General features: G+C 41.6%; 93 protein-coding genes, 1 tRNA gene, 2 pseudogenes and 1 riboswitch (2 of these 97 cut by a window edge). Of the genes and pseudogenes, 33 read left to right on the top strand and 63 right to left on the bottom strand.

What is annotated here, in order from left to right:
* A protein-coding gene (locus EV146_RS19150; protein ID WP_132009752.1) for a rhamnogalacturonan acetylesterase crosses the window boundary here: on the bottom strand, positions 1–364 show its 5' portion. Its footprint begins 356 nt before the window's first position; the window shows 364 of its 720 coding nt (coding positions 1–364); the start codon lies at positions 362–364; the stop codon falls past the left edge of the window.
* Between the two features lie 351 nt (positions 365–715).
* On the opposite strand from EV146_RS19150, the gene EV146_RS19145 reads away from it, so the two are divergent.
* The 7 genes from EV146_RS19145 to EV146_RS19115 all read left to right on the top strand — a co-directional run bounded on the left by EV146_RS19145 (position 716) and on the right by EV146_RS19115 (position 6,509).
* Complete coding sequence (locus EV146_RS19145; protein WP_132009609.1) at positions 716–1,021, top strand: antibiotic biosynthesis monooxygenase family protein; 306 nt, start codon at positions 716–718, stop codon at positions 1,019–1,021.
* Positions 1,018–1,398, top strand: coding sequence for a globin family protein (locus EV146_RS19140; protein WP_241993967.1), 381 nt, complete (start codon positions 1,018–1,020; stop codon positions 1,396–1,398). The genes EV146_RS19145 and EV146_RS19140 overlap by 4 nt, the downstream gene beginning before the upstream one ends.
* A gap of 12 nt (positions 1,399–1,410) precedes the next feature.
* Entirely contained in the window at positions 1,411–2,082 is a 672-nt protein-coding gene (locus tag EV146_RS19135) for a cobalamin B12-binding domain-containing protein (protein ID WP_241993966.1), read from the top strand.
* The gene (locus tag EV146_RS19130; RefSeq protein ID WP_132009603.1) at positions 2,069–2,815 is read left to right on the top strand and encodes an STAS domain-containing protein; all 747 of its coding nucleotides are present in this window, start codon (positions 2,069–2,071) and stop codon (positions 2,813–2,815) included. The genes EV146_RS19135 and EV146_RS19130 overlap by 14 nt, the downstream gene beginning before the upstream one ends.
* A gap of 173 nt (positions 2,816–2,988) precedes the next feature.
* Positions 2,989–4,614 (top strand): sodium:solute symporter family protein, encoded by a 1,626-nt coding sequence (locus EV146_RS19125; protein WP_199232695.1) that lies wholly within the window; start codon positions 2,989–2,991, stop codon positions 4,612–4,614.
* Between the two features lie 14 nt (positions 4,615–4,628).
* Positions 4,629–5,180, top strand: coding sequence for a hypothetical protein (locus EV146_RS19120; RefSeq protein ID WP_132009597.1), 552 nt, complete (start codon positions 4,629–4,631; stop codon positions 5,178–5,180).
* Positions 5,181–5,375: 195 nt separating this feature from the next.
* Positions 5,376–6,509, top strand: coding sequence for an alpha-hydroxy-acid oxidizing protein (locus EV146_RS19115; protein ID WP_338419221.1), 1,134 nt, complete (start codon positions 5,376–5,378; stop codon positions 6,507–6,509).
* A 162-nt stretch (positions 6,510–6,671) separates the two neighbouring features.
* Here the strand turns inward: EV146_RS19115 and EV146_RS19110 are convergent, their stop codons facing one another.
* The 8 genes from EV146_RS19110 to EV146_RS19075 form a co-directional block, all read right to left on the bottom strand.
* A complete protein-coding gene (locus EV146_RS19110) occupies positions 6,672–7,223 on the bottom strand; it encodes a DJ-1/PfpI family protein (protein ID WP_132009591.1) in 552 nt (183 codons plus the stop codon).
* A 697-nt stretch (positions 7,224–7,920) separates the two neighbouring features.
* Entirely contained in the window at positions 7,921–8,778 is an 858-nt protein-coding gene (locus EV146_RS19105) for an NAD-dependent epimerase/dehydratase family protein (RefSeq protein WP_132009588.1), read from the bottom strand.
* 12 nt (positions 8,779–8,790) lie between these two features.
* Positions 8,791–9,738: an aldo/keto reductase family protein gene (locus tag EV146_RS19100; protein ID WP_132009585.1), complete on the bottom strand. Its 948-nt coding sequence runs from the start codon at positions 9,736–9,738 to the stop codon at positions 8,791–8,793.
* Between the two features lie 90 nt (positions 9,739–9,828).
* Entirely contained in the window at positions 9,829–10,773 is a 945-nt protein-coding gene (locus EV146_RS19095; RefSeq protein WP_132009582.1) for an aldo/keto reductase, read from the bottom strand.
* 16 nt (positions 10,774–10,789) lie between these two features.
* Positions 10,790–11,800 (bottom strand): Gfo/Idh/MocA family protein, encoded by a 1,011-nt coding sequence (locus tag EV146_RS19090; RefSeq protein WP_132009579.1) that lies wholly within the window; start codon positions 11,798–11,800, stop codon positions 10,790–10,792.
* Positions 11,801–11,814: 14 nt separating this feature from the next.
* Positions 11,815–13,863, bottom strand: a complete 2,049-nt coding sequence (locus EV146_RS19085; protein WP_132009576.1) for a beta-galactosidase — start codon at positions 13,861–13,863, stop codon at positions 11,815–11,817.
* Between the two features lie 30 nt (positions 13,864–13,893).
* Positions 13,894–15,261 (bottom strand): multi antimicrobial extrusion protein MatE, encoded by a 1,368-nt coding sequence (locus EV146_RS19080; RefSeq protein ID WP_181215935.1) that lies wholly within the window; start codon positions 15,259–15,261, stop codon positions 13,894–13,896.
* Positions 15,262–15,276: 15 nt separating this feature from the next.
* Entirely contained in the window at positions 15,277–16,461 is a 1,185-nt protein-coding gene (locus tag EV146_RS19075) for an MFS transporter (protein ID WP_241993974.1), read from the bottom strand.
* A 582-nt stretch (positions 16,462–17,043) separates the two neighbouring features.
* Between EV146_RS19075 and EV146_RS19070 the strand changes: the two genes are divergently transcribed.
* Positions 17,044–17,649: a YesL family protein gene (locus tag EV146_RS19070; protein WP_132009570.1), complete on the top strand. Its 606-nt coding sequence runs from the start codon at positions 17,044–17,046 to the stop codon at positions 17,647–17,649.
* Positions 17,650–18,020: 371 nt separating this feature from the next.
* Here EV146_RS19070 and EV146_RS19065 read toward each other — a convergent pair whose 3' ends face one another.
* The 5 genes from EV146_RS19065 to EV146_RS19045 all read right to left on the bottom strand — a co-directional run bounded on the left by EV146_RS19065 (position 18,021) and on the right by EV146_RS19045 (position 23,899).
* The gene (locus EV146_RS19065) at positions 18,021–19,133 is read right to left on the bottom strand and encodes a Gfo/Idh/MocA family protein (RefSeq protein WP_132009567.1); all 1,113 of its coding nucleotides are present in this window, start codon (positions 19,131–19,133) and stop codon (positions 18,021–18,023) included.
* A gap of 330 nt (positions 19,134–19,463) precedes the next feature.
* The gene (locus tag EV146_RS19060; protein WP_132009564.1) at positions 19,464–20,432 is read right to left on the bottom strand and encodes a sugar phosphate isomerase/epimerase family protein; all 969 of its coding nucleotides are present in this window, start codon (positions 20,430–20,432) and stop codon (positions 19,464–19,466) included.
* Positions 20,433–20,727: 295 nt separating this feature from the next.
* Positions 20,728–21,567 carry a carbohydrate ABC transporter permease gene (locus EV146_RS19055; protein WP_132009561.1) on the bottom strand — a complete coding sequence of 280 codons (840 nt, stop codon included), beginning with the start codon at positions 21,565–21,567 and terminating at the stop codon, positions 20,728–20,730.
* Between the two features lie 12 nt (positions 21,568–21,579).
* Positions 21,580–22,530, bottom strand: a complete 951-nt coding sequence (locus EV146_RS19050) for a carbohydrate ABC transporter permease (protein ID WP_132009558.1) — start codon at positions 22,528–22,530, stop codon at positions 21,580–21,582.
* 79 nt (positions 22,531–22,609) lie between these two features.
* The gene (locus EV146_RS19045) at positions 22,610–23,899 is read right to left on the bottom strand and encodes an ABC transporter substrate-binding protein (protein WP_132009555.1); all 1,290 of its coding nucleotides are present in this window, start codon (positions 23,897–23,899) and stop codon (positions 22,610–22,612) included.
* 516 nt (positions 23,900–24,415) lie between these two features.
* Here EV146_RS19045 and EV146_RS19040 point away from each other — a divergent pair.
* The 3 genes and pseudogenes from EV146_RS19040 to EV146_RS19030 all read left to right on the top strand — a co-directional run bounded on the left by EV146_RS19040 (position 24,416) and on the right by EV146_RS19030 (position 26,738).
* The gene (locus tag EV146_RS19040) at positions 24,416–24,658 is read left to right on the top strand and encodes a hypothetical protein (protein ID WP_132009552.1); all 243 of its coding nucleotides are present in this window, start codon (positions 24,416–24,418) and stop codon (positions 24,656–24,658) included.
* 331 nt (positions 24,659–24,989) lie between these two features.
* The gene (locus tag EV146_RS19035) at positions 24,990–25,577 is read left to right on the top strand and encodes a guanylate kinase (protein ID WP_132009549.1); all 588 of its coding nucleotides are present in this window, start codon (positions 24,990–24,992) and stop codon (positions 25,575–25,577) included.
* 600 nt (positions 25,578–26,177) lie between these two features.
* Positions 26,178–26,738 (top strand): annotated as a pseudogene (locus EV146_RS19030) (ZIP family metal transporter).
* 287 nt (positions 26,739–27,025) lie between these two features.
* Here EV146_RS19030 and EV146_RS19020 read toward each other — a convergent pair.
* Both EV146_RS19020 and EV146_RS19015 read right to left on the bottom strand, forming a co-directional pair.
* Positions 27,026–27,922: an ROK family protein gene (locus tag EV146_RS19020; protein ID WP_132009546.1), complete on the bottom strand. Its 897-nt coding sequence runs from the start codon at positions 27,920–27,922 to the stop codon at positions 27,026–27,028.
* Between the two features lie 149 nt (positions 27,923–28,071).
* Positions 28,072–29,889, bottom strand: coding sequence for a solute:sodium symporter family transporter (locus tag EV146_RS19015; RefSeq protein WP_132009543.1), 1,818 nt, complete (start codon positions 29,887–29,889; stop codon positions 28,072–28,074).
* A 549-nt stretch (positions 29,890–30,438) separates the two neighbouring features.
* On the opposite strand from EV146_RS19015, the gene EV146_RS19010 reads away from it, so the two are divergent.
* The 3 genes from EV146_RS19010 (at position 30,439) to EV146_RS19000 (ending at position 32,286) form a co-directional block, all read left to right on the top strand.
* The gene (locus EV146_RS19010) at positions 30,439–30,942 is read left to right on the top strand and encodes an LPXTG cell wall anchor domain-containing protein (RefSeq protein ID WP_132009540.1); all 504 of its coding nucleotides are present in this window, start codon (positions 30,439–30,441) and stop codon (positions 30,940–30,942) included.
* A gap of 53 nt (positions 30,943–30,995) precedes the next feature.
* On the top strand, positions 30,996–31,643 hold the full coding sequence (locus tag EV146_RS19005) for a class D sortase (RefSeq protein ID WP_132009537.1): 648 nt from the start codon (positions 30,996–30,998) through the stop codon (positions 31,641–31,643).
* 70 nt (positions 31,644–31,713) lie between these two features.
* Positions 31,714–32,286, top strand: coding sequence for an SOS response-associated peptidase (locus EV146_RS19000; protein WP_309136129.1), 573 nt, complete (start codon positions 31,714–31,716; stop codon positions 32,284–32,286).
* Between the two features lie 341 nt (positions 32,287–32,627).
* Here EV146_RS19000 and EV146_RS18995 read toward each other — a convergent pair whose 3' ends face one another.
* The 15 genes and pseudogenes from EV146_RS18995 to EV146_RS18930 all read right to left on the bottom strand — a co-directional run bounded on the left by EV146_RS18995 (position 32,628) and on the right by EV146_RS18930 (position 47,659).
* The gene (locus EV146_RS18995; RefSeq protein WP_132009534.1) at positions 32,628–33,092 is read right to left on the bottom strand and encodes a hypothetical protein; all 465 of its coding nucleotides are present in this window, start codon (positions 33,090–33,092) and stop codon (positions 32,628–32,630) included.
* Between the two features lie 344 nt (positions 33,093–33,436).
* Positions 33,437–34,588, bottom strand: coding sequence for a glycerate kinase (locus EV146_RS18990; protein ID WP_241993973.1), 1,152 nt, complete (start codon positions 34,586–34,588; stop codon positions 33,437–33,439).
* Between the two features lie 42 nt (positions 34,589–34,630).
* Positions 34,631–35,053, bottom strand: a pseudogene (gene rpiB, locus EV146_RS27930) (ribose 5-phosphate isomerase B); the annotation flags it as partial.
* 151 nt (positions 35,054–35,204) lie between these two features.
* Positions 35,205–36,167, bottom strand: a complete 963-nt coding sequence (locus tag EV146_RS18985; RefSeq protein ID WP_132009528.1) for a 2-hydroxyacid dehydrogenase — start codon at positions 36,165–36,167, stop codon at positions 35,205–35,207.
* Between the two features lie 92 nt (positions 36,168–36,259).
* Positions 36,260–37,756 carry an aldehyde dehydrogenase family protein gene (locus tag EV146_RS18980; protein ID WP_132009525.1) on the bottom strand — a complete coding sequence of 499 codons (1,497 nt, stop codon included), beginning with the start codon at positions 37,754–37,756 and terminating at the stop codon, positions 36,260–36,262.
* 23 nt (positions 37,757–37,779) lie between these two features.
* Complete coding sequence (locus EV146_RS18975) at positions 37,780–38,967, bottom strand: iron-containing alcohol dehydrogenase (RefSeq protein ID WP_132009522.1); 1,188 nt, start codon at positions 38,965–38,967, stop codon at positions 37,780–37,782.
* A gap of 2 nt (positions 38,968–38,969) precedes the next feature.
* Positions 38,970–40,061, bottom strand: a complete 1,092-nt coding sequence (locus tag EV146_RS18970; RefSeq protein WP_241993965.1) for an Ldh family oxidoreductase — start codon at positions 40,059–40,061, stop codon at positions 38,970–38,972.
* Positions 40,048–40,743 (bottom strand): RraA family protein, encoded by a 696-nt coding sequence (locus tag EV146_RS18965; RefSeq protein ID WP_132009519.1) that lies wholly within the window; start codon positions 40,741–40,743, stop codon positions 40,048–40,050. Before EV146_RS18965 ends, EV146_RS18970 begins: the two co-directional genes overlap by 14 nt.
* Positions 40,736–41,776, bottom strand: a complete 1,041-nt coding sequence (locus EV146_RS18960) for a LacI family DNA-binding transcriptional regulator (RefSeq protein WP_158287142.1) — start codon at positions 41,774–41,776, stop codon at positions 40,736–40,738. Before EV146_RS18960 ends, EV146_RS18965 begins: the two co-directional genes overlap by 8 nt.
* A gap of 51 nt (positions 41,777–41,827) precedes the next feature.
* Positions 41,828–42,730, bottom strand: coding sequence for a carbohydrate ABC transporter permease (locus tag EV146_RS18955; protein WP_241993964.1), 903 nt, complete (start codon positions 42,728–42,730; stop codon positions 41,828–41,830).
* 10 nt (positions 42,731–42,740) lie between these two features.
* A complete protein-coding gene (locus EV146_RS18950; protein ID WP_241993963.1) occupies positions 42,741–43,655 on the bottom strand; it encodes a carbohydrate ABC transporter permease in 915 nt (304 codons plus the stop codon).
* Between the two features lie 34 nt (positions 43,656–43,689).
* Positions 43,690–45,000: an ABC transporter substrate-binding protein gene (locus EV146_RS18945; RefSeq protein ID WP_132009510.1), complete on the bottom strand. Its 1,311-nt coding sequence runs from the start codon at positions 44,998–45,000 to the stop codon at positions 43,690–43,692.
* Between the two features lie 65 nt (positions 45,001–45,065).
* A complete protein-coding gene (locus tag EV146_RS18940; RefSeq protein ID WP_132009507.1) occupies positions 45,066–45,929 on the bottom strand; it encodes an NAD(P)-dependent oxidoreductase in 864 nt (287 codons plus the stop codon).
* 116 nt (positions 45,930–46,045) lie between these two features.
* Positions 46,046–46,774 carry an RraA family protein gene (locus EV146_RS18935; RefSeq protein WP_132009504.1) on the bottom strand — a complete coding sequence of 243 codons (729 nt, stop codon included), beginning with the start codon at positions 46,772–46,774 and terminating at the stop codon, positions 46,046–46,048.
* A gap of 810 nt (positions 46,775–47,584) precedes the next feature.
* A tRNA-Pro gene (locus EV146_RS18930) sits at positions 47,585–47,659 on the bottom strand.
* A gap of 386 nt (positions 47,660–48,045) precedes the next feature.
* On the opposite strand from EV146_RS18930, the gene EV146_RS18925 reads away from it, so the two are divergent.
* Positions 48,046–49,452 carry a PQQ-dependent sugar dehydrogenase gene (locus EV146_RS18925; protein ID WP_132009501.1) on the top strand — a complete coding sequence of 469 codons (1,407 nt, stop codon included), beginning with the start codon at positions 48,046–48,048 and terminating at the stop codon, positions 49,450–49,452.
* A gap of 54 nt (positions 49,453–49,506) precedes the next feature.
* Here EV146_RS18925 and EV146_RS18920 read toward each other — a convergent pair whose 3' ends face one another.
* Both EV146_RS18920 and EV146_RS18915 read right to left on the bottom strand, forming a co-directional pair.
* A complete protein-coding gene (locus EV146_RS18920) occupies positions 49,507–50,067 on the bottom strand; it encodes a hypothetical protein (protein ID WP_132009498.1) in 561 nt (186 codons plus the stop codon).
* Between the two features lie 265 nt (positions 50,068–50,332).
* A complete protein-coding gene (locus EV146_RS18915) occupies positions 50,333–50,722 on the bottom strand; it encodes a cupredoxin domain-containing protein (protein WP_132009495.1) in 390 nt (129 codons plus the stop codon).
* Positions 50,723–51,028: 306 nt separating this feature from the next.
* Between EV146_RS18915 and EV146_RS18910 the strand changes: the two genes are divergently transcribed.
* On the top strand, positions 51,029–51,322 hold the full coding sequence (locus tag EV146_RS18910; RefSeq protein WP_158287141.1) for a hypothetical protein: 294 nt from the start codon (positions 51,029–51,031) through the stop codon (positions 51,320–51,322).
* A gap of 439 nt (positions 51,323–51,761) precedes the next feature.
* Here the strand turns inward: EV146_RS18910 and EV146_RS18905 are convergent, their stop codons facing one another.
* The 7 genes from EV146_RS18905 to EV146_RS18875 all read right to left on the bottom strand — a co-directional run bounded on the left by EV146_RS18905 (position 51,762) and on the right by EV146_RS18875 (position 70,714).
* Positions 51,762–54,437 (bottom strand): family 43 glycosylhydrolase, encoded by a 2,676-nt coding sequence (locus EV146_RS18905; protein ID WP_132009489.1) that lies wholly within the window; start codon positions 54,435–54,437, stop codon positions 51,762–51,764.
* Positions 54,438–54,735: 298 nt separating this feature from the next.
* Positions 54,736–61,113: an immunoglobulin-like domain-containing protein gene (locus EV146_RS18900; RefSeq protein ID WP_158287140.1), complete on the bottom strand. Its 6,378-nt coding sequence runs from the start codon at positions 61,111–61,113 to the stop codon at positions 54,736–54,738.
* A 194-nt stretch (positions 61,114–61,307) separates the two neighbouring features.
* A complete protein-coding gene (gene yjfF / locus EV146_RS18895; protein ID WP_132009483.1) occupies positions 61,308–62,303 on the bottom strand; it encodes a galactofuranose ABC transporter, permease protein YjfF in 996 nt (331 codons plus the stop codon).
* Positions 62,300–63,331, bottom strand: a complete 1,032-nt coding sequence (locus EV146_RS18890; RefSeq protein ID WP_132009480.1) for an ABC transporter permease — start codon at positions 63,329–63,331, stop codon at positions 62,300–62,302. The genes yjfF and EV146_RS18890 overlap by 4 nt, the downstream gene beginning before the upstream one ends.
* Positions 63,328–64,848: a sugar ABC transporter ATP-binding protein gene (locus EV146_RS18885; protein WP_241993962.1), complete on the bottom strand. Its 1,521-nt coding sequence runs from the start codon at positions 64,846–64,848 to the stop codon at positions 63,328–63,330. The genes EV146_RS18890 and EV146_RS18885 overlap by 4 nt, the downstream gene beginning before the upstream one ends.
* 104 nt (positions 64,849–64,952) lie before the next feature.
* Positions 64,953–65,969, bottom strand: a complete 1,017-nt coding sequence (locus EV146_RS18880) for an ABC transporter substrate-binding protein (protein WP_132009475.1) — start codon at positions 65,967–65,969, stop codon at positions 64,953–64,955.
* 314 nt (positions 65,970–66,283) lie between these two features.
* Positions 66,284–70,714, bottom strand: a complete 4,431-nt coding sequence (locus EV146_RS18875) for a family 43 glycosylhydrolase (RefSeq protein ID WP_158287139.1) — start codon at positions 70,712–70,714, stop codon at positions 66,284–66,286.
* A 903-nt stretch (positions 70,715–71,617) separates the two neighbouring features.
* Between EV146_RS18875 and EV146_RS18870 the strand changes: the two genes are divergently transcribed.
* The 3 genes from EV146_RS18870 to EV146_RS18860 all read left to right on the top strand — a co-directional run bounded on the left by EV146_RS18870 (position 71,618) and on the right by EV146_RS18860 (position 76,660).
* Entirely contained in the window at positions 71,618–73,318 is a 1,701-nt protein-coding gene (locus tag EV146_RS18870; RefSeq protein ID WP_132009469.1) for a HAMP domain-containing protein, read from the top strand.
* A gap of 62 nt (positions 73,319–73,380) precedes the next feature.
* Complete coding sequence (locus tag EV146_RS18865) at positions 73,381–75,105, top strand: sensor histidine kinase (RefSeq protein WP_158287138.1); 1,725 nt, start codon at positions 73,381–73,383, stop codon at positions 75,103–75,105.
* A 4-nt stretch (positions 75,106–75,109) separates the two neighbouring features.
* Positions 75,110–76,660 carry a response regulator gene (locus tag EV146_RS18860; protein WP_132009463.1) on the top strand — a complete coding sequence of 517 codons (1,551 nt, stop codon included), beginning with the start codon at positions 75,110–75,112 and terminating at the stop codon, positions 76,658–76,660.
* 628 nt (positions 76,661–77,288) lie between these two features.
* Here the strand turns inward: EV146_RS18860 and EV146_RS18855 are convergent.
* The 3 genes from EV146_RS18855 to EV146_RS18845 form a co-directional block, all read right to left on the bottom strand.
* On the bottom strand, positions 77,289–79,505 hold the full coding sequence (locus tag EV146_RS18855) for a beta-galactosidase (RefSeq protein ID WP_219916406.1): 2,217 nt from the start codon (positions 79,503–79,505) through the stop codon (positions 77,289–77,291).
* A gap of 513 nt (positions 79,506–80,018) precedes the next feature.
* On the bottom strand, positions 80,019–80,951 hold the full coding sequence (locus EV146_RS18850) for a sugar phosphate isomerase/epimerase family protein (protein WP_241993961.1): 933 nt from the start codon (positions 80,949–80,951) through the stop codon (positions 80,019–80,021).
* The gene (locus EV146_RS18845; RefSeq protein ID WP_132009457.1) at positions 80,905–81,714 is read right to left on the bottom strand and encodes a phytanoyl-CoA dioxygenase family protein; all 810 of its coding nucleotides are present in this window, start codon (positions 81,712–81,714) and stop codon (positions 80,905–80,907) included. Before EV146_RS18845 ends, EV146_RS18850 begins: the two co-directional genes overlap by 47 nt.
* A gap of 172 nt (positions 81,715–81,886) precedes the next feature.
* Here EV146_RS18845 and EV146_RS18840 point away from each other — a divergent pair, with 172 nt between their 5' ends.
* Entirely contained in the window at positions 81,887–82,738 is an 852-nt protein-coding gene (locus tag EV146_RS18840) for a helix-turn-helix domain-containing protein (protein WP_373566082.1), read from the top strand.
* A gap of 155 nt (positions 82,739–82,893) precedes the next feature.
* Here the strand turns inward: EV146_RS18840 and EV146_RS18835 are convergent, their stop codons facing one another.
* From EV146_RS18835 to EV146_RS18825, 3 genes are all read right to left on the bottom strand, one after another.
* Positions 82,894–84,246, bottom strand: a complete 1,353-nt coding sequence (locus EV146_RS18835; RefSeq protein ID WP_132009451.1) for a glycosyltransferase family 2 protein — start codon at positions 84,244–84,246, stop codon at positions 82,894–82,896.
* A 376-nt stretch (positions 84,247–84,622) separates the two neighbouring features.
* Positions 84,623–85,495 carry an AraC family transcriptional regulator gene (locus EV146_RS18830; protein WP_132009448.1) on the bottom strand — a complete coding sequence of 291 codons (873 nt, stop codon included), beginning with the start codon at positions 85,493–85,495 and terminating at the stop codon, positions 84,623–84,625.
* Between the two features lie 1,031 nt (positions 85,496–86,526).
* Positions 86,527–87,102, bottom strand: coding sequence for a class I SAM-dependent methyltransferase (locus EV146_RS18825; RefSeq protein WP_132009445.1), 576 nt, complete (start codon positions 87,100–87,102; stop codon positions 86,527–86,529).
* A 286-nt stretch (positions 87,103–87,388) separates the two neighbouring features.
* On the opposite strand from EV146_RS18825, the gene EV146_RS18820 reads away from it, so the two are divergent.
* The 4 genes from EV146_RS18820 (at position 87,389) to EV146_RS18805 (ending at position 91,904) form a co-directional block, all read left to right on the top strand.
* Entirely contained in the window at positions 87,389–88,438 is a 1,050-nt protein-coding gene (locus EV146_RS18820) for a M42 family metallopeptidase (protein ID WP_132009442.1), read from the top strand.
* A 44-nt stretch (positions 88,439–88,482) separates the two neighbouring features.
* The gene (locus tag EV146_RS18815; protein ID WP_132009439.1) at positions 88,483–88,686 is read left to right on the top strand and encodes a hypothetical protein; all 204 of its coding nucleotides are present in this window, start codon (positions 88,483–88,485) and stop codon (positions 88,684–88,686) included.
* Between the two features lie 2 nt (positions 88,687–88,688).
* Complete coding sequence (locus EV146_RS18810; RefSeq protein ID WP_121613567.1) at positions 88,689–88,886, top strand: YwbE family protein; 198 nt, start codon at positions 88,689–88,691, stop codon at positions 88,884–88,886.
* A gap of 276 nt (positions 88,887–89,162) precedes the next feature.
* Positions 89,163–91,904, top strand: a complete 2,742-nt coding sequence (locus EV146_RS18805; protein ID WP_132009436.1) for an SH3 domain-containing protein — start codon at positions 89,163–89,165, stop codon at positions 91,902–91,904.
* A gap of 136 nt (positions 91,905–92,040) precedes the next feature.
* On the opposite strand, the gene EV146_RS18800 is transcribed toward EV146_RS18805, so the two are convergent.
* Positions 92,041–93,240 carry a phosphoglycerate dehydrogenase gene (locus tag EV146_RS18800; RefSeq protein WP_121613569.1) on the bottom strand — a complete coding sequence of 400 codons (1,200 nt, stop codon included), beginning with the start codon at positions 93,238–93,240 and terminating at the stop codon, positions 92,041–92,043.
* 328 nt (positions 93,241–93,568) lie between these two features.
* Positions 93,569–93,646, bottom strand: a riboswitch (ZMP/ZTP riboswitch).
* Positions 93,647–93,888: 242 nt separating this feature from the next.
* Here EV146_RS18800 and EV146_RS18795 point away from each other — a divergent pair.
* The gene (locus EV146_RS18795) at positions 93,889–95,190 is read left to right on the top strand and encodes a M14 family zinc carboxypeptidase (RefSeq protein ID WP_132009433.1); all 1,302 of its coding nucleotides are present in this window, start codon (positions 93,889–93,891) and stop codon (positions 95,188–95,190) included.
* A gap of 89 nt (positions 95,191–95,279) precedes the next feature.
* On the opposite strand, the gene EV146_RS18790 is transcribed toward EV146_RS18795, so the two are convergent.
* Positions 95,280–96,125: a spore coat protein gene (locus EV146_RS18790; RefSeq protein ID WP_132009431.1), complete on the bottom strand. Its 846-nt coding sequence runs from the start codon at positions 96,123–96,125 to the stop codon at positions 95,280–95,282.
* Positions 96,126–96,421: 296 nt separating this feature from the next.
* Here EV146_RS18790 and EV146_RS18785 point away from each other — a divergent pair, with 296 nt between their 5' ends.
* A complete protein-coding gene (locus tag EV146_RS18785) occupies positions 96,422–98,032 on the top strand; it encodes a PTS sugar transporter (protein WP_132009428.1) in 1,611 nt (536 codons plus the stop codon).
* A gap of 65 nt (positions 98,033–98,097) precedes the next feature.
* On the opposite strand, the gene EV146_RS27635 is transcribed toward EV146_RS18785, so the two are convergent.
* Positions 98,098–98,274: a hypothetical protein gene (locus tag EV146_RS27635; protein ID WP_181215933.1), complete on the bottom strand. Its 177-nt coding sequence runs from the start codon at positions 98,272–98,274 to the stop codon at positions 98,098–98,100.
* A gap of 184 nt (positions 98,275–98,458) precedes the next feature.
* Here EV146_RS27635 and EV146_RS18780 point away from each other — a divergent pair, with 184 nt between their 5' ends.
* Both EV146_RS18780 and EV146_RS28195 read left to right on the top strand, forming a co-directional pair.
* Positions 98,459–98,941, top strand: coding sequence for a glutathione peroxidase (locus EV146_RS18780; protein ID WP_132009425.1), 483 nt, complete (start codon positions 98,459–98,461; stop codon positions 98,939–98,941).
* Between the two features lie 197 nt (positions 98,942–99,138).
* Complete coding sequence (locus EV146_RS28195) at positions 99,139–99,261, top strand: hypothetical protein (RefSeq protein WP_277873225.1); 123 nt, start codon at positions 99,139–99,141, stop codon at positions 99,259–99,261.
* A gap of 189 nt (positions 99,262–99,450) precedes the next feature.
* On the opposite strand, the gene EV146_RS18775 is transcribed toward EV146_RS28195, so the two are convergent.
* Both EV146_RS18775 and EV146_RS18770 read right to left on the bottom strand, forming a co-directional pair.
* A complete protein-coding gene (locus EV146_RS18775) occupies positions 99,451–100,206 on the bottom strand; it encodes a class I SAM-dependent methyltransferase (RefSeq protein ID WP_132009422.1) in 756 nt (251 codons plus the stop codon).
* A gap of 131 nt (positions 100,207–100,337) precedes the next feature.
* The gene (locus EV146_RS18770; protein ID WP_132009419.1) at positions 100,338–100,550 is read right to left on the bottom strand and encodes a hypothetical protein; all 213 of its coding nucleotides are present in this window, start codon (positions 100,548–100,550) and stop codon (positions 100,338–100,340) included.
* A 339-nt stretch (positions 100,551–100,889) separates the two neighbouring features.
* On the opposite strand from EV146_RS18770, the gene EV146_RS27145 reads away from it, so the two are divergent.
* Positions 100,890–101,051: a hypothetical protein gene (locus EV146_RS27145; protein ID WP_158287137.1), complete on the top strand. Its 162-nt coding sequence runs from the start codon at positions 100,890–100,892 to the stop codon at positions 101,049–101,051.
* Positions 101,052–101,280: 229 nt separating this feature from the next.
* On the opposite strand, the gene EV146_RS18765 is transcribed toward EV146_RS27145, so the two are convergent.
* A complete protein-coding gene (locus tag EV146_RS18765) occupies positions 101,281–102,165 on the bottom strand; it encodes an AraC family transcriptional regulator (RefSeq protein ID WP_132009416.1) in 885 nt (294 codons plus the stop codon).
* Between the two features lie 270 nt (positions 102,166–102,435).
* Here EV146_RS18765 and EV146_RS18760 point away from each other — a divergent pair, with 270 nt between their 5' ends.
* Together EV146_RS18760 and EV146_RS18755 are read left to right on the top strand one after the other, a co-directional pair.
* Positions 102,436–102,711 carry an Atu4866 domain-containing protein gene (locus EV146_RS18760; protein ID WP_132009413.1) on the top strand — a complete coding sequence of 92 codons (276 nt, stop codon included), beginning with the start codon at positions 102,436–102,438 and terminating at the stop codon, positions 102,709–102,711.
* Positions 102,711–103,442, top strand: a complete 732-nt coding sequence (locus tag EV146_RS18755) for an SDR family oxidoreductase (RefSeq protein WP_132009737.1) — start codon at positions 102,711–102,713, stop codon at positions 103,440–103,442. Before EV146_RS18760 ends, EV146_RS18755 begins: the two co-directional genes overlap by 1 nt.
* A 245-nt stretch (positions 103,443–103,687) precedes the next feature.
* Here EV146_RS18755 and EV146_RS27630 read toward each other — a convergent pair whose 3' ends face one another.
* From EV146_RS27630 to EV146_RS27140, 6 genes are all read right to left on the bottom strand, one after another.
* Positions 103,688–103,837 carry a hypothetical protein gene (locus EV146_RS27630; protein ID WP_181215932.1) on the bottom strand — a complete coding sequence of 50 codons (150 nt, stop codon included), beginning with the start codon at positions 103,835–103,837 and terminating at the stop codon, positions 103,688–103,690.
* 517 nt (positions 103,838–104,354) lie between these two features.
* Positions 104,355–104,891: a sugar O-acetyltransferase gene (locus EV146_RS18750; RefSeq protein ID WP_132009410.1), complete on the bottom strand. Its 537-nt coding sequence runs from the start codon at positions 104,889–104,891 to the stop codon at positions 104,355–104,357.
* 285 nt (positions 104,892–105,176) lie between these two features.
* Complete coding sequence (locus EV146_RS18745; RefSeq protein WP_132009407.1) at positions 105,177–105,746, bottom strand: DUF2812 domain-containing protein; 570 nt, start codon at positions 105,744–105,746, stop codon at positions 105,177–105,179.
* A complete protein-coding gene (locus EV146_RS18740; RefSeq protein WP_121613583.1) occupies positions 105,733–106,050 on the bottom strand; it encodes a PadR family transcriptional regulator in 318 nt (105 codons plus the stop codon). The genes EV146_RS18745 and EV146_RS18740 overlap by 14 nt, the downstream gene beginning before the upstream one ends.
* Positions 106,051–106,420: 370 nt before the next feature.
* Positions 106,421–107,236, bottom strand: a complete 816-nt coding sequence (locus EV146_RS18735) for a lipid II flippase Amj family protein (protein ID WP_132009404.1) — start codon at positions 107,234–107,236, stop codon at positions 106,421–106,423.
* Between the two features lie 451 nt (positions 107,237–107,687).
* Positions 107,688–107,858, bottom strand: a complete 171-nt coding sequence (locus EV146_RS27140; RefSeq protein WP_158287136.1) for a hypothetical protein — start codon at positions 107,856–107,858, stop codon at positions 107,688–107,690.
* A gap of 536 nt (positions 107,859–108,394) precedes the next feature.
* Between EV146_RS27140 and EV146_RS18730 the strand changes: the two genes are divergently transcribed.
* Positions 108,395–108,682: a CotD family spore coat protein gene (locus tag EV146_RS18730; RefSeq protein WP_132009401.1), complete on the top strand. Its 288-nt coding sequence runs from the start codon at positions 108,395–108,397 to the stop codon at positions 108,680–108,682.
* Between the two features lie 571 nt (positions 108,683–109,253).
* Here EV146_RS18730 and EV146_RS18725 read toward each other — a convergent pair.
* The 3 genes from EV146_RS18725 to EV146_RS18715 form a co-directional block, all read right to left on the bottom strand.
* On the bottom strand, positions 109,254–109,616 hold the full coding sequence (locus EV146_RS18725) for a DUF3147 family protein (protein ID WP_241993959.1): 363 nt from the start codon (positions 109,614–109,616) through the stop codon (positions 109,254–109,256).
* Between the two features lie 14 nt (positions 109,617–109,630).
* Positions 109,631–109,987, bottom strand: coding sequence for a DUF3147 family protein (locus EV146_RS18720; RefSeq protein ID WP_121613590.1), 357 nt, complete (start codon positions 109,985–109,987; stop codon positions 109,631–109,633).
* Between the two features lie 190 nt (positions 109,988–110,177).
* The gene (locus EV146_RS18715; RefSeq protein WP_132009399.1) at positions 110,178–111,386 is read right to left on the bottom strand and encodes an MFS transporter; all 1,209 of its coding nucleotides are present in this window, start codon (positions 111,384–111,386) and stop codon (positions 110,178–110,180) included.
* 237 nt (positions 111,387–111,623) lie between these two features.
* On the opposite strand from EV146_RS18715, the gene EV146_RS18710 reads away from it, so the two are divergent.
* Positions 111,624–112,451, top strand: a complete 828-nt coding sequence (locus tag EV146_RS18710; RefSeq protein ID WP_132009396.1) for a hypothetical protein — start codon at positions 111,624–111,626, stop codon at positions 112,449–112,451.
* A gap of 82 nt (positions 112,452–112,533) precedes the next feature.
* Here EV146_RS18710 and EV146_RS18705 read toward each other — a convergent pair whose 3' ends face one another.
* Positions 112,534–114,321 (bottom strand): hypothetical protein, encoded by a 1,788-nt coding sequence (locus tag EV146_RS18705; protein ID WP_132009393.1) that lies wholly within the window; start codon positions 114,319–114,321, stop codon positions 112,534–112,536.
* A gap of 155 nt (positions 114,322–114,476) precedes the next feature.
* Positions 114,477–115,343: the 3' portion of a hypothetical protein gene (locus EV146_RS18700; protein ID WP_132009390.1), read on the bottom strand. The gene runs 1,095 nt beyond the window's last position; 867 of the gene's 1,962 nt are visible here — the last part of the coding sequence; its start codon lies off the right edge, out of view; its stop codon occupies positions 114,477–114,479.

The raw sequence follows: 115,343 nt of genomic DNA, 5'->3' as shown, positions 1-115,343 counted from the left end.
TCGCCTTCGCACCATCAATATATTGTTTAAGGCTGCTTTTATAGGTGGAGTATGGTTCAGTGTAACGAGCAGGATCTTTTATTTTTGCATCATTATGGCCAAACTGGATAAAAAGGTAGTCACCTTCATCAAGCTGCCTCAGAATTCTTTTAAGTCTGCCTTCGTCGATAAAACTCTTTGAGCTTCTGCCCGGCTTCGCTTCATTTATAACAACGACACCATCGTCGAACCTTCCATTTAACATCTGGCCCCAGCCTGCACGGGGCGCCAGGGAATCATTATAAGTGGAGACCGTCGAATCACCTGCGAGAAAGACCGTGACTTTTGCCTTGTCCCTTATTGCGGAGGTTCTTTCCGCTTTCATAGAAGGAATTCCCCAAAAAATCATGACCGGAACCAACACCACAACTATGCCAAACAGCAGACTTTTCTTGAACATCCCCTTCTGTTCCCCCTTAAAAGATGCACTATAAACTTAAGCTTGCTCAATTCATAAAAGGAATATGACGAGGACGTTAAGACTTACAGTTAAATAATTTTGAATTTCTCCCTACCACCATCATATCGGTTTACTCTTCAATTTTTTGACAAAAATATGACAAAAAATCGAACTTTTAAAAGGCTCAGCTGGGCATCTATTTTTGATACCTCATTTCTTAAAGGGTATAATTGATTTATATTTTTATAGATAGGGTATTTATTGGAGGGAACCATATTGTATATTGTCCACTCAACCGTGAAAGTCCCCGAGGAAAAGATCGATGAGGTTATTGCGATTTATCAAAATCGATCAAAATTTGTTGATGAATTTGAAGGCTTTATTTCCTTTCAATTGCTGCAGAATGAACAGTTCCCAACAGACTTGACCGTACAGATCTGCTGGGAGACAAAGGAAGACTACGTCAAGTACATAACAAGCGAGGCCTATAAAAAGGTACACCTCCTCGAAAAGAATTATCCTGACCAGGACCTTGCTTCCATAAAGCCGGTTGTTCAGCGATACAGGAGGGTGGCTGAATGAATGCAGCCAGGATGGATTCGATTATTGAGTATGTGACCGAGGGAATTTACAGGGACTACCCTGCCCTGCTTGAAAGGTTTGGGGAACGCGGCCGCGAGAAATGCCGTGAGGACAATGAACACCATATCAGGCACCTACAGACGTCCCTTAAGCTTGGTGACCATCAATTTTTTATCGATTACGCTCATTGGCTGAACGGGATCCTTACATCAAGAGGAATGGAAACCAGCCATCTTATTGACAATTTTGAAAGGCTTCAGGAGGCTTTCTGCCAGGTTGATCCAACATCCGAGGACACCCCTGCCGCTTTAACATACAATGAAATTCTGGACTACGCAATTGCTTCTTTAAAAGAAGCCGCAATAAAAGCTGAGTAACAAAGCATTGAGGTGAAAGTTTTGCAGGAATACGGAAAAGCACTGTCCCTGCTCCTTCTCGAGGGGGATCAGGATGCCGCATGGAGATTGGTTGACGAGATCAGCAAGTCCGGCAAAAACAGCCTCTATATCTATGAATCTGTGATTACTGGTGCGATGAGACATATTGGTTATTTATGGGAAACAAATGAAATCTCGGTTGCTGACGAACACCTTGCTACTTCGACCAGTGATTTTTTGCTGGCCCGGTACCTTTTTGAAAAGAAAAAGGGCCAAAAGTCTGTTTCTGCAAAAAAAGCCATGTTTCTCTGTGTCGAAAGTGAACAGCATTACCTTGGTTTAAAAATGACCTCCCAGCTGTTCAGTGAAGCAGGCTGGGACACGAGGTTCCACGGTCCCAACCTTCCGCTTGAATCCGTAAAGAAAGCAGCGGAAGAATGGAAGCCCGACGTGATTTGCCTGTCCTTTTCGATTCTTTATCACGCCGAACACCTTGGCCCGTATATTGGAGGGCTTGAGAAATTGCCAAACCGGCCGACCGTCATTGTTGGCGGCCGGCTGGTCGAAAAATACGATTTTTCACGCCACGGCACGAATCGGACCATTTTTATGAATAATCTGGAAGACGTGCAAAAATGGCTTGAACGTCATCCTCCTGGAGTGAAGTCTAGTGTCGGATATTAAATTTTTGCCGCAGCCCTATTTTATGCTTAATAGGAACTTTGAGATTCTTGCGGCTTCGGATAAAAGCTACGAGGTGTTTGAAACAGCTCCTAATTTCCTGGATTTGGTGGACTGGGAGAGCAGAAGAAAAGCCGCACATTTCCTGGCGTTGAAGGAAGGAACTAAAGAGAGCGAACTCATTATGAAAACGAAGGAATCGCCTTATGCTCTTTTTGATGTCAGCATCAACTGGAACAGCGGGGATGGCCATATCCTCTGCATCGAAAAGGACCATCGTCTTGCCGAGCTTGAGAATATCGTAGAAAAACATCGGCTCCGGCTCGCAGAAACCAACCTTGAACTTTTAGAAAAAAAAGAGCAGGTCGAACAAAATCTTTATGAGATTAAAAGCCTGTCCTGCCCTTTTATCAAACTGACCAAAACAACCGCATTGGTTCCCCTTTTCGGTGATCTAGATGACGGGATGATCCGGCAGAATGAAGAGAGAATCCTGAATAAAACCCAGGACGGCCATTATGACTACCTGTTATTTGACTTTAACGGTGTCCGGAATCTTACCGAAGCAGGAGTTGCCGCCTTTGTGTCCATAATAAACGAGCTTCAGCTCATGGGGATTTCGCCAAGCATCATCGGCATCAAACCTAACCATGCTTTTTACCTCAACGGCCACCCGTCCAAGCTGAATGTTCCGTTTCTAAGCAGCCTCAGTACTGCTCTTAAAAAGACAATATGACAAAGCAAGCACCCGGCAATTTTTGGGGTGCTTGTTTTGTTTGTCTGTGAAAAATTCCTTAAGAGAAACAATCCTTACCTGCAACGAAACCCTATAACTTGCTTTCTTGTTTACCGCCTTCCTGCAAAGGGAATCTGAATTTTAGATCAAATTTCACAGAAAGGATGGTTTTGTTGGGGAATTTCACCGCTCTTGATTATGGAATTTTAGTCTTTTACTTACTTGGTGTCGCCATTCTTGGATTTTTTGTGGGCAGGAACCAGAGCTCAACCAAGGACTATTTTCTTGGGGGAAGAAAAATCCCCTGGTGGTCAATCGGGATTTCGGTCATGGCCACTCAGGCCGGAGCCATTACGTTTATAGGCACACCGGGCTGGGGCTATGAAGGGGGACTGGAAAGAATCACGACCTTTATCAATGTCCCTCTTGTCATGGCCTTTTTAATTGTTACGATTGTTCCTTTCTTTTATCGGACAAGTGTTTATACAGCGTACGAATATCTTGAAAGGAGATTTGACAGGAAAACGCGAACCCTGACCGGTGTTTTATTTTTAATCTCCAGGGGTCTTGCAACGGGGATTACGCTGTTTGCCCCCGCCCTTGTCCTTTCCGTGATTACCGGATGGGATACCAATTTAACGATTGTCTTAATGGCTGTTCTGTCCATTGGATATACGGTAATGGGCGGAATTTCTGCCGTGATCTGGACGGATGTCATCCAGATGTTTGTCCTCTGGCTGGGTGCGATTATTAGTGCGGTTGCCATATTTACCGAAGTACCCGGCGGTTGGGGCGAGATCCTCAGGGTTGGTTCTGAAGCGCAATTGCTTGATGCTTTTAACTTTTCATTTGATCCAAGTGTCGAATACAGCATCTGGGCCGGAATCATTGGTGGTTTCTTCCTCCATGCAGCCTATTTTGGGGTGGACCAAAGCCAGATTCAGCGGGTATTAACCAGCAAGTCTGTCTCGGAAAGTAAATACTCCCTGATCTTTACAGGGTTTTTAATGGTGCCGCAAATGCTGTTATTCCTCTTTATCGGCGTCATGCTTTACGCCTTTTACAGTCATACAGGGGCACCGCAATATGATGATATTAACGAGTTATTTCCACGATTCATTGTAAATGAGCTTCCGGCGGGAATTTCCGGGCTGATTATCGCCGGGGTGTTTTCAGGGGCAATGTCCAGCCTGGATTCGGCTTTAAACTCTTTATCGGCCGTTTCCATCCAGGACATCTATAAGAAATATTTTAAAAAAGATGCCTCCGAGGAGCATTATTTAAAAGCATCGCGCTGGGCCACGGTCTTCTGGGGAATCTATGCCATGGTCTTCGCCTTTTTTGCGGGAAATTTAGGCCCATTAATTGAAGTAATCAACCAGATTGGCTCCTATTTTTACGGTTCCCTTCTTGGCGTCTTCATCCTAGCGATTTTCTCAAGAAGGGCCAATGGTTTTGGTGCTTTTATCGGCATAATTGCCGGTATGGCTGCCGTTCTTGCCATTGACCGCCTGGCGGATATCTCTTGGCTTTATAACAACTTTTTCGGCGCTGTCGTCTCAGTTATCGCGGGCTATCTGGCAAGCCTCCTGTCCAAGAAACCTGCTGCAGAACAACTTGAGGATTATACATTTAACTGGAAATCACCAAAGCTGAATGAGGTGCTGGATGAACGGGCCAAGACAGCTGACAGGGTCACTGATCAGGAAGCAGGCAGCATGAAGAAATGGCCATATATCCTTATTGGTTATTTTCTGCTGACCATTGGTCTCCTGATCTTGCTGCAAATGAATTATTAAATGGAGCTGAAACGATGAAGGTACAGTATTTGAAACCTGAGGTTCTAGTGGAAACGGCGGAGAAAAATATGCAAAATCACTTGCAGACCTGGCTGTCAAAATGGTTTTTTTACAGGAAGAAGCTTTATTCAATCGAATTAGTGTACTTGCCTTACTCTGTGTTTCCCTACACTTTGGAAAGCAAGTCGCTTAGAGGAGAAATACAGGGATTCGTTGGGATTGAAACGTACGAAAAACAGGCCGCTATCCTGCCTCTGGGACAGGAAACCTTTGAGGCAGACAGCACAACTCTTCCCCTGCTGCCCGTCGGGGAGGAAATAAAGGAAAAACACGCCTACGATCTCGTATATGAAGAAGCCTTTAAAAAAGAGAAAAAACGGAGCAGCATTAAATTACAGGTAAACTCCCCTTTCCTGCTGTATGTTCCATATTATGTCGGCTACCTCAAAGGAAAGGAAACGGATATCCTGGCAGCTGACGGTTTATCCGGAAATCTTCAATATGATATGAAGGATGCCATTTTAAAAGCATTTTTAAAGGAATCCCAGCTGGTAAAACAAGGGTGAGAACACTGAAAAAGAGCATGAATCCTATTAATGGATCATGCTCTTTTTTTATAAGAATGGATACCAATAGGATACGATTAAATAAAGGAAATTAACAAAATACCGATTAAACCCATCAATATGGATACACTATGAATCGCGAATAAAAAATAGACAGTGAGGGATCGTTTGATGAAGGATTGCGAACAAATACAAATGGGTTTTTATCAAGATCCTGATAACAGAGCAAAAATGTTGCCTGTCTCATATACCGAATGGGAAGAAAAAGCAAAGGAAATCCTTGCTGCCGGCCCATTTGGCTACGTCAACGGTGCTGCTGGGGCCGGGGATACCATGAAAGCAAACGAAGATGCCTTTAAACGATACCGGATCCGTCCGAGAATCTGCCGTGATACTACAAAGCGCAGCATGGAAATTTCATTGTTCGGGAATAAGTACCCCGTACCGATTTTATTTGCACCTATTGGGGTCAATTCCATTGTTCATTGCGAGGCCGAGGTTCCTGCAGCTAAGGCTGCTGCCTCACTGGGAATGCCCTACATTTTAAGCAATGTTTCTACTGTCCCAATGGAAAAGATTGCAGAGGTAATGGGTGATTCTCCAAGGTGGTTTCAGCTGTATCCTCCCAAAGACAGAGAGCTTACGAAAAGCTTTTTAAAACGAGCGGAAACGGCAGGGTTTTCAGCCATTGTGGTGACCATTGATTCCACACTTCTGGGATGGAGAGAGCAGGATTTGAGGAACGCTTTTTTACCGTTTCTAACTGGTCAGGGCATGGGGAATTACTTTTCCGATCCCGTCTTCCTGTCCATCCTTGATCAGCGCCCCGAAGAAGATTTGAAGGCAGCTTGCCAAAAGGCTTTAGCCGAGGGAAACAACACCTGCTTCTCATGGAAGGACCTGGAGTACATAACCCAGCAGACTGAACTTCCTGTCCTGCTTAAAGGCGTGACACACCCAGATGATGCCCTTTTAGCAGCTGAGCACGGGGCTGCGGGTATAGTCGTTTCGAATCATGGAGGACGCCAGCTCGATGGGGCCATTGCAACATTGGAAGCATTGCCATCTGTCTGTGAAGCTATTGAGCATAAGATCCCCGTCCTGCTGGACAGCGGAATAAGGCGCGGTGCTGATGTCCTCAAAGCTTTAGCGCTGGGAGCGTCGGCCGTTTTAGTTGGAAGGCCTTATATCTATGGGCTTGCAGTAGCCGGGGAAGCAGGCGTCAAAGCAGTAGCCGAGAATCTGATTGCCGAAACCGAGCTCCAGATGGCTATATGCGGCAGAAAATCCATTGAGGAAATCGACTCTTCCCTTGTTTTGAAAATGTAACAGGAGCGAGGGAAGGACAGGTGCTGTTATTCCTGATTAAGGCTCTTTTATTCCTGATTAGCAGAAACTTATTCCTAATAGCTGGATGTGGGTATACAGCATTTACAAAATACGCCATAAAAAAAGGAATCAGCTGCCCGATCTGATTCCTTTTTTAAAGTTCTACTGATTGATTTTTTTAATAAATTCCTTCATGAAACCAGGCAAATCCGGCCAGGCGTGGCCAGAGACCAGATTGCCTTCGACGTGGAGATGATTTTCAATGTAGGTAGCTCCGGAAATTTCTACATCAGGCTTGCAGGCAATGTAGGCGGTCAGTTCACGGCCCTCCAGATACTGCCGGACAGTGGTTAAAACCTGCGCTGCATGGCAAATCGCCCCTACCGGTTTATTCGCCTCAAAAAAGTGGGCAATAATCCTTGGCACATTCTCATTAAGGCGAATATACTCCGGTGCTCTTCCCCCCGGGATAATCAGCCCATCATACTCCTCCGGGTTCACGTCCTCGAAAGCGATTTGCGATTCAATTAAATACCCTTTGCTTTCAGTGTAAGTATCCCAGCCGATAAAATCATGGATGACCGTCTGAAGCTTTTTCTTTGAAGGAGCTGCAATCCGGACATCAAACCCCTCTTCCAGACAGCGAAAATATGGGTAATAAATCTCCAGCGCCTCCACAGCATCCCCGGCTAAAAGCAATATTTTCTTTGACATGATCAAACTCCTCCTCTCATTTATAAGGGAAAGGCCCTCTCTTCATATATTCTTGAAAAGGTGATTTTTTCCTTTTTTGTACCGGCCATCTTGCAAGGGATCTGGTGAATTCCCATCATTTCAGGGGAGACGGCGGAACCGAGGAAGGCGATTGTCAAAATCGGTCTCATTGAGCGGATGAAGATGATATTGAATTATCACACTCGTTAAACTGGTCTTGATGAAGACCCAAGGGAAGAAGCGCATTCGGCAAAATGGTTTTCATCCAGGTGATGAAGGCCCAACCGCAGCAGCACGCTCGCCAATACGGCCTTCATCCAGGTGATGAAGGCCCAATCGCAGAAGCACTTTCGCCAACATGGCCTTCATCCATGTGATGAAGGCCCAACCGCAGAAGCACGCTCGCCAAATTGGTCTTCATCCAGGCGATGAAAGCCAAATCGCAGAAGCACAGACGCCAAAATGGCCTTCATCCAGGTGATGAAGGCCCAATCGCAGAAGCACTTTCTCCAAAATGGTCTTCATCTGGGGGATGAAGACCCAATCGCAGAAGCACGCTCGCCAATAGTGCCTTCATCTAGGGGATGATGAAGACTAAACATAAGATCCACACGTGTACCGCCCTGAACGTATCAAGGGGGATTCCAATAAACAAGGCAAATACGGCTAAACCGTATTTGCCCGTTATCGCTGCCTATCAGGAAATAGGGATTTTTACATACTGTCTCCAGGAATGGATCGGTTCCCAGTTTAACAGTTTCTTCGCTTTTTCGCTGCTCAGCAATGACTCAAACCCTGTCAGGTTAATCCGGAAATCGGTCACCTCGGGGTATACCTTTTCCATTAGCTCTTTGCTCGGGATATCCATGCTGGTTTCATTCGCTGCGATATTTAATGCTACGGACCCCAGCTCGTCCGCTTCCACTGCTAAGCGATATGCCGCCGCAGCATCACGGGCATCGATATAACTCCAGAGAATGGTTTTTCTTTGCTCAGGATCATGAATGAAGCCGGGGAAGTTTTGATACATCTCAGGCGTTATCACATTTCCAAGTCTTAACGATACAACTTGCATTCCTGTCCTGCGGTGAATCATTTCGGCATTTTGCTCATTCACAATTTTTGATAAACCGTAGCTGTCCTCTGGCAGCTGTGGGTGCTCTTCATCGATCGGTACATATTGAGGAGCTAAACCCTGTTTTGAAAACACAATGCCATACGACGATTCACTTGATGTGATGACGGCTTTTTTAATTCCAAGATTTCCGGCAGCTTCCAAAATATGATAGTTGGACATGACATTATTTTGAAAGGTCACTTCATTTGGATGGGAATAAGCAACTGGAATGGCCGCCAGATGGACCACTGCATCCGCCCCGGCGAGTACCCCGTACACCTCACCAAGATTTTGCAAATCCGTAATAATTGTTTTGCATAGGGGTTCGTTAGGATGTTTTACATCGGCATTTACGACCTCGTAGCCATGATTTAAAAATTCCTTGATCACCCACGGGCCAAGAAGCCCGCTTCCTCCGGTAACAACGACCTTTTTCATCTATTTCTCTCCTTAAGCCAGAATTTCCTCGATTTTAACAGCGACTTCATCCGTTAATTTGACTCCCGCCGCCTTCACGTTTTCTTCGACCTGTTCCGGCTTGCTTGCTCCAATGAGGGCAGAGGCCACATTCGGCTGGCGGAGAATCCAGGCGATTGCCAGCTGGGATAGCTTGATATCCAGTTCCTTCGCTACCTTTTCCAGCTGTTCTACTTTGATTAAAACCTCATCTTTTAAAAGATTTCCCATGTACATATTTGATGATGGGTCCAATGCCCGGCTTCCTTCTGGCAGCTGGCTTCCGCGCTTGTACTTTCCTGTCAGCACCCCCTGTGCAAGCGGAGAGAACACGATTTGGCTGATTCCATTTTGTTCGCTGACAGGAATGACCTCTTTTTCAATGTAGCGGTGGAACATATTGTATTGGGGCTGATTGACCACAATACGGTCGAGCAAATAGCGGTCAGCGGTCTGGAGGGCCTCCTGGATCTGCTGTGCCGTCCATTCGCTGACTCCTGCATAAAGGATTTTCCCTTGGCGGAGCATGTCGTCAATGGTTCGAAGGGTTTCATCAATCGGTGTTTCCGGATCGTAGCGATGGCAATAATAAATATCCACATACTCCTGGTTCAGGCGCTTTAAGCTTGCATGCAGCTGTTCAAACACATGCTTCCTTGAGAGCCCCCGGTCATTCGGGCCTTCTCCCATTGGCCAGAATACTTTGGTGGCAAGCACGTAGGATTCGCGCGGATACTTGCCCAGCGCCTCGCCGACAATTTTTTCGGACTCGCCAGTTGCATATACATTTGCCGTATCGAAGGAATTGATTCCAAGCTCATAGGCCTTGTCAATCGTTTTCACGGCTGTTTCCCTTTCAGTGGAATTGCCGTATGTAAGCCAGCTTCCCAAACTGATTTCGCTCACTTTTAATCCTGTTCTTCCCAGTTTTCGGTAATTCATCTTTAAATCCTCCTCAAATTGTTTAACAGCTTAAATGCTATTTTCATGAAATCATAATCATCCAAAAGCCAGTTCTGATTCACTGAACCTTTACCTGACCAAGCTTTCTTCTTTTAAATCGAGCCAATTGACTTCCCCCGCCGTCAGCGGCAGGTCAAGGGCTTTGAGGCTTGAGTGCAGCTCCTCCACTGTGTTGGGGCCAATAATCGCACAAGTTGGGAAAGGCTGATGCAGGACGTAGGCTAAAGCAACCTCAATGGCCGTAACCCCTTTTTCGCCAGCAAGTTTCTGCGCCCTGCGGAAGCGCTCCCAATTGTCTTCAGAATAATAAACACGGACGGCTTCCGGATCATCTTTTTTGTCTGGAGAAAAACGGCCTGAGAAAAAGCCGCCAGCCTGAGAGGACCAGGAAAACAGCGGAAATTGATGTTTCTCATGCCAGTTCAGGCTCTCCTGGTCGACTGAAATGCAGCCAGCCCATCTCGGTTCATTCGGCTTTGCCAGGCTTAAATTGGGGCTGTTTACCACGAACCCCGCCAAACCGTTTTCTGATGCGTATTGATTGGCTTCCTCAATTCGCTCATTTGTCCAGTTGGAAACACCCAATGAGTGAATCAGACCTGCTTGTTTATGTTCATTTAAAGCATCGATGATCACGCTGACAGGTACGCTCGGGTCATCGCGATGCAGCATATAAATGTCGATATAATCAACCTGCAGACGATCCAGGCTTTCATGAAGATCTTGTTTAATATCTTGAGGAGTTACCCGGGGTCCGTTACGGTCAGGATGGGCCCCCTTATCCAGGATGATGATGTCCTCCCGGTTCCCTCTCTCTTTCAACCACAGTCCCAGCGCCCGTTCGCTGTCGCCGTTGTTGTAGACATGTGCCGTATCAATAGTATTTCCACCGGCCTCCACGAATGCTTCAAGCAAATCACCGGTCCGTTTCATGTTTGCCGGAGAAAACATCATGGAACCCAGTACAATTTGCGAGCAGGCTGGGTTTAATCCATCAATCTTCATTTTCCTCATCGTTTTCTCCTCCTCTTTATCGAGACTGCCTCAGGACGATACGCTGTTTTTCTTTTGCGGAAGTCAGACAGGCATCAATGACCTTCATGTTAAAAATGGCATCCTCACTTTCGAAACGAAGCGGGGTATCCTCTAAAATACTCCGGGCAAACAGATCACCCTGAATACTATATTGATTAACAGCGGGACTTTCCTCGGTTCGTTTTTCCCCTTTCACCGTTACGGTAAAAGAAGCTTCCTCAGCAGAGCCAGCGATAAAAGCAGATGAGATGTCGATCCGCCCTTCGCTTCCCAGGACTTGCAGAGAGTTTTGAAACTCGGCCCACATTCCGCAAGTAAAGGTTAGACCGACCTGGTTTGGAAATTCGATCAGCCCTGATGCCATCATATCGACATGGTCGTGTTCAGGGGAGAAAAAGGCCTGGACGGTCGCTGCTTCAGGCTCCTGCCCCAGCAAAAATCGTGCTGCACTGATCGGATAGCAGCCTACATCGTAAATCGAACCGCCTCCCCAGTCGGCACGATAACGGACGTTGTCTGTATCTCCAGCGTTATTAAAGGTAAACGATCCATGTACGGCGCGTATGGTGCCAATTTCACCGGAGTCCATAATTTCTTTTACCCGGGCATAACGAGGGTGATGGCGGTACATAAAAGCTTCGGCTAATTTTACACCGGCTTCCCGGCATGCCTGGACCATCTCTGCCGCTTCTTCCTGATTTAATGCCAGAGGTTTTTCACATAAGACGTGCTTTCCAGCCTGCGCTGATTTGATCGTCCACTCTTTATGAAGGTGATTGGGCAGCGGAATATAGACGGCATCCACTTCAGGATCTGAAAGAAGTTCCTCATAGCTCCCATAGGCACGCTCAATTCCAAGTTCAGCCGCGGTCCTCTCGGCTTTTTCGATTCCCCGGCTTGCGATTGCCACTACTTCACACATCTCCGATTTTTTTAAGGCAGGAATAACAGCCTTAACGGCAATATTCGCACAGCCCAACACACCAAAACGCAGTTTTTTTCCCATTTTGCTCCTCCTTTTTATTCCAGGATCAATACATCAAACGGATTCATGGTCATGCTTCCTGATACGATCTTTCCGTTCAGAAGATTTTTCGCCTCTTTCTCCACTTTAATTTCCTGAGGAGAATGATCAAAATTAAGCAGAAAGACAAACGTGCTCCCGTTTTGATGTTCTCGGACAGCCAGCTCCACTGTCTCCGGCACTTTGACCCAATCCACCGGTTTGGAGAGCCCCGACTCTTTTAACAGCTCTTCAGCCAGTTGCAGATTAAATACTCCTCCATAATAATAAGCAAAACCTTCCCCATACGGATTCTTCACCAATGCGGGTTTTCCCGAGAAATAACTGCCCTCATAAACAGCAAGAATTTCGGCTTGTCCGCTTTCCGCTTTTAATACTTCATTAAATTGGCCGGCACTTATCCTCCCCCCTTCTGATCCTTCCAGTCTGATTCCGGGTGCCTCTTCATAAGGGCCAACCCTTGTAAAATCTTCGACGCTGACCCCGCAAATTTCGCTTACAGGACCGGGAAACGGCGCCATATTGCAGTGTCCATGCTCATTTTTATAGCCGGTGCGGGCCCCGAGGATCAGTCTTCCTCCCTTTTGAACATACTCTGAAAGTAAAGCCGCCGTACCTTGAGTTAAAATGGCTGCATGCGGGTACACGAGCAGCTTATATTTCAATAATTCCTCTGCCTTCATGTCCGGCCGGATATACAGTGCATCTGCCGGTATATGCTGGTACTGGAACGCTTTTACCCAGGCCATCGTGCTCTCCTGTGTAAGAGGGCCGTGCCAATGATCAAGCTCGCCGTCCCACTCATTATCGTAATCTCTGACAATGGCAGCCTGGGCTTTATAGCGGGACTCAGCTAACCTTTCCCCAATGCTGTTCAGCTCTTTTCCGATTTTTCTCGCTTCTTCTACCCTGCGGTTTGGCTTGTTGTGATAATCATTAATTCCGTGCCAATAGATTTCTGTCCCGATGTTCGCCGTTCTCCAGCGGAAATACAGCACCATGTCGGCCCCGTGGGCAATCGACTGGTATGTCCATAATCGCATTTGTCCCGGCTTGGGAGCCGGCTGTTCCATTCGATTGACCCATCCTCCAGGGCCTGATTGTTGTTCAAACACCGCAAATGTCGGGGAAATGCTCCTTACCGCGCTCAGATTCCAGCTCCACTTTCGGTCAAGAAGAGGCTTGTCCCCCTTATCCGGATAGATCGTACTGAAATTAGGATAAGAATCGTACGCGAAGAAATCCAGCAGTTCATCCGTCATTTTATGGCTGTCCAAATGACCGAACAGGCCATTTGTCGTGACCCATTGATTTGGGGCGGTCTCCCTGAGAATCTCTGCCTGCAGGGCCGCAAACGAAATCGCGCTGTCCGAGATAAATCGCTTTTCATCCAGCGCCTGATGAGGATTTGGCGAATCACTGACCGTCGGACGTGTTAAATGAACCTGCTCCCAATCCGTGTATGTCTGGTTCCAGAAGACCGCTCCCCATGCCTGGTTAAGCTGATCGAGGGTCCCATATTTCTGTTGAAGCCAGGTGCGGAATGCCTGATGGTCAGCCTCCGAGTAAAAAACATTGATCTCGCAGTTTAGTTCATTATCAATCTGCCAGCCAATCACTGCTGGATGGTCCTTGTAGTGCTCTGCCATTTTACGGGTAATCCTCGCGGAAAGCTCCCGATAGACAGGAGAATTATAGTTGTAATGCCGTCTCATCCCATGCTGGTATGGAGTACCCGCCTGTGAGACATTCAATACTTCGGGATATCGATGCGTCAGCCATGCAGGTGGAGTGGCAGTCGGCGTTCCAAGGACAACCTTCAGTCCATGCTGGTGCGCAAGATTGATTGCTGAGTCAAAAAAGTCGAAGGAAAAACGTCCTTCCTCCGGCTCAAAGATCGTCCATGCAAATTCGGCCATCCGGATGATCGAGAAACCCAAATCCTTCATTCTCTTAAAATCGTCTTCCCATAATTCTTCTGGCCAGTGCTCAGGATAATAGCAAACTCCCAATTCTATTCTTTTCATGTGCAAAGCCTTTTCCATGATTCCAATCCTCCTTTGTCACTAATTCAATTATTTGTCCATCCGTTTGGTGAATAGATGATGACTCCTGTCCGTCAGCGTGTTCCGTTTCCTTCGTGAGGCAACATAGAGGTATAACGAAACGATTGACAGCTCCACCATGACGCCAAACGACTGTGAAAATGCCCCGATCATTCCTCCCTTTTCCGGGGAAAAGGTAATCAGGAGCAGCAGGCATGAAATCGTTGCAGCTACATTCCCGGCCTGGGAAAAGGACATGATCCTTGTCTCCCCTCTGACCATCAGCAATCCATTGACAAAATCAAGCCAGGGAAAGAATATGGCCAGCCAAATAAAAAACCTTAAAGCCGTTAAGCTCTCATCCAAAAGCTCTCCTGAAACTCCCATGATGGTGCGGAGAAACCAAATTCCAACAGGCGAGTAGGCCATGACCAGCAGCACTAAAACCGGCAGATTGCTGAACAGCAAAACAAATCGGGTCACGAGCTTGCTGCTGCTTTTATAGAAATTTAAGACGACCTGATGGATATAGGAGGTAAAGCTTAAAAATAAATGCGTAATCGAGAGCGCGATGGAATAGGCAGCAATGGCCGTCTCCGCTTCCCTGCTCCAGCCTAAAACAATATTGACAGCCGGCCCGATGATGACGGCAATCAGGGAGGCTGCCATCAGCGGCCAGTAAAATTTAAAGATCTGGCGTTTTTTCTCTATGCGATGCCCCTGCTTTTTCTCCGGAAGCTGCCTGACCACATGCATCCCTTCCAATAAGCTGACAAGCGCTTCTATGGCCATTCCAATGAGAAAGATATAAGCCCCGATGGAACCATGATCCACCATATCCTGTGAGATAAAAATGGCCGCAGCCCCTACCATAAACAACAGCCGCACCACCATGCCAATCGTCAGCCACTTTGTCCGGAAATGCGAAATAATAATCCCATGGAACAAACAGCGAGTTCCCGAAAAGATAGTAACGAACAGCAGGACCTTATAAGTATCCACGGTAGCGCCAATGACCGATGCTTCCACATTAAACAGGGAGGAAAAAACCCACTCCCCAATGGGGGTAAAAGCAACAAGTATACTGACAGTAAAGATAGCTGATAACACATAAAAAGTAATCATGTACATCTGGCGAAATGACGTTTTATCCTTCACCAGGGCAGCCGATGTTGGGCGGAGCATCACAGCTATACGCTCCAAAATACCAAACAGGCTCATGGCAATGGCATAGCTGGCAATCACCGCCGCGGGATTTGAAGCCTTGGCCAGTGTGCTGTTAATGATGACATGGGAAATCGTCACCAGACTTGCTGAAATACTGAGCGGAATAAAAAACCGCAGCAGGGTTGAATACCCAATACTTTTTTGTCTTTCCAGTTCGGCAGGAATCCCCATATAAACACTTCCTAGCTACATGCCTTTTTTGTAAAGTACCCCGCCTGGCACATTTTTCTTTTTCCTTAAGTAAACATCATATGTAATGAAACCGATACATCCAGCGAAAGCGGCAAAGCTTGATAATCGATACATCGCTTCGCCGCCGGATTGATCAAAGATGATCCCTCCACCGAGCGAGCCGATAATACCCGAGAGTCCAAAAAACACGGAAATAAAAAACAACTGGCCGGTTGCCCGAAATTCATCCGGAACAAGCCTTGTGACAAATTGGAATGCACATAAGTAAAAGATGCCAAACGTAACACCATGCATAGCCTGATAGTAAATTATCTCCATGGCACTGTCGGCACCGGAAAATAACAGCCACCTCAACCCATACAATCCTGAAGCAATGATGATAAAAGTAATTTCGCTGAACCAACGCATCCAGTAGGCACTTAGTAAAAATACGAATGCTTCGACAGCGACACCCACAAACCATGCTGATCCAATCAGCGACTCACTGCCTCCAAGTTCCTTAATATAAAGCCCTATGAAGCTATCATTCGCGCGGTGCGGAATCGTGATAAACAGGATAAAAAACAAGAATAATAGGAGGCTCGGCTGTGAAACCACCTTTACTGCCCCTCTTATACTGACAGGCTTTGCAGCACTTTCAATATCAGACACCCTGAGGACAATGACGAGGGAGGCAAACGCAAAGATAAGATACACGTATAATAAACGGTCGATGCCAATCTGAAATAAGATCCATCCTCCGATTATGGATGTAACTGCAAAACCGATGGAACCCCACATCCTGATACGTCCAAACGAGGTATCCGCAAGCTGGGATACTTTTTGTGCCAGACTGTCTCCCAGAGCTCCAATTGGCGCCATAAAGGAAAAGAAAACACCGCATAAAACAATAAGGGAAGCAAATGTGTTCATTTGAAATAAAAGAATACTTGCTGTAACTAAACCGATTAAACAGAGGAGAAGCACTTTTTTTACGGTTTGATATTTATCGCTCATATAGCCCCAAAATGGCTGGGCAAAAAGCGAGGTAAACGGGCCGATTGCCATTAGCCAGCCGATTTGAGTGCCAGTCAGTTCTTTATCCTGGAAATAGACCGGGAGAAACGAGCTAATGATCGTGACTGAAGAATGGAAGAAAAATAGAAAAATACTTAGATATAAAACTGTCCCCCTTGGCATCAACGTTGATTTCTCCTTTCCTGACAAGCATGATCGATTTTTTGCCAGGTTTTTTTGTGCGGATCATCCATACCTCACTCTTACCTTCGCCCAAACCCAAATGAACGGCCGATTCAAAGTCGCCTTAGTCCTGCCAATCATTTCCTATTTACTCTGTCCTTTATCCATTATGTACGTTCGTTTATCCATCACCCGAACTAAGTAGTTCGAATTCCACGCTGCCAGTTTAGCGCTTACATGATCGTCTGTGCTTCTGTTCTCATCCATCCGGCCGACACGTATGATCTTATTCCATACTGTTATATATTCTAGGCCAGAACATGGGAACCCTTTTTAACATCGCCATCTTTTATAAAAAATTTTATTCTACATTCTGCAGTCTCTCCTTTTCGTTTCGCTGTCCTCATGCAAATCTTTCGTGCACCGCTGTGGCTCTCATTCAGTTATCACACGGCCCTGCGAGCAAAACATATATAATAAGCAGTTCTTTAGGAAAGGGAATCTTCCATTTTTGAACTATCTATGTTATTTTTTAAAATATAATAATATTCTTGCAAATTAATTTAAACGGTGGTGATTTGAATGAAACTGGATAGAAGCAACTTTTATATCGTCCTTGAACTTATCTCGAACTTTTTCCTGCTCAACCTTCTGTGGCTGATTATGTGCCTGCCAGTCATCACTATTTTCCCATCAACCGCCGCCATGTTTGGCGTTGTTCGGGAGTGGGTTTTGAAAAAGGATTCAAGTGTATTTACATCTTTTTTCAGGTGTTTTAAAGAGAACTTTAAACAAAGCTTTTTTCTGGGAATCTTGTTAAGCATGGTCATTGGTTTACTCTACGCTAACTTTACCCTCATTAGTCAGCTTAGTGCGACTGGGAAAACGCTATTAATCTCCATTTTATTTTTGACAGTTATATTGGCAACGTTTTCATCAGTGTATCTATTCCCGGTGATGGTCCACTATCAATTGAACTGGATAGGGATCCTGAAGAATTCGTTCCTGCTGTCCATCAGTTACTTGCCGTTTACACTGCTGCTGCTGGGGATATTCATGTTGATGATTGCCGCGTTTCTCTGGCAGCCGGTTACCTTCTTCCTTCTTTTTAGCGTTGGTGCCTATTTCATTTTCTTCATCTGCAATAAAGCCTTTTTAAAAATAGAGCAAGTAAAAATTACGCAATAACCTGGCTTTTAAAAAAGGAAGGAATCTGTCGCTCTCTTTCATGTTTACCCCTATATTGAACCTTATAGTCATCTAAAAAAGGAATGTTCTAAATTTTTTGTCAATATGTTTTAAAGACTTCGATTGGCACACATTTTTATCGGATAATATCAATAAAAGAAAAGAGAAAGCTTCCTTGATAGGCTTTCTCTTTTCCATTCTATTCTAGTATTTGGATGATTTTCTTTTACGTTTTTACATGTATCGTTGGAATTCAATGTTACCGTCCAAACGGCTCTAATGAACGGTACACTATTTTATAATCTCTTCTAGCTGTTTAAATTCCCTTCCCCAGCGTATCGCAGGATCACCGAACAAACAATTAGGGGAAATCAGTCCAGAAGCTCCATTGAATTTTTGTTGATTCCAACCGGAAACGGAGCTGGACGTTCACAGCCGCTTAACATTTCATAGTGCCTGCCTTCTTCGGAAGAAAGATGAAAGGCATGCATGGCTTCAAGGACATGAAAAGCGAGTTCCCCGCTTGCCCGATGTGACCGGTTGTTTTTTATGGCATAAGCCATATCGGCGACCCCAATGCCCCGGCTGTTTTCTGTAAAGCCATGTGTGAGCGGCAGTTCTGTCCAGTTTTGTTCACCGCCACGGCGCAGGTAAATCGGGCCGCCGAAGGTATTGGGATCTGGAACCACTAATGTTCCCTGAGTGCCATACACTTCAATGCGGGGAAGCTGTGAGCCTCCGAATACATCAAAACTGGTAATCATCGACCCGATGGCTCCGCTTTCAAAGTCAAGCACACCTGCAATATGAGTGGGAGTCTCCACCCTGATTTTTTGCTTGTATTTTGGCTGGCTTAAAATCGTTCTTTCCGGGAGGGACGTCCTGGTTGAACCGGTCACGCGCCTGATTGGTCCCAGCAAATGAACCATCGCCGTCAGGTAATAAGGCCCCATATCAAACATTGGACCTCCGCCTTTTTTATAAAAGAATTCCGGGTCAGGGTGCCATCCCTCCGGTCCATTGCTCATCATAAATGCCGTTGCAGCCGTCGGTTCTCCTATCCAGCCATCATCGATAAGCTTCCGGCATGTCTGAAGACCGCCTCCTAAAAAAGTATCGGGAGCACAACCCACTCGAAGCCCCTTTTTCTCCGCTTCCTCCATTAGTTTTCGTCCATCATCCAGATTAATAGACAGTGGCTTCTCAACATACACATGCTTCCCAGCTTCCAATGCTGCCAGGCAGATTTCGGCATGTGCTCCTGGAATGGTTAAATTGATCACCATCTCAATCTCCGGGTCCGCGAGCAGTTCTTCCACACTGTATGCTTTGGCAATGTTGTATTCTGCAGACTTTGCCTTTGCTCTTTCCAAATCCAGATCGGCAACAGCCACGATGTCCAATATCTCCAGAATCTTGGGAGACTGGAGGTAAATTCCGCTAATATTGCCGCACCCAATGATTCCAATCTTGATCTTTTCCATATCACTTTTCTCTCCTTCTAAAAGCTTTCTTTTTCAATCTCGGGTGAACTTAAGGCCGGTCCTGCTCCGGCTAAAGAATCTCCGCTATTTACTCTGAGTCTCCCTCAGTCCCCAAAAGCATGAAGTACAGCCTGGTTTCATAGTCTGTTTTCAAGGTTTGGATGGGAACTTGAAGCTTCTAATCATCACTCATTAACTCTGCAGGCGGGTTGATGAAATTACACTAAGGACATGAACTCTCTATGTATCAAAAAAAACGGCAGGTTCATGGCACCCATGACTTTCTCCTAAACTAGCACCCTGCCGTTTCAATCTGTATTACCTATTTCTTTACGCCCACCAGATTTCCCCTACTTTTTCCCGGATCAATTCCTTCTTCAGGAAGGCAGCGGCTTTTTGGAACCCTTCTTCTACGGACATCAGGCTGTCTTCATGTTCGATACTGATGACGCCGTCATATCCGACTGTCTGCAAGGCTGAGATGATTTTTCGCCATGTTTCTTCCCCATGTCCGTACCCCACTGTTCGGAAAATCCAGGAACGATTTAATTCATCGCGGTAGCTTTTCGTGTCAAGCACTCCGTTTGCTGCCGTATTTTGCACATCGATGGCTGTGTCCTTTGCATGAAAATGGAATAAAGCCCCCGCTTTCGCCAGTTCTTTTATGCCGACAATCGGGTCCATGTTTTGCCAGAATAAATGACTTGGATCAAAGTTGACCCCTATGTTTGTTCCGCACTCCTTGCGCAGCCGGAGCATTGTCTCTGTATTGTAAACAACAAAACCGGGATGCGGTTCAATCGCCACTCTTACTCCATTCTCTTTTAAAAATTGATCCTGTTCCTTCCAGTAAGGAATCACCTTTTCTTCCCACTGCCATTTTAATACGTCGGAATGCTCTTCCGGCCAGGGACAAGTGACCCAAACTGGATTTAAAGAATGCTCTGATTCACCAGGGCACCCCGAAAACGTAATGACCGTGCTGACACCAAGCTTGCTGGCAAGCAAAACGGTATGACGAAAATCCGAATGAAACTGGTCTGCCACCTCCTGGTTCGGGTGGAGCGGATTGCCATGACAGCTAAGGGCACTGATTTCCAGCCCCCTGCTTTCAAATGCCTGTTTAAAACGCTCAAGTCTTGCCTCATCTTCCAATAGCGCGGCCGCATCGCAGTGAGCGTTGCCCGGATATCCGCCGGTGCCAATTTCCACAGCATCCAGACCTGTTTCCTTAATATAGTCCAATGCTTCCTCCAAAGGTTTTTGTCCAAATAAAACAGAAAATACTCCAAGTTTCATAAAAAGGTCCCCTCTCCTAATCTATTTTTTATTTGCTATGGTCGTAAACACTGCAGCTTTCAAACGCAATGGTTCACGCCGTTCAGCCTGTCAGGTTTTCGGACACGGCCAAAAATGTTCTATGTACACAGGACTCTTGATTAGATTTGGTAAAACGCAGGAAAGGTCCTGCCGATATTGAGCAACAGACCTTAAAGTCCTGTAATGGAACGCAGTGATCAATGTCTTAAGGGCGGTAAGCTGCACCTGATGCAACACTTGTGATCTTAGCCTGTTAGATCAGGTGCAAAATTGACTATTTTATCGAACCTTCCGTCAATCCGGCAATAAATTGTTTGCTGAACAGAAGGAAAACGATCAGAATGGGCAGCGTCGCCAGAAATGTCCCGTTTAAAATCATCGCATAGTCCGTATAATAAGCCCCGTTCAATGTCCTTAATGCAATTTGAATCGTCTGTACACTCCGCTCTTTTAGTACGACTAATGGCCACAGGAAGTCATTCCAGACACCCATGAAGGTGATCAGGCCTAAGGTCGCCAAAGCCGGGCGAATCGATGGCAGCGTAATGCTCCAATATAAACGGAAGTTGGAACAGCCGTCGATTCTGCCTGCATCGATTAACTCGTCAGGAATGGTTGCGGAGATATACTGCCTCATCCAGAAGACGCCGAAAGCACTTACCATGCTTGGAATTACAACCGCATTCAGGCTGTTAATCCATCCCAGCTTGCTCATGATCATATATTGAGGGATGATTCCCAGCTGCGCGGGCACCATCATGGTAGCAAGAACAAAGAGAAACCAGAATTTCCTGCCTTTAAAATGCAGCTTTGCAAACGCAAAGCCTGACAGGGAACTAAAGAATAGGACGGTGACGGTAATGGCCGTTGATGCAATCACAGAGTTTCCGATTGCAGCAAAGAAATCGATATTGCTGAAAACTTTTTGGGCATTTTCGATAAAACTGCCGCCAGGAACCATTGCCGGCGGAAATTTATTGATGGCCGATGTATGGTTCGAGCCAATCACTAACATCCAATAGAACGGAAACAGGGATAAAAAGGTCATAATGACTAATACCGCGTAAACGATAATCCTTCCAGGGCTGTACCACTTTACTCCTACCTCTTTCATCTTCTCACTTCCTTAATCTGCTGATTTAATGCGGCTGGTAATGAATTGGTTGACGATCGAAAAAAGGATAATGATCAAGAACAGCACCCATGCAATCGCAGAAGCGTATCCAAAGGAATTCCGCACAAAAGCTTCTTCATATAAATAGAAGGTCAAGGTTAATCCCTGCTTTAACGGACCGCCGCCTCCACCCGAGAACATTAGAGGTTCGGTAAAAATCTGCATGCCGCCAATCGTTGAAAGAATGACGGTGAAAATGATCATCGGACGGATCATTGGAATGGTGATTTTGAAGAATTGCTGGGTTTTGCTTGCCCCGTCGATCGTCGCAGCTTCATATAAATCCTTTGGGATGCTTTGCAGTGCCGCCAGATAGATAATGGCGTTGTACCCCATCCATCTCCACATGACCATGGAGGCAATCGCAATATGTGTTCCAAAATAGGAGCCTTTCCAGTTAAATGGATCCAGTCCGAAAACAGAGAGAGCATAATTAAGGATTCCGTATTTCTCGCCAAAAATGGCATCGAAGATTATTGCCACCGCCACGAGTGAAGTGATATTCGGCAAAAAGGCTGCCAGTCGGAAAAACTGTTTCCCTTTTAAAAATGCCTGATTTAAGATAACAGCTAAGATAAGGGCTAAAAATAATTGAGGAATCGTCGAGATGACCCAAATGCTGAATGTATTTCCAAGTGCTTTCCAAAACGTTGGATCTGTGAAGAGCATTTGATAGTTTTGGATCCCGACAAACTCTTTTGCCCCCAGGATGGGCCATTTGAAGAAAGAGATATAAGCTGTGTAGAAAATCGGGAAAACCCCGAAAATACTAAACAAGATAAAGAACGGAGAGATGTATAAATAGCCGGAAATATTATCCTTCGTCGATTGCTTTGTGAACCTTTTTTGTTTTGGTACAGCAAGGGACTGCTTCCCTTTTTCGACACCTACATTTGTTGACATCCTTACTCCCCCTTTCACATTCTAATAAGTTAGAGACTGAACTTCAGCCAGTCTCTAACTTACTGCTTGTCCAAGAAGATTATCTGCTTAATTCACGCTCCAGCTGGTCCATAGCTGTTTTCCAGCTTTTATCAGGAGTCGCCTTGCCATCACGGACACGTTCCACCGCATCTCCCATAATTTCTTCAATTTGAATGGAATCCGGACCTTCCACAATCGGTTTTACCTGCTTTGCCGCTTCGCCATAAATTTTAGCCGTCGGGGCATTGTTGAAGAATTCGCTTGTATAGCTTGTAAATGCTTCATCTTCATAAATGCCAGGAGTGGAAGGCATCAGGCCTTTGGACTTAAACGTTTCCAATTGCTGTTCTGGTGATAACACCCATTTGATTAACTTGTAGGCTTCTTCTGCATTCTTCGATTCTTTTGGAATCGTCAGGAACGATCCGCCCCAGTTTCCTGCTCCTTCAGGCAATAAAGTAATGTCCCACTTCCCTTTTGTATCAGGGGCATTATTCATAATGTTCAACTGCATCCATGCAGGCGCCAGTACAGTCGCGAAATCGCCGTTTGCCATCCCGGAACCCCATTCACCTTCGAATTGAGTGAATCCGGCCGTCAGATCTTTCTCAATTGTTTGCATGGCATAATCATACGCTTTCTTGATTTGAGGGTTATCTTTTACAATCACATTTCCGTCTTCATCATAGTATTTCTCATTTCCCTGGCCTTCGATGACCGCATAGATTCCATTTGGAGAGTCAATCATCGCTTTTCCGGTTTTCTCTTTCATCTGCTCGCCAGCCTTGATGTAGTCATCCCATGTTTGAAGCATTTTAGCAACTTCTTCACGGTCTGTCGGAAGCCCGGCCTGTTCAAACAGGTCCACGCGATAGGCAAGCGCCTGAGGACCAATATCCGTTGGAATTCCTAATAGGTTTTTGCCATCAGGTGTTTCTGCTTGCTTCCATTTCCAATCTAAATAGTTATCTTTAAGTTCATCAGCACCCAGGTCATATAAATTATAGAACGCATCTGGAGCCGCTTTCATTTTATCGATCCCTTTTACCTCAACCGCTGAAATATCGGGTGCACCGCTGCCGGCTGCAAGAGATGTTGTCAGATTGCTGTGTACATCGGCAAATTCCGAAAGCTGAATATCAACTTCAATATTATTTTCCTTTGCATATTGTTTGATTTGATCTTCAATTCCCATCCCAGGCCATAACCAGATCGTGAGTTTTGTTTTTCCGTCTTTCGTTTCTTCACCAGCCGTCGTATCCTTGGCCTTACACCCCGCTGCTCCAATTAGCAACAGCAAACTTAAGGCCAACAGTAAAAATTTTTGCCACCCAATACTTCTCTTCATCTGAGCTTCCCCCTTTGGTTTACATTCTTTGTACAGTGACTGAACTATCTGTAATTTGATTATATTCTGATAATTTATGAGTTGTCAACAAAACTTTGAAATCGCTTACAAAATAATTTAATAGGAAAGACTCTTTTAGTTGTTTTACCTTTTCATAGATTTATAGATTTCTTTAAAAAACATTTGGATTCTAAGCGTTTATGATGTAGTAATTACACAGGCACTATACCCGACGTTCCTTTCGTGTACAGGTTTTTCGTCCGTTTATTGACTATCTGCGGATGCTGTAATGGTTCATTATCAATTCGACTTAAAGGTTATGGATTGCATTTGTGTGATTTCCTGTCTCTTTTATTTTTAAAGCACTGTATACTTCCCTTCCTTAATCCAGCCGTTTAATCGTTCTTCTAAAATAAACCTTATGCTAAGTCTGGAACCAGTTTCATTATTTTTTAGGTCAATTGGAAAGGATTTCCGCATATACTAATGTAAATTACTTTTATAAGGGTGTTCCTGATGCATCAAAACAGAACGCTTCAGCCATCTATAGGCCAAGCTTGGACCGGCAGACATGTCATCCTGCTTCAATGCACGGTAAACAACCAATATATAAATCTCTACAAAAGTAACCATGCACCCATTGAGCCTCCGCGCCGCAGCTGTGCAGAAACACTATCACAGCTGTTAAGCATTGGCTATGTGATACATGCCATTACGCCAATATCAGCCAATCAGCTGCAATATTTTTTAGTGCTGTGATGCTACCCTGTTTGTCATATATTTTAATAGCGTTGGTAAGGATATCCGGGTAGTTTCATTGCGACCTTTTTCATCACTTGCTTTGAATCTTGGTCTAGATTGAACGTTCATTATATCTTTTTCATAACGTGCCTGGTTTTGCGTACACATAGAACGTTTATAATGGCCTTTTTTCTATGTTTCAGGGATGAGGGCACCTACAAAAACATTTCATAATCAAAAGAGGTTCTTTTTTCCATGATGGTTCTTTCTTCCTTAGATAAAACAGAAAACCTCACATTTCCCTGGATCAGCATACTCTATAAACAATGTGCTAAAAGGAGGTTCTTCCATGTATCAAATTAAAGGGAAAGAAAAAATTTTTATTTATACCGGGCCTGATGGATCCGGAAGAAAGACAATTGCCAGGATGGTTGCTACTGCATTTGATATGGAGATGGTCCTCTCTTATACGACGCGAGCTCGCCGTCATTATGAAAAGGACGGGGAAGACTACCATTTTGTAGATGAAGCTGCTTTTAAAAAGATGCAGGCTAACCAGGAATTTCTTGAAAGCGTTGAAATTGATGGATATCATTATGGAATCCGCGAACAGGATATCATCAAGGCATTTGAGAATCATCAACTTATTTATTTAACGTTAAATCCGGAAGGGACCGAAAAACTGAAAAAGATGTATGGCGACCGGGTAATGCGCTTTTTCATCTATGCGGATCGCAACACAGTGGTAGAAAGACAAAAAGTGAGGAAAGATCATGAAACGGTAATCGAAAGGCACATGGCACATTATGATGAAACAATGGCTTATAAACAACAGTGTGAATATGCGTTTGAAAATTACGATTTACCACAGGTCTCTTATCAGATCAGTGAAGTGATCGAAGCGTTTCTGGACAGGGATTTCATCGTGACAGATTAATAAAAGCCTCCCACTCAAAAAGGAACCTGGATTTAACTCTCCGGGTTCCTTCATACATTCTCTGCAGGTAATGCTTTCGTTTATTGAAAAACCTGTGGCCGTGTGAAAATAGTTTAAACCAAGCCACTTTTTAAAAAAAACACGGCCTTGAACCTGGGTGACACGTTAAATATCGGCATAAATCCTCTCCTCAATCTACCGCTGGGGATCCCAGAACTAGCGCTCTGCCATTTATGCATCGATTCTTCCAGGTTATGAATCATTTATTAAGACTTATGGATCGATTAATTTTGTTTATGCATCGACTATTTGCTCTTATTGAAAAACCTGTGTCCAGTCTGTGAAACTAGACCGAAACTAAGCTTCATATTTAAAAATTGTCCCTAAACCTGGATCCTACTGCTTAATTCGGCTAGATTTGTTTAAAATTGAACGGTTTCGCCATGCAAAAGTACCCGTCCTGCCGTTTATGCATCGATTCTCACAAGTTATGAATCATTTATTGAGACTTATACATCGATTAATTTTGTTTATACATCGATTCTCCCCTTTTATTAAAAAAACTGTGTCCAGCCTGTGAAAACAGCAGGAAACTCGCGGATGTTGCCCGGCCTCGTGCGCATGCCGGGATTTGCCGGCGGCGTGATGATTGCCGCCAGTTACTGGTCTCTGCTGGCTCCTGCCATTGAAATGTCGGAGGGCCACGCCATCGGAGACTGGTTTCCGGCTCCGTCCGGGTTTTTACTGGGCGCATTTTTCTTTAGGGGATGATAAAATCCTGCCCCACCTTCACCCGAACTTCCCTGAAAGCGTGGCCGTTTCCATACCGCTCAGAGGAGAAGGAATGTCGCGAAGGAATAGCTTCTTCTATGGGCAGTTTTCAGGGTGGTCGAACCGATTGCGGCAGTCATCGGCGCGTTTGCGGTCGCCTTTATCGAACCATTGCTGCCATACGCCTTAAGCTTTGCAGCCGGAGCCATGATTTTTGTGGTCGCGAAGGAAGTGATCCCCGGCTCACAGGAAAAAGGCAATAAGGATCTGGTGCTTACGATGTCTTTTTATGCTGGTCGTCCATTCGAATCAACAGGCCTTTTCGAATCCAGTATTGCAAGTTTTCTGAAGGGAAGACGCCTCTGCCAGTCGAATTGTTCATTTGAATAACCACACTGTTTGGATTTACCTCAAGGATCGTTAAGGTTTCTGAAGAACTCAGGTTTGGCATAAAACCACTTTTTATCTCAAATTGCATGTTAATATCTAAATCCAATGTGAACCCGCCTTTATTAATGTATTTTCTGGTTCTATGTTTCCCATAATTTCTTTTTTTATCCAGTATCTGCTTTCACATATAAAGCAGGCTTTAGGAAATAAAATGAGCATTCTTCTGAAATCAGCCACCAGAAAAAAAGAGATTAGACTGAACTAATCTCTAATGCAAGATGCCTCGCTTATTTGGCTTGCCGCTGGTGGAAATGATATAATGCTCCAATCAAGTTTGAGTCATTACCAAACTTGCACCTCTCGACTTTTACAGGCAGGCGGTGAACTGTACCTTTCAGCTGGCTCAATGCTGCGTTAATTTGATCAATCAGTCCGTCCCGCTGGCTGATGGCTCCGCCAATCAGGATCTTTTCTGGGTCGATGGCATATTGGAGGTTAAAAATGCCTACAGCAATGCGTTTGACAAATTTCTCTATTACAGCCTGCACTTCTTCATCACCGTTATCAGCCATTTCAAATACTTTCTTGCCGTCGAGCGAATCGGGATCCACTCCCTTTAGTTTCGCTGCTTGTATGACCAACGCCTTGGTTGCGCCTAATTCACTCCAGATTTTTCCTTGGCCATCGAGATAGTCTTCCATAATCATGAAGCCGAACTCTCCGCCATGCAGATTGCTGCCGTGCCTGATTTTTTTATTCAGGACTAAAGCACCGCCAATGCCGGTGCCAATCACAATGCAAATAAAATCCTGTACATCCTTGGCTGCTCCGATCCAGCCTTCCGCCAGCCCGGCACAATTCGCATCATTTTCCATTTCCACCGGCAAGCCTGTCCGTGCCTGCAGGATTTCTTTAAAATTTGGCCCATGAATATAAGGAATCGCGCTGATTCCGCCAATGACTCCGCTTTGGACATCAACAGCCCCAGGCATGCTCAGAGCTATTCCTGTGAGCTTATGGCTGCTCTCAAACTCCTTCACTATGGAAACCATGGTATCCAAAAAAGGCTCCAGCCCTTCCTTCGGGGTTGGGACAGAGGATTTTTCAATGAACTGCCCTGTTTCTTCCATCAGTGCATATTTAATAGCGGAACCCCCGACATCAAAAACTCCATAATAATTCACTCCAATTTACCCTCCAAATCCTCATTTAAAATGATATGTATAAACAGTATTTTTCTAAATCTTCTCTATTATTGTACCTTAGACTGGATGCGGTTTCATGAAAAAACAAAAAAATAACAACCGGCATTAGCCGGCTGTCTGTTTATCGCCTATTTTAAAGGCTGCTCTTTTCCTTTAAAATACAATGTCTTGCTTTCCCTTTTTATTTTTAAAGAATGCGGCGGGTTATGAGAAGTTAGATATTGAGCATATTTCTGATTCCAGACCTTAATAGATACAAAGATTAGCGCTGCAGCAGTTAATAGTATGGCAGCGATAACGAACCAGAAATTGCTTGAAACTACAGCATTCTCGTAAGCCAATCCGATCGGCGAAAAGATGACATAGGTGACCGCGACCAGCGCCAGCAGCATAATCGAAAAAGGAATAGTATACTTCCAGGGCTCCATGCTGACTTTCGGGTCTGCTTTAAATTGGTATGCGACCTCTCGCGGCTTCAGTTTACCAATTACCAGCATCATTGCGACCTCAACAGCAAACAAGATGGCATAGATATGAATGAAATGGATGGGAACCGTTACATTGAACAGATGGTCCGTTCCCCATACAAGCATATAATAGGTAATCACGTGAAAGATGATCACCACTTTGGCGGCAATGGCTGGTACATACTTCGTCATGATTCCAACCAGGACAATCACGATGATTGGGATATTAAAGAATCCGGTAAATCTGCGGATTAAATCCCACAAGCCATCCGAAGCATTCATCAGCATAGGAGAAATAAACAGGGACACAATCGCAAGGACGGTACCAAACCACTTGCTGACAGAGATTAGCTTTTGATCATCCGCATCGGGATTCATCCGAGGTTTATAAATATCAAGGGCAAAAAGAGTAGCGGCACTGTTCAGGAGAGAGTTAAAAGAACTAAAAACAGCACCAAGCAGTACAGCCAAAAAGAATCCTGATAAATACCCGGGCAGAACATCCGAAATCAAAGCGGGATAAGCCAAATCCACGGATTTCAAGGAATTTCCATATAAATGGAAAGCAATAACACCAGGGATCATCATAAAGACAGGTACCAGGAGTTTATATAAACCAGAAATCAGAACACCCTTCTGCCCCTCCGAAAGGTTTTTTGCCCCCAGGGTTCGTTGAATCACGTACTGGTTGGAAGCCCAATAAAACAGGTTGGCAAAAATCATTCCAGTAAAAATGGTTCCGAATGGTACGGAATCCTCTTTCGAACCAATTGAATTCAGTTTTTCAGGATGGTTGACCGCAATCTCCTTCATTCCTGAAATCAGGTTCCCTTCCCCGAGTGCAATGAATCCCAGCACCGGCACCAGGATCCCGACAATCAGCAAACCGATTCCATTAAGAGTGTCAGAGACAGCCACTGCCTTCAGCCCTCCAAAGATGGCATAGATGGCTCCGATAATGCCAATCACCCAAATGACCAGCCAGACAGAAGAAACATATGAAATGCCAAACAGACCAGGCACATCGAATAATTTTAATACGGCCAGGGCTCCGGAATAGAGCATGGATGGAATGGTAACTAGTATGTATCCCAGCATAAACAAAACAACCGTATATCTTCGGACACCTTCATCAAACCGTTTGCTTAAAAATTCAGGCAAGGTTGTAAAGCTTCCACCCAAATATTTAGGGAGCAAATACACAGCCATGATGATCACCGCAAAGGCTGCCGTTACCTCCCAGGCCATATTAGACAGGTTTGTGCGATACGCTTGTCCGTTCAGGCCGATTAATTGTTCCGCAGATAAATTGGTCAATAACAGCGAACCCGCAATAAAACCTCCAGTCAGCCCCCTGCCCGCCAAAAAATATCCAGTTGAATCACTGACTTCCCCTTTCGTTTTCACATATGAAAGCCAGGCCACCAATCCCATAAAAAAGGCACAAGTGGCTAACGTAAACCAAATAGATCCAAACAATACAATTCCCCCTAGTTGCTAGTTATGTAAATGATCTTTCTATATAACCGCTTTTTGAGAAAATGAAACCTTGTCCGACTCTATCGCAATTTTAATGCTATATGGATTCAAAACACCATTTTAATCTTGACATTGGAGCTGCTAAACACCGACTTTTCTCAATTTATTAACATTCTGTTTTAGCGATGCTGCATGAATGGACCTCCATCCCCCAATAGACTCTCTAAATTCTCTTCTGTGGTCTTTTATCCTTGCTCAATTGGTTCTAGTTTAGTAAGTATCTGCTTTAATAATTCTTCCATTACAAGAACCTCCCATTGGAACTTTCACGTATACCGTTATTCTCAGATGAAGTAAGACTTATAGGACTTCTTTACTTTCATATAGTCTTTTGTTCACCATTCATTTAACTGTAAACAAAAGATAATTTGGCATATATAGTCGTTATTTACCATTTTAAAGCCTTATTTGTCATAATGTTTGAAATATTGTTGGATTTTCCCTAATATTGTAAGCGTACCAACAACATAACAAAGGGAGGAATACTTAATGAAAAAGTTTGTTGCATCACTATTTGCCCTGGCCTTTATGTTCACTGGTTTTTCAAGCGTTAATGCCGCCGAAGACAAAGACTGTGGGGATTTTAATGGAGACAAACGAGCAGTTGCTGAATTCTGGCACACCAACGGGTATAGCGCGTCAAACGACCCGCATGACTTAGATAGAGATAATGACAACTTGCCTTGTGAAGTATCTCAGGGTGAATATGATGACTATGTTGCATCATTGAACGAAGAAGATTCCCAAGATGCTGATTCCGGTTCAGATACTAGCACCGACGAAGCTACTACTGAAGAAGAGAGCGACACAGTAGAAAGCGTTGAGTCAAATGATGATTCTGGCCAAGCATCTGATGACGCTACTTCTGGTTCAAACGAAGTAGGTGAAGAACTTCCAGATACGGCTACGAACTCAGTCCCAATGATGGCTCTTGGTGCAATGTTATTAGTCGGCGGCTCTGTACTAGTCTTTCGTAAAAGACAAACCAATTAATCTCACTGGAAAACGGTAGGCTCTCTGCCGTTTTCTTTTTTAAGGAGTTAAATATGAGGAAATTGTTCGGAATAACCTTAATGGTCGTTGGGATTTTCTTAGGCGGTATTTCGTATGTAAATTGGCAAACTGGACGCTCTTCTGCTGAGGATATGAGTGAACAAGAAGTATCGGAACTACAAATCGAGGAGAATTTACCGGAGAAAGATTCTACTGAAATCATTGAGGAACCAAAGAAGTTACGAGAACCGGAACAAGCTCCCATTCCCTCTACGGAGGTTAGTCACCCCCTTGGAGAGAAGATAGCTTTTCTTAAGGTACCTAAATTGAGACAGAAATACTCTGTTTATTGGGGAGCAGAGGAAGATGTCCTCAAAAAAGGGGTTGGAATGTTTGTCAGTGAGTTAACAACGGTTCCTGGAGACGGCGGTCACACTGTATTAAGCGGTCACCGTGATACGGTCTTTTATCGGCTCGATGAACTTAAAGAAGGGGACATCCTAGTAGTGGAGTACGAAGATAAAAACTATTCATATAAAATAAACAATATCTTCATTACGGACCCGGACGACAGGACGGTCATTGTCAAAAAAAGCTCTCCTACATTGACACTAACAACTTGTTATCCCTTCAATTATATTGGGGATGCACCAGAAAGATACATCATACAAGCAGTACCGTTAGACAACCAATCTATTTAAAAGACAGGCATGAGGGAGTATTCCAGGCAGAACTACGTTAGGTTAATCGGGTTGTTTTCATCTATTCAGTCTGATAGAAGACCTGAACACCCTTCGGAAAACCTTCAGGTTCGAATTTGGGGAGGAAATTGTACCCCGCTACAACATTTCTCCTGGACAGGAAATCCTCACCATCGGAAAGCATGAAGGGAAAAGGGTCGGGGCCATGATGAGGTGGGGGTTGGTCCCATACTGGGCAAAGGATCCTAAGATCGGTTACAAGATGATCAACGGAAGAAGTGAAGGAATCGACAAAAAGTCCTCGTTTAAGAATGCCTTCAAGAAAAGACGGGTCCTTATCCCCTGCAGCGGATTCTATGAGTGGAAACAAAGTGATGAGGGGAAGCTTCCGTACCGTTTCATCATGAAGGGTCAAAAGCCCTTCGCGTTTGCGGGGATATGGGAGACCTGGACAAAAGGGGAATTTCCTCTCCACTCCTGCAGTATCCTTACTACCCAGCCTAACGGGGTGACAAAATCAGTCCATGAATCGGATTACGACATATGGATGGACCCTGAATATGATGACATTTCTTCCTTAATGAACTCCTTGTTCCTTATGAAGAGGAGGAGAGGGACAAATACCGTGTGTCCACCCTGGTGAACTCTTCCCGGAATGACTTAGCAGAGATGATTTCCCCGTTAAATTCATTATAATATGTCGACCCCCTTTCTTTTATCGAAAGGGGGTTCGACATATCAGTTTTGATTTTCATCCATCTGGATTAGACCCAATCCTCTTTTCGAAACTCAACTATATTTGTAGACTATCGGGGCGTGCCATAATTTCACATGGGGATCGTATCTGGTATTTTAGATTGCAGCTCCGGTTTGAGTTTTGTCGACCTTTCTGCCATCCATTCTCACCGCCTTTATTCCCAAGAACTTTTCCTCCATCCCTTAAACTTTAAACTGGAGAAAGCAATAAAAGCCCCCTGAGGGCTTTTATTGATAGACCTTACGGAACGATTGTACCAGCATTGCGTTAAACACCAACTCGACGATGATCGAAATGGCAAGGTCGATGACGTTCGTCCCATCCATTGAGTGCTGGGGGGCGAACATCAGGATATAAGTGTATCCAATGATCATAAGCAAGATTGACAAGATCGTCGTCCTTATGAAAATCGGGATGTTAAGAGAAAAATAGGGAAGGAAGAAATCCTCATGGACTCCTTTTTTGTAAATTCCATAAGCCATCATAATCCCAATGGCATTGATGACGATAAAGCAGGCAAGGTCCATCATGTCGTAAGTATTCATGGATGACGGGTCAACGACGACAGGAAGGGTTAAAATGGTCAAGGCGGCAAGTATCCAGAATACGTTCCGGTATGTTTTCTTTTGTTTTTCGTTCAGGGAGTCTTCCCTCAGTGCGAGGATAAGGGCGGTAAGGTTCCAGATGTACATAGCATTCTCCTATTCTCGTTATTTGTAGCTGTTTCAAAGATAGTCGTCCCATTATTGTTCATATATTTACGTACGTCTAGTTTAAAGTGTAATGGAGTTTGTATAGCTCTTGAAAAAGGCATTTTCACCGTGGAATTCATATTTACGTACCTAATATTGAACATGTTTTTTATGTACACCAATTTCCTTTGCGATTGTTAGGTATCCTTCATTTCTTTCTAAATACCATTTTACAGTTCTAGCTTTTTGGTCATTCGTAAATTTAGCAATAGAAAAACACCTCCAAATTTTAGACTGTGTCTAAAATTTGTGGTGCAGTTCAATTTGGCGTCTTTTTATTTTGTCTAACAGCTTCTTTGAATCGTCCGAATTGTTCTCATGGATGCTGCAATATTTCTGGAAGTTATCTCCATGTAATGAGCCGCATGTTCAAAGGCATCCGGGAGTGAGGTGATGCCTGGGACAATACTAAAAAGGGCATCGATTCCGTGTTCATGCACAACTTCGCTGTCCTGGGATAAAGATCCCGCAATTCCAATGACAGGAACACCGTGTTTTTTTGCCGCCTTTGCTACCCCGATTGGCGTTTTCCCATAAACCGTTTGACCATCAATACGGCCTTCTCCTGTGATGACAAGGTCTGCATCCTTGACGACTTCCTCAAAATTCACGGCATTAAGGACAATCTGGATTCCTCTTTTAAGGTCTGCGTTAAGGAAGGCCAACAGGCTTGCCCCAAGACCGCCCGCCGCACCAGCACCTTCAATATCCCGGAAAGACTTACCCAACGTTCGTTCAGCGACATCAGCAAAATGTGATAGATTTTGGTCAAGCATTTCCACCTGTTCAGGAGTGGCTCCTTTTTGAGGGCCAAAAATGGCGGAAGCTCCTCTTGGTCCTGTTAACGGATTATCGACGTCACAAGCCACTTCGATTTGAACGTCTTTTAGTCGGTCGTCAATGCCACTCAAGTCAATGGTACGTATTTGTGCGAGTGCGCCGCCACCGGGACCGATGTCATTTCCCGACTCGTCCAATAACTTTCCGCCCAACGCCTGGACCATCCCGGCGCCGCCATCGTTCGTGGCGCTACCGCCAATCCCGATGATAAGATGTTTTACACCCAGATCAAGGGCAGCTAAAATCAGCTCTCCTGTCCCTCGCGTCGACGTGATCAACGAATTTCTGTCATTCATGGGAACCAAATGCAAACCTGAGGCCGCAGCCATTTCGATGACAGCTGTTTTCCTGTCTCCCATCAATCCAAAGAAGGCTTTAACGGGTTCTCCCAGAGGGCCAGATACAATCCGCTCCTCGATGATCCCGTTTGTGGCATCCACCAAGGATTGGACGGTCCCCTCACCGCCATCGGCCATCGGCATTTTAATGTATTCGGCATTGGGGAAAACCGGTTTGAAGCCTCTTTCGATCGCATTGGCTGCCTCTAGAGCCGAAAGGCTTTCTTTAAAAGAATCTGGCGCGATTACAATTTTCATCTCTTTCAGTAATTGGCGAGCAGACTCGATTTCTATCTTAGTAATTTTTTGAACCCTTCTTCTAAATTGCTTTTCAGTAGAAAATGTGGATTTTAAGAAAGTCTCAATAATTTCTTTTGCCAACCGATCACCTATAATTTGTGCTCCTATACACAGAACATTAACCTCATCATGTTCCACACATTGGTGTGCAGAATATGTGTCATGACATACTGCAGCACGTATTTTTAAAAATTTGTTTGCTGCAATACATGCACCAACACCAGTACCACACACCATTATCCCCCTATCTGCCACGCCACCTTGGACAGCTGTACAGACTTTACTTGCAATATCAGGGAAATCAACAGGGGTGGAACTGTCGCTACCGTAATATTTAACCTCAACATTTAGCTGACTTAAAAGCGTTAAGACATGATTTTTTAATGGATAGCCTGCATGATCATTTCCAACTGCAATTTTCACTTTACCACCTCTTCTATGGTCTCTGTTACAACCTGTTTATCAGTAAAAGGAAACATTTATCGATTGCTTTCAAAAGGAAAATTTCCGATTTTAGGTTTAATTTCTACTTGATATTCAATGGATATTTAACGGATACTTGCAGTAAAGAAAATTAAACAACCACATGCTTAGGTGTGGAATCATACAATGGAAGAATTAAATTTTCCGCCGCAAGTTCGGCCATTTTAAGCCTTGTTTTGATGCTGGCACTGCCGATATGTGGTAGTGTCACTAAATTGGGAAGGGTTAACAGTGGATGATTTAAAGAGAGTGGCTCGTCTGCGAACACGTCCAACCCAGCTGCCCAAATTCCACCATTCTTTAAGGATTCATATAACGCCTTTTCATCTACAATCCCTCCTCTGGCAGTGTTTATTAGGATTGCAGTTTTTTTCATTAGCGAAAGCTCCCGTTCTCCAATAAGATTCGCTGTTTCTTTGGTATACGGTGTCAAGATACAGACAAAATCTGATTCTTTAAGTAATTCCTCAAACCCCACATAATTTAATCCCCACTTTTCTTCAACCTCTAATTTGCGGCTTCGGTTATAATATAAAACTTCCATGTCAAAACCTTTCGCCCTCTTAACTAATGACTCGCCTATCCTCCCCATTCCAATAATGCCAAGTGTAGCTCCATAAATATCCTGTCCGGTCAATTGCATAGGTGACCAGGTATTCCAATTGCCTTGTCTTAAATAGTCAGATGATTCTACTATGCGACGAGCTGTTGCCATCAATAAGGCAAAAGTAAGATCCGCTGTGGTTTCCGTTAGTACACCTGGGGTGTTCGTTACCGTAATCCCTTTTTGTTTAGCTGCTTGAATGTCAATATTGTTATATCCTACAGCCATATTACTTATCACCCGCAAATTTTTGGCCTTCCAAAGCAGGTCTATGTCAATCGATTCTGTCAACAAACAAAAAAGACCTTCTACATCTACAATCTCACTTTCTAGTACCTCCCGAGGAACAGGAATATCTTCCTCATGCCACATCCTCACATCACATTTTTCTTCTATTTGCGATAAAATCTCCAAAGGTATTCTGCGGGTTATGTAAACTTTGGGTTTCATGCTTCTCAGACCTTTCTATATGAATTGTAGTAAAAGAAAAGGGCAGCCATTATTTCGAGAAATTATGACTACCCCATTGATGAAACATTCATTTAGTATTCAAAGTATACTACCTTCATTTCTGTAAAAAATTCAGCATTTGTGTGACCGATAGAAAATGCACCTGCTCCGGATTGCTTCACACCGCCAAAAGGCATATGCGCGGCACTTGCAGTGCCATGGTTAATATGGATCATTCCTGCCACTAGTTGGTCTGCAAAATGATAGACAGTTGAAAATTCATCAGTAAATATAGAAGCTGCCAGGCCATATTCCACGTTGTTTGCCACTTGTAATGCCTCTTCTTTATTCTCCACTTCTATTATCGTTAAGACAGGGCCGAAAATTTCTTCTTTAGCCACTCTCATATCAGGAGTTACTTGATCGAGTAGGGCAGGCTTCATATAAGCTCCCTGTGAGAAATGTCCTTCAGACAGAATTTCTCCACCAAATAATACTCTCGCACCTTCTGCGACTCCGATTTTAAGGTATTCCTGGACAGAATCCAGTTGACTAGCATTTACGAGAGGCCCCATTGTCACTCCCTCTTCCCAGGAAGGGCCAACCCTTATATTCTCAAGCTGTCTTCTAAGAGCCTCTGTTACCTCTTGTTTCTTTTCTTTTAAAACTATTACTCTGCTAATCGATGTACACCGTTGACCACTGCAGGCAAATGCAGCTGAAACAATCTGGTTTGCTATTGCGTCAGCATCCTTAAAATCTAGGACAACTGCCGGGTTTTTTCCCCCAAGTTCAAGCTGTGTTTTGGCTAATCTTCCCGCCGCCTTTTGATTAATTTCGATACCGAGACTCGAAGAACCGGTAAAGCTAATTCCCCTTACCAATGGATGGTTCACTAAGGGATCTCCGACATTGGCACCGCTTCCAATAACAAGATTGACCACTCCGTCCGGGACACCAGCCTTAGCCAATAGCTCCATTAATCGTACAGAGGTCCACGGTGTTAAAGATGCAGGTTTATAAACTACCGTACATCCGTAGGCTAAAGCAGGGGCAATCTTCCTGACAGGGGTGACAACTGGGAAATTCCAAGGTGCAATAGCAGCTACTACTCCAATAGGACTTCGTACCGTTGAACTCCACACATTGCTTCTTTCCCCTGGCAGGGTGTTACCTTCTATTCTAAAAGCCTCGCCAGCGCAAAAACGTGCTTCCTTTGCTGCCCGCAACACTTCCCCTTTAGATTCATCAAGTATTTTGCCTTGTTCCGCGGAAAGCATATAGGCTAATTCATCTGTATCCTGTTCCAGCAGATCTGCAAAACGGAATAATATTGACCCCCGGTCTGGACCAGGAAGCTTTGACCAGTTTTTAAAAGCTATGTGTGCTGCTTCCACTGCTTTATTGACATCTTCTTTATTAGAATTTTGAAAAGTGGCTAAAAGTCGTTCCCTGTTGGCTGCATTATATATGGGATAGGTTTCTCCGCTTCCGCTATTAACCCACTCTCCGTTGATGTAGTTTCCATACGTCTTTGGCTGATGGTTCTCCAGCCAATTGACCATTCCAGCGCTTAAGGCTAAAGTCATTTTTATCATTCTCCTTGTAAAAGTTAATTTAAGACCGTTTCTTTTACTTTAGGCGCCATGACGCGACGGCATATATTTTTGAGATCCTCTTTTGTTGCTTGTACTGGATTTACTGGAACGTTTCCTGATAATATAGCTTCCTCTACTATACCGTCAAGATGCTCTTCCTCCACGCCATAGTCAGATAATGTCTGGGTAATTCCCAAATCTTTGTTCAATTGGCGAACGGCAGTAACCGAAAGCTCTGCTGCCTCCCTGAGAGAGAGATTCTCCGTCTTTTCACCAAAAATCCTTGCAATATGTGCATACTTTTCCACATTCCCAATAAGGTTGAATTCCATTACCTCGGGTAATAGAATCGCATTTACAATGCCATGGGGAATATTAAACTGGCCGCCTAAAGGCATGGCAAGCGCATGAGCTAAACCAAGGCGGGTGGAATTAAAAGCCATGGCAGCAAGCGTACTCGCCAGGAGCATATCATGGCGGGCCTCAATATTTTCACCTTGTACCACCGCAAGCCGTAAACTGTTGGCCACCAATTTCATGGATTGAACCGACAACGCTTCTGAGATAGGTTGCGTTGCTTTATTAACATAAGACTCGAGTGCATGCGTTAATGCATCCATCCCTGTCGCCGCTGTAATATGTGGAGGCAATGTAATGGTAAGTTCTGGGTCGCAAAGAGCTAAAGAAGGACAATTAAACATACTTCCGACACTAAGCTTTACTTTTTTCGCTTTATCTGACAGTACAGAGAACCTGGTTATTTCACTGCCAGTACCTGCTGTGGTCGGCACCGCAATAACAGGAACTCCAGGTGCTGGAACATTATCGATTCCAACGTAATCCCTTATGTTCCCCGGGTTTTTCAGCATGAGGCCGATAGCTTTTGCGGTATCGAGAGCGCTACCTCCCCCTACACCCACCACAATGTCACAGCCCATTTCTTTTGCTACATCCGTTCCTTTATCAACCGATTCTATGGATGCCTCGGTGCCTACATCCGTAAAAATCGAATACGATATAGAGGCATCTTCTAAAGGCTTTTCAAGACGCTTGATTATCCCTGCCTGGAGTACTCCAGGGTCCCCTACAATCAACACATTCGAACCACCTAGATTCTGCACATGCTCGTGCAGTTTTTTTACATATCCACGTCCAAATTCAATAGCAGTAGGGATCTCATATCTAAAATTTGTCAGGTTCATGATTAATTGACTGCCTCCTTCTTTTGATTGGAATAACATGAATCTATTAGAGCGTCTGAAAGTTTGAGAGAGTAGCGTCTTCCGATGGCTTCCAGTTCGTTTTCGACTTTTTCAGGCAGCTCAAGGCCAGTCTTTTTCCGCTCAATCACTAGGCGGTGTTCAATTTCCCCAGGGATTAATATTTCATTCACCCCATCAGCTTTTGGTTCGGCTTTTATTTCCTGTATGTAACGATCCATTCGCTCTTTAAACAGATCTAAAGGCATAAATCGCTCAATATCGATGGCTATGAAAAAATGGCCGACATTTTGTGGTTCGTTCCAATTTTCGTACATATTATTAACGTACTTTCCATATCCAGCTCCAGTTAGAACACCTGCTAAAATATCAATAAACATGGAAATGGCATATCCTTTCGGTCCACCCACAGGCAAAACCGACCCTTGAAGCGCTGCATCGGCATCCGTAGTTGGATTTCCATCTTTGTCGATAGCCCAGCCCAATGGAATATCCGAGCCTTTTTGAGCAGCAACGATTATTTTTCCTCTCGCAACAACACTGGTTGCCATGTCTAAAACAAAAGGTAACTCTTTTCCTGCAGGAACTCCAACTGCTAAAGGATTTGTTCCGATAAATGGCCTTTTTCCACCAGTTGGAGGCATGGTTTGAGAGGCATTGGACATCAGCAATAAAATCATGTTCTTTTCAATAGCTTTTAAAGCGTAGAATGCTCCTGTACCAAAATGATTGGATTCCTTTACCCCGACTACAGCGATTCCTTGCTCTTTTGCTTTTTCCAAGGCTATATCTAGAGCCTTGCTCCCGACAACGGCTCCAAAATTGTTATTCCCATTCAAAAGGACTGTGGGTCCTTGTTCCATTTCAATTTCCGGTTCTGCAAATGGATTCATCATGTTTCGTTCAATTCGTTCCAAGTAAATAGCCGTCCGTACGACCCCGTGGGAATCCACACCCCGTAGATCAGCCTGTATCAAAGAATCCGCAACGGTATTTGCATGGTTCTTATCGACACCGGCCCTAATAAAAACTTCCGTACAGAACTGCTGAAGCTTTTGCCAATCATACCTTTTCAACAGGGCCAATGATTTCACAACCTTTCTGCTTCAATGCTTTATCTACCCAACTGCGGTCAACAGTTCCATTGTCAATCGAGGCCATAATCTCATGCTCTTTTTTTTCTTGTGCCCGTACCTTCATTAAGATCTCTTCAGCTGATTCCACCGGGACAACTGCAAGCCCATCTTCATCCCCTACGATAAGATCTCCCGGGGAAACTAACATTCCGCCCACAGAGACTGGAACATTTATCTCGCCAGGCCCATCCTTATAAGGACCACGGTGTGTGATGCCTTTTGCATAGATGGGAAAATCCCCAGCTAAAAAGGCGGCGGAGTCACGGATCGCTCCATCGATGATGAATCCAGCTATACCTTTGACTCTGGCCAGCCTCAGCATGATCTCTCCAACAATTGCGTTTGTGAGATCACCCCCGGCATCCACCACGATGACTTCCCCCGGCTCAGCCATATCAATCGCTTTATGAACCAGCAGATTATCCCCCGGTCTCGTTTTTACGGTCAGTGCCGTCCCTACCAGCTTTCCTTTTTTATGAAACGGGCGTAAATGCGTCCCTATTGCATGCATCCTGTTTAGGTTATCACTGATATGAGGTGTTACGACGTTTCTATATTGTTCCACTAACTGTTTTTCCACTTTTTTTGACACAGGCAGTATTCGAAACCCTAGATTACTCAAGTACTACTCCTCCCTTTTGGGCTTCCCCGCATGATTCACGTTTAATTAGTTGTGGATCAAGGGAAATTACTTTCGGAAGCACCTCTTTTGGTTTTTTCGTTTCAATCATTTCAATGAGTTTTTTTGCTGCCAATCCTCCCATTTCAAATGCTGGTTGCCAAATGGTAGATAGTGGCGGAAATAAATGCTTCGACCAAACGGTCTCATCATACCCTATTAAGGCAACGTCCTTGGGAATGTTGTACTTAGTTTGACTAATGCCCTCCAGTATCTCCAATGTCATCATGCTGCTGGTCGAAAAGATGGCATCTGGAATGTTATCAGCAGAAAATACTTTCTGAACCGCTTTAGCAATTTCTCCTTTTTTCTCATCGACCATCAGAATGAGTGATGGATCGATATCAATTCCATTTTCTATTAAAGCAAGCTTATAGCCCTGAAGACGCTCTAACCTTGGACTGATTCCTTCTACCTGGTATAGGAAGATAGCAATCTTTCGTCTTCCTTGCCGAATAAGATGAGTCGTCGCCATCTTTGCCCCTTTTACATTATCAACTGTGATGACATGGGCATCTAATCCATAAATTTTTCGGTTAATCGAAATAAAAGGAAAATCATTATCTACCATCTTTTTGTAGGTATCCAGATTTTTCGAGGTGGGATTAATCATTAAACCATCAATCTGCTTCATCTCGAATGACCTTAAATGCTCTTTTTCAATCTCGCCATTATTATTGGAGTTGCAAATCATTAAGTTGTATCCATGACTTTGACATGCTTCCTCTGCACCTTCCAAAACACTAGCCCAAAAAGGGTTCTGCAAATTGGATAGTACAATTCCAATGACGTTTGTTTTTGTTAGCTTTAAACTTCTGGCAAGAGCATTTGGCCTGTAATCCAATTCTTCAATGACCTTTAAGACCCTATTAACAGTCTCCTCGGTGTTTTGGTCAAAGTTGCCGTTCATGATACGAGAAACAGTCGATTTTGAAACGTTCGCTTTCTTTGCTACATCTGTTATTGTCACTTTCATTCCATTACCCTCTTTGCGATAAGACATAATATAAATCTATATTAACAGCATTTATCCTTTCACTCCTCCGGTAGTAATCCCTTCTATTAAATATTTTTGGAAGAAGATAAAAATGATAAAGAGAGGGATTAGAGATAATGTGGACATTGCAAAGAGAGCGCCCCAGGAACTTTCTCCCATGGCATCTACGAACATTCGTAAGCCTACCGCCACTGTAAACTTCTCCATATCACTTAAGTAGAGAAGCTGCGTAAAAAAGTCATTCCATGTCCAGATAAAAGTAAATATCATGGTTGTTATTAAGGCTGGCAGGGAAAGAGGCATTATTAGGAACCAATACATTTTTATGGGACCACAACCATCCATTTCAGCCGCTTCTTCCAATTCCCGCGGTATCGATCTCATAAATTGCACGATCAGAAAGATAAAAAATCCTTCCGTTGCCAAAAACTTCGGTAAGGTTAATGGCAAATAGGTATTGATCCATTCAAGCTTATTAAACATGATATATTGCGGGATTACAGTGACATGAAAAGGAAGCATTAACGTAACAAGCATGATGGCAAACAGGATTTTCTTAAACGTGAAATCAAGACGGGCAAAAGCGTAGGCTGCCATGGAACAGGATAAGACATTCCCAATGATCGCAACACCCACGACGAACAATGAATTTAGGAAGAACTTCCCAAACGTAATGCCTGACAATCCTGTCCACCCTTGGATATAGTTTTCTAAAGTGAATGATTTAGGCCAAAAGGAACCACCCTGGAAAATTTCTGTGTTTTCCTTGAAAGAGCTTAATACCATCCAGATAAGCGGGTACAGCATCAGCAATCCCAGCGAAATGATCACTGCATGCAACAGGATTCTGGCTGGCTTTATCCTAACTTTTCTGGTTTTGTTTTCTGCTGCCACATTTATATTGATCTGTTTCATTGCTTTGCTCGTTTCCAAAGTATCACCCCTATTCCTGATAGAACACCCATTTTTTTGATGATGCAAAAATCACTGCAGTGACAATGGCAATCATGATTAACAAGGCCCAAGCCATTGCTGATGCATATCCCATTTGAAAATGAGCAAAAGCCTTCTGGTATAGATAGAGTGTGTAAAACAAGGTGGAATCTAGCGGTCCGCCTTCCCCTCCACTTACGATATAGGCAGGTGTAAAGGCTTGGAATGCACCGATGATTTGCATGATGAGATTGAATAGAATAATAGGAGTAAGCATGGGCAATGTGATACTGAAAAATTGTTTGAGTTTGCCAGCCCCATCGATGTTTGCAGCCTCATAAAGCTCATTTGGGATGCCTTTCAGTCCCGCAAGGAAGATTAACATCGGAGATCCAAATTGCCAAACCGCCAAAATAATGAGGGTATAGATTGCGGTATCAGGACTCGATATCCAGTTAGCTCCTTCGATCCCTATGCTAGCAAGGAATTTGTTTACCAGCCCTTCCCCTCCAAATAATTGACGCCACAAAAGGGCAACAGCTACACTTCCTCCAAAAAGTGATGGAACATAATACGTTGCGCGATATATCTTTAATCCTCTAAGCCCACGGTTAAGTAACACGGAAACTCCCAAGGCAAAGGAAAGCTGTAAGGGAACACTAAACAGGACATATGTAAGTGTTACCTCGATGCTCTTTAGGTACTTTGGATCCTCTATCATTCCAGAATAGTTTTCGAGTCCAATCCATTGGGGAGATGAAAACATGTCATACTCAGTAAAAGAGAAATATAGGGAAGCCCCCATAGGGATCACACTCAGCGCAAGTAACCCAATTAACCAGGGTGAGAGGAACAGATAGGCAACGGCATTTTTTCTTAAAACACTCTTCATAATTGAAGTATCAACTCCCCAAGGGTTAATCATCGAATGGAGCTTCTTAAGCCCCATTCGATATTTTTTACTTTAAAATACCTTCTGCTGTCTTCATGAATTTGTCTGCAGCCTCGTCCACCGAATGCTGGCCAAAAATAATCGCACTCGCGTTGTCCTTGAACGCTTGTTCCACCTCATTAACACCAAGTGGCGCATAAGCGGCCGGTCTGGCATCAGGTACTACTTCCTGAATAAAATCAACAGCTTTCTGTTGTGGAACAGAAAGGAGAGGCTTGACGAATTCAGCCATTTCAGCAGAGCCAGGCGATCCTTGCTCGACTTTAAATAATTCCAGCGATTCCTTGGCATTTACGAAGAAATCAATAAACATAGCGGCTTCTTTAGGATGTTTTGATTTTTGGGTGATACTTAAATATGCTCCCTCGATGTACTCCCCATTTTCCCCATCTTTAACATTCGGATAAGGGACTAGTTCAAGTTCTCCTTCTTTAAATTGCTCTTGATACAAGTGGAGTTGGTTTGCAGGTATCTGGTGCATTGCTGTTTTTCCAGTTACAAACATGTTTTGTTCCAACGGGGCACTTTCATATTCAGTACTGGTAGCACCGTCAGGAATGGCTTCTTTTTTACGAAGGTCATCCCACATGGACCACCATTTTATAAGAGTCTCTTTCTCAAAACCTAGCTTTCCATCTTCAGTAAATAAGTCTTGTCCATTTTGACGTGCAAAGTATCTGAAGTTGGGCTGTAATTGCCCCCCGCTGAAATCCTGTGTTCCCCAGATTCCTTTTGCCTTTAGTTCTTCAACCTTTTTCCCAAAATCTTCCCAAGTCCAATTTGGATCGGGATATGAAACACCTAGTTTATCAAACAAAGCTGGATTGTAAGCCCATCCTGACATGGTAATACCCTTGGCAATCATGTATATCTTTCCGTCAACTTTTCCACTATCGACTGTAGCTTCATCGAATTGGTCCTGGTTAATGTCTCCTGATTTTACAAGCTCATCAAGATTGAGTAGGGAATTCCTCCTTGCATAGTCGGAAACGTAAAATTGGTGCATACTTACGACGTCCGGAGCGTTGCCACCAGCTATTTGAGTGGCCATTTTTTCCCAGTATTCTGGCCATCCTCCAAATTCCCTTTTAACCTTAATATTCGGGTGTTTTTCTTCAAAACGATCCACTATACTGTTATAAATTTCATGTCTTTTAGTGTCTCCCCACCAGGCAAACCGTATTTCAACCTTTTTACCCTCTCCGTCTCCCCCACTTTTCGAAGCGCTTTCACTACTACCGCCACTGCAGCCGGCAACGGCGATTAAAAGAACCACCGATATCAAGGAAATAAACAAGGATCTGAATTTGTTCACCATTTTTCCCCCATTCTTTTTCTGCTTCTATCATGCCAGTCAATAAAGTTAGCACTATTTATTAAAATTTAAACTAACACTTTTTTCCCAATTGCGGAGAAATCCCTTTCTCCATCCTGGTTTGCTACTTCTTTATATAGATCAAGCACGTAGGAAGCTAGCGGGAGTTTATCGTTTCCGGCTTCGTCCACTGCAATTTGAACATCCTTCTTCATTAAATTCAGCTTAAACCCTGGATTAAAGTTGCGCTCCACTAAGCTATCAATCTTATTTTCTAGCATCCAAGAGGCACCGGAGCTATTTCCAACTACTTTCTTCAGAATATCGGTTTCTATTTCAAGTTTTTCCGCTAGTGCAAGAGCCTCAGCCGAAGCAATCATATGGATACTTGCAAGCAACTGATTAATTGCTTTTATCGCTTTGCCGGCTCCAATTTGCCCAACCACATATATTTTCTCTGCCATTGCTTCCATTATCGGCTTGCATTCTTCCACTAGTTTGGCATCACCACCAGCCATAACCGTCAATGTCCCTTTTTCTGCACCAGCTGTCCCACCACTCACTGGAGCATCCAAGACCCTGACTCCCATTCCTTTATAGATTTCATTCACCTTTTTCATCATGGCAGGGGAGCCTGATGTCATTTCAATCAGAATTTTTTCGGATGTAAGTTGATCTAATACCTCGCCTGATAGTAAGACGGATTCCATTTCTCTATCTGTGGGTAAGATACTGATCACTATGTCACTTTCACTTACAAGCTCTGAGACGGAGTTCTGTTCAACGGCACCTAGTTCTTTTAATTCATCAACCGGTGTTCTGTTCCGATATGTTGAAACATTTAATATGTAACCATTTTTTATTAGGTTTTTAGCCATTGGGAGTCCCATAGCACCGAGTCCAATAAAACCTATTCGTTGCCGACGATTCATACTCACTGCTCCTCCTTTAATTGACAAATTGTATATAAACTTTAAATCTATAACTTCTGTGATGTGAGGGGCTGATTCTAAATGAAAGAAACAGCCCCTGTTATATTTATGTAGACTTAGAGAACCGTCTCATCTAGTTCCCAGCCTAATTTTTCGTATAATCTTCTCCGTCCTGCCTTGTCCCCTTTTAGTTCCTGGTGAGCGTATTGAGCAACTTTATAAGCCAGTTTACGAGGAACAACGACTACTCCATCACCATCAGCAACTATTACATCTCCGGGATAGACTGCCACTCCACCAATAGCGACTGGTACATCCTTGGAGTCGAATCGGATACGTGCCTGGTCCATTCCCTGTGAAACAAATTTTGACCATACCGGGATTTGTTGCATGATAACTTCATCAGTATCTCGGATTCCTCCGCCGTTCGTTAAGTAACCAACTGCACCTTTATGTTTAAAATCAAGAGTATTATTCGAACCGAGAATCCCTACATCCATACCACTGACATCCATACAGATGAAATCGCCTTCTTCGATTTCTTTTCCCCACGGATCATTACAGACTTCACTGTAATACCACTTGACCCAGTCTGTATACTCCTCACCTGTAACCCTAGGAGACGGCCCTTCATATGGCATGTATCTAGCAGTACGGGCAATGCCCACTACCTTAGTACGATAAAGAGGTTTAATACTGTGATGAACAGTTCCGTATCCATGCATTCCTACCCAGTCCATACCATCACGTACGTCGGTAACTCTTAAATCCTTATATAATTCCAAGATTTCCTTTCGATCATCTTTTACTTCTTCAATTGTTTGGTTTCTCATGTCCTTATTCATTTTTTTATCCCCTCTCATTTTTGGAATTTTATTCTCTTACTTTTTACTGATTAATTAAAAAAGGTACACCTCCTTTTGTAAGCGCTTAAATAATAGCGATTATAACCTTCTTAAAAGTGTTTCTTCGTTGTTGTCTAAAGTAGGAAATCGTTTTAGGAAACCGATTTTGGAAATCGATATCGGAAACCGTTTTCCTAAAAATATAATAAACTCGCCTGATCATGAGAGTCAACTGAAAAATTTGAAGTTTTTAATAATTTAAAAAATTTAATATTTTAAAACAACTTTGTTTATATAGGTCTATAAAATTTTAAAAAAAGGATCAAGTCTATTTCCTTTTGTAGTAAAGGAAATAGACTTGATCCAAAAAAATAACCTATTGTAAGTTAATTATAAGAAAGTATCTGTCCAACTTTAAAATATTCAGAAGCAGTATACAAACTATTAAAGAAAATTTATTTTTTCAGACTATTAATAATATTTTAAAAGTCGAGTAAAACAAAAATACAATCATTATCGTTAAATAATAACTTTTTCTATCGTTTTTTTTGTATGGAAAGCACCGAAAGATAATATTTGAACGGTCTCTCTTGCATTGAGTCTACTTACAATGAGTATCATTGGTTATTCAACATCAATGAAATGAATTTGACTTGTATCAATCCGTGAAATTAAGGATAAAAAAAGAAGGACCTATTTCCAGGAACCCTCCTGGTAATTATATTATTAAATTAGTTTTTCTATTAAATTCAGAAGAGTATATTCACTCACCATGAAATACTACGGTATTACCAATAAAACTCCGAATGATCGGAACGAGAGTATTTGAACCTTCGCCCCCTAGCACCCCATGCTAGTGCTCTACCCTAGCTGAGCTACGTTCCGGTCATTCTATTTAACCAGATAACCGAAGGAATGGGAGTATACTGATAAATCCCTATCCCTCGTACCACTTCAAGAAATCGGTAAAACCAATAAATTGGAAAGCGCAAATACTTGTCTTAAAAACAAGTGTAACCTTCACAAAGTACCATACTAACACTTTCCAAAATTGTTCAATTTTTTTGAGAATCTTCTTGCTATATCTTGAACATAGTTGTTTTGCATTTCCTTCTGCTACTACTACAGTTAAATAGCAACCATACTTGAGTGGTACCTGTTGCTTGGTGTGGAAATCGCCTCCGATCTCCCCCCCCCCTGACTATCGGGTACTAACAGTCAGTTAAAATCATATTCTTATAAGAGAAAACATTAAAGGGGTGCTAAGTCCGTTGACAAAAGTCAAGGTTGGTTTAAGGCCCATTGCAAGTAACATAAATTTACCTACTGTCTTGAAAACCACGATACTTCCAGGGGACTCCATCGAACGATTATTTATTGCAACCCAGGTAGGAGAAATCCTTTACATAGGAAACGGATTGATCAGGACGTTTTTAGATATACGCCCGCGAATCCTTAAACTGGGTTCTTCTGGCGGTTATGATGAACGAGGATTGCTGGGACTGGCTTTTCACCCCAAGTTTTATGATACCGGTCTGTTTTATCTTCATTATTCGGTAGCGGGAACACAAGGACCAGGTGCTCTTCCTGATTCTTTTAAGCCTGACCCGTGTGATCCAAGTACTTTAAACCTAAGATGGATAAATAGAGAAACTCAATATGACCATATTGATACCATTGAAGAATGGATTTTGCAATCGAATGGTCAGCCTCAAAAACGGCGGACATTACTTAACTTAAGAAGACCATTTTCAAATCACAATGGGGTCAATAGTTTAAACTTTTCACCTGAAACCGGTAAATTAGTTTTAACAACCGGGGATGGCGGGTCAGGCTATGATCCATTTAACTTAAGCCAGGACGACCTGGAAATCGCCGGAAAAATAATTGAACTTGATGTAGGCAAGTATCCACATAGCCATCATCCACCCATTGTTACACGTTTTAATGAACTCCCTGTTCCTATTCAGGAAACGCTTACGGTAATAGCCAAAGGAGTTCGCAATATGCCAGGCATTTCATTTCAAAGGTTATATAATCAGTATATTAAATATGCTGGAAATGTCGGGCAGGATTTGGTCGAGTCGATTTTTTCATTCGTTCATTATAAACCTATACCGGTTACTCAGCTTATTCAGGCTTCTTTCATGAATTCTGAACCTGACAATAAAGGATTTATTAACTTTGGCTGGCGGGGTTGGGAAGGGGCTTTTCCTGCTTCGATTATAAGACGCTGCACTGAAAATTCGACTTTGGATGAGAAAACAATTGCTTTTTACAATGAGGCAGTAACACTTTCAGGGAGTCGTCTTCAGCCTTTAACTAGTTATTTTCATAGAGATATCAGACCTGATAAGTTTGGGGGAACGGCACTTACAGGAGTTCAAGCCTACATGGGGAGAAGCATCCCTGGTTTAACAGGAAGCGTTGTGTTTACCGATCTTGCCCGGAAAGAATCTCAGCCTGTTAGAGGGGCTTTAGCTTATACCTTCGTAAGACCAAATGGTCAGCAGAATGATTTTAGTGTCATACAAACCGATTATGATTTTGGGTCTCAACCAGCCTATTATGTTAGTTTGGGTTCAAATCTAGATCAAACCAGATTATATTTAGGGGTTTATAATTCTGTGAAAGTGACTGATTTTAACCAAGGCACTGTTTATGAAATCGTTCCATGAATCACAACTAGTTAAATTCCATTTCAACTTAATAAACCATGGGATGCAGGATCGCTAAATGATCAGCCTTTTTAATCTAATATGAAGAATTAAAGCCATTTCAACCCATAACCAGCTATAAAGGAAAGCAAATAAAAAAATAATTCCAGTTGTACGAAATGAAAAGGAAACAGGGACGGCTGGACCTAAAACTGGAAAGTGAAGTATATAGATCAGACTCATAATTCCTGACATTAAAAGGATTGCACCAGCAGCAATAATACTTAATCTGATCCTATAAAAGGTAAAAGATGCCCCTATGCCAAGTCCTAACAAACCTGTTGTAAAAGGGAAGACAATTAGTTCAGTTGGCTGCAGGATGAATAACATCATCATGGTAAGGAAGTAGGACATTATTCCAAATGGAATGGAAAACATCGAACATAACAGAATGGGTGCAGTGGCTAACGGACTAAAAAAAAATCCTACAACTGGAAACAAGCCGCCAGCAGCCTGCAGAATAGCGGCGATACAGGAAAATATTGCCCCTAAGATAAGCTTCGGCGTTTTTTTATGTTTGTTGAATACTATTTGAGATAAACGAACCCCATCAGAAACAGGTTTCAAAAAATACATTTTTCACCTCATTCTAAATGGCTTTTTACGTTACAATCCATTATATTTACCATTTATCAGAGGGTGAACGGCTATTAATATTCCAAAAATCATATCCTGTGTAATGAAAACAAAGCTTCATAAAAACCTCTCCTAAAACTTAACACATCATCCTAAGGAGAGACCTTCCATTTTGCATGAAAGTTAGCTGTTATGAAGACATTGGGGTAATAATAAGTAAATTTCTTTAGCCTATTGAAAAAGCAAGGCCTATTGGCCCTGCTTTTTATTTAACGATTACTGTTCCAACCATACCTTCCCGGACATGGTACCTGCATATTAATTCATATGTACCGGGCTGTTTTGGGTTTACTGTGATCGTTGCTTCTTTTCCTGGCTGGACCTCGGCGTCAATTCCGAGCTTTTCCACTGTGAAGGTGTGCTCTTTCACGCCTTTGTTTTTCAATCTCAATGTTGTGGGTGTTCCATTGGGAATAGTAATGTCTTTAGGATTAAAGTAATCATCATTCAACTCAACCTCAATCGAGTTTCCCGTCTCCATCGGTTGATCTGCAACGCTTGATTGTGCAAATACGCTGAGTGACCCTGCAGCTGCCAAAACCAAAACCATTGCAAATACAGCCACCAATCCTGTTACCCATTTTTTCACAGACATTCGCAATCCCTCCTTTCCTAAACACTATTTTTTACTAATTCATAAAATATTATCACTTTAGATTTGGTTCCAACCTGCTTTTAAAAAGTCTTATCCAATAAACGGAGTGAAAGGATGAAGTTATAAGATAGATATTTGGAGAGGTTCCAAAACAGATAATACAAATAGCATCCATCCGTTTGTGTTAATGATTTATTAGTAACTAAACTGTAAATGTACTGTCACTGAACTATCGTTGAAGTTAGCACGTTAAAGGTATAAGATTTAGTTACTATTTGAGGAGTGATTAATCTGAATACAATAACAGTGGATAAGCTATCGTTCAAGAAGAGTTTAACAATGATTGAGCAATTTGCGATTAAAGATTTCTTTTTTAAATGGGTAGGCAGACCAATCGAAGGCTTAGATGACTTCCTGCCACTTGAGTACACGGAAGATGTCTTTGCAAAGTTGGAGGCAAAAGCGGAAACTTCTTTTTTTATAAATGAGAATGAAAAGTTCAGATATGTGACCTTAACAGAAGCAAACCAAATTGTTATAGGCCTGTCAGATTCAAATCAAGAGTTAAAGCATCGAATCCTTTATCTGGATGAGATTTAAAAGAGTTAAGCGCCTGTAAGCTGCTTAAATCTCTTCCAGTTTTCTGCACAACGATACAATTGATTTAGGCATTAAGAATCGTGGGATCGACCCTTCATTCCCCACTTAACAGTAACTCATTTAATTACCTTTATGTCCGACTATGGAAGCCACCTGGACTCCCATGAAGAAATTCGGCCGAAAGGACTGCCCAATTTTGAGGCTGCGAGTTGTCAAAGATTACTTTTGTCAGAATGAAGAATGAGAATACCATGTTCTTGAGGATGGGCTCCATGTAACCTGGCAACCAACGATCTATTCTAGAGACTGCCGCGAGAACAGCCGGAATAAAAAACCATACCTTTTTAGCAAAGGCATGGTTTTTGGCTGGCTATATTTACTTTCAATCTTTTTTAATAGTATACCAATGGTTTGTTCAGCATCCATCGTGTTCATTATTCTACTGATGTATCCCATTATGATAAAACTCTTTTATCTCTGCTTCTGAAAGAACCGAATTGCTGTAGATTTTCAACTCGTCCATTGCTCCCTTATAAGGAAGATCCCAGTAATTTACACCTAAACCAAAGACTGCATCAGAATTGGTGAAAACATCTGGAAAGTTTGATCCTGAAAACTTCTTTTCTCCGTTGAGGTAAACGAGAATGTCGCCATTGTTAACGGTGAACGCAACATGGGTCCATTGATTTGGTTGAATCGATATTCCAGTATTGGCATCATACCATCTCATATTCCCTGACCATACCAATGTATTGTTTCCTCCCCCCCTTGGAACTACACTTATCCAGTTGCTCTCGTCTCTTGCTCCGAAAAATGCGGTTGTAAATTGTGTTAATTGTTCCGGGTTTAACCAAAGAGATACACTGTAAGTATGAGTATCAATGAGCCCATTTGGCAAACGGATGCCAGAGGAACCATCGAACAAAGCGGCTTGACCGTTTATCCCCTCACTAAAAGTAATGTTTCCACCCTCGTTATTTATTCTATTTCCTGTAATGGTTCCAGTACCAAAGTTTTTTGTTTGATCGTTGAAGTTAGTATTAAAATCGTAATGTGCCGTCAGCTCCCCTGACTTATTAAAACTTGTCTGAAAAACTTCTCCTAAATCTTTTTCAAAAATTTTTACCTTGTATTCTCCGCTGCTAACATTTTTTGAAATAAAGTCAAATGTAAACTTTCCATTTTTTTCAGTTGAAGTTTGGGAAATATATTCTGTCTTTCCATTTGGGTCTACTACTCTTGTCGTTACCAATCGATCCTTTTGTTTCTTTAAAAAGCCTTCAATTTTTACTTCACGAGTCGCCGGATCATAATTAACCTTTACGTGTTTTAGTTTAGTCGTTTTTTTATCGGCTTCCTTCACTTCAACCACCATTGCAGCTGCAATATGTCCGTCTTCTGTAATAGCAGTAATTTTTGAAGTCCCTTCCGATTTAGCACTTATTATCGCCCTAACTTCGCCATCTTGTGACATGTATGGTGAATCTGAAACACTGATAACATTAGGGTTTGAAGAGTAAAACTTGACCCCTTTCATCGGGGCTTCAACAGGAAGTACATTTGCACGTAACATGGTGGCAGATCCCGCCTCAAGAACTTTTGTTTCAGTATCAAGTGTTACACCCGTAACATCTGCTTTTTTCAAAGAGAATGTTGCCTTGCTTTTTTCCTCTATTGAATGAATCGGAGATAATCCTAGTGAATCTTTTGCCTGTTGGACCATATATAATTGTTCATCATTATAAGCTTGAAAGGATAACCATTCCTTATTTCCAATACCCGGGGTTACCTTGAATGTTGCCTGCTCCTTAAAATCCTCTGTACCATTATTCTTTGCCAAAATCAAGCTAGTTCCATTTCTTTTCAAGTAATATCCCGGCCTATTTTCTGCCTGAAAGGATAGATAACCTTCTCCACTATCAGCCAGGCCTGGAACAGTAAACCATTGGAAATTCGTTTGATTATTGACTAGAGAGTCAAGCTTGATATCCTGATTGGAATGATGTACAAATGCCTGATCGCTTTCTACCTGTAATAACTCCGGGCTCCCGCTGATCCCTGAGGCAGTTGGGTTCATTTTCTTAAGCGTACCGTCAGGATTATAATATAGCTTTTCGATCGATACGGAGCGGCGATAATCTCCTCCAGTAGGCAAACCAGCTGTATGATAGATGAAATACCATTGTCCTTCATATTCAATAATAGCTGAATGATTGGTTCCCGTTCCTTCTGTTGCATCCATTAATTTTCCAGCATATGTCCAGGGACCCGCTGGGCTGTCACTGACGGCATAACCTATATCCTCTGGCCAATTCATGGCAAATGACAGGTAGTATTTATCGTTATATTTGTGCAGAAAAGGAGCTTCTGTAAAGGATCCTTGCATATCATTGATCTGAACTTGGTGGATTTCACCATCAAGTTCAACCATATTGTCTTTTAATTTTGCATAATATAAATGGGTATTTCCCCAATACATATATGCTTGTCCATCATCATCTATGAATACAGTTGGATCAATATTATCCCACGGCTCTGCTCCCATTCCCGGCGGATTATCTGTCATACTGTTGCTGACTAACGGCTTCCCTATTGCGTCTTTCCAACCCTTAACAGGATCATCAGAAACAGCTACTCCTATTGAGTAACCTCTTTCCCCTTGAGCTGGATTAAATACAGTTGTGTACCAATAAAACTTCCCGTCTTTTTCTATTGCTTGTGATGCCCATGCAGAGTTTCCGCTCGCCCATTCAAAAATGGTTCTTGGCACTGCTCCTTCAAGTGTCCATTTCTCCATATCCGTTGAAGAGTAAATATTCCATTCCGGCAGATCATAAAAATTGCTGTTTACCCCTGCAGAATCATGGCCTACATATAAATATGCTTTACCATCGTGCACCAAGGCAGCAGGATCAGCACTGAATCTTTCTTTAATAACTGGATTCCCAGTGAATCCCGAAAATACTTGATTAGACTCTGGATTACTTTCTTGATTGGTGTTTTCCTGTCCATTTACATGGAAGGGTATGATGAGTGAAAAAACAAAGAAAACGACTATAAACCTTCTCAACATTACCTTTCCCTCTCTTCCTTCATTTAATATATTTGAAGTCATACATTATCATAAAGCGTTTACATTTAAGGCTGGAATCATTTTGAATGAGTTTTGAATTTAATATAACTATCTTTAACTTTTAAAATCATTTCCTTTGTATTAAGAGATATAAATAGGCAATGACTTCCTCAATTTTGATAAATTAGTGTCGTTTTGTGTAAAGCTTTTCGGTATTCTTCCTGATAAATGTAAGTAAATAAGTGTCGTAGGGTACTTGATCTCATTTTTAAAAAACAAGCCTTCGAGCCCTAAAACCCGAAGGCCAGCTTATCTACTGCATTTTGGATCTAATAATCTGTTATTTAACTTTCAATTCTTTTGATAACTTTATCAATAGGTTTGCGTTTTCTTCGGAAATTGCCTTTCCACTTTGGGCTTTCAACTGATTTTCATAAGCGTTTAATTGACTGTTCAACGCTTGATGATTCCCCTTTGCCGCTGAATCTTTCGCAGATTGAAGCTTATTCACCAGTGAGTCAGCAATTCCTTCTTTAGTGACCAACCCTTCCGTTAACCTGCCTAAACCATCAAAGTCCACCGTCACTGTAAATTGAATTTCAGCGTTAGCTGTATTGCCTGCTTTGTCTGTGGCTGCAGCAGTGATTTTATTGACTCCTAACTCGAATTTGTAGGCTGGTCCTTCAATACTTTTACATTCTTGTGAAGCAACTCCAGACAGCGTATCGGCTATAGTACATGTGATTTTGATCGTTTCATCCACAGAGTAAGTTCCCTTATTCCCTGTAAATTCTATCACTGGTGCAGTTGTATCCAGAATGATCTTCTGTTGATATGACTCGCTGACATTTCCAGCATGATCCTTAAATTCAACAAAGAGGGTCTTCTCTCCATCACCAGCTGGCAACGTTAATTCTTTTGTTGATTTAAAATCTTCCCAATCACTCCATTCTCTTGCATCAGTCGAATACCGGACTTGGTGAACACCGCTTAAGTCATCTTTTGCTTCTAAAGATAGATTAACGGTTAGCTTATTCGTAAATTCAGCACCATTATTAATCTCAAACTTACCTTCTGGTTGTGTTGTGTCCCTTTTCTTTTCGACAGTTACCTCGCTCACAGCCATAAGACCACCATCGACTGTTGTCACACTGATTTTCGCTTTCCCTTCTTTTATTGCAGTAACCTTCCCGTTTTCATCGACAGTAGCTACTTCTTCTTTATTGCTGGACCATACAACCGCTTTATTGACAGCGTCATTAGGTTCTACAGTTGCACCTAATTTGCCAGTTTGCCCCTCTGACAACTCCAATGTTTCCTGATCGATTGTTACACTTGTTGGATGTTGTTCGGGACCCGGGACTTTAACTGCTGGAACATTTGCCAGTAAAGCTTCATGCTCAGCTTTTGTCACAGGTAATACTGTTCCATGGCGTGGACGGGCAGGTAAATCGTAGTTTTCAGACATCTTCCATTCACCAGACTGCAAATCGGTTGTTTCAAAAGGAACATATCCCCTCCCGCCAAATTCGTCAATGAACATATACCATTTTTCTTCTGTATTCGATTTAAAGATGGTCGGCCCTTCACCAGCACTTATAGAGCCTTTTCCAATTCCTTCTTTGATCAGCTTGAAGTTAGGGTCCAGTACAGAATTCCCAACCTCTTGGAAAATAAATTTACCGTTTGGTGATGACGATGTATTGTTTCTTTCATCCTTTGATAATCGGTAAACTTTATCATCATGTTTAACCATCGTTGTATCAATGACAGAGTATCCCAGATCAATATAGACTTCAGGTTCTGTAAAAGTATAGAAATCTCTCGTTTTGCTGTACATCATTTTGTTATAAGTTGATCCACTATGATCTTCATTGTCATATAACTTTGAAGCCCAAAAAACTACATATTCCCCTGTCGTGTCATCATAAAAAATTTCAGGTGCCCACGTATTTCCGGCTTCGGGTGGCGCTACTTCCACCATTCTTTGTTCAGACCAATTGACCATATCAGTGGATTCCCAAACCATAATCGATCTGCTTCCTGATCTTTGCGCTCGGTCCCAATTCCAATTTCCATTAATTTTCAAGTCTGTTGCAATGAGATAGAATTTATCACCTTCTGGAGAGCGAATAATAAACGGATCTCGAAGGCCCTTTTCCCCTAATTCAGACGTGATAGCTGGTTCTCCATTGTTCAATTCATTCCATTTAAGCGGATTATTGCCTTCACTTAAGGCAAAATAAATCTGCTCGCCATTCGTGTAGCCTTCCCCAGTAAAGTAACTAAAGACATAACCTTCATAAGCTTCTTTCTTAGGCATTTCTTTTACACTAGCTAAAAATGCCTTCGTGATTGTCTCATTATTTAAAGTGAGCGTTGCAGTCAATTTAACCGTTGAATTTCCTTCACCATGTGCCGGACGCTTTACCTCTCCAGTAGCTGTGATGATTTTTGTATCACTAGATTCCCATGTAATCTCCGACCCATTTTGTCCAGAGTTAGGTAACGTTAGGTTTCCGCGAACATCATGGATATTATGAATCTTTAATGCTTCTGCGTCGGTTCTTACTGCGGCAGAATCGTGTGGTTTCTTTAATACAGTTACTGTAAATTCTTTTGCTGCTTCGTTCTTTCCGTCTGAAATTGTCGCTAAAATCTTTACTGTTTGGTTCCCTTCTTCATATGAAGGTCTAATAACCTTTCCTTGATTTGTAATGATATCTTGATTTTTCGATTCCCAAGTGACGGAAGTTCCATTTGCTCCCGTCTTAGGAAAGGATAAATCTGATTTAATTTCATCTTTGTTCTCGTTCTTATTGATAAAGGTGGAGTAGTCTAATTGTTTGATTGCATTTTGAAGGAGTAACCCTTCCATATTAGCTATTTTTTCAGCCGCATTTTCTTTTAGTTTGCTTACTTCTGAAGGAGTTAAAGCTCCATTATATACTTCAAAATCGGCAATCATCCCGCCGAAGTAAGGATCAGCAGAATAGAATGAACGGCCAATAAAACCACTTCTCCCATTAACATTGTTGATTTGTGCTAATGTATATCCGTTTGTAGATCCGGATGCCACTTCAACACCATCAATATACAATTTTACTGTTTTGTTTTCACCAGACATGACAGCAGTTACCAATTTCCATTCATGGGATTTTAATGGACCAGTAGTTGCATTTGCTCCAGCCTCATTATTCCAACTTGTTACTCCAAGCCCGACTCGAGCCGATTTATCACCTGAATTCCGTTTTGGTGTGGTGAATAGATACTTATTGCTATCCTGACCTAAAGCAAATATCCATTCAGCCTCATTCTTGCCATCCCAATTGACTAAAGATGAGACAGTTACACTTTCTAAATCGTTTAAGACGCCTTGGGGTATTTCAATATAAGAGCTTGTGGAGCCACCTTTAAAGTTGATGACACCGGAATCTTCTCCTTTAATTACCTCAGCATTTTGAGGATTTACAAGCTTTCCATCGAAATTACCAGTTTGATCGATTACTTTCGTGTCTTCAATGTTATTCATATCATAGTCAAGAATTAACTTTGTTTCTTTCGGCTCCTCTGGTGATGTAGAAACCTCTTCATCTGCTAGCTTGGCAATTTCCTCAGCGTTAAGAGCTCGGTTATAAATTTTAAAGTCATCAAATTTCCCTTTAAAAAAATTGTGATTTTCATTGCTGGACTTACCTAAATAGTTCATGGTTGTTTCTAATAGCATTCTCGGCTCAACATTATAAGTTGAACTCCTCGAGACTTCTTTCCCATCTACATATAAAACTGCATCAAATCCTTCAATTGTCATCGCAACATGATGCCAGCTTGCAGTTGATAGCATTGGCGCTCTGACAGCATATTTATAGGAACTTCCTAAAAGAGTATTTTGATTGGCAAATTTTTCGGTGAAAGGTGTCACAATCGCAAATTCCAAGTTACCTGAATCACCCTGTGTACTTAGATACATGGTATTCCGGTTTGCGACTCTTCCAGTATTAGAAGAGAAATCAAAGATTCGTTGGTTTGCTTGATTCCCTTGTACTTTAACCCATGTGGACATAGTCATATTCTCTAGGTTAAGATCTTTAATTGTATTTTTGGGTAATTCAACATATCCTGAACTTCCATCTAATTCTACTGCTCCGGTTGATTTGCCTACGGTGTCGGTTGAGGTAATCTTAGATCCGCCCACTAATTGTGCGTCAAAACCATTTTTAGAAACATCTTTTACCGTGGTTCCGTCCATATCCTCTTCGTCAAAGGTATAATGTACGACTGGTTGCTTCGATTCCTCTGGTGAAGGCTTGGCATATTTTTTTTGAAGGGCATTATATTCTTCACGGGTGATTGGGATAACTGTACCATGTCGCGGTCCAGGTGGCAGCGCATACTCAGTTGCAGGAAGTAAATTATTTACAAATTGTGACCCATCCTCCAGATTAGTAGACCAGCGAACATGATATGGCCAAGAATCTAGGAACATATACCATTTTTCGTCATGGATGTCTTTAAAGATTGTTTGACCTTCGTTGTTTCCCTGATGACCGATAAGTCCTCTGTTTCCATCTTTTGTACCTGGGATCACATCGTATTGAAATCCATTTTCCTTAATTCCATCTTTATCCTGGAAGATATCTGTCGCTTTCTCGTAGTACACTCTGTAATTCACTTCAGATTTTGTGAAACGATAAAATGTGCCATTATCTTGAACAAAACTGGTATCTATTGTCGGGAAGCCTTCATCAATAAACACTTTCGGTTCAGAGAAAGTATGGAAATCCCTTGTTGTTGCGTAATACATCACATTGTACTGGCCCGCTGGTCTTCCATTTGGGTAGTCACCATATGTTTCTTCATTTTTAATTGAAGACGCCCAGAATACAACAAACTCCCCGGTTTTTTCATCATAAATAGCTTCAGGTGCCCAAGTGTTACCTCCAGTTTTAGGAGCAACTTCAACCATACGCTGTTCGCTCCAATTTACTAGATCTTCTGACTCCCAGATCATAAGAGAATGACTCCCGGTTATTTGAGCTTGGTCAAAGTTCGTACTCTCCCCCATTTTTAAGTCAGTTGCCAACATATAAAATTTATCACCCTCAGGAGATCGAATGATAAATGGATCTCTTAACCCCTTTTCACCCATATTTGATTGAATGACGGATTGACCATTATTTAATGCTCGCCATTTCAAAGGATCCTCAGCTGTAGCGAAGGAAATTTCCTCTCCACCTTCGTACTCTCCAGTGAAATACGAAAAGAAATAGGCATCATATGTCAATTTACCAGGATCTTTAATGACATTAAGATTAAATACCTTTTGTATTTCAGCTTTCCCTTTGGATATTGTCGCTGTTAATGTCACCTTTGTATCTGTTTCAGGTCTTGTTACCCAGCCGAGCATTTTAGCATTTTCTTCCGCCTCTGCAGAGCCTTTCACAATTTCCGGATTTGAGGATTCCCATGTAATGGAGCTTCCTTCTTCACCGGATACTTGTAAGCTTATATTCCCCTTAACGTTATCTGCGTTATTAACGGTTAAGTTCGAAGCATCCAGCTCCGCGACTTGTTCATCGGTATATTCTTTTAAAACGGTTACATTAAATTGTTTCTTCGCACTTAGTCCTTCATAGGCTAAATTCGCTGTTAACTCAACTTCTGCATCCGACTCCGTTTTCGCGGGACGAGTAACGGTACCATCATTTGCAACGACTTCAGTGTTGCTAGAACTCCAGGCAATTTCTACACCGTGCTTGCCCTTTGTAGGAAGCGCAAGGCTTTTCGTTATTTTATACATGCCCTCATCACCACTATCTAAATATCTAGTAATATCTAAAGATTCTAATGCATCATTTATAACAAGCTGATTGATTTTATCAATTTTACTAGATGTTTCTGTATATAAATCCGCAACCTGTTCATCGGACAAAGCATCATTATATACACGGAAATCACCAATCATGCCTTTAAAATAGGGATCCCCTTTAAAAATGGATTTTCCAAGAAAGCCAGAAAAACCGGCTGACGGATCGATAATCTCTGATAACTTCTTCCCGCCAGCTGACCCTGCTGCTACCTTTTTTCCGTTTACAAATAATGTGATTGTATTTGATTTTTCAGAGAAAACTACAGTGGTAACTTCCCATTTTCCTGCTCTCATTGTCGATGTCGATTTAACCAGTGATTCATTTCTCCAGCCGGCTTTGGAAATCCCTGTCGCTGCTACATTGCCTGAGCCATGTCGGGGTGTAACAAAGAAATATTTATTCCCATTCTCAGCATCATCTGTTACAGCTCCCAGACCAAAAATCCAGCGGTTAGATCCGTCATCACTCCAATTAACGAGTGCTGAAACGGTTACATCGTGTAAACCAGTTAATAAATCTGACCCATCTTCACTTTTCGGTATTTCAATATACCCACTCTTCGAAGTCGAACTACCGCCATTAAAAGCAACATATCCAACTTCATCATTTTGAATCAATTGACCATTTTCCGGGTTTTTAAAGGTACCATCAAATTTATTGCCTGATACATCCTTTATAATAAGCTGATCACCATTTTTGCCGTTCGTTTTCATATCATAGTACAGGATCATTTCCGGCGATGTGGAATCCATTTCTTCCGCAAATATTGATGGTGGAATTAATCCTGAAATGAGATTAAAGATCATGATAGAAAATAAAAAAATCGAAACTCTTTTCCTTTTTCCCATTATTTCACTCCTTATTTTTTGTGCCCTGTTAAACGGACTATTGATCACTGCACATATATTCGCTTTAGCTGCGCCTTCCTCCTTAGCGTCACACTCCTGGGACTCTTTCCTAATTCTTCCGCTCCTATCAACATGGTGAACAATGATAAACATAAGCAATGGTGTTTAATTGCCCTTAGAATGTATAGCAACTTTTAGTGTGATGCAATTGAAGTTTGGGTTGTCTTACTTCTGGCTACAATCACACGCTGTAAAACAATAAACAACAATAATAACCCTCCAATTGCTATCTTTGTCCACCAGGAACTTAATGTTCCCTCGAAAACAATCACTGTTTGGATAATGCCTAAAATGAGCACTCCAACAACACTGCCTGCAACATACCCTGCACCTCCAGTAAGCAGAGTGCCGCCAATGACAACCGCCGCTATTGTGTCAAGTTCCAGACCATTTGCATGAAGCCCATATCCTGATAACATATAAAAAGTGAAGATTAAGCCAGCAAGGGATGAACAAAATCCACTAACTGTATAAATCAAAATCTTTGTTTTCCCAACAGGCAATCCCATTAATAATGCAGATTGTTCACTTCCGCCTAATGCATAGACATTGCGTCCAAATTTGGTAAAATGAGCGACGAAAATAGCTGCAACAACGACCAACAAGGCAATGATTACACTAATTGAAATAAAATTCCCTCCGCCAACCGGTATTCTAGTACTGGCCATAAAGCTAAAAAATTCATTGTTGATTGTAATGGATTCTACATTAATCAGATAACATAACCCCCTTGCAAGAAACATACCTGCAAGCGTTACGATAAATGGTTGCAAATTAAAGTAATGAATGAGGCAACCCATACTGAAGCCTAGTACTGTGCCAACAAGTAAAGAGAGTGGAATAACAAGTGCTGGAGAAAGTTGAGCATTCATTGTTAAACTGGCCGCCACCATACTTGTTAACGCAATGATGGAACCGACGGAGAGATCAATTCCACCTGATAAAATAACGAATGTCATTCCGACTGCAACAACGATCAGGAATGCGTTATCAATAAACAAATTCAAAAAAACTTGTGTGGAAAAAAATCCAGTATATCTAAGTGAACCGAAAAGAAACATCACGATAAATAATCCGATTGTTGCTGCTAAGGGAAGATGTTTAGAATCTAGCTGAAATCCTTTTGTCATGATATCGACACTCCCTCATTTTTACTTTTCTTTTCTGTTTGTTTCATATTAAAAACGCCAAATACTTTCTTTCGGAACTCAGGAGATTGAAGCAGACAAACAATTAGGACAACAATAGCTTTTACGACAAGGTTTATTTCTGGCGCGATTCCGATTGAATAAATAGTGGTGGTTAAACTTTGAATGATAAGTGCTCCGATGACCGTTCCCATTAAGTAAAATCTTCCACCATTCAATGAAGTTCCTCCAATTACCACAGCTAAGATGGCATCAAGTTCATACCAAAGTCCAGCATTGTTTCCATCCGCACTAGCTACATTAGAACTCAGGATTAAGCCGCCAATTCCTGCACATATGCCAGAAAACACATAAACCATTAATAAAATATTTTTAGAATTTATTCCGGAAAGACGGCTTGCTTCTGGGTTAGTACCCACCGACTCTATAAATAAGCCCATCGCTGTTTTTCTGGTCAAGAATGATGCAATTACAAGCATTGCTGCCACAATAAAAATTGAAAATGGCAGCATCAACAAGTGTCCACCACCGATGAACGTATAGGGATCGTAATAGACTGTCATAATTTGGCCATCTGTAATTAACTGAGCGATCCCACGACCGGCTACCATTAGGATTAAGGTTGCAACAATTGGCTGTACTCCAATTCTTGAAACCAATACACCATTCCATATACCAGTTAAGATAGAGATAGCAATAACGAATGCAATTGCAGTAAATAGAGGTACTAAACTATCTCCATTTGCACCACTTACCGTCATTGCACCAACTGCCCCCGCCATGGCAATGACTGAACCGACCCCTAAATCCACACCTTTTGTTGCAATCACAAGAGTCATTCCTATCGAAACCAGTAATAATGGTGCCCCTCTGTTAAGAATGTCTATTAAACTGCCAGTTAAATAACCGTTTTTTACCTCAATCGTAAAGAAATTTTTATCAAAGAAAAGATTGATTAATAATATAATCAATAAAACAACTATTGGCCAAAATAGTTTTGACTTCATCATGTCATACCCCCAGCCATTGCCTTCATTATGTCCTTCTGTGTAATTTGCTGATCATTCTCAAACTCATATACCTTCTTATGATCCCGCAGAACAGCAATTTTACGACAAGTTCGCAGCACTTCTTCTATTTCAGAAGAGACAAATAGCACCGACATACCTTCTTTACTTAATGAAAGCATTAACTTTTGGATTTCTGCTTTTGCCCCTACATCAATCCCTCTAGTTGGCTCATCCAATATTAATAGTTTAGGATTTGTAATTAACCATCTGGCCAGCAAAACCTTTTGTTGATTGCCACCACTCAGATTTTTGATTAGCTGTTCTGGATTTGGCGGGTTAATGTTCAATAGTTTGATATATTCATCTGCAATTTCAATTTGCCGTTTCCTTGGTATATACTTAAACCACCCTTGCAGTCCTTGCATTGCCAGGATCATATTTTCCCTGATGGTTAGATCTCCAATGATACCTTCTGTTTTCCGGTTCTCCGAACAAAAAGCGATTCCATTTGATATAGCTTGCTTAGGGGAAGCAAGATTCGCCATACTGCCATTTATCTTGATTTCTCCCGTATCTGCTTTATCTGCTCCAAATAGTAATCTTGCTAACTCCGTCCTGCCTGAACCAAGAAGCCCGGCAAGGCCGACAATTTCACCTTCTTGTATATCCATATCAAAAGGGGCAATTTTACCTTTTTTCGAAATGTTTTTCCCTTGCAAAAACGGCCTTTTCCTTTCGAATGCTTTATTACTTGTCCTTCTTTCTCCACTTTTAAGTTCATTTAAGTCTTTTCCAATCATCTTGGAGACCAATTCAAGTCTTTCAATTTCATTTGTCTTAAATTCACCAATCCATTCCCCGTTCCGCAAGACCGTCAGTCGATCGGTTATCTCATAGATTTGGTCCAGGAAGTGACTAACAAAAATAATGGCTAAGCCCTCTTTCTTTAATTTTCGAATAACATCGAACAATTGATTTACCTCATTTTGATCAAGGCTTGATGTTGGTTCATCCAATATGAGAACTTTTGCAGAGATTTGAAGAGATCGCGCAATCGCTATCATCTGCTGGATGGCTACGGAATAGAAAGACAATAGTTTTGTCACATCGATGTCCAAGTTTAGTCTGGTTTTCAGTAACTCTTTTGCCTGTTTATTCATTTCCTTCCAATCAAGTCTGCCTCTTTTTATGATTTCTCGACCAATAAAGATATTTTCTGCTACAGTTAAGTTTGTACATAAATTTACTTCTTGGTACACCGTGCTAATCCCTAAGTTCTGAGCTTCAAGTGGGCTTGTAATACGGATGGATTTACCATCCAGGGTTACAGATCCCTCATCAAACGTATAAACGCCTGTTAAGACTTTAATTAATGTGGACTTTCCCGCACCATTCTCTCCCATCAATGCATGAACTTCTCCTGGGTAAAGATTTAACTGAACATCTGTTAAAGCCTTAACCCCTGGGAACTCCTTTGTTATTCCTTCCATGATGAGTAACGGAGTCTGTTCCTTCACACTTTTCATCCTCCCAGCATTCTCTTATATAAAAAGCCACTAGCAGCATAATGTAGGTATATTACTGGATCTAGTGGCTAGGTTTTTCATTTTAAGTTTTGTGATTAATACTCACGTGTTGGCAGTAGCTCCTCGGCTTGATCCATTGTATACATACTTTCTTCAACAGCCACACGTTTTGGAATCTCTTCACCAGCTAAATGTGCTTCAATTAAATCGACCATCTGCGGACCAAACAATGGGTTACATTCAACTGTTACGTTCATCTTGCCTGCCGCCATCGCTTCAAATGCCCCTCGCACCGCATCTACACCGATGATTTTAATGTCTTTACCCGGCTTTAATCCATACTCTTCGATTGCTTGAATTGCACCAATAGCCATGTCATCGTTATGGGAGTATAAAACATCGATGTTCTCTCCGTCAGATTTTAAGAATGCTTCCATAACTTCCTTCCCTTTTGCGCGTGTGAAATCTCCGGTTTGGGATTTGATGATTTTCATATTCGGATGATCCTTGATTACTTCTTCAAACCCTTCTTTTCGATCGATCGCTGGTGCTGAACCTACTGTCCCTTGAAGCTCAACAATATTGACATCACCTTCGGTATCAGCGGTTTCTTCCACTAACCAATTTGCAGCTTTCCGGCCTTCTTCAATGAAGTCTGAACCTAAGAATGTTACCCAAAGTGAGTCATCTTTAATATCCACTGCACGGTCAGCAAGGAAAACAGGAATCTTTGCGTCCTTTGCTTCCTGCAGCACAGTTTCGAATCCTGTTTCAACAACTGGAGAGAAGACAATCGCATCTACCTTTTGAGCGATAAAAGAACGAAGTGCCTTAATCTGGTTTTCCTGTTTTTGTTGGGCATCCGAGAATTTCAATTCATGTCCCGCATCTTTAATGGCATTTTGCATTGACTTTGTGTTTGCCGTTCTCCATTCACTTTCTGCTCCAACTTGCGAGAAACCTATAACCAGCTTGTCACTCGATTTACCTGCACCATTACTACTTGATGAATCCGTCTGCCCTCCAGTCCCTGATGAACTACATGCTGATAACAAGAACACTAGTGACATCATAAGAAGTAAGATTTTTTTGCCTTTAAATAACCTTTTCATAAGTAAGCCTCCCATTTCCCTCAATTAAAAAGTTTGATCTGTATAACACGATTATAAAGCGGTTACATACCATTGGTGAATGGAATAACTTTCGAAAAAATTGTAAATTCATTCGATTTTGATACATTCTTAAATCTAAAAAACTTCAAATTCTTGATAAAAATTGCAATATCTTTAAGTCGTAAGTCCCCATATAGACCTTCAGCAAGAATATATATTCAGTATATTTAAAAGTTAAAAAATAAAAAAAGGTACAATCTAGTTCATTGACAGATTGTACCTCCCTTAAATCTTGAGTCCTTGCATTTAATTGTTTACTTTAAAAGTAGATTGGCCAAAGAAGTTAGTAATTGAACTTGTTTTTCATCAATGGATTTCCCGCTTTGAGCATTGAGTTGATTCTTATAAGCATTTAACTGCCCATTCATTGCCTCTTTATTTGCCTTGGCAGCTGAACCTTTTGCCGCTTTAAGCTTTTTGGATAGTGATTCCGCAACTCCTTGATTTGTAATAAAATCTTCTGTTACTCGACTTAAACTATCAAAATCAACAGTCACATTAAATTCGATCTCTACTTCCGCTTTATTACCAGCCTTATCAGTTGCTCTAGCAGTAGCTTTATTTACTCCTGCCTCAAAGTTGTATGCCGGACCTTCAATACTTGGGCATTCTTTAAAATCAACACCTGATAGATGGTCTGTTACTGTGCATGTAATGTGAATGGACTCGTCAATAGAATAAGAATCTTGCTTACCCTTATATTCAATTACAGGAGCAGTTGTATCAAGAATGATCTTTTGTTGATACCTATCACTGATATTTCCTGCTTGATCTTTAAATTCTACAAATAGCATCTTTTCCCCATCACCGGACGGGAACGTAAAATCTTTAGAGGTTTCATAAGCTTCCCAATCTGTCCATTCTTTTCCGTCAGTAGAGAAGCGAACCTCATGAACAAGGCCACTGTCATCCGTAGCTTCTAAAGATAAGGTGACGGTTGATTCATTTGCATAATCAGCCCCATCGTTAATTTGAAAGTGACCTTTTGGACTCTCAGTATCTCCTTTCTCTTTCTCTATATAAACTGGGTCAGTTATACCTTTTAGTGTTGGTTTAACTTGTTTTATAGAACCATCCGAGTTAAATTCCATCTTGTCAATCACAACTTCACGGTTAAAACCGTTTCCATCAGGAATTGCATGGCGGGCATAAACAATATAATAGTCATCCGTGTTTGGTATATTCAATATAGAGTGGTGCCCAGGTCCTTTAATTCCAAGGCTTAAATCTTTACTAAGAATGACGCCCTTCTTGGTCCAAGGTCCCATTGGAGACGAGCCTGTTGCATACGCAACCTGATAGTTCTCACTACCTGTATCATCCTCAGACCACATTAAGTAATACACACCGTTTCGCTTAAATACAACAGGCGCTTCTCTAAAATTAGCAGGTGTCATATTCACTGGATTCTGAGCAAATGAAACCATGTCATCGTTTAGCTTTGCACCAAATAAACTTCCATTTCCCCAATAGAAATAATACTGTCCATCATCATCTTTAAATACAAATGGGTCAATTGCTTGGCCTGGGTACTTCCCACTCGGCACTAACGGTTTGCCTAGAGCATCCTTGAATGGCCCTTTTGGAGATGCAGATGTTGCTACACCTACGTTGGCGTCTGCAGAGAAGTAATAGTAATACGTCCCATCTTTTTCTGTGATTGTAGGTGCCCATGCACGGTTATCTGCCCAAGTAACATCGTCCGTTGCCAGATCCAAGATGACTCCCTCATCTTTCCAATTGACCAAATCTTTTGAGGAAAACGCTTTAAACTGAGAACCTGACCACCCGGTAAATCCGTCTGTTGTAGGATATATATAATACGTATCCCCAAAAACAGCGATTTGTGGGTCAGCATAAAGCCCGGGCAGTGTACCTGATGGATAAATCTCCACTTTCACAACCCATTCTTGCTGGTTTCCATCCTTATCCGTCACTGTATAAGTAACAGGCTTTGTGAAATCTTGTGCTTCACCAGAACCTGGACTAACCTTAGAACCAGGTAAAATAGTAATAGTTGGGATCAAGTTTTTCAAATCAAAATCCTGTCCTTCTTTGAGGTGAACTGTAATGGTTTTTGATTTAGTATCTATTTCGGCTTGACCTTTTTGACCTGGTACCACAAATTTACCAATTTCAGTCGGTTGAATGGACATTTCTAAAATTTCTGCTTCGGAAAGAGCACGATTATAGATTTTCACGTTGTCAAAGTAACCTTTGAAATATTGGTCACCTGAGTAAAAAGACTTTCCTAAGAATGCTGATAAGTCTGCTCCTAAGTCTTTCATTGCCACTGTTACATTTTTATTTTCAGCAACAAGAATGCCATCTTTATACATCTTCATACTTGTCGGTGTAATGACAAGTTTGACATTCATCCACTTGCTCTGGATGGAAGACGTACTAGTTTTAACCTCTTGCTCACTAGACCAGCTGTTTACCGTAATGGCATTTCTTATTTCATTATCACGTGTTCTTAAGAACATATATTTCTGGTTGTTCTTACCTACTGCAAAGGTAAAGAAATTCCCTGATACTGTTTCTGCTTTGATATCCATGGAAATCGTTACCGTGTCTCTTCCATCAAAGAAACCTGTTGGGAAGGAAGCAAATGTATTGGCGGTACCGTCTAGATATAGTACCTTAGAATGCTTTTCCTCATCTTTTATATAAGTTGCATTGCCACTCAATGTTCCTGAATGATCATTTCCTGAATCATCCTTAATCCTATTATCTGTTGGTGTTTCCTCGAAGTTGTAATCCAGGATGGGCTCTTCTTGCTCTTCTTCATCAGGTGCCTCGACTATTTTATTCCACTTCGCCATGACAGCCCCGTACTCTTCTTTTGTTATAGGCAGAACAGAACCATGTCTCTTTTTGTTAGAACCTAAGGAATAGTCTGATGCCGTTAATGTTCTAAATTCACCACTTGATAGATCAGTGGTTAGCAGCGGAAGATATCCTTTGCCAGTTGCATACTGATCCACCATCAAGTTCCATTCTTCTTTATCATTGAATTTAAATATTAACGGTCCTTCTACATCATGACCCGTTAATCCCGTTGAAGATTCTATTGTTCCAACCTTTGTCCATGGATTAAGTATTTGATCACTTTTTTCAATCGTTATATGTCCATCTCCTGAATATCGGTAAAACATGCCATCATCTTTAATGATTGTGGTATCAATAATATGAGTTTCACCTGGTCGATCAATAAACACTTTAGGTTTTGTGAAGGTATGGAAATCCCTTGTCTTTGCATAATAGATATTGTGTGGTTCAAATACTCCTTGTTCATTGCTAACAGTGGAAGCCCAAAACACAACATACTCACCTGTTTTTTCATCATAAAAAGCTTCAGGAGCCCATGCATCCCCTGCGCTAGGCGGAGCCACTTCTACCATTCTAGGTTCTGACCAGTTTACTAGATCAGTAGATTCCCAGACAATAAGCGATTTACTTCCAGCTGTTTGTGCTGCACCCCATCCTTTCCCGTTCGCAATTCTTAAATCTGTTGCAATGATATAGAATTTGTCTCCCTCTGCTGAACGGAAAATATATGGGTCTCGAACACCCTTTTCACCAATATTGGACGTTAATACGGGGTTACTATCATTTAAGTCTTTCCAGTTTAAACCATCTGTACTACTAGCAAAATAAATCTGTTCTCCAATATCATGTTCACCTGTAAAATGAGTCATTAAATACGAGGTAAAATTCTTTTTTCCCGGTTTAGCCTTAACGGTAAGGGAGATTTCCTTTTTATCACTTATTTCGCCTGAAGCAATCGTAGCTGTTAATCTTACTTTTTTATCAGTGTCCTGCCTTGTTACAACACCCGCAGGAATATCATCATAATCATCATTTACTGCATCCTTAACATTAATTACATCTGGACTGTCCGTTTCCCATGTGATTGTCGCACCTTTATTGGAACTTGCAGGTAACGTAACATTGCCGCGAATGTCATTTGAGTTTGGTATTTCTAAGTTTGCCTTGGCCATTTCAACAATTTCCTTATCTGTTAAGGTTACTTTTTCTTTGACTTCTTTTGCAGATAAAGTATAGTTATACACTTTAAATTCCGTTACTTTCCCTGTAAATGCGGCATCAGGTTCATAAAGTGATTTCCCAATAAATCCAATGGAATTTGCATTAGGATCAACACCTTCTTTTAAAATTTCACTTACTGAATAGGTATGAGGTAGTGTTCCGACTTGCTCCCCATTTAGATAAAGGGAAATTTCCCCCTCTTTAAAAGTCGTTGTAAAGGTATTATAATCCCCTGAATTAATTGTGGAGTTTTGAAAAAGAAGTTCCTTATCGGAGTTCTTTATACCAAATCTAACCGTTCCATTCCCTTGTTTTGGGTTTAAAAAGATGTAATTTTTCACATTAGGCCAAACTCCCGCTTTGTTGCCTATACTGTATAGCCAATGTGCAGCACTTGTGCTTGTGCTAAATGTTGTCTCAATTGTGAATGTTTCATCGTCAATAAGCCCGGCTGGTAATTTAACATATTTAGATTTATCCCCAGTAAAGTTTAGAACCATATTATTTTGTTCTTCTAAGAAGTCTCCATCACTGAACCCAACATATTCAGCATCAAACCCGTTGTTAGTCACGTCTTTTAACTTTCCATTTGCTTTTGACATATCATAGTGTGCAATCAATCTATTTTCCACACTATCAATCTCCTTTGCTTGTATGGCTGGCGCTGGGAGTAAGGAGATTAATAATACCAGTGATATAGATCGTGATAACCACTTTTTTGCCCCCATAGGGAAATTGCCTCCTTTGCTCATAACGTTTAAACAAAATTACCTAGTAAAGTCTTATCCAAGGCCTTTTTTATGGCCTCACCTCCTCCACGCAGGAACTCACTTGGGACCATCGTCTCCTTCGGGATAATCCGTATATCTATATTTTTGGTATTTATTATTAGAAACAGATTAATTCTAAAATGGGTAAGGGGTCATTAATCGGTGAATTGAGATGTTCTAAGGAAGTAGAAGAATCCGCAGAGATGAATAAGGTATTTATGTTTGAGGATAGCCTTTGTACCCCTTTAATTATAAAGCGTTTACATACATAAGGTTAATGGAGTATATTTCGAAAATATTGTAAATTTCTTTTGTACCTTTCATAAAAGGTAAGAAAAACTGCAAATATTTTTGGAGGTATTGCATTTTTATTAAATTGGAATTTATTCCTGGAAAATCTAATATTAATACGAAAAAAACGCCTCATAATTCTCATACACTTAACACTACTGCTAATTTGCATGGGGCATCTGTCTGCATAATTATTAAAACTGGTCAATTAATCATCTTGTTCTCTATTCACGGCTGCAATCGTCAATTAGTTGAGACTGTTTCGTATCACACCGTGACTTGGTTTACTCCTACAATTTGATCCCTTAAAAATGCCTTAGGATAAAGAGAGCAGCTTGAATTACTAATTTTTTTGCTTCTTCTTCTTACAAATCCATAAATGATTATCTCCCTAAGACTTTTTGAAAAATTAAAAATATATCTACATTTAAAATATTATCATTGTAAAATAGGTCTAGAGGGGAGAGAATAATCGTGAAAGCGTATCCAAAAATTTCCGATTTACCATTAAGGAAAAAATTAATCCTTGTATTTATGGTGATTCTATTCTGGTTAGCAACAATTAATTGTGTACAAATTGCTCTTTTCTTTGGGTACCTTAAGCAATATAGTGGAATGATGGAAACCATTACGTTGACTAATTCCATCAATGGTACACTTAAACAAAAGTTAGATGCCGAAATCCGGGATATTGCCTATGGCAAAGTACACTTTGAAAATGGCAGTCAATACGATCACCTTAATAAGATGTATCAAAACTTGGATAAAATTGAACTGGATGATAAAGAAGGTCAATTTACAGAAGAGATTTCAGAGGTTCGAGAAACTTTAATAACCACTACCGAATACATAGACAAGCTAGGCGAGCAAATACAAATTAACACCACTGCAGATGAACGAAATATCACCTATGAATATATTACAATTCTCACAGACATCATCGATACGAAAGTTCAATCCCTATTACAAAAAACCCTTTTGGTTAAAGGACAATCAGAAAATGCTATTGCGGCTAGTTTAAAAAGGGACATCATCATTTTTATCTGTTCATTCATAGGAGTGGTTGTTACTTCACTCTTATTTGCTATATACATATCAGGAAATTTCGTAAAACCGATTCGCAGCTTAGGGCAAAAAACAAATGAAATTGCGGAAGGAAATTTAACCATAGGAATAATATCCGACTTTCCTAAAAATGAGATGGGAGATTTATGTCGTTCTTACAACCGTATGTTTCAAAATTTAAAGGATATTATTTTAAACGTTCGAAAAACAAATGATTTAGTTGTCTTAACTTCAAAAGATATACATCAAAGTATTCTTGAAAACCAGCTTGCTGGTGAGGAAGTTGCAGAAGCTGCCGAAACCATTTCAGTCAATCTTCATCAACAAGATAAACTCATCCAAAAATCTGTTTCTACATTTGAACAATTACTTTTTAAGTTTAATGGAATATTAGTAAAAGCTAATAAAATGAAAATTCAATCTCAGGGGTCTTTAAATATATCAACTGAAATATACGATCAAATGAACTCTTATAATGAACACTTAGCGCAAACTAGCCGATTAATACTTAATGTTAACAATGAAACGGATAAACTTCACCGATGGTCTACTGAAATGAATGGATATATTCAATTGCTTCATGGTATTTCAAAAGAACTCATTTTGTTGTCGAATACTATTGTTAATGAAGTCCCTGGAAACATTGAAAATGAAAGGTTACATAATGGATTAATTCGGTTAAATGAAGCTTCCACTGAAATAAATAAAATTTCGCAAAAATTCAACCCAAAAATAAAGGATGTTTTTAGCTTTGTATCTTCTATCAAAAATCTAAACAGTGAGATTTATGAAAACAATGAATCTAAAAAATCTATAACTGAACAGATTTTGAATGATTTCCAAACGATTAGCTCAATTAGAAAAAAACAGGGGTTTGAAATGGAGAGCATTAAGCAGGATATGCAGGAGGCATTTGATCAGATGCTAAGTGTTCAACAAATTATTTTTGATATTGAACAAAGCTCAAAAATTAGTAATAAAGTAGTTGATAATATTGTAGAAATGGGACTAGAGCAGTTAACTACTTTAGTAGAAGTTTCAGATGCATCCTCTAAACTCGTAGAACGAATTCAGGAAATGAAAGATAGCCTAAGACAATTTAAACTTTAAGAAGATTTTAAATTCCCCCAAAATTGCTCGGGCATTATTACATTATGGCAGGTTGGATAGTAATGAGATTTATAAATTGGGTCAATTCAAGCTTACGAACCAAACTTTTAATTATGTTCCTTTTTTTAACCGTACTCCCTCTTATTCTTGTAGGGATAATTTCCTATATAAAATCATACAATATTGTTGCTCAAAAATCTTACTCATTAGCTCAAATTCAAGTAGGACAATTGAGCAGGGAATTTGATGTAGTTTTTCAGGATATTAAAAGATTTACTGAAATCGGCAAGAAAGATAGCACCGTCCAGTTTTTAATTGACAAGCAAAATACCGCTGAGGAATCAAAAAGTATTTTAGGAATGATAAGGCTATACAGAGAGAGTTACCAATACAGCGATAGTATTATGAATATAAAAATTATCAGTACTGATGGGAAAGCGGTTAGTGAAGACCGAGGGGTTCATCTATTAGATAAAGAGGCCATTTCTAAACCTCCATTTGTCAGTCTGCTTGATGATCCAACTAAAACAATAATCGAACCCATTTATAAAAATAGTAACCCTGTACTCTCTATGACCAGTACAATCGTTTCGGATCGTTCTAAAGAAGTAATAGGATTTATTAATATTCTTGTTAAATCTTCCGTATTTAAAAATATTCTTAACGAAGCGGCATTAAATTCTTCCGGAACATTCCATATAAAATCGGAAACAGGTAAATTATTATTTTCGAATCCCCAATTTGCAAACGTTCCGGTATCCACACAAATAATTGGAAATAAATCTGGATTTTTAACACAAGGTACAACATTTATCGTTTATGAAACATCCAATTTAACGGGATGGAAAGTGATTAGATATGTACCTTTGACTGAAATAACCAAAGAAGCACATGAAATTAGAAGTCTCATTGTACTGACAGTTGGTTCACTTGTTATCCTAACGATTGGATTATATTTTTTTATTACATCCAAGTTAATACTCCCACTTCGTATGTTAAAAGAAAAAATGAAACAGGCTTCCTTAGGAGACCTTGAGGTTAAAATTGTTAATAAAGGTACAGATGAAATCGCAGACCTAAGTGAAAACTTTAACAGTATGATTATCAAAATAAAGGCATTGCTGATGAAAAGTGTTAATGAGCAAAAGCAATTAAAAATTGCAGAGTTACGTACAATGCAGGCCCAGATCAACCCGCACTTTTTGTATAACTCACTCGAAACCATTATTTGGATGGCAGAAGCAAAAAAAGGCCAAGAGGTAATTGAAATAACCAAAGCATTATCCTATTTTTTTAGAATCACCTTAAGTAAAGGAAAAGATTTCATTCTCTTAGAAGATGAGATTAATCACGTCCGGAATTATCTAACCATTCAAAAAATGAGATATCAAGATATATTAGATGTCAATTTTCATTTAAATGATGACATTTTAAAATACAAAATTATAAAGTTAACACTACAGCCCATTATTGAAAATGCAATATACCATGGGATTAAAAACAAACGGGGTAAAGGATTGCTTCGAATCAAAGGGGATTTTACCCCAGAAGGAAATATCTCAATTGATGTGATTGATAATGGAATTGGAATGACTGATGACAAGTTAAGAGAAGTTCGTCAACAATTATCCTCAGGACTCCCATTCGAAAAGGATCAAGGAGGTTTTGGGATGGTAAATGTTCATCAACGCATTCGACTACAATATGGTCCGTCTTTCGGTATAACGATCAATAGCTTGTATGGCTCCGGAACTCGTGTTAGTTTAATCATTCCAGCAGAGAGGTGAAATAATGAAGAAAGTTTTTTTAGTTGATGATGAAATGGCAATACGTGAAGGGATTGGAAAAAGTATTAATTGGAATCAGGAAGGATTTATTTATTGTGGTGACGCATCGGACGGTGAAGTTGCACTTCCATTAATCGAGAAAACCCAACCAGATATTGTTATAACTGATATTAAAATGCCTTTTATGGACGGACTGGAACTTAGTCGAATTCTTCGCGAAAAAATGCCTTCTGTAAAAATAATTATTCTGAGTGGACATGATGAGTTTGAATATGCAAGAGAAGCGATGCGGATTCAAGTGACGGAATATTGCCTAAAACCTGTTAGCTCACAAGACCTGCTTAATGTCTTAAAAAAGGTGGCCTCTAAAATAGTGGAGGAAGAAATCAGTCATAAAAGATTAAGTGCATTAGAAGAACAAGTATTGCAAAATAAGTCTGCTTCCAGAGATAAATTCTTATATGAGCTATGTGAAGGATCCTTTTCTTCTTCAGAAGCTATTAAAGAAGGTGCAACTTTAAATATTAATCTTGTTTCACCTTACTACTATGTTATCATCGTCGAATCAACGAATGAAACAAACGCGATTGATTGGATAGAGAATGAATACAATTGTTTACGGTTTAATAGAAAATCAAAGGAATCTATTTTTATAATGATGGGAGAATCCAAACAGACACTAGAACAGGAGTCTGAGCAAATAAGACAGCGTTTACTTGAACAAGAAGAGAATAACCTCTCTAACCAATTCATTATGGGCTTTGGCAAAGTAGAAAGCAGGATTCAGGGAATTGCTTTTTCTTTCTCGGAAGCAGACGAAGAGAAAAGCTACTCAATGATGATACAAAAGTATAGTTCTAAAGATCCCAATAATATTGAGTCAAAAAAAGAACTGCAGAACTTTAAAAGAAGAAACTTAATTGACTTTTTAAAGTTTGGTTTGGAAAGTGATATTCCTGACTTCGTACGAACTTATTCTTCTTATCTGGAGAATAGCATTTCTCATTCACCATTTACAACTTATTATTTCTTAATAGATTTTACCCTGACAATCTCACATTATTTAAAAGAGATCGAAATGGATCAAATTGAAGTGATGCACCAAATTAACCAATTAGAGGTGAAAGCTAGCTGGATTAGATATTATAAAGATGTTCTTACCTATATGGAGGAAATGCTATCCCTGGTTCTTTCTGCAAGGAACAAATTAAGCAGCCGATACTCTTCGTCGGTACAATTGGCTGTAGACTATTTAAACGAAAATTATTGGGACTCACAGATATCTCTCCAAACGGTTGGAGAAGCAGTAAATGTAAGTGCCTCCTATCTGAGTCATATGTTTAGTCAAGAAACAGGGAAAACATTAATCGAGTTTTTAACACTTACCCGTATCGAGAAGGCAAAGGAGCTTTTGAAAAATACTAATAATAAAACTTACGAGATAGCCCATGAAGTTGGCTTTAGTGATTCACAGTATTTTTGCAGAACATTTAAGAAAATCACCGGGTTAACAACAAAGCAATTTAAAAACTCGACACAAGTTTACCCGGTTTAACTTTTTAATCTAAAATATTTTGTCCCCCTTTCACACGCAAGTTATCTATTATTGCCAGCCCTAGCATGTTAATTTTTAATGTATTAGGGGAAATACCAGGATTTCCAGCCTCCTTAGGAGCAAAATGATTAGTTTTCAAATTATGATTTTTAACCTATCTTCGGTGGGTTAATTTTGAAATTCTCCTTTTAATGATATATTGACAATTTTCTTCTCAGCCTATAAAACCTACCCCGGAATTTTGTAAGTGAGTCAACTTTGTTTGGTTCCAGCGTTTCCGGGACACCTCCCCATAATAAAAAAAGGATCCAAAGCCGATAAAGCCTTGGATCCCGCCAAATGTCCTCTTCCTACATAAGCAAACAAATGGATTATTTGCTTTTCCTTAAAATAGTTCAGATTTTTTTAATAGCAATTAATGCTGATTACTAATGTATGCTACATGCTGCTGGGGAAACTTCATAGCATGATGGGTCTCAAGTATAAATACCAATGATTAGATTGCTAGTAAAATTCCCGTGGCTGGAACTTACTCTTTTTAAAATAAAATCATTTTTTATGTAAATTTCAGCTCTAGATTTTTTAAAAATAACATTAATATTACACCATTCTAGAACTCAGTAAACCCTTACACCTCTATTTCAAACTCACGAATAGCAGTAGCATTGATGGATTTGATTTCAGCAATTTGTTTATTGATCACCTCAGCTCTTGCTGCCATTGGTGAATCACTCTTGACAAAGCTGCCCTCTTTTAATGGGGAGATATAAATATACATTCCTTTTGCTAGCAGGTCTTGTTTATGCTGTTGCAGGCCGATTTCCCATAGATCATTATTACAAAAATTATCATGTATTAACTCGCCATCAATAAACGCATATCCAATATCGCCGGCATAATCAATTTGCAGAAGAAGTTCTTTTACATCATCAAAAGCTTCGGGCTGAAAATGAATCACCGCTTTATTTTGGTTGACCATTTTGACCTCTATGCCTGTATGGCAATTTGAAATTGTTTTCTTATATTCCATGAACAATCCATGGTTGCGACCCCTAATCTCCTCTCCGGCTATAGAAATCGAATCCATAAGGCCAGGGAATGATTTGATTTCAATATCCTCAAGACCTTCGCTTTCGAGTCTTATTTTTTCTTCGTCTATCAGCAAGGCAGCATTCGTAATGAAAACCTGTTCTCTCCCGCGGTATGAAAACTTCCAAAAGTTCAAGCTTTGTTCATTTGTCAACGTACAAATATGAAGTGTCCTGCCCGATTTCAGCTTGATGTCGATGACACTCATATCCTCATTGCCTACTTCTATCAATGTATAATCTTCAGAAATGATGTTCCCATTCTCTACTTGTACCTCTTGAATATCATTACGATCAAAATAATATTCAACATTCATTCCTTTCGGAGTGAAGAAGAAAAAGTAAGTTTCCCCCTCATGCTCCATGCTCGTTAGGAATTGTGCAGTGGAATATTTAAGATTTAATCCTTTCAAATCCATGTTAAAGGGAAGGATACAGCACTCATCCTTCGATAACGACATACCGCCGGATTTCGGAAAACGAATCTCTTCATTCTCAAGATTAACGGTAATAGCAAAGTCTTTTTGATCCTTTGTTTCAACATGATCCTGATAATTATTAATGAAAACATAACCGGAATCTCTATGTGCTCTTACGGCAAACCTTAATGTTTCAATATCATATGGGTCAATCTCTATGACATTATACGGAAGGACCGTTTTGGTTTTACAAAAGCTTTCCTCCACTGTTTTATAAAAGTAATGCTGACGCTTCAGTCTTTTATATGACTCTCTGATTTGTCCAAACTCACCTATTGGAGCTTGATAGTCGTACGAAATTTTTGGTGTGGCGTTTTCGTTCAAAAAAGGTGACTTTTTCCCCTTCGGATTTGAACCACCATGGAAAACATAGTAGCCTACAAAGTTACATCCGCCAGCCACCTTCATTTCTGCCATTGCATCAACACTTTCATATGGCAGCTTGAACCTGTATTTATAGAAAACCGTCATCCCTCCCCCCATTTCACAGCAAGCAAATGGCACACTCTCAGGGCCATAAGCAGGATCAAATCCCTCGTTTTTCTGGTGATCGTTATGATAATCTCTAAAAATATATTCGGGTGTCGCCGGATGCTCCTTTACGTCACCATAGAATATCCATGGCCAAAAAGCGTAGCCACCCCATAATGGGAGTACTTCCTCAACAGGGGCTGCAGCGCCTCCCCAGCCAGTACTCGTATAGATTGGAGTTTGGATTCCAGACTGGCAGGCTAACTCCTTTAATTTAATAATATGTTCATCCCCATCTCTGCCTGCGGGTACCCATTCATTACCTGTTCCATTTGTCATTTCCCAAGGTGCACCTGCATGTTCGTACTCATTCTCGATCTGGGTTCCGATGATAGGACCACCGTCTTGAAAGAGGAATCCTTGAATCTGCTTTCCAATTTCTTGATAAAACCTTTTTACATAGCTCAAATATTCTTGATCATTTGAACGAAGATCAAAGGGTCTGCCGAAAAGCCAATCAGGAATTCCGCCATTTCTTGCCTCTCCATGTGCAAATGGACCGATTCTTAAAATGACGCCTAATCCATGCTTTCCGCATAGACTAACAAATTTCCTGAGGTCTTTATTTCCATCCCAGACAAATAACCCTTGTTCCTCTTCATGATGGTTCCAAAAAATATAGGTTGGGATCATATTGATCCCTCCCATTTTCATTTTGATGATTTCATCTTCCCATTTATCACAGCTATATCTGCTGAAATGAAACTCACCGCTTATACCAAAAAATGGCTCCCCATTCTTTTCCATATAATAATTTGTAAAGCTATAACTTTCTCCGGCTGCATTTACTCCCCCAAGCTTTGTTTCAAGTGGGTATATCTCTTTTTCCGTATTCTTGACGTCAATACTATATGCTCTGATAAGAAATTACCTCCTTCATTAGGGATTCATTATTGATTGAACCTTGTTGATTTAGATCAAGGTAAAACTTGATCCAATAGCTCGATTGCAATAATTGATTTAGCCCCCTCATCTAAGGGCCAATATAAAGACAATGAACTTAAAGATCGCCCTTCAGGACTAGAATAGCTGGCAGCCACACAGCACATAATCAATGATTACACTCTGTTCCAGTGTGTTACAGCCAGGCAAACCATAAGTCTGTCTTTTTCTTACTTCCTCATCATTTTGCACCATAGGAAAGCTTGTGCCACAAATTTGCACAGTCAAAATTAGGCCGCCAAGCCGAAAAAACCCTTGACTTACAAAGGCTTTTTCAATTGGCAAACAGGGTTTTATAAACAATTCCCTCTGCTCTTTTTAAATCTGCTCCCATAGAGACCGGGCGATCCTGGCAAACAGCAGTGCTTGTGTCCAGCGGTCGCTCACCTCGCACGGCAGGTCGTCACGGCCGCGAACCGTAATCGCATAAGGCGGCGGTCCCAGTTCGCAGACAAACGGCAGCACCTCGCCTTCCTTTGCCGCTTGACGCCAGCTGCGCATCCCTCCGAGCCACCAGCGTTGAAAGTGCTTCAACATCGGGTGTTCATATGTGTCGGCGGCACCCTCTTCACCCATACTCCCAGACATGGGGATATCAATCTGCACCTGCTCCCCATTCGAAATTCGTGCATGTATGCTCTTCGTCCGGGGGAGCAGTGTCTGGAGCAGCTCTTCTGCCTCTTCCGACACCGTACGCATTTCCCCGGCAACCACATAATGGGAGAAGTCAATCGTAAGCTCCAGCCCTGGCAGGCGCTGAGCATACTCTACCGTGCGCAGCAGATCCTGCGTGATTGTGCCCCGGTGCGTTTCAATATATGCCGGAATGCCTGCAGACTGCGAAAGCTCCGCCATGTCCGCAAGCAGCTGTACCGCTTGCTCACCGGCCAAAAACGGCCTCATGACCTGTACGTTAACAAAATCAACCCTTCCAAACGATTTTGCCTTGCAAAGAAAAACATCCAGCTCCTCCGCCGTTTTCGGGTACGCGTTTACGCTGTATGAAAGATTGTATTGATCCAGCAACTCATGCCATCGTTCAGCCTCCCTGCCCTCCGGCAGCATCCCGTTAATACCGTTGTAGCCCGCCTCGGCGATGCGCCTCACCTTCTCCTCCATGCTCCATTCCTCGCCAGCGCCGTCTTGATATCCCAGTCCGTTCATTCCCCACCAGGACATGAGCACCTCAAGCCGCGGCTCACGTTTAGTGGTGATATGGTGTATCGTACTCAACGCCGCACGGACCTCCATCCGGATTGCTCTCCAGTTCCACAGGGGTGCCGTCGGCTCGGAACAGAGGACGATAATGTGTAGCGATGTGCGTAGCAGAACTGTTGGCGTAATGGCAAATAAACGAGCGCCGGAAACGATCTTTCGTCTTATTGCGGTACGAGCCGTGAATGAGATTCCCATTGAAGAAGAGCACATCGCCCCTCTCCATCACTGCCGGAATCGCCTTCTGGTCCTTCGGCGGCTTCACGTAATGTGTTGTGAACGATTCTTTAGAATCGGATAAATCAGGACATACGATGTCATATGCACTCGTCTTCGGCACTACTAAGAGCCCTCCATTCTCTTCATCAGCCGCGTCGACCGCCGTCCAGGCGGCAATGCAGTTGCCCGGCTCGACCTTTAAGTAAAAATTATCCTGATGAAGCGCCTGCCCACGTGCACCCGGAGGCTTGTAATAGAACATGCTTTGGGCAGCCAGCGGCTCTTCCTCATAAAGATCGGCAAGCACATCCATTACCGGCTGATGCAGCATATACCGTTTAGCTGTTCCATTAAACCGGTGCGGATGCATGACCCTCGGATAACGCTTTAGCGGGTCGTTTGTTTCCTGCCGCAAATCCGGCTCAAAATGTCCCGGGATCACCTGAAGGCTGATATCCTCGAATGTCTTGTCAATCTCCGACAGCTGCTCCTCCGTAAACAATCCTTTGACGACTAAATAGCCTTCCGTTTCAAACTGTCGCTTTTGCTCAATCGTTAACACCCGGTGGTTATATACCATGTTTTTACCCTCCCCTTTTGCTGCTGTTAGTGTTATTTAGCACACCTTCATTATACGGTTGCAACAACCCTTGGAAGAAGGATGAATCTTGCTAACAATTCATACGATTCTGCTATTTCTAAACAAACATACTTTTATGCCGCCCTCAGTTAAGCTAAACTATTCTTAATAAATGACTTTTCAGGAAGGGATGAGTGCAATGGAGCTGGACACCCCCTCTAATTATGACGGATTGGCCTACAGCATGGTGATTGCCGGACATTTTCATGAGCGCGACACCTATTCTACTGTACGTCCGGAAGGCATGAGTGATTGGCTTATCACGTACACGCTAGGCGGTGAAGGCTACTTCGAGGCAGACGGGTGCGAGAGGCGCGTAAAGACAGGTGATGTAACATTGTTAAAGCCCGGAACTCCCCACCGTTACGGTACACCTGAAGGAAAAAACTGGCACTTCGTTTGGGCGCATTTTACTGGCGGATTCATGGACGCAAGTCTGCTGCCGCACGAGGCGCTGACCATCCGGCACATCGAGCAGCAAGCGTTGAGGGATCGAGTCTACCATGCTTTTCGCCGAATCCTTTCTGACTCCCGGGAGCAAGGAGCCTATTGGCACGAATTGTGTTTGTGCGCGCTGAGGGAGGTTCTGATGCTGCTCGCAAAACAAGAAACCAGCGAGTTTGATCCAAGGGTTGAAGAAACACTTTATTTACTCGCTCAACGGATGCAGGAGACGATTCGAGTCGAGGACCTGGCCCGCAGTGTTGGACTTTCTCCATCGAGACTAGCGCATCTATTTAAAGAAAACACCGGAGAATCGATTGTAGAAGCATTTAACCGAATGCGCATTAAGCAGGCTGCCTTGCTCCTTGCCCATACGAATCGGAATGCAAATGAAGCTGCCCATGACGTCGGCTTTCATAATTACAACCACTTTACCCGGCAGTTTCGCAAATATACAGGGCTGACTCCGAGCGAATTCAGCCAAAGCGTGCGGTCTAAAGAGAAGCCGCGCCCGAATTAGTTGATTTTATTGTGAGCGCTTGTCAACCTGTCCATAGTCATGAAACTAAAAACTGACATTCCGCTCTTTGAGAATGTCAGTTTCTTATTATTGTATTTATGTTTTTTTACTGAATTTAATAAAAGAACTTCCCTAAGTTTTTAACAACTGTTATCTTACTTCCAAACACGTTTCACTTTAAATAACTCCTGCAGATAGCCCCAAACCGAAACCGGAGACATAATCATCTGATAACAAATGATAAATAAAATAAATCCCGATCTGTTTTTCCTGACTCTAAGATTAAGGTTTTTAAATACATAATGTTTCTGATATATATAAAGCAAACCATAGCTGATCATGGTCAAAGGCAAAACCAGCAGAGTCATTGGCCCTACAATCCAGAAGTGTCCAAAAAAGGCTAATATCAATCCTGGAATCCAGCAGAAAGTATAAACAAAGTCCAAATATGGCATCACAAAATTAACCCCGGTAAGGTATTTCGTATACAATTGAGGCTGATTCCAAGGTTTAATTTCATTCAACCCCTCAATCATTCCTCTTGCCCATCTTGAGCGTTGTTTAGCAAAATGACTGAGGGTAGCAGGTGCATCGGTAAAAGCGACCGCTAAAGGTTCGGAATACACTTTCCACCCATTGTGCAATAGTCGCCAAGTTAATACGATGTCTTCACCAATTGCGTCCGGCCATCCTTGAACCTCCCGCACACAGTCTGTTTTATACAAACTAAAGGCACCTTGGGCAACCAGTGTCCCCTGGTACAAACCTTGCAATCTTTTGATCGATGTAATACCCAGAAAATAATCCCACTCCTGGATTCTGGTCCAGATGCTTTCACGGCTGTTGCGAACCAGCATGGAACCAGCTACCGCAGATACATTTGAAGGGCTGGTTTTTATCCTTGATACCAGTAAACGGACAGCAGATGGATGAAGCAATGTATCTGCATCTAAAGTGATCACATAAGGAGTCATCACACGCTGCAGCCCTTTATTCAAAGCGTGGAACTTACCGGGCTTCGCCTCATGTAAAATCGTAATATTCAAATCTAAACCTATTTTTGCCCTTTTAACTTCTTTTACAGTGTTGTCTGTTGAATTGTTATTAATCACAAAGATGTGTAACTTTCCATTGTAGTCTTGATTCGCTACATATTCCAAAGTGTTAAAGATTCCCCCCTCCTCGTTATATGCTGCAATAAGCAAGGCTACAGGATCAGAGGGAGATTCATTTTTAAAAGCTGGCTGTCTATCAAATAACAAGCTCACGACAAGAAAGGCGTTCATATATCCTGGTACATAAGCGATCCCCCCGATGATGAAGACCGCAACAGGAAGAGAAACGATGGATGACAGGTCTGCTAACCATGGGAGTGATAGATAAATAGAAAAGATCATCCATCCTATGGCAAGCGCATGACTGATCCAAAATTTCATGCTGACCGTTATGTACCTTCGAGAGAGTTTTGATTTAAAATCAGGTCTTATTGGTGCTGGATTTGGCTGCATCTAGTTACCTCAACAGTCTATTAATATTCATGAATAATATTGTAAGCTCAGTGGATCTAAAAATCACTCTATTTCAAGATGGAAATGATATCAAAATTTTTTAGTGATCTTGCATGTTTTCTCTAAACTAATGGTTTCTCCCTTTTCAAGGTTAATTACGGTTTCCTTAATTGGGGTATTTTACTAAAGACAGATAGCTTGGAAAATTTTATTCTACAGGAAAATCTCCATAACCTGTTCATTTTAGAACCTGACCATCGTTAACTCACGAGCCCGTTCGCTTAATTATATTTACTTACAATGAACTTATCGGTTAAAATAGAAAAAAAAAAAAGAGCTGCAGCAACAGCTCAATAAATATTTTTTCAAAAATAAACTACTTTTTCATAACTGGAATCCAAATCTCGCTTTTTACTGATGGTGAAGTTAAATCTCTATTTTTAATCGACAAGATTTCGGGTCCTTCTGTGAGTTCAAAACTGGAAGTTGGAAACCATTCTGAATAAATTCTTCCCCAAGTTTCCTGCAGCGTTTTAGGGAAAGGCCCTGTTGATTCGAATATGGCCCAGGTCAATTCAGGCACCTCAAGTATTGAAAAGTTTTCGGGGCATTCTTGTGTGGTTGCCACTCCAATATACTGATCAAGCTTTCCCTTTTCCTCCATACGTCCTTCTGAAAATTTTGCAGATGCCTGAATCATCCCTGTAGGTTCGACGTTAGAAAGGCTTTTTAATTGTTCTATTTTCTCGATTGTAAGGGATTTCCACATCTTTGTAATTTCTGGGTTTTCCCCTTCGAAAATAATGGGCACTCTTTTCATAATTCCCACAATGTTAAATGCTTCTTTTTGTTCAATTCGATAATTCAATTCATATCCTCCTCTAATTGATAATTGGAAAGACATAAGTGGGTAGGCTTTTAAATGCTGACCATTATTTCTTGCTTCTGTCGGTGTTACACCATGTAAATTCTGAAAAGCCCTGGTAAAAGAGTCCGGTGAATGGTATCCATATTTAACAGCTACATCGATGATTTTTATATTACTATTAATGAGCTCAAATGCAGCCAGACTAAGTCTTCTTCGACGGATGTATTCAGATAAGGTAATACCTGCAAGGAAAGAAAACATCCTTTTAAAATGATACTCTGAACAATGCGCTAATCTTGCCACCACTTTATAGTCAATTTCGTTCATAAGATTTTCCTCGATATACTGCATTGCATCATTCATGTTCTTAAGCACCAATATGTCCCTCCTTTATCAATAGGTTAGCAGGAATGGATAGTAACCGTCCGACATTCTGTGCACCATTTTGCAGGGTTGAACCTTTTGTTCTCTAATCCTCAAAAATCTTTCAATTTGGAAGGAAACTTTGATAAGCAAGTGCTCAATAAAAAGGCAATATTCCCGCTTCCATTCCTTGTTCAATAAGTACTGCTGCATATAATGTATTCTCTAAAATACTCCAAAGGCAATCTTAGGGTATACAATTCTTCTTTTTTTACTCTGTATCACCTTCGGCAACTTTTTAATGCAGAATGAGTTTTCCATCAGAAAACAACAACCCACTGTCGCCTCCAGATGTTTGATCATGATAATCCTGGATACCTAAACTAAAAACTATAAAAAGGTCCCACGAGCGGTACCTGCAGGACATCGGAAAGCGTTGCAAAGCAGAACAGGAAGTTGTTCCTCCCCTTGTCAAAACTGCGACACAGGTTTTTCATTAAATCCAAATGTTCGATGCATAAATCCATTTTTTTGATGCATAACTCCCAATAATCGATGCATAACTCTCCGGGAACGATGCATAAATCAGAAATCGCATCAAAATAGAACATAACTAACTTAGTTGCTTCTTCCCTTGTCACAGCCCGGACACAGGTTTTTCATTAAATTCGGAAGTTTGATCGATAAATCCTGTCTTTTGATGCATAACTCCCAATAATCGATGCATAACTCTCCGGGAACGATGCATAAATCAGAAATCGCATCAAAGCAGAACATGACGAACTTAGTTGTTCCTCCCCTTGTCTCAACGGCGACACAGGATTTTCATTAAATTCGAAAGTTTGATCAATAAATCCTGTTTTTTGATGTATAACTCCCAATAATCGATGCATAACTCTCCGGGAACGATGCATAAATCAGAAATCGCATCAAAATAGAACATAACTAACTTAGTTGCTTCTTCCCTTGTCACAGCCCGGACACAGGTTTTTCATTAAATTCGGAAGTTTGATCGATAAATCCTGTCTTTTGATGCATAACTCTCCAGCTTATGTACAGACTCCACCTGTCTTCTGACAAAAAATAGTCTGCCTTCCCTCTTCTTCATTTTCCTCGAAATAAAGAACCTTCCATTCTTTAAATTGATCCAGCAATTCGTTGGATTGCAGCTTATAACGACTGGGAATTTTCTGATTCCCGTTTTTAGGAGAATGATAGTAGGTTTCCATGAAGAAATAACCGTCTTCTTTAAGCAGTGATTTTACAAGAGAAAGCAATGGCCGGTTAAGATAATACGTGATGACGAGCAAATCGAATGAATTGTTTTCAAATAATAGAGAGGAAATGTTTTCTAAGTCAGCCGTTACGGCAGATACGGCCACACCTTCCTTTTCCGCCATGCCTTGAAGATACTTCACCGCCACATCAGAGATATCCATTGCTTGTACTGAATAATTAAGCTTTGCCAAAAAAAGACTGTTTCCCCCAAGGCCGCATGCCAGGTCCAGGGCCGTCCCTCCTCCTAGATAGGAAGAAAGCTGGATTAGCCTTGCGTTGGGCACTGGCGTTTCAAGATGTATCAAACGCTCATTGTACTTTTTGTTCCATTTTGTTTTCGGATCCATCTTTCCCTCTCCTTCTGCACTTATAGCTGTCTCACTGATTTCCCTTTTCTTCTCATCATACTTTTAAAAGGACAATTGAGCCAGACTTCTCGGATGTTAGAATACAGGTTACTTACTCCTGCAGTTGCCGACCACACCCTTTGCCATTGCTTCCTGGTTTCAGGAAATGTATTGAACAAAATTGAGCCAACAGCTCATCCTTCTCTCCAATATTTTATTTAAGATTATTTTAATCAGAGAAAGCAGTATAATAGAAGAAACGCGATATACTGAAAGGAGCTTTGCAATGGCTTATCCTAACACAGAAGAAACGATCCAGTTACTTAAAGATCTGGTCTCCATCCCAAGCCCTTCCGGCAATACAAATGAAGTGATCAGCTTTGTTGAGAACTATCTTAAAGAGCTGGGTGTACATACGGAAAGAAACCGGAAAGGGGGATTAATTGCAACCCTCCCCGGCAAGGATGAACAACATCACAGGATGCTGACAGCGCATGTTGATACTCTCGGTGCAATGGTAAAAGAAATCAAACCAAGCGGCCGGCTGAAGCTGGATTTGATTGGAGGATTTAAATACAATTCCATTGAAGGAGAATATTGTGAAATTGAAACCTCTGGAGGCCAAAGATTTACCGGAACCATTTTAATGCACCAGACATCTGTCCATGTCTATAAGGATGCAGGCAAGGCAGAACGGAGCCAGGAAAATATGGAGGTTCGCCTGGATGAAAAAGTCCATAACGCGAACGATGTCAGAGCTTTAGGCATTGAGGTTGGTGATTTTGTCTCTTTTGACCCACGGGTGCAAATTACACCATCAGGCTTCATTAAATCCAGGCATCTTGATGATAAAGCCAGCGTAGCGATCCTTCTTCAGCTAATAAAACAGCTTAGGACGGAAAATGTTTTGCTTCCCTATACGACCCACTTCTTAATCTCTAATAATGAAGAAATAGGGTATGGCGGAAATTCAAATATTCCCCCGGAGACGGTTGAATACCTCGCCGTCGACATGGGTGCCATGGGTGACGGCCAGTCAACCGATGAATACACAGTATCCATTTGTGTGAAGGATGCCAGCGGACCCTATCATTATGAATTGCGCAAACATCTTGTTCAGCTTGCAGAAACGAATGGCATCGACTACAAACTCGATATTTACCCGTATTACGGATCGGACGCCTCGGCCGCCATCAGGTCGGGACATGATATTGTCCACGGGTTAATCGGTCCTGGCATTGATTCCTCCCATGCCTTTGAGAGAACACATAAAGAATCAATTGAAAACACCGCTAAACTCCTGTACCATTATGTTCAATCAGATATGGTACTGTAATTTTTAAAAGAACATAATTGACCAATTAATAGGAGGAAGTATATATGTCAAACAAAAACGATTCTCAGCAGCCAGAACAGTCAGCAAAGAAAATGAGCCTTCAGGAAGCGATACAAAAACAGCTCGAGAAAAAGAAGAATCAAAATTCATCCGGCAACGCAAATTCGTTCCAGTCCCAGACCACCAAGAAAATGAAGAGCCAGCAAACCAAAAAAGTCAGCAACTCCCGCCGGAAAATGGGTGTGTAATAATGACTGGCCAAAATAGAAACGATATCACCCCTGGTGCGGAAGTGGACATAGTCTTAAAAGCAGACCAGAGAACTGGAAAACTGACTAGTGGAATCGTTAAGGATATCCTCACAAAGTCACCTACCCATCCACACGGTATAAAAGTCAGGCTGACGGATGGACAGGTCGGCAGGGTAAAAGCGATAAAAACGAAATAATCCCAAATTACCCTTCTTTCGAGAAGGGTTTTTGTTTTAAAATCAGCCATTAGTTTTTTCTACTATAGCAAAGCCATATCTGCCAGCCATTGACACATTCCTCCATATCTTTCTCTTTTTATCCTTCTGCCTCTTATAATTTGCTGATATGATACGATTTCCTCCAAATTCTGATACAAATTTTTACATTATTTACGAGTTTTTTAGTTTGTCAATCTATCAGTATGATAAAATTTAGCTAGAGTGCTAAATTTTAGCAGATTCCAAAAGGAGGTCATGATGAAAAAAGCAATACTACCTTTCTGTTTTGCTGTTTTATCAACTGCAGCTTTTAATCAGGTTGTTCATGCTTCGGAAAATGAAACACCGGCTGCACAGGTAAATCAGTCAACAGCTTCGACTCAATACGTATCTGTCAACCCTGGATCTTATCTTAATCTTAGAGCAAGCGCGTCTGACAATGCTTCGATCTTGACGAAGCTTGCCAACGGCTCTTCCGTCACCGTTTACTCGATCAGCAATGGCTGGGCCAAGGTTAAGGCCAATGGGAAAGACGGCTATGTCAGCGCGAAGTATCTGTCGTCCAAGACGAGTTCTTCCAAACCGGCTGAACAGCCTAAAACTTCGACCACGACTCAATACGTCTCGGTCAATCCTGGATCATATCTCAATCTAAGGGCGAGCGCGTCTGACAATGCTTCGATCTTGACAAAGCTTGCCAACGGCTCTTCGGTCACCGTTTACTCGGTCAGCAATGGCTGGGCCAAGGTTAACGCCAATGGGAAAGACGGCTATGTCAGCGCTAAGTATCTGTCGTCCAAGATTAGTTCTTCCAAACCGGCTGAACAGCCTAAAACTTCGACCACGACTCAATACGTATCTGTCAACCCTGGATCTTATCTTAATCTTAGAGCAAGCGCGTCTGATAATGCTTCGATTTTAGCGAAGCTGGACAACGACTCTTCGGTCACCGTTTACTCGGTCAGCAATGGCTGGGCCAAGGTTACTGCTAATGGCAAAAGTGGATATGTCAGCGCGAAGTATTTGGCCCCTTCTAAGTCAGGTTCTGCCAAAACCGCTGCACAGCCTGAAACTGCAGCAGCTTCAACTCAATACGTTTCAGTCAACCCTGGATCTTATCTCAATTTGAGGGCAAGCGCGTCTGACAATGCTTCGATTTTAACAAAGCTGGCCAACGGCTCTTCTGTCACCGTTTACTCGGTCAGCAATGGCTGGGCCAAGGTTAACGCCAATGGGAAAGACGGCTATGTCAGCGCTAAGTATCTGTCGTCAAAGACGAGTTCTTCCAAACAGGCTGAACAGCCTAAAACTTCGGCCACGACTCAATACGTCTCGGTCAATCCTGGATCATATCTCAATCTAAGGGCGAGCGCGTCTGACAATGCTTCGATTTTAACAAAGCTGGCCAACGGCTCTTCCGTTACTGTTTACTCGGTCAGCAATGGCTGGGCCCAAGTTAACGCCAATGGGAAAAATGGCTACGTCAGCGCCAAGTATCTTTCTTCGGCCAAGCCGGGTGCTTCCGAAGCCGCTCCTGCAGAACCGACCATTAAATATGTAAATGTAGAAGCTGGCTCCAGCTTAAATTTGAGGAATAAACCTACGACAAAGGCATCTGTTATTCTTAAGATTGCAAAAGGAAAAAAGGTGAGTGTTTTGTCTGAAAGCAATGGCTGGGCAAAAATAAACGTCTATGGCCAGGAAGGATATGTGAATACTCAATATTTGGCAGCTGAAAATCCGGGTTCAAAATCTGATTCGTCTCCTGAGTCAGTTATGGAAGAACCTTTACCAAAGGCAGATCAGCCCGCAGCAGAGCCGTCGATTGCCAAGCCTTCTGCCGATACATATAAATTGGTGACCGTCGATCCTGGATCATATTTGAATATGAGATCCGAGCCTTCGACCAATGCGGCCATTATTACCAAGCTGGATTCAGGAACTGCTGTTACTGTCTATAAGGAAGAAAACGGATGGGCACGGGTGACAGCCAATGGCCAAACCGGCTACGTCAGCACTCAGTATTTATCGGAAGCAACACAGGATCACCTTGATACAGCAAACCGGAAAGTCAATACTGTTTACACTTCCTATGACATGACATTGGATGAAATGGTTAAAGTCCAGCTGCAAAGCAATCCGCAGACGGATAAGAAATATGCTACGTACATACGGGAAGATGCACTTATTCTTAACAGCAGCACTAATCCCACAAGTGGAGTGGTTAAAGGATCTGGCTGGAACGTAAGAGGCGGGGCAGGCACGAATTACTGGGCTGTTGGAACCGTCGGAAGCGGAGAAAACTTGAACATCTTATCGAAAGTCAAAGGGTCTGATGGATATGACTGGTATGCCGTTCAGTACGATCGAGCCTGGGTGAACGCCAGTCCAGAGGATGTGAGAAACTCTCTGGACCCAGACACCCACGTGAACAACCCGGTCACGTCCCTCCAATTCCTGAAACTATCTGAGTCGACGAATCTTGATCAGTTTGAGGTAAATGAAAAAATACTGACCGGTAAAGGTTCACTTGCGGGTCATGCGGCAACATTTCTTGCTGCCGGTGCAAAGCACGGAGTGAATGATGTCTATCTCATTTCACATGCTCTGCTGGAAACTGGAAATGGAACTTCTCAGCTGGCACAGGGCGTCGAAATTTATGGCAAAAAGGTCTACAATATGTTTGGAATCGGGGCCTATGACGGATCGGCCGTTACCAGCGGGGCTAAATTTGCCTATAATGCCGGCTGGTTTATTCCTGAAGCGGCCATCATGGGCGGAGCCAAATTCATTGCCCAGGGGTATATAAGTTCGGGACAGGACACCCTATATAAAATGAGGTGGAATCCACAAGGTGCAGTTGCTGCAGGAGCTGCTACCCACCAGTATGCCTCCGATATCGGCTGGTCTTCCAAGCAAGTAAAGCAAATCCACAATTTGTACAGCCTGCTCGGCTCTTACAGCCTTACACTTGAAGTGCCAACCTTTAAACGGTGAAAACGCGCTGACCCCCTTTAACGCATTAAAGGGGGTCAGGCACTAAAACGGATTAAGATGTATGAATATATCAATAGGTAAACGCGAAAAAGCAGGCTGAATGATGAATTCAGACCTGCTTTTTTAGAAATCACAATTAGATAATACGTACAGATACGGTTCCTTCGATATCCTGGATTTTTTGCTCCAGTCCAGGGATCACTTCTCCATTTACTTTGTTGTCGATGTCAATCATTGTGTAGGCATAGTCGCCACGGCTTCTGTTCACCATGTCAGCGATATTGAGGTTGTAGCTAGAAATGGCAGAAGTTATTTGTCCCACCATGTTTGGAACATTTTTATGGAATGCTGCTACGCGGCGCTTTCCTGTATATGGAAGGCTTGCGTTTGGAAAGTTCACTGAATTTTTAATGTTTCCAGTTTCAAGAAATTCCTTGACTTGGCGAGCCGCCATAAGTGCACAGTTCTCTTCTGATTCCTGAGTAGAAGCGCCAAGATGCGGAATTGGAATGGCATTCTTCATTTTGACTACTTTTTCATTTGGGAAGTCCGTAATATACTTGCCAACAACTCCGTTTTCAAGGGCTACAGCCATATCATCTTCATTTACCAGCTCACCGCGGGAGAAATTCAGAATATGAACGCCTGGCTTCATAATACTGAATGTTTCTTCATTAAACATCCCTCTGGTTCCATCTGTTAATGGTACATGGACTGTAATATAATCCGAATTGGCAAAAAGCTGTTCAATGGTCATGGCGCGCTGGACATTGCGGGACAGGCTCCATGCAGTATCGACAGAGATGAACGGGTCAAAACCGATGACATCCATATCCAGATCAAGTGCATCGTTTGCCACAAGTGCCCCAATAGCTCCAAGACCAATGACACCAAGAGTTTTTCCTTTAATTTCTTTTCCTACAAACTGCTTCTTGCCTGCTTCTACAAGCTTAGGAATCTGATCTCCTTCATTTTCAAGAGTCTTCGTCCATAATACCCCGGCAAAAAGATTGCGAGAAGAAGCCATTAATGAAGTCAGCACTAATTCTTTTACTGCATTAGCGTTTGCTCCCGGTGTATTGAAAACGACAATTCCGCTATCCGTGCACTTGTCAACAGGAATATTATTCACACCGGCACCAGCACGTGCAATGGCTTTTAGATTTTTATTAAACTCCATGTCGTGCATGTTGAAACTCCGAAGAACAATTGCATCTGGATTGTCACTATTGTCATCAATATTATAGAGCCCATTGTTAAACACATTTAAGCCGCATTCAGCGATGCTGTTTAATGTTTTGATTGTTTTCACCTTGTCTAATGTTGTTGTGCTCATTGAGTCTTCTCCTCTTTTCAATAAGGTTTGTAGTTCATGGATTATTTTTTATAGTCAAAAAATTAAATGTATGATGTTTTCTCTGAATAATTAATAAAATACCATTAAAATCTTCCTGCGTACACCCCAAAAAAATAAGATAACGTTTTCTTGGCCATTTTTTTTCCCAGTGGGCAATTTAACGGAAATAAAGAGTTTTGCAAAGGAACACATGCCAGCCTTCCAATGTATTTTACTTATATACGCGTTCCTGATGAACAGTATAATTTCCCCGTTTCCTTCCCTATCCCCTCCTAAAAAACATAAAGAGGCAAGGGAAAACTTCCCTTACCTCTGCCCAGGCGAACGGCTCCGACACTATGTGCTCCCTCACGGTTCTCCGCGTTCGCCAGTCACACACAGCCTTTTGATTTGTTTATATCTTACCAAATTCGCCGTGGGCGTTCAACCTCAAAAAACAATTCTTTTGAATTTTATTGAAAATCCACCTGAATAGCGGATTTTTACTTTGAATCGGGGCCAGGTATAAAGACCTACATCTATAAAAAATTATGAATGAATTTTCCTAATGTTTAGATAAATTATTTCGTAATAGTTTTCAATATGATAGGATAATATGGATTACCTATTTCATATGGAGGAAATGACATGAAAAAGAAAAAGGCACTAAGATACATACTATCAGCCGGACTTTTGGCTTCTGCCATCGGTGGGAGCTCGACTGCTGTTTTTGCAGAACCTGTAACCACTCCCAATGGGCCCTGGATCCAGGATGGTCAAAACATCTCCTTTGCTGGCTTGATGTCCAATGAACAATTGGAAAAACAGTTAAAGCAAATAGAACAAACGTCGAACGGAAAGATGGTTCTTGAACAATTCGGGACATCAAATGACGGGAACCCACTCTATGTGGCAAAATTTGGAGACAATGACACAAATAAAAAGCGGGTGCTCGTATACACCCAGATTCATGGGAATGAGCCTCTTGGCACCGAAGCGGTAGTCGAGTTGATGCAAAAGCTGTCCTCTGGCAGCAAGGAAGCAAAAGCGATTCTGGACAAAGTGAGTGTCTGGTTTGTGCCTAGGTTAAACCCTGATGGAACGGCCAATCAATATGAAGGAAATCCTTATCCAACCAGATATTCACATCAAACCTGGAATCCAGAAGAATTAGGACTCCCTGCCGATACCAAAGCTCCATGGTACTACAATGCTGCCGGCAGCGAGAGGGCACCTAATAATGATGGAAATGTCGTTTATGGAATTCCCGGCTTTGATTTGAATCGGGATTTCCACCCTGATTATGACTTTGATATTCAGGAAGAAATCAGCAAAGACCCGGCCAAGGTTGCGGCCGTCCTGAATAACAGGGAAAGCAATAATGGTTCTAAGGCTTCCCTTGTGTTTTCACCTGAAACCCGCGCTCTCACAACTGTGATTAAAGAACTGGATCCGGATGTAGCGATTGATGTTCATCACCGCGGATTCAACCGCTTGTCGGAAGAGGACAGCCGCTCTGTTTCGATTCAGCTCCTGGCTCAGTTCACAACTGCACCTTACGTAGACCCTTTCAACGGGAAGACCTATGAACTGAAGCCGGAAGTACTGACATTAAGCAAAAAGGTAAATGCGGTTGCTTACGAGGCCTTACAACGGGGGAACTCCTCCTATGGGGCCATCCAAAAATACCCGATTGTCAATTACCCGGGCTCTGGCCTTGGGGCGATTCAGTTAAATGGAACTGCCACGATGCTGATTGAAATTAAAGGACAAACCCAGACCCTTGGCCAAAAGCAAAACGGGATGCTAAAAGAAACGGCCAAAATACCAGTCATGGCCGTCCTTAATGGGCTGGCAGACGGTTCACTCGAAAAAGCCGACCCGGCCGTTTATGATGCTATTCCAGGAACGGCTCTAGGAATCTCCCCCGGTGACAAGCATACTCATTAAGAAATTTTAAACCATGAGAACCAATATACGAAAAGGCCATGAAATCAATTTCAGATTCCATGGCCTTTCGTTTTTTAGATTAGCTGCTATTAATGGTTATATTGCTGATTTGCCCGGTACTGCGGCATGTTCCCTTGAACTCTCGATTGCATCATGCCGGGATTCCCCATTTGGCCAAATGAGGTTTGCTGCTGTCTGCCGGAGCCCATATTTTGCCCCATCGCTCCTCCTGCTGCAGGAGTTCCCTGACCCATCTGCATGTGATGCCCCATATTCTGTGGTGACATCTGCTGGGACATAGGCATTTGCTGGTTTTGCATATAGGACATAATGGACTGGCCCTGCCCCTGTTTTTGCCCCGCTTGGTCCGAATGTTGTGCTTTAACCGATTCTCCCACCGGCTGGAAGCTGTGGAGGAACGTTTTAGCGGTATGATCTTTAATCTGCGGAATTTGATACATGCCCTGCTGATTCATAAACAAAAAGACTTCGTATGCCTGATTGATGCAGTTAATTGCTCCATTCATCAGCATTTGGCGAAGATTCGGATCAGCGATTTCCAGCGAAGCCCTCACTCCGTTCATTGCACCATTTTTGTGAGCGATCAGCATTGCACTGGCCACTTCATATTCGTTCAGTACGGCATTTGTCTCAGGCGCTAACATGGATGGATTATTCAATCCATATTGGATATCCTCGGGCATAACATGATTGACACTCGTGTTCGGAGGAACTGGTGTGAACTGAGTATAATCATGTGTATACGCTACGATGGCATCATAAGACTTGATTTCTTCCTGCTGATGCCGAGTAATCATATTCCGCAGCTCCGGGTTTTTCGTTTGGGATGCATATAAATTAAAATGGCTGATCATATTTAGCTTTTCCGTTAGTATTTCATGTACTTCCATCGTTTCATGGGCACCAAATGGCATGGATAACACTCCTTTTTGTTTTTTACAACAAGTAGTATTATCCTCACTAAAAAGAACATGTATGTGTTAATACTTCATTTAGTTGTAAGTAAATTATGTAACTATCTGCGAAGGAAACAATTAAACGATAATCATTAACTGCCCTTCGTAACCAAAACTTATTTGTTTTTTTGTTTTATCACTTTAATTAATTAAAACATTACTATATCATTGTATTAAATTGATAAAGAACCCTATAATTCCGTTAAAACTTTTCATTAAATTGTATAAATATTAAATTAAGGAAGGAAGATTTCATGGTAAAGAAAGTTGCAATTCTTGGAAGCAGCGGCGGCAACCTTTATTTTTTGGGAGGCAAAGACCCTGACAGACTTTTGGACGAGCTTCTATTGCAAACTGAAGCCGCTGGTATGGTTTGTACTTCTCTCCAGTTTATCGCCGCAAAGGCCTCAATGGATTCAGCCAAAGACGATACCCCCGCAGAGCTTTATAGTTGGAATGAAGATATGGCGAAACCCCTGGTCATAGCACAGGGAACTTTGGCCGAAGTAAATGAAGCTGCCGTCCTGCTTGATGCTGATATTGCCGCAAAGATAACAAATGGAGACATTGATGCCCTTATTTTTATGAGTGCGGATCCAGCAGGAACGAATCGTAAGGCAGTTGAAGCAGCAGCAATAAAGAAAATACCTGCAACTGGAACAGGCGGAACCTCCATGGCAGCTGTTAGTGCTAAAGGAGTAAATGTGATTTCGACCTCTGGCACCACAGGAACCACCAACCGGACCCGGGCTGTGACCTTTTTGACATCATTGAGCAAGCATTTTGGACTTTCCTACAAACCTGTTATCGGCAAACCAGATACCTCCGGCCAGAAAGATCAATTAAATTCACGGCCCTATCAGCGAATCAACATCAGGGGCATGATGCTTTCCTCGCTTCCAGGTTTCATTGCAATGGCTTTGATTTTAGCTTTGAGCAAGATACCTGTTTTCACAGGACTTGGAGATGTTTTTGATCTAATGATTAACGCACTCCCTGTCATTCTGGCAGTAGTTGCTGCAAAACAAGTTGCGGATCTTGATAATGTATCAATTGTTGCTGGGGTAATTGCAGGTGTCCTGTCTGTTAAAGGCGGAATTATTGGTGGGATTATTGGCGGGATCCTTGCCGGGCTTTTGGTCCATTACATATTCAGGAAATGTGTTGAATGGCGGTTTCCAGCTACAACGGTAAATATTGCAGCGGGTGGAATCGCCGGATTGATCTCCGGCTTGGCAGTCTTTTTTGTCATTTCTCCTATTGCCTTGCAACTCGGTGAAGGCATTCGTTCTTTACTCGATTTTCTAGTATCCTACAACTCGACCATTGCTGGTTTAATTGCTGGGCTTTTAATATGGCCGGCAATCATTGGCGGAGTCTACCATGCTGCAATTTTGCCAATCGTCCTTTTGGAAATGGAGCGTACAGGAAACAGCTTTCTTGGTGCGGTCGACATGGCGGGTTTAGTCATGGTATCCGCTGGAATCACGCTCGCTAATATTGTTTCTCCAAGAGATAAAGGGGAAGCTGCTGTTGCTGTTCCTGGATTCGCCATAAATATGGGGTTTGGAACCTTTGTAGAAGCGGCCTATCCATTTATGTTTTCTAATAAGTTAATATTTGCCGGAGCAATCATATCATCCGGTTTAGGAGGGCTGCTGGTTGGATTTTTTGATGTTCGCGGGACAGCCTATGTTCCCTCGTTCATGGCTCCACTTTTATCCAATAATATGACCGGTTTTATCATTGCGATGGCAGGAAGTTTGCTCTGTTCCTTCTTCATTACACTTACCCTAAATAAACTATCTGGAAATAACAAAAGCAAAGAAAGTTTGAAAAATCAACAGAATGAACTGGCCGGTTAACAACACAGGAGAGGAATTCAGTTCGCAACTGGGTTTCTCTCTTTTTTCATTCTACTGTCCTTTTATTACAATCCATCGAAAATAGATCGGCCTAAAAACCGGACCAGCCAGAACAGCAGACGGAACGGGAGGAGAATCAATTCTGGAATCCAGAAAATCACTTCAAATAATAAGTCCCAAAAATGATAGGTGCCTTCTTGTTTCTTTTTCCTTCTCTTCTCTGCACGTTTCCTGCTTAACATGATGGAACTCCCCCTGACTCCCTTGTTATAAAATATATACGCTGCGATATGGCCTGTGGTTTCACTCTTTCACCTTGGTTTTGGGCAGCTTCATATAAAAAGATACCTTTCCAGGAGGGATATCTTGTTTAAAAATCCGGTTTGATCTACGATAGGAAGTAAGAGATTCAAGGAGGTAGCCACAATGGAAAACATTTACGATTTCAAGGTAAAGAAGGCTGATGGCAGGGAACAGTCTTTGAAGGACTATCAAGGAAAGGCTTTACTGATTGTCAATACGGCAAGTAAGTGCGGATTGACCCCGCAATTCAAAGGACTTCAGGAAATGTATGAAAAATACCAGGGCAAGGGCTTCGAGATTTTAGGCTTCCCTTGTGATCAATTCAACAACCAGGAATTTGAAAACATCGATGAGACAACCAGTTTTTGCCAGATGAATTACGGCGTGACCTTTCCCATGTTTGCCAAAATCGATGTAAATGGCGGGAATGCCGATCCCTTATTTGTCTTTTTAAAGGAACAGAAAAAAGGACTGCTGTCAAAAAATATCAAATGGAATTTCACCAAATTTTTAATTGATCAAAATGGACAGGTCATCGAGCGGTACGCCCCCACAACTGAACCGGATAAAATTGAGGGTGATTTGCAAAAGATACTGGAACAATAAACAAGCAGTCTCTCACGTTTATTACTGATTGCAGGCGATTTATCCCTGATTGTATGGGCTTTATTCCTAATAGGTGGGTTATTTTTACAAGGCCGTTTTCGAATTGTTGCTATTTTGACCAAACTCTTAGAAGGTGCTAAAATACGGCCACAGGAAGGTTTAGAATGTGGAAAGACGCTTAGGCCAATTTCTCGGATTTGCCAAAACACGAGCAGCAGAAGCTGTTTGACCTTATAAAAGAAGAGTTCTTCTCTGATGTGAATGAGGAGATGAAAGATGCGTTCACATCTATTACAGTCAGATATTTGCGTGCGGTGTAATAACAGCCACTTCCAAAAGGAAGCGGCTTTACCAGTTATTGAACAAAGCACCTATTGTTTAAATGTATTGGTTCACAATCTTAGCTTTTAATCCCATTCTTATTTTCAGTTAATTACAGGAATGCTTTCCCGTTTGTTTAAAAGAAAAAAGCATCTCTTCTTAAAGAAATGCCCCATTGGTTAATCAATTTATTTTTTTACCTTAAAAACGATAAAGTCCGCACATCTAAAATCTTCTTCAAAAGACGGATATTTTTTAAGCATCTCCGTTGATGGCTTTGGCTCCACAATACTTTCTAACACAAAACCTGTTTTAATCAGAGTGTTGATATAGCTTGTTAATGTTCTATGGAAGAAAAACATCTTCTCCTTCTTACCTAAACATTGTTCATAAGCACCTTCGTAAAAATATTTATCTACATTCCAGTGTAACTTTTCACCACTCTCTGTTTTCTCCCAACCACATTCTGGTGTGACGAAACAAGGATGCAGTATTGAAAAAATGAAACAGCCTCCATCTACTAATAAGCGATACATTTCTGAAAATGCTTTTTCATAATTTGCAAGGTCTTGAATAACCATATTCGACACTATTAAATCGAAACTTTTATCTTCTAAAATATTTAACTCCTCACAATTGCCTTGTTTATAATCAATTATCAAATCTTTCGAAGTTCTTTCTTTAGCAATTTCTATCATTCTTGGAGAATAGTCCACTGCTGTCACGGCAGCACCTGATCTGGATAAAATCCTGCTTAAATACCCCTCTCCACATCCAGCATCTAAGACCTTTTTATTTTTTACGCTCTCCATTAGTGAAAATAAAGCGGGATTTAAAAAGACTTCTTTATGTAGGTCTCCTTGTTCGGTATGGTTCTTTGAATATGTATCTGCAAAGGAATCCCATCTTTTAATGGCTTCTTCAGTACCTGCATTTTTTATCACACTTCATCCCTCCAATTTCGTTAACTAAAAAACCCCTTCCGGTTACTTCTAAAACCTTTATAATTCAATAAGGGTTTCTACAAAAAGGGCGGTTACTCCTTTCTGGATCAACGCCAATCGTTTCATTGTATTTATCGTTTTTTCTTTTCTCGAACACAAAAAATTTTGATCTTTATTACGTCATTCTCATAATAAAATTCTCTTTGGCTTACCATGTATCCCCAACCATCTACCAATAGAGTGTCACCTTCACTCGGAATAAACTGATCTCCAATAGATATTATTGGACTTTGGAAAACGTTTCTCTCTTCTGCTATATCGTAATACGTTATTTCTGTTTTCATCTAAACACCTCCTGAAACTAAATACGTTTAAATATTCAAAAGGTTTCTGTAAATTTCTATTCCCTTGTTATTAAAGGAATGCTGCTCCGTTCGTATTATAAGGTCAGCCAGATATTTCTGGTTTTCCATTTTTTATATGGTTTTATCATTACGGTAGCCGGGGTAGACCGTACCTGCCCGTGGGAGGAGGATCCCGTTAGCTAAACTGTTCACCCCCTATTTCCTTAAACATATTTGGCTGGTTGGGTCAATGATCTCGTATAACAAGCGAAGCTATGAAACTGCAAGACGGACTAGGGGCTGCCGGCAAATTGATAAATTATTGGAGGAGATAAAAGAATGAATCCTGTTGTTGGACTGGATGTGGCCAAAGGCGAAAGCCAGGTACAGGCGTTCTTGGATAAGAAAAAACCTTATAAACCAAGCTTTAGCCCCACAAAAAAAATTGCAGCAGCAACCCCATTTTTAATTCTTGCCTCCGTTAGCTCTATAACCGGATAAATATTCAATCAAAATTTATGTAACCTTGTTGCTCCTGGATCAACGCCCCTTTATTTCGGTTTCACAATACTAAAAGGAAGTAGCCCCCAGTTCCATTCCGCATACCAAGGTAGTTACTCCTCTTAAAGATGGCAGTGTAATATGAATATTTATCATTCTGTTTAAAGCCTCGTCCATCCTTTTATGTGTGAAATGCGTGCGGCCAGTTCAGAATCCTCTACGTATTCTTTTAATGGAACATTTTCCGCAGACGCCGTATGTCTTTGATTGGGGACAGGCCGAACCTGCGGCTGTATTCCCGGCTGAAATGCGATGGACTTTCATACCCTACCTGGAACGCCGCCTCAGCCGCTTCCATGTTTTCCGCTAAAAGCAATCGGCGCGCTTCCTGCAGGCGGAGCTGCTTCTGGTACTGATTAGGACTCATGCCTGTGACTTCCTTGAAATGATGGTAAAAGGAGGACGCGCTCATTCTGGCTTCTTTCGCCAATTCTTCCACCTTTAAGGACTGAGCGAATTCCCGGTTCAGCATTCCAATGACCTTTGCAATCCTCTGTCCCTGACTGCCTGCAAGTGCAAAATGCTTCATGGAATCATTCTCATCATTCTGTAGAATGCGGTAAACAATTTCACGCTTGAAACTGGAGGCAAGGACTGGAATATCCTTTGGAGCTTCCAGGAGCCTGATCAATCGCAACACCGCTTCCAGAAGCGAGTCATCCACCCGGCTGATTACCAGACCGCGGCTTGGAGAACGGTCTGGAGTGACTTGATTCGATGATTGAATGACCTCGAAAATCATGTTCATATCAAGCTGCAGATTGACGCATAAATAAGGCTCTTCCGGCGAAGCCGTTACAACCTGTCCAGTGATCGGCAAATGAACGGATGCAGTCAAATAACTGGCCGAATCGTATGTATAGCTTTCTTTCCCGAGCATAACTACTTTTGAGCCTTGGGCCACAATACATAAGGATGGTTCATAAACAGAGTACAAAGGTTCAGAAACCTTAGAAGCACGAACAAACCGCAAGCCTGGTATAGACGTATCATGCGTTCCATCTATGGTTACTGTACTATCCAGTAACTTTGCTAATTCCTTGATTCTATCCATAAACAACCCTCCGCATTTTCCAATAACTGTTTATTACTCTCTTGTTCTCTATCCTATCTTTTGTTGGAGGATTAGGCAATAATCATGTACCTTCCGGCTACCCCCCTCTATCCGCAACACTTCATAATTAATTTATGGTCAGCACTTCAATTTGGAGGTTAGATATTGATTAAGTTTCTGTTAGCAGCATTTTGTTTTATCCTATTTCCCAGTCCAACCTGCCAAGATTGTAGTGCCAGTCCTCTTTTAATTGTGAAAGGAGATGGAGAAATGAAAAGAGAATATGTAAATCCCCATCCATATGCAGGCATGTGGGTGACAGCTGACGGCTATATTCGACATGAGCTGCTCGCGAACGGAAGATATGACGAAGCCCGCGGTAACCACAAAAGCGCCTATCAAGGAAGGTATATGGTCACAGGCAATCATATCGAATATATCGATGATACAGGGTTTACAGCTGACGGTGATTTTATCAACGGTGTACTGTACCATGCTGGTATGGTGCTCTATCGAGAAGACCTTAGGGAAGGGAGAAATGAATGATGTCTGTACTAAATGGAAAAGTGGTTGTGATTACAGGGGCAAGCAGCGGAATTGGTGAATCAACAGCCCGGCTTCTCGCAAGCCTGGGCGCACATGTTGTGATCGGGGCAAGACGTGTGGAAAGACTAGAGTCATTGGCATCTGACATTCAAGGGGATGGCGGTTCTGTAGTCATTCAACAGCTCGACGTGACAGAACTAGAACAGATGCAGGCAATTATAAGTGCAGCGCAAAGTCGTTTTGGAAGAGTTGACGCCATTATAAACAATGCAGGGGTGATGCCGCTCTCTTCGCTGGAAGCATTAAAAATTGAGGAATGGAACCGGATGATTGATGTCAACATACGCGGTGTCCTCCATGGCATTGCCACAGGTCTTCCGGTCATGAAAAAACAAGGTTTTGGACATTTCATCAACATCGCATCCATCGGCGCCTACGAAGTGACCCCGACAGCAGCTGTCTACTGCGCGACCAAATATGCCGTACGTGCAATAACGGACGGATTGCGGCAAGAGACTGTAGGCCTAGGGATCCGTGTGACCCTTGTGTCGCCAGGAGTAACGGAATCAGAACTAGCTGAGAGCATTACCGACAACCAGGCTAGAGAATTCATGAAGGAATACCGACGTAACGCTCTGCCAGCTACGGCTATTGCCCGTGCGATCGTCTATGCACTTGAACAGCCTGTTCATGTCGATGTAAGTGAACTGGTCATTAAACCTGCAATGTAATCGAAACAAAGAGATATCAGGAGTGCAATGAAAAAAATATAGCTTTCTCCGTTCACGAATTAATTCCTGAGAATTCATCGTTGTTCTGAGAGAAGAATTTTATGTAGTAAAATACCCTCACATCCTCACACGATAGGGACTTGAGGGTATTCTTATCTTTTTATTCAGCTACCTAAGCCTTGAAAAAAGAACTCCGAATAAGAAAAACATGGGGAGATTTTAGTCTTCCTATGTTTTCATTCATATTATTTATCTGTTTGTTCTTGCTTCTTTTTCAAATACTCCGCACGTATTTTTTCAAGTTGCTGCTTTTTATCAAATTTGGCAGGTTTGCGTTTTTCATGATACTTTGTCACAGCTACCTTACCTTTGGTATCCAATTGATATTTTCCCACTTTGTTCACCTACTTTACTTGTCCTTAAAGAGAATCTATTCACCAAATATAATATACCTTATTTTACTGAAATAAACCTTATTACTTTATTAGTGTACTGCTAACTTTTTGCATATATCAGTAAAACCATTAAAAACTTAATAAAGTAATTTATCGCCAAATGGTATGCCATTCATTGCTATACTATAAAATGCCATGACACTCCGCAAAAGCCTCAATAATTCTATTTCTTGTTTGTTCAGCTCTCTTCTAAAGGCCCAATTGTTCGGTAAATAAGGATTTAAAATATTAAAACAATCTAAGTCTACTCCATCTTTTAAATGGTTCTTAATGCTAATAACCATTACGTTCTCGATGATTTCAAATTTAGGTTTCTGAGGGGAAATTTTGTTTTTTTTACAAAGTCTTTTTACTACTTGTTTAAAAAAATCTACATAAGGGGGTCAATCCTTTCTGAATCAACGCACCTGTTTGTTTAAGCACAAAATTTTCACAATCTTTCTTATTTGATAAGAATTTATATATTTTTCAATATCTTTGCTGGGTTTCCAGCCACTATTGTATTAGCAGGAACATCTTTTGTAACGACAGAACCAGCAGCAACAATTGAATTATCGCCAATAGTGACGCCAGCCAAAATTACACAACTTCCACCAATCCAAACATCGTTACCAATTGTAATCGGTATTCCATAACCACTTTTATTCCTGTCTTTGGGTTCGATTGAGTGACCAGCTGTATATATTCCAACATTGGGACCAATCATACAATTGTCACCAATCTTTACTTCTGCCATATCTAATATCGTACAGTTGTAACCAGCATAGAAGTTGTCGCCAACGTAAATGTTGTATCCCAAGTCACAATGAAAATTATGTTCAATACTTGGTTTTCCTCCTACACATCCAAACAATTCCTTTATAATTTCCCCTTTTCTTTTGTCATCTTCGACGGGACAAGTGTTAAATTCTTGAACCAGTTTATGGGCACGGATATTTTTCTTCCTCAGTTCCTTCGTACCTCTTTCGTAATGAATTTTCTTTCTAGCCTCCATATCTAATCCCCTTTCTCAGTTATTTTCAAAATACCACATTTTCTTCAAGTATCCTCCCGTTTGTTCAATAAGGTAATTACACAAAAAGTGCGATAATCCTTCTTCAATCTACGAACCCTTTATTTTAAGCTGCATCAATTCAAAATCCTTTTTAACCTCAAAAAACTCAATCCCTTAAATGTGTTATCCATTCAAAAAGAGGCTTTTTATTAAAAAAAGCGCCCGACTGTGGTAGATACCTTATCTTCTTTGGATTAAAAAAAGTTCATACTTAATCTCCTCGTATTATTCTTCTTTTAACATTGAATACTTTCGATAAGCTTTATAGAAACTGCTACCAAAGAAAACAACCATAAGGGCGGGAAGCAACCTCAGAAGTACAAATGGAGTTTCAAATAAAAATGCTTTCCAAAATAATGCACCCTTCATACTCCAAAGACCTTCAGTTAAATATAAACCTGAATCCTTGTAAAGCATATATGAGAAAGACAATAACAGTAAACCTAGACCAGATGAATAACCCATCAATCTTTTATAATAATTACCCTTTGATTGGCGATCCGAGAAGATTTCATTTTGATCATCATCCTCTTTTTGCCAATATCGAATTCCAACAAGCCAGGAGCCATTTATATAAATCCAACCGAAGTCCTCATATATCCCTTTGTAATCTTTGAACTTTTTCTTTGATAAATAATCTTGATAATCCAGTCGCATCACATATCTCTTGTCGGTTTTTTCAAAAGTGTATATTCCTAATCCACTAATATTTGTACAACGATAGCCTTTTTGTAATTGTTCGTTCAGCCATTGCTCCTCTTTTTCAATATCAAAAAAGATCTTAAATTTCTTCATTCGATTCACTTCCTTCGTACAGGGATAAAATATGCAATAACCTGTTTTGTTCCATTTTCAAAATGGCGCTTCCTTCCGCAGTTATCATATAAACTTTTCTCCGACCCGACTCTCCAACAGGTTCAATCCAACCATGTTTACTCAAGTTTTCAATCGCACCGTATAATGTACCAGCTGCTAAAATAACAGTACCGTTACTTATCTTTTCTATCTTCTGCATTACAGCATAGCCATGGAGTGGCTCACGCAGAGCTAATAAAATATAATGCATGGTTTCAGACAACGGTAATAATTTATGTTTCATATCCTCACCTCTATTCAGTTCGGCTATATAGTTCAACTTAATAACAATATAATGCAGTTCAACTGAATAGTCAACAACATTTTCCCAAAATTAGTCAAAGGAACTTAAAGTATAAAGCTTGATAACAAGGGAAGAGTCAATCTAAAAAGTCGCTTTCCTACGTCAGGGAAAGCGACTTTTGGTATAGTCTTATTCGATTAAATGGACCCATTGTTGAACATAAGTTAAACATATATCTTCAACCAGCCACATTTGTTAAAGAGTGCTCTTTCACAAATTTAGAAGTAAGTTTATTGGAAGAGCATATTAACAATAAAAAGAGTTGTAGAGCAACTCCTTGTTGAACACTAGCTCATGTTATTTAGCAAAATTAAATCATCTTAGCAAACCAAGCTACATAATATGCCGCAGGGATAAAAATAAGTTGAGCCACAATTGTACCCACAAATTTAGAACTAACCATGGTCAAAGAGTAGCTTTTTAAGTAAATATAATCAGTTTGATTTTTCATTACTCTATCTGCTAATACCGAAGCTTTAGGGTCAATAAACAATGTTAGTAAAATAGTTGCTATACCATTTATGATTCCAGATGACATTAACGCAGCCTGAGCATAACCCTTAGGAACAATCATTGATGCATAAATGGATGATAGTACTCCAATAGTAAAAACAGCAGAAATGATAACATTTATCAAAAAGAGCCGCTTTGGAATGGTTTTTAACGTAATACCCTTTAAATATGAATATCTTGGCAGCCTAATACACTTTACTATTTTTCTAATGCCATTTCGATTGAACTGATTAACAAACAGTGCAATTATTGAACCCCGTTGATTTGAAAGTTGAATAATGGCTCTTGAAAAGATATTAATAAATGTCGGAAAAAGCAGAATCCCCAACAACACTCCTATTGAAGTTACTCCGATTAAAATCCTATATTGTTCCTCTATGTAATGTAATTTGTTTGTATCGGGTGCTTCTGCTATAAGTTTTGCAGTAAGAGGTTGTTGAAACATCGTAGAAAACCTTGAGACCACTACCAGCGTACTAAACAAAGATAATGCAGTGGCAATTAATTTTACCCTTGCTCCTGAAATCCTTGTTGAATAAGCTAATGTCTCAACCATTGTGATTACCAATAAAAATAGTGATATTATTATGACCTTACCTGTAATTAGCTCCATACAAAAACTCCTTATTTATATTACTTGTATTATAAAGTAATTTGGAATTATTAGGAATAAGCCACAATTATAATTATTTTTATCAGCACTAATTGAACTAACCGATTTAATTCCCAAACATTGTTGAAACATTTTTAACATGCATACGCATGTGTTATTAAGCGACATATTACAAAACAATGTATTATTCATCATTGGTTTGATCTTATTTGTTGGTATTATTATATTTAGCTTAGTTTATTCTAAGTGTGGAATTCGACTTAAAAAGGGATAAAATAAAAGAGATGCAACTTGGCTACCGAATAACCCCGTTTTAACATTGTCTTTCTTAAGCTTACCTTCCCCTTTAGTCCATTCCTTCAAGAACCGGCTGTACTCTACCGATTCTTGAAGGAATGGACCCATGAGTTGAAGAATGTCCTTATCCCACCCTTTTGTTCGATATGCATTTTTATCTTAAAGGTAATTTATATTTCTTTATTTTCATTAATTTACTACCAATTATTATGAAAAATATAGCCCATAATTTTATAATCAAGTTTTCAATAAAAACATCATCAACTGTAATGACCCCAATGAAAACACCTAAGAAAATAAATAATAATCCCAATAATCCTTTCATAGAGTCCGCTCCCTCTTAATCGAATATCTTACCAATCTATTTAAAATTTCCTTCACAATTTTGGGTCATTCGCAACTATTCATTTAAGCAGGTAACTCCTTGACTATTTTTACATTCGGCTTCAGAACTACAACCATATCAGGCTTACTAAACAAGTAGTACAATCGTTCATTTCAAATATCTTGATACTACCGGGCAAATTCATTTAACCGGAAAACAATGAAATAACCGTAATGACCCAGAATAAAAAAATATGAGAAGAAGAGGATTAGAGAAATAATTGGAATAAATTTCTCTCCCGTTTTCAAACAAAATTAGATAATTATACCATCCTTCTTTAGTATAGCAATTTCCTATCCCTCTTAGGGAGTATTTTTTTGTAGCTCCTTCAACTGGTAAAATTAATTCGCAATCTACCGAGTCTTCTATTGTCAAGTAGCATATTTTTTTGCAAATAGTTCTTTTACTCAATCAAAAATCGTTTTAGTGAATAGTTTAATATACGGAGAAAATTACTACGCAAAGGAGGGATAATTATGAGGAAGAGAGGAAAGGTAACTTGTTCTTGTGGTTTATGTAAGGATAAAAAAGTAGAGACGGAGTATTCTCCTGTTAAAAAGATTGTAAAAACAACGACAAATAACCGTACTATTAGACGTGTTCATCCTACTCACATTGAAAATATAGAAAAAAATATCATTAGAGTTGAAAATTATTATCCAGTAACAGAATCCAATGTGAGTGAAACTATAGTTGAAGAATACAATTGTGGTAGTGATTTAAATAATCCATGTTGTGAACTTATAAAGAGGTATAAGAAGTAACTTTTTAGTAAACGCCCCAATAAAGGGGCGTTTTTTGGCATGAATCAGTTCTATTGTTTTATTATTCAACTAATTTCCGTTTATGTAATAACAGAACACATTACGGTTCAATGTATCATTATTTCGTACGATCTATTATGCTTAATAGAAAAAATAGAAGAATATATGAATAGTTACTTACAACCATTCATATAAAATTTATTAAAACGCCTCTGTAGCTCTAGAAGGGAAGAGCGCCGGAAAACAGTGTAGAACCGGGTCGCAAGGCAAGGGTTTCAGAAGCACCGAAAAGCAAATTAGCTGAGACAGGTGAAATTCCTGTCGGTGAGATTCCGTAGGGAAGCGTGTTCTCCCCTAGCCTATGCTTACGAAAGGAGTGCGGGTTCGAATCCCGTCAGAGGCTTATAAACAGCGAAACCTATTAAACTAGCCTCCCGTTGTTGATGAAAAAATTTTATTTAATGATAGCACAAGTATAGTAAATCCCTTTTGTATGGTTAGCAACAATCCTACGAAAACAGCCTTTTACAAAAACAAAAGGAAGAACCCAATATCCCAGGCTCCTTCCTTTTCATATCCCATTGTGATTCAGCTGCCGTTCTCTGAGAGCAGATACCGTAATCGAACTTCCCAGCCACAATACTACTCCCATCAGGATGCTGAACAGCCAGTTATGGCTAAGCAGCAATACCGTCCAGACCGTTGCGACACAAACAAATCCTCCGATCATTCCATAGACGGATCCATTTGCAATTTTAGCGGCATTTAAGGATCCGGACGCAATCCCCATCATTAATACTGCCGTGATCATGACAGCTGGAAATGCGGCAAATATGCCGGCAAGGAGTCTCCACGGGGATATCACGGTTACCATATAGCTCATCATGACGGCAGCACCGCCCAATAGAAAACGGATCAGCAAATCTTTCATCATTTAAACGCCCCTTCCTAATGTGTGATCAGTACAGCTACGATTGACAGTGCAAACCAAAATCCGATTGCGTTCACTAGACCCCGTTTCCAGCCCAGCTTAGGCAGGAGCTGTCCTGCAAGAATGGCAACCAAAATATTGATGCTCATCCCGACGATTGCCCCTTTCGATAAGAGAATCGAGTGAGAGATCAGCTCGTTTCCGCCAAAATCAAGGCTAGCTGTCAGTAAAGCTGCTAAATAAACGGCAGGAAAAGCGGCAAAGATTCCGCCTGCTTTCTCTCCCAATTTCCGGGCTACAACCGTTGAGACAACAACAGCGCCTCCTCCTAAAAGGAATCGAATAAGCAAGGCACTAAAAGAGAGTTCGGCCATTTTCCTTTCACCCCATATGCTGGTTTATAATTATTATTTGTGAACACATTCACAATTCTATGAATACATTCATTTTACCGTAAAACCCCCGCTTCTCCTGTGAACATTGTAGTAACGTTTTTGAAGCGCTGTCATATCCGCAAAAAAAAGCCTGACACCCATAGAAGGCGTCAGGCTCCGGCCAATTATATTATTTTCCTTGAAGCGCGTGCCTTTTTATCACAGGGTTAAACGCATTTGCCCTCCGATAAGCCAGTCCGCCAGCTCCCAAAAGCAGGATTCCAGTCAAAGCAAACACGGTTTGAGCTGGAAAAATCCCCCCGATCAAGCCGCCAGCGATCGGCCCGATCATTCCGCCAACTTGAGTGGCCGTCTGGTTCAGGCTAAACGCCCTCCCTCTGAAATCCTCCTGAGTAAATTTTACAATCAGACCGTTTAATGCGGGGAAGACGGCACAGAAGAAGATGCCGAAAGCAAAGCGGGCTATGGAAAAGCCTACTATATTGCTGAATACGATCTGAGACAGTGTTCCGAGTCCCCCGCCCAGGAGACCGATGACCAGGACACGGTGAAAGCCAGCCTTGTCCGCCCATTTTCCCCAGAAGGGAGCAAATATTGCACTTGCGATTCCAGGCAATGCAAACACAAATCCGGCGAGCATTGCCGCTTTATCCGACGAGCTCCCCAGCTCCACAATATATAACGGCAAGATCGGTTCGATCGTCATAATGGAAGTTGAAGTAACCACCGTTAAGACGAGGACCATCATGAACGGGGTGTTGAGTCTCGCGGTTTTCAGGTCTTTTTTTACAGAGCCGGGTTCTTTGCTTGGCTTGAAGTTCTCTTCCTTGACAAACAGGATAATCAAAACCGTGGAAATCAGCACGATGATCCCCGCACTGGCGAATGCCATCCTGTTTCCTACCCATTCAGCCAGTATCCCTCCCAGGAGTGGTCCAACGATTCCTCCGGAGGCGGAGGCAGTCGAAATCATGGACAAGGCATAACCTACTTTTTTACCTGGAGTGTTTGTCCCAATCAGCGCGATGGCGCCGGGAATAAAACCTGTCAGCAGTCCTTGCGCAATCCTGAGTGCCAGGAGCTGATAGGGATTGGTAACAAAAGCCGATAAGGTATAGATGATGAACAGAAACGAACCAGCTCTGATAATTGTTGGCTTTCTGCCATATTTGTCAGCAATCCTTCCCCAGAACGGCGAAGCAATCGCTCCCGCAAAGAATGCAGCACTGAACAATAACCCCGACCACATCTCAATATGGTGTTCTACTCCAATTTGCGGCAGAAAGATGGGCAGGAAAGGAATCACCATTGAAAAACTTGCTGATGTAAAAAAGACACCAAACCACAGAACCAATAAATTTCGTTTCCATACTTCCATACAGTTCGCTCCAATGCATAAATAAGAATACTAGATTTTATTTTCCCATTTTTATCTTATCATACTGAAATTTTATTTCTAGACCCGAAACATCATTGAGGGATTAAGGAAAATAATAGAGAGCCACATTGGTTATGAATTTTGCAAGTTCATATTTCTTTCACAATTTTCAAGCTCACCCCCTGTCCAAATTCCGCTTCCATTCCTATATAGAGAGTGAAAGGATGGTGCAAAAAAATGAAAATCAAATCGGGTATCATTGACCAGTTCGAACACTATTCACATTTTGCCTCACTTAAGGAATTCAACACCCATATGGAATTGTGGCTGGCAGTTTATAAGTACGAGTTTTCTAAAGGAGAACTGGTCGGCTTGAAGCGGTTAGCTCGTTTCGCTGCAAAAAAGCCAGGTGTCTGCAATGCCAAAATCGGCACGATGTTAAAAGCGATTCATGAAGAATATGCAGGCAACGGGATTTCCCGGTCTACTTTTAAAAGAATGATTCAGCGTGCAATTTCACTTGGAATCCTGACGGTGCATGAAACGGAAAGAAAAAATGGATCTCAATCCAGCAATCTTTATGTATTTAATCGTTTTCCTGCCAGTGAACCACCTAAAGAGGAAAAGCTGAACCACCCTAATAAAACTATCAGTCTTCCTAAAACTAAGAATCAAGAAAATAATAAACGTAAAGAAAATGTCCATACTGACACAACTGGAAATTTTGAGGTTAAGCAACCTGATACATTAGACGACACTTTTACCAGTGACCGGATCCCTGTCCCGTTTAAACAGGCTGTTGCATACTTTTTTCCAGAGGTAAGAATCATTGAGGAATACTGGAAAATGGCGAGGATTGCAGCCTATCGCAACAATTATGAGAACGACTTGGAGAAGGTCGTTGATACTGCCATTCCCTCTTTCAAGCAAATGATCAGCAAACTGAAAGCAGGAAGCGTGCGGAATCCAATTTCTTATTACTTTGGAATTTTGATGAAAAAATTTGAGGTCCTGTATTTTGAGGAACTGTTTGACATGGGGTTTTGTGAGGGGGAATGGAGTTAAAAATTAAAACCGGGGAGCGAAGTCCCTGATGTTCATTCGCTTCCCGGCAGCAGAAATATTTATCTTCGTTGACGTTCCATTTTTACAGCGGATAGTGGAATGCGTAAAGACAGGTCAGGAACTGTCCAAAGGGCAATGAGGCCTCTCCAGGCTTTTCCCCGTTCCCTGCGACGCTTGTCACCATATCCTTTCCCCAGGTCTGCTTGCTGTCATTATTGGGGTTATAGAAATATACCCGACTATGGCCGTCCTGATCCTTGGCAATTCTCTGGATTAAAATCGCATGGGCACCAAGGGGCTCACCTTTCGAATCATAAATGATGATGCCCGCGGGCTGGGGAAGCCATGCTTCCAGGAAATTGTTCCCGGGGTAATAATAGCTGGTGAAAAGAAGATCAAAATCCGGGCGCTTTTCCCGCTGTGCAAATCCTTCGAGAACTCCCTGATGATAATATGCAGGATTAATCCATTTATGGACATCCTCTGCCCGGCCGATTGCACGATTGATCATTTCGGTATAAATAGCATGAAGGTGCGGAATGATGACAACAGATACAGGGTCCAGCGGTATACTGTTATTCAGCTCCCCAGGGCTAAGGTACAGCGAACTTATAGGTTTCCCCTCAAATTCGAGCTCAAGATACCCCTTTGTGATCGTCTCGATATATCGGTCCATTAAAAATAACGGGTTCTTTTGGGACCAGTAGCTTAATGCCCTGGTGGACTGGCAAGTTGGATTATATCCCTGGCCAACTCCCAGCGGCAGCCCCAAAAGCTGAATCATCCCTGTTAGGATGAATGGCTGAACCATCTCTTCCCCGCAGGAATACACATCCTTTATCCGTGAAGCGATTTTCCTGCATGGCTGGTTATCGAGCAACTTGCAAAGGGTGTAAACGAGTGCATCCTGGAAATCGGGACGGTCCATTAGACAAGCAAGTCCATAGATCCCCTGCCTGGTACCAGTCCTTATCGAAGTATCAATGAGAAGGCTAATTTCTTTTTGACAGGAGCGAAACCGCTGTTCTCCTGTCTCGTTAAGCCCAAATGCTGCCGGGAGCAAATCGGGATTTTCTTTGTTCAGGAACTGGATCAGATGACAATGCCGGGTGGACACCAGCCCGGTAGCCTGCATCTCCTCCCCCATTTCCCTGCAAGCAAGATTCAATTTTTGTTCCGAAAGTTTCCCCCATACCGGAACATCAGTACGGACTGCCCTTGCAAAAACCTGGAATTCGCCTGGCATGCCATTCATTTGCTCGCAAAGCTTTATGCCTGAGTGAATCAATGTCACAATTTTATCCGTCATGATTGGACGCTGGACCGTCAGTTTCTCGATTTCCTGGAGCATTTTATCCAGCAGGCCAAGCGGTGATAAATGTTTTAACAGGTAGTTATATAGAAGGGCAATCTTGCCTTCGTTTTCATTTCCTTTTATGCGTGCCTCTTCCGTTTCGGTCGGAAACAGGCAGTCGATGTTCTGGGCAACCGCTTCATTCAGGAACTTTTTAGCTGCAAAAGGACTTACGTTATTCACTTTGTACTGTCCCAGGGCAATCGAAAGCATCCTTAGATTGCTTAATGCTTCAAAGACAAAAGAACGGCCGCCAGCTTTAAGCGTTCCATGAACGAGGGAAGGATTTAAGGCTGAAGGGTTTTCCCATGGCCGGCCAAGAAACAGCAAGGATTCATCAAGATGCGGCGCAAGAAGCATCAGGGTATCGAGACCAGGTTCAGTGGACAGCAGCGGTGCTGCCTCGTCTAAAAATTGCATTCTGCCGGTTTCCATTGACTGAAAGTCGCCGCTCTTTATGCGCACCAGGGCATCCATCAGCTTCCCATAACAGCTTAACTCATTAAATAAACCCATTCTCTGCTTCCTTCCAAAAGTATTTACTTTATCATACTTGCCAAACATTAGGAAGGATACAACTTTTTTAATTATTCAAACTATTGGCTAATGTAAAAACGGACTCAAAAGGATCGTTTTGCAACATCCTTTCAAGTCCGTTTTCCGCCGTTCTATTACAGCCAGGTGTAATCCTTGCCCCAGCTATCTTTCGCTAATTGCTCCGCTTCTTCCACAAGAGAATCATCCACTAAAAATAACTCCCCCTGCTCATATGGATTGTAGTGGAAAGCGTACATTCTTGAGACAAATTCCTGGAAAGGAAGCGAGGATTCGCCTTCTGCCTCTCCGTTTCCCTGCACGGAAGGCTCGATGCCTTGTCCCCAGTTCTGTCCGCTGTCATTATTAGGATTATAAAAATAGATCCGGTACTCCCCTGCTTGATCCTTTTCAATCCTTTGGATGGATACAGCATGCAGTCCAAGCAGCTTGCCATGCACATTCGTAATGAAGATGCCTACAGGGTTGGGATAAATCAATTCGTACCCTTCGTTAAAATCCGGATGGTGAGTCGCATAAAATAACCGGACAAACGAGCCATAATTCTTCACACCCAGGGTCAGCGGATCAATCACATTGGAAAATCCCTTTGGAATCCATTCTCCGTAAAATTCAGGGTTGACCCATTTATGTCCATCCTCGCCACGCAGCAGTGTTTTTTTCATCATTTCATTATATATTTTATCAAGATGCGGGACCAGGACCACGGACACCGAATCCAATTCCTGATGGATCTCGTCCGCCACCCCTCCTTCCACACTGCTTGAATGGATGGTCTCCCCTTCAAAGGTTATATCAATATCGTTATCCCTGGCCGCTCTGGCAATGTACTCCAGCAATTGGCCGGTTCCGTGCTGTGACCATAGGCTGATGGCCCGGGCGGACTGGCAGGTTGGGTTCAAGCCTTGTCCAACTCCGAGAGGCTGCCCCAGTACACTGATCGTTCCCGCCAATAATACTCCATTCGCTGTCATTCCATTCTG

The organism is Mesobacillus foraminis, assembly GCF_004340465.1.
In the GTDB taxonomy this organism is placed as follows: Bacteria; Bacillota; Bacilli; order Bacillales; family Cytobacillaceae; genus Mesobacillus_B; species Mesobacillus_B foraminis.
Note: the sequence above shows the minus strand (reverse complement) of the source record. Positions and strands in the feature narration are given on the sequence as shown.

Coding starts and splice junctions, on each gene's coding strand:
- EV146_RS18815 (WP_132009439.1), top strand. CDS start 88,483: ATGTCAAACAAAAACGATTCTCAGCAGCCAGAACAGTCAGCAAAGAAA.
- EV146_RS19080 (WP_181215935.1), bottom strand. CDS start 15,261: ATGGGGATTCCTGCCGAACTGGAAAGACAAAAAAGTATTGGGTATTCA.
- EV146_RS27140 (WP_158287136.1), bottom strand. CDS start 107,858: ATGAAAGGATTATTGGGATTATTATTTATTTTCTTAGGTGTTTTCATT.
- EV146_RS18770 (WP_132009419.1), bottom strand. CDS start 100,550: ATGAAAACAGAAATAACGTATTACGATATAGCAGAAGAGAGAAACGTT.
- EV146_RS19070 (WP_132009570.1), top strand. CDS start 17,044: ATGAAACTGGATAGAAGCAACTTTTATATCGTCCTTGAACTTATCTCG.
- yjfF (WP_132009483.1), bottom strand. CDS start 62,303: ATGACAAAAGGATTTCAGCTAGATTCTAAACATCTTCCCTTAGCAGCA.
- EV146_RS18915 (WP_132009495.1), bottom strand. CDS start 50,722: ATGTCTGTGAAAAAATGGGTAACAGGATTGGTGGCTGTATTTGCAATG.
- EV146_RS19045 (WP_132009555.1), bottom strand. CDS start 23,899: ATGAAGAGAAGTATTGGGTGGCAAAAATTTTTACTGTTGGCCTTAAGT.
- EV146_RS18835 (WP_132009451.1), bottom strand. CDS start 84,246: ATGCAGCCAAATCCAGCACCAATAAGACCTGATTTTAAATCAAAACTC.
- EV146_RS19055 (WP_132009561.1), bottom strand. CDS start 21,567: ATGAAAGAGGTAGGAGTAAAGTGGTACAGCCCTGGAAGGATTATCGTT.
- EV146_RS19095 (WP_132009582.1), bottom strand. CDS start 10,773: ATGAGGAAAATGAAGATTGATGGATTAAACCCAGCCTGCTCGCAAATT.
- EV146_RS18720 (WP_121613590.1), bottom strand. CDS start 109,987: ATGGCCGAACTCTCTTTTAGTGCCTTGCTTATTCGATTCCTTTTAGGA.
- EV146_RS18820 (WP_132009442.1), top strand. CDS start 87,389: ATGGCTTATCCTAACACAGAAGAAACGATCCAGTTACTTAAAGATCTG.
- EV146_RS18755 (WP_132009737.1), top strand. CDS start 102,711: ATGTCTGTACTAAATGGAAAAGTGGTTGTGATTACAGGGGCAAGCAGC.
- EV146_RS18780 (WP_132009425.1), top strand. CDS start 98,459: ATGGAAAACATTTACGATTTCAAGGTAAAGAAGGCTGATGGCAGGGAA.
- EV146_RS19090 (WP_132009579.1), bottom strand. CDS start 11,800: ATGGGAAAAAAACTGCGTTTTGGTGTGTTGGGCTGTGCGAATATTGCC.
- EV146_RS19115 (WP_338419221.1), top strand. CDS start 5,376: ATGGGTTTTTATCAAGATCCTGATAACAGAGCAAAAATGTTGCCTGTC.
- EV146_RS19140 (WP_241993967.1), top strand. CDS start 1,018: ATGAATGCAGCCAGGATGGATTCGATTATTGAGTATGTGACCGAGGGA.
- EV146_RS18975 (WP_132009522.1), bottom strand. CDS start 38,967: ATGAACCTGACAAATTTTAGATATGAGATCCCTACTGCTATTGAATTT.
- EV146_RS18730 (WP_132009401.1), top strand. CDS start 108,395: ATGAGGAAGAGAGGAAAGGTAACTTGTTCTTGTGGTTTATGTAAGGAT.
- EV146_RS27635 (WP_181215933.1), bottom strand. CDS start 98,274: ATGTTAAGCAGGAAACGTGCAGAGAAGAGAAGGAAAAAGAAACAAGAA.
- EV146_RS18805 (WP_132009436.1), top strand. CDS start 89,163: ATGATGAAAAAAGCAATACTACCTTTCTGTTTTGCTGTTTTATCAACT.
- EV146_RS19075 (WP_241993974.1), bottom strand. CDS start 16,461: ATGCCAAGGGGGACAGTTTTATATCTAAGTATTTTTCTATTTTTCTTC.
- EV146_RS19085 (WP_132009576.1), bottom strand. CDS start 13,863: ATGGAAAAGGCTTTGCACATGAAAAGAATAGAATTGGGAGTTTGCTAT.
- EV146_RS18950 (WP_241993963.1), bottom strand. CDS start 43,655: ATGATTAACCCTTGGGGAGTTGATACTTCAATTATGAAGAGTGTTTTA.
- EV146_RS18865 (WP_158287138.1), top strand. CDS start 73,381: ATGAGATTTATAAATTGGGTCAATTCAAGCTTACGAACCAAACTTTTA.
- EV146_RS18810 (WP_121613567.1), top strand. CDS start 88,689: ATGACTGGCCAAAATAGAAACGATATCACCCCTGGTGCGGAAGTGGAC.
- EV146_RS18750 (WP_132009410.1), bottom strand. CDS start 104,891: ATGGAGGCTAGAAAGAAAATTCATTACGAAAGAGGTACGAAGGAACTG.
- EV146_RS18715 (WP_132009399.1), bottom strand. CDS start 111,386: ATGGAAGTATGGAAACGAAATTTATTGGTTCTGTGGTTTGGTGTCTTT.
- EV146_RS18845 (WP_132009457.1), bottom strand. CDS start 81,714: ATGGTATATAACCACCGGGTGTTAACGATTGAGCAAAAGCGACAGTTT.
- EV146_RS18940 (WP_132009507.1), bottom strand. CDS start 45,929: ATGAATCGTCGGCAACGAATAGGTTTTATTGGACTCGGTGCTATGGGA.
- EV146_RS19120 (WP_132009597.1), top strand. CDS start 4,629: ATGAAGGTACAGTATTTGAAACCTGAGGTTCTAGTGGAAACGGCGGAG.
- EV146_RS18860 (WP_132009463.1), top strand. CDS start 75,110: ATGAAGAAAGTTTTTTTAGTTGATGATGAAATGGCAATACGTGAAGGG.
- EV146_RS19105 (WP_132009588.1), bottom strand. CDS start 8,778: ATGAAAAAGGTCGTTGTTACCGGAGGAAGCGGGCTTCTTGGCCCGTGG.
- EV146_RS18760 (WP_132009413.1), top strand. CDS start 102,436: ATGAAAAGAGAATATGTAAATCCCCATCCATATGCAGGCATGTGGGTG.
- EV146_RS19110 (WP_132009591.1), bottom strand. CDS start 7,223: ATGTCAAAGAAAATATTGCTTTTAGCCGGGGATGCTGTGGAGGCGCTG.
- EV146_RS19010 (WP_132009540.1), top strand. CDS start 30,439: ATGAAAAAGTTTGTTGCATCACTATTTGCCCTGGCCTTTATGTTCACT.
- EV146_RS18735 (WP_132009404.1), bottom strand. CDS start 107,236: ATGGAGCTAATTACAGGTAAGGTCATAATAATATCACTATTTTTATTG.
- EV146_RS18765 (WP_132009416.1), bottom strand. CDS start 102,165: ATGGATAGAATCAAGGAATTAGCAAAGTTACTGGATAGTACAGTAACC.
- EV146_RS18960 (WP_158287142.1), bottom strand. CDS start 41,776: ATGAAAGTGACAATAACAGATGTAGCAAAGAAAGCGAACGTTTCAAAA.
- EV146_RS18785 (WP_132009428.1), top strand. CDS start 96,422: ATGGTAAAGAAAGTTGCAATTCTTGGAAGCAGCGGCGGCAACCTTTAT.
- EV146_RS18900 (WP_158287140.1), bottom strand. CDS start 61,113: ATGGGAAAAAGGAAAAGAGTTTCGATTTTTTTATTTTCTATCATGATC.
- EV146_RS18935 (WP_132009504.1), bottom strand. CDS start 46,774: ATGAATAAGGACATGAGAAACCAAACAATTGAAGAAGTAAAAGATGAT.
- EV146_RS18995 (WP_132009534.1), bottom strand. CDS start 33,092: ATGTACATCTGGAACCTTACCGCCCTTATCCTCGCACTGAGGGAAGAC.
- EV146_RS18825 (WP_132009445.1), bottom strand. CDS start 87,102: ATGGATCCGAAAACAAAATGGAACAAAAAGTACAATGAGCGTTTGATA.
- EV146_RS18705 (WP_132009393.1), bottom strand. CDS start 114,321: ATGGGTTTATTTAATGAGTTAAGCTGTTATGGGAAGCTGATGGATGCC.
- EV146_RS18905 (WP_132009489.1), bottom strand. CDS start 54,437: ATGACTTCAAATATATTAAATGAAGGAAGAGAGGGAAAGGTAATGTTG.
- EV146_RS18980 (WP_132009525.1), bottom strand. CDS start 37,756: ATGACTTTAGCCTTAAGCGCTGGAATGGTCAATTGGCTGGAGAACCAT.
- EV146_RS19060 (WP_132009564.1), bottom strand. CDS start 20,432: ATGAAACTTGGAGTATTTTCTGTTTTATTTGGACAAAAACCTTTGGAG.
- EV146_RS18790 (WP_132009431.1), bottom strand. CDS start 96,125: ATGCCATTTGGTGCCCATGAAACGATGGAAGTACATGAAATACTAACG.
- EV146_RS18710 (WP_132009396.1), top strand. CDS start 111,624: ATGAAAATCAAATCGGGTATCATTGACCAGTTCGAACACTATTCACAT.
- EV146_RS19035 (WP_132009549.1), top strand. CDS start 24,990: ATGTATCAAATTAAAGGGAAAGAAAAAATTTTTATTTATACCGGGCCT.
- EV146_RS19005 (WP_132009537.1), top strand. CDS start 30,996: ATGAGGAAATTGTTCGGAATAACCTTAATGGTCGTTGGGATTTTCTTA.
- EV146_RS18795 (WP_132009433.1), top strand. CDS start 93,889: ATGAAAAAGAAAAAGGCACTAAGATACATACTATCAGCCGGACTTTTG.
- EV146_RS18890 (WP_132009480.1), bottom strand. CDS start 63,331: ATGATGAAGTCAAAACTATTTTGGCCAATAGTTGTTTTATTGATTATA.
- EV146_RS19050 (WP_132009558.1), bottom strand. CDS start 22,530: ATGTCAACAAATGTAGGTGTCGAAAAAGGGAAGCAGTCCCTTGCTGTA.
- EV146_RS18840 (WP_373566082.1), top strand. CDS start 81,887: ATGACTTTTCAGGAAGGGATGAGTGCAATGGAGCTGGACACCCCCTCT.
- EV146_RS18920 (WP_132009498.1), bottom strand. CDS start 50,067: ATGTATTTTTTGAAACCTGTTTCTGATGGGGTTCGTTTATCTCAAATA.
- EV146_RS18745 (WP_132009407.1), bottom strand. CDS start 105,746: ATGAAGAAATTTAAGATCTTTTTTGATATTGAAAAAGAGGAGCAATGG.
- EV146_RS27145 (WP_158287137.1), top strand. CDS start 100,890: ATGAATCCTGTTGTTGGACTGGATGTGGCCAAAGGCGAAAGCCAGGTA.
- EV146_RS19100 (WP_132009585.1), bottom strand. CDS start 9,738: ATGAATTACCGAAAACTGGGAAGAACAGGATTAAAAGTGAGCGAAATC.
- EV146_RS18725 (WP_241993959.1), bottom strand. CDS start 109,616: ATGATGAAAGATTTGCTGATCCGTTTTCTATTGGGCGGTGCTGCCGTC.
- EV146_RS18985 (WP_132009528.1), bottom strand. CDS start 36,167: ATGAAACCCAAAGTTTACATAACCCGCAGAATACCTTTGGAGATTTTA.
- EV146_RS18990 (WP_241993973.1), bottom strand. CDS start 34,588: ATGAAAATTGTAATCGCGCCAGATTCTTTTAAAGAAAGCCTTTCGGCT.
- EV146_RS19040 (WP_132009552.1), top strand. CDS start 24,416: ATGCATCAAAACAGAACGCTTCAGCCATCTATAGGCCAAGCTTGGACC.
- EV146_RS18800 (WP_121613569.1), bottom strand. CDS start 93,240: ATGAGCACAACAACATTAGACAAGGTGAAAACAATCAAAACATTAAAC.
- EV146_RS19065 (WP_132009567.1), bottom strand. CDS start 19,133: ATGGAAAAGATCAAGATTGGAATCATTGGGTGCGGCAATATTAGCGGA.
- EV146_RS18740 (WP_121613583.1), bottom strand. CDS start 106,050: ATGAAACATAAATTATTACCGTTGTCTGAAACCATGCATTATATTTTA.
- EV146_RS18850 (WP_241993961.1), bottom strand. CDS start 80,951: ATGGAGGTCCGTGCGGCGTTGAGTACGATACACCATATCACCACTAAA.
- EV146_RS18855 (WP_219916406.1), bottom strand. CDS start 79,505: ATGGAAAAGAATGGGGAGCCATTTTTTGGTATAAGCGGTGAGTTTCAT.
- EV146_RS18880 (WP_132009475.1), bottom strand. CDS start 65,969: ATGAAAAGGTTATTTAAAGGCAAAAAAATCTTACTTCTTATGATGTCA.
- EV146_RS18945 (WP_132009510.1), bottom strand. CDS start 45,000: ATGGTGAACAAATTCAGATCCTTGTTTATTTCCTTGATATCGGTGGTT.